Origin of the sequence: Bradyrhizobium sp. HKCCYLRH2047, assembly GCF_051168175.1 — a bacterium.
Taxonomy (GTDB): Bacteria; Pseudomonadota; Alphaproteobacteria; order Rhizobiales; family Xanthobacteraceae; genus Bradyrhizobium.
In genome coordinates this window covers 55,300-167,188 of record NZ_JBNPUM010000004.1, presented here as the reverse complement: position 1 = coordinate 167,188, position 111,889 = coordinate 55,300, and the positions used below count along the sequence as shown (strand labels likewise).

General features: G+C 65.6%; 107 protein-coding genes and 4 tRNA genes (1 of these 111 cut by a window edge). 52 read left to right on the top strand and 59 right to left on the bottom strand.

The features are described 5' to 3' along the window. On the bottom strand, positions 1-573 hold the 5' portion of the coding sequence (locus tag ACQR1D_RS11160; RefSeq protein ID WP_316177033.1) for a TetR/AcrR family transcriptional regulator. Its footprint begins 15 nt before the window's first position; only the first 573 of its 588 coding nucleotides appear in the window; its start codon is at positions 571-573; the stop codon falls past the left edge of the window. 319 nt (positions 574-892) lie between these two features. Between ACQR1D_RS11160 and ACQR1D_RS11155 the strand changes: the two genes are divergently transcribed. After that, positions 893-1,405 carry a hypothetical protein gene (locus ACQR1D_RS11155; RefSeq protein ID WP_434894016.1) on the top strand — a complete coding sequence of 171 codons (513 nt, stop codon included), beginning with the start codon at positions 893-895 and terminating at the stop codon, positions 1,403-1,405. 67 nt (positions 1,406-1,472) lie between these two features. Here ACQR1D_RS11155 and ACQR1D_RS11150 read toward each other — a convergent pair whose 3' ends face one another. Continuing rightward, positions 1,473-1,580, bottom strand: a complete 108-nt coding sequence (locus ACQR1D_RS11150) for a glucose transporter (protein WP_434894015.1) — start codon at positions 1,578-1,580, stop codon at positions 1,473-1,475. Positions 1,581-1,760: 180 nt separating this feature from the next. On the opposite strand from ACQR1D_RS11150, the gene ACQR1D_RS11145 reads away from it, so the two are divergent. Continuing rightward, on the top strand, positions 1,761-2,006 hold the full coding sequence (locus ACQR1D_RS11145; protein ID WP_315714645.1) for a hypothetical protein: 246 nt from the start codon (positions 1,761-1,763) through the stop codon (positions 2,004-2,006). A gap of 226 nt (positions 2,007-2,232) precedes the next feature. Here the strand turns inward: ACQR1D_RS11145 and ACQR1D_RS11140 are convergent, their stop codons facing one another. The 4 genes from ACQR1D_RS11140 to ACQR1D_RS11125 form a co-directional block, all read right to left on the bottom strand. Further along, on the bottom strand, positions 2,233-2,472 hold the full coding sequence (locus ACQR1D_RS11140; RefSeq protein ID WP_315737532.1) for a DUF6719 family protein: 240 nt from the start codon (positions 2,470-2,472) through the stop codon (positions 2,233-2,235). 218 nt (positions 2,473-2,690) lie between these two features. After that, on the bottom strand, positions 2,691-3,404 hold the full coding sequence (locus ACQR1D_RS11135; RefSeq protein WP_434894014.1) for an outer membrane protein: 714 nt from the start codon (positions 3,402-3,404) through the stop codon (positions 2,691-2,693). Between the two features lie 283 nt (positions 3,405-3,687). Continuing rightward, entirely contained in the window at positions 3,688-4,134 is a 447-nt protein-coding gene (locus tag ACQR1D_RS11130) for a hypothetical protein (RefSeq protein ID WP_434884262.1), read from the bottom strand. A gap of 161 nt (positions 4,135-4,295) precedes the next feature. Further along, the gene (locus ACQR1D_RS11125) at positions 4,296-4,637 is read right to left on the bottom strand and encodes a hypothetical protein (protein WP_315801034.1); all 342 of its coding nucleotides are present in this window, start codon (positions 4,635-4,637) and stop codon (positions 4,296-4,298) included. A gap of 290 nt (positions 4,638-4,927) precedes the next feature. Here ACQR1D_RS11125 and ACQR1D_RS11120 point away from each other — a divergent pair, with 290 nt between their 5' ends. Both ACQR1D_RS11120 and ACQR1D_RS11115 read left to right on the top strand, forming a co-directional pair. Further along, entirely contained in the window at positions 4,928-5,473 is a 546-nt protein-coding gene (locus ACQR1D_RS11120; RefSeq protein WP_315801035.1) for a tetratricopeptide repeat protein, read from the top strand. 146 nt (positions 5,474-5,619) lie between these two features. Further along, positions 5,620-7,008 (top strand): serine hydrolase domain-containing protein, encoded by a 1,389-nt coding sequence (locus ACQR1D_RS11115; protein WP_434838373.1) that lies wholly within the window; start codon positions 5,620-5,622, stop codon positions 7,006-7,008. Between the two features lie 107 nt (positions 7,009-7,115). On the opposite strand, the gene ACQR1D_RS11110 is transcribed toward ACQR1D_RS11115, so the two are convergent. Beyond that, positions 7,116-8,687, bottom strand: a complete 1,572-nt coding sequence (locus ACQR1D_RS11110; protein ID WP_316216004.1) for a S10 family peptidase — start codon at positions 8,685-8,687, stop codon at positions 7,116-7,118. Positions 8,688-8,925: 238 nt separating this feature from the next. Between ACQR1D_RS11110 and ACQR1D_RS11105 the strand changes: the two genes are divergently transcribed. The 5 genes from ACQR1D_RS11105 to ACQR1D_RS11085 all read left to right on the top strand — a co-directional run bounded on the left by ACQR1D_RS11105 (position 8,926) and on the right by ACQR1D_RS11085 (position 14,094). Then, on the top strand, positions 8,926-9,609 hold the full coding sequence (locus tag ACQR1D_RS11105; protein ID WP_315801038.1) for a hypothetical protein: 684 nt from the start codon (positions 8,926-8,928) through the stop codon (positions 9,607-9,609). Between the two features lie 18 nt (positions 9,610-9,627). Continuing rightward, on the top strand, positions 9,628-11,775 hold the full coding sequence (locus ACQR1D_RS11100) for a CHASE2 domain-containing protein (protein ID WP_434838374.1): 2,148 nt from the start codon (positions 9,628-9,630) through the stop codon (positions 11,773-11,775). Positions 11,776-11,936: 161 nt separating this feature from the next. Then, the gene (locus tag ACQR1D_RS11095) at positions 11,937-12,716 is read left to right on the top strand and encodes an NAD kinase (RefSeq protein WP_315714654.1); all 780 of its coding nucleotides are present in this window, start codon (positions 11,937-11,939) and stop codon (positions 12,714-12,716) included. Positions 12,717-12,839: 123 nt separating this feature from the next. Then, positions 12,840-13,385, top strand: coding sequence for a response regulator (locus ACQR1D_RS11090; RefSeq protein WP_172107934.1), 546 nt, complete (start codon positions 12,840-12,842; stop codon positions 13,383-13,385). Positions 13,386-13,509: 124 nt separating this feature from the next. Continuing rightward, a complete protein-coding gene (locus tag ACQR1D_RS11085; protein ID WP_315801040.1) occupies positions 13,510-14,094 on the top strand; it encodes an Hpt domain-containing protein in 585 nt (194 codons plus the stop codon). 170 nt (positions 14,095-14,264) lie between these two features. Here ACQR1D_RS11085 and ACQR1D_RS11080 read toward each other — a convergent pair whose 3' ends face one another. From ACQR1D_RS11080 to folE, 4 genes are all read right to left on the bottom strand, one after another. After that, positions 14,265-15,440: a DUF2336 domain-containing protein gene (locus ACQR1D_RS11080; protein ID WP_315801041.1), complete on the bottom strand. Its 1,176-nt coding sequence runs from the start codon at positions 15,438-15,440 to the stop codon at positions 14,265-14,267. Between the two features lie 289 nt (positions 15,441-15,729). Next, the gene (locus tag ACQR1D_RS11075) at positions 15,730-16,755 is read right to left on the bottom strand and encodes a lytic transglycosylase domain-containing protein (protein ID WP_315801042.1); all 1,026 of its coding nucleotides are present in this window, start codon (positions 16,753-16,755) and stop codon (positions 15,730-15,732) included. A 149-nt stretch (positions 16,756-16,904) separates the two neighbouring features. Continuing rightward, positions 16,905-17,330 (bottom strand): phosphoribosyl-AMP cyclohydrolase, encoded by a 426-nt coding sequence (gene hisI / locus ACQR1D_RS11070; RefSeq protein ID WP_315801043.1) that lies wholly within the window; start codon positions 17,328-17,330, stop codon positions 16,905-16,907. A gap of 27 nt (positions 17,331-17,357) precedes the next feature. Further along, on the bottom strand, positions 17,358-18,065 hold the full coding sequence (folE, locus tag ACQR1D_RS11065) for a GTP cyclohydrolase I FolE (protein WP_315801044.1): 708 nt from the start codon (positions 18,063-18,065) through the stop codon (positions 17,358-17,360). Between the two features lie 227 nt (positions 18,066-18,292). Here folE and ACQR1D_RS11060 point away from each other — a divergent pair, with 227 nt between their 5' ends. Continuing rightward, a complete protein-coding gene (locus ACQR1D_RS11060) occupies positions 18,293-18,754 on the top strand; it encodes an iron-sulfur cluster assembly scaffold protein (RefSeq protein WP_315801045.1) in 462 nt (153 codons plus the stop codon). A 133-nt stretch (positions 18,755-18,887) separates the two neighbouring features. Here ACQR1D_RS11060 and ACQR1D_RS11055 read toward each other — a convergent pair whose 3' ends face one another. Next, positions 18,888-19,781: a hypothetical protein gene (locus ACQR1D_RS11055; RefSeq protein ID WP_315801046.1), complete on the bottom strand. Its 894-nt coding sequence runs from the start codon at positions 19,779-19,781 to the stop codon at positions 18,888-18,890. 262 nt (positions 19,782-20,043) lie between these two features. Between ACQR1D_RS11055 and yidD the strand changes: the two genes are divergently transcribed. Both yidD and ACQR1D_RS11045 read left to right on the top strand, forming a co-directional pair. Then, on the top strand, positions 20,044-20,394 hold the full coding sequence (gene yidD, locus ACQR1D_RS11050; protein WP_315801047.1) for a membrane protein insertion efficiency factor YidD: 351 nt from the start codon (positions 20,044-20,046) through the stop codon (positions 20,392-20,394). A gap of 163 nt (positions 20,395-20,557) precedes the next feature. Then, positions 20,558-20,770 carry a hypothetical protein gene (locus ACQR1D_RS11045; RefSeq protein WP_315801048.1) on the top strand — a complete coding sequence of 71 codons (213 nt, stop codon included), beginning with the start codon at positions 20,558-20,560 and terminating at the stop codon, positions 20,768-20,770. Between the two features lie 9 nt (positions 20,771-20,779). Here ACQR1D_RS11045 and ACQR1D_RS11040 read toward each other — a convergent pair whose 3' ends face one another. Further along, positions 20,780-22,018: a hypothetical protein gene (locus ACQR1D_RS11040; RefSeq protein ID WP_434838375.1), complete on the bottom strand. Its 1,239-nt coding sequence runs from the start codon at positions 22,016-22,018 to the stop codon at positions 20,780-20,782. A 1-nt stretch (position 22,019) separates the two neighbouring features. Then, entirely contained in the window at positions 22,020-23,393 is a 1,374-nt protein-coding gene (locus tag ACQR1D_RS11035; RefSeq protein WP_434838376.1) for an APC family permease, read from the bottom strand. 340 nt (positions 23,394-23,733) lie between these two features. On the opposite strand from ACQR1D_RS11035, the gene ACQR1D_RS11030 reads away from it, so the two are divergent. Next, a complete protein-coding gene (locus tag ACQR1D_RS11030; protein WP_434838377.1) occupies positions 23,734-24,945 on the top strand; it encodes an alpha/beta hydrolase in 1,212 nt (403 codons plus the stop codon). 21 nt (positions 24,946-24,966) lie between these two features. Here the strand turns inward: ACQR1D_RS11030 and ACQR1D_RS11025 are convergent, their stop codons facing one another. From ACQR1D_RS11025 to ACQR1D_RS11015, 3 genes are all read right to left on the bottom strand, one after another. Continuing rightward, positions 24,967-25,326 (bottom strand): hypothetical protein, encoded by a 360-nt coding sequence (locus ACQR1D_RS11025; RefSeq protein WP_315801052.1) that lies wholly within the window; start codon positions 25,324-25,326, stop codon positions 24,967-24,969. Between the two features lie 138 nt (positions 25,327-25,464). Further along, positions 25,465-26,652, bottom strand: coding sequence for an MFS transporter (locus ACQR1D_RS11020; protein ID WP_434838378.1), 1,188 nt, complete (start codon positions 26,650-26,652; stop codon positions 25,465-25,467). A gap of 101 nt (positions 26,653-26,753) precedes the next feature. After that, the gene (locus tag ACQR1D_RS11015; RefSeq protein ID WP_434838379.1) at positions 26,754-28,169 is read right to left on the bottom strand and encodes a hypothetical protein; all 1,416 of its coding nucleotides are present in this window, start codon (positions 28,167-28,169) and stop codon (positions 26,754-26,756) included. Positions 28,170-28,367: 198 nt separating this feature from the next. On the opposite strand from ACQR1D_RS11015, the gene thrS reads away from it, so the two are divergent. Beyond that, positions 28,368-30,440 carry a threonine--tRNA ligase gene (gene thrS / locus ACQR1D_RS11010; RefSeq protein ID WP_434838380.1) on the top strand — a complete coding sequence of 691 codons (2,073 nt, stop codon included), beginning with the start codon at positions 28,368-28,370 and terminating at the stop codon, positions 30,438-30,440. Between the two features lie 214 nt (positions 30,441-30,654). On the opposite strand, the gene ACQR1D_RS11005 is transcribed toward thrS, so the two are convergent. Continuing rightward, positions 30,655-31,563 carry a hypothetical protein gene (locus ACQR1D_RS11005; protein WP_434838452.1) on the bottom strand — a complete coding sequence of 303 codons (909 nt, stop codon included), beginning with the start codon at positions 31,561-31,563 and terminating at the stop codon, positions 30,655-30,657. A gap of 312 nt (positions 31,564-31,875) precedes the next feature. Here ACQR1D_RS11005 and ACQR1D_RS11000 point away from each other — a divergent pair, with 312 nt between their 5' ends. Beyond that, positions 31,876-32,439, top strand: a complete 564-nt coding sequence (locus tag ACQR1D_RS11000) for a nitroreductase family protein (protein WP_315801054.1) — start codon at positions 31,876-31,878, stop codon at positions 32,437-32,439. A 196-nt stretch (positions 32,440-32,635) separates the two neighbouring features. On the opposite strand, the gene ACQR1D_RS10995 is transcribed toward ACQR1D_RS11000, so the two are convergent. The 3 genes from ACQR1D_RS10995 to ACQR1D_RS10985 all read right to left on the bottom strand — a co-directional run bounded on the left by ACQR1D_RS10995 (position 32,636) and on the right by ACQR1D_RS10985 (position 37,338). Next, positions 32,636-35,107, bottom strand: coding sequence for a putative bifunctional diguanylate cyclase/phosphodiesterase (locus ACQR1D_RS10995; protein ID WP_434838381.1), 2,472 nt, complete (start codon positions 35,105-35,107; stop codon positions 32,636-32,638). A 910-nt stretch (positions 35,108-36,017) separates the two neighbouring features. Beyond that, positions 36,018-36,188, bottom strand: a complete 171-nt coding sequence (locus tag ACQR1D_RS10990; RefSeq protein ID WP_315801056.1) for an RNA polymerase sigma factor region1.1 domain-containing protein — start codon at positions 36,186-36,188, stop codon at positions 36,018-36,020. Between the two features lie 73 nt (positions 36,189-36,261). Next, positions 36,262-37,338, bottom strand: coding sequence for a hypothetical protein (locus ACQR1D_RS10985; RefSeq protein ID WP_434838382.1), 1,077 nt, complete (start codon positions 37,336-37,338; stop codon positions 36,262-36,264). A gap of 273 nt (positions 37,339-37,611) precedes the next feature. Here ACQR1D_RS10985 and ACQR1D_RS10980 point away from each other — a divergent pair, with 273 nt between their 5' ends. Beyond that, positions 37,612-38,631, top strand: a complete 1,020-nt coding sequence (locus ACQR1D_RS10980) for a patatin-like phospholipase family protein (protein ID WP_434838383.1) — start codon at positions 37,612-37,614, stop codon at positions 38,629-38,631. On the opposite strand, the gene ACQR1D_RS10975 is transcribed toward ACQR1D_RS10980, so the two are convergent. Together ACQR1D_RS10975 and ACQR1D_RS10970 are read right to left on the bottom strand one after the other, a co-directional pair. Further along, positions 38,618-39,046: a CBS domain-containing protein gene (locus ACQR1D_RS10975; RefSeq protein WP_315801059.1), complete on the bottom strand. Its 429-nt coding sequence runs from the start codon at positions 39,044-39,046 to the stop codon at positions 38,618-38,620. The two genes, ACQR1D_RS10980 and ACQR1D_RS10975, sit on opposite strands and share 14 nt — an antisense overlap. 304 nt (positions 39,047-39,350) lie before the next feature. Next, entirely contained in the window at positions 39,351-40,148 is a 798-nt protein-coding gene (locus tag ACQR1D_RS10970) for a rhomboid family intramembrane serine protease (protein WP_316176998.1), read from the bottom strand. Between the two features lie 524 nt (positions 40,149-40,672). On the opposite strand from ACQR1D_RS10970, the gene ACQR1D_RS10965 reads away from it, so the two are divergent. The 4 genes from ACQR1D_RS10965 (at position 40,673) to ACQR1D_RS10950 (ending at position 44,033) form a co-directional block, all read left to right on the top strand. Further along, entirely contained in the window at positions 40,673-41,230 is a 558-nt protein-coding gene (locus tag ACQR1D_RS10965) for a PAS domain-containing protein (RefSeq protein ID WP_434838384.1), read from the top strand. A 241-nt stretch (positions 41,231-41,471) separates the two neighbouring features. Further along, positions 41,472-42,086 carry a PilZ domain-containing protein gene (locus tag ACQR1D_RS10960; protein WP_315801062.1) on the top strand — a complete coding sequence of 205 codons (615 nt, stop codon included), beginning with the start codon at positions 41,472-41,474 and terminating at the stop codon, positions 42,084-42,086. A 332-nt stretch (positions 42,087-42,418) separates the two neighbouring features. After that, the gene (locus tag ACQR1D_RS10955) at positions 42,419-43,045 is read left to right on the top strand and encodes a transglutaminase-like cysteine peptidase (protein WP_434838385.1); all 627 of its coding nucleotides are present in this window, start codon (positions 42,419-42,421) and stop codon (positions 43,043-43,045) included. Between the two features lie 586 nt (positions 43,046-43,631). Further along, complete coding sequence (locus tag ACQR1D_RS10950) at positions 43,632-44,033, top strand: hypothetical protein (protein WP_434838386.1); 402 nt, start codon at positions 43,632-43,634, stop codon at positions 44,031-44,033. Between the two features lie 40 nt (positions 44,034-44,073). Here the strand turns inward: ACQR1D_RS10950 and ACQR1D_RS10945 are convergent, their stop codons facing one another. The 3 genes from ACQR1D_RS10945 to ACQR1D_RS10935 all read right to left on the bottom strand — a co-directional run bounded on the left by ACQR1D_RS10945 (position 44,074) and on the right by ACQR1D_RS10935 (position 46,970). Then, positions 44,074-44,328: a hypothetical protein gene (locus tag ACQR1D_RS10945; protein WP_434838387.1), complete on the bottom strand. Its 255-nt coding sequence runs from the start codon at positions 44,326-44,328 to the stop codon at positions 44,074-44,076. Beyond that, complete coding sequence (locus ACQR1D_RS10940; RefSeq protein ID WP_434838388.1) at positions 44,321-44,932, bottom strand: type II toxin-antitoxin system HicB family antitoxin; 612 nt, start codon at positions 44,930-44,932, stop codon at positions 44,321-44,323. The genes ACQR1D_RS10945 and ACQR1D_RS10940 overlap by 8 nt, the downstream gene beginning before the upstream one ends. Positions 44,933-45,788: 856 nt before the next feature. Next, entirely contained in the window at positions 45,789-46,970 is a 1,182-nt protein-coding gene (locus ACQR1D_RS10935) for a hypothetical protein (protein WP_434838389.1), read from the bottom strand. Between the two features lie 97 nt (positions 46,971-47,067). On the opposite strand from ACQR1D_RS10935, the gene ACQR1D_RS10930 reads away from it, so the two are divergent. The 3 genes from ACQR1D_RS10930 to ACQR1D_RS10920 all read left to right on the top strand — a co-directional run bounded on the left by ACQR1D_RS10930 (position 47,068) and on the right by ACQR1D_RS10920 (position 49,457). Continuing rightward, entirely contained in the window at positions 47,068-47,490 is a 423-nt protein-coding gene (locus ACQR1D_RS10930) for a hypothetical protein (protein WP_315801065.1), read from the top strand. A gap of 242 nt (positions 47,491-47,732) precedes the next feature. Further along, positions 47,733-48,248 (top strand): hypothetical protein, encoded by a 516-nt coding sequence (locus tag ACQR1D_RS10925; RefSeq protein ID WP_315801066.1) that lies wholly within the window; start codon positions 47,733-47,735, stop codon positions 48,246-48,248. 396 nt (positions 48,249-48,644) lie between these two features. Continuing rightward, positions 48,645-49,457 carry a dienelactone hydrolase family protein gene (locus ACQR1D_RS10920; protein WP_410051410.1) on the top strand — a complete coding sequence of 271 codons (813 nt, stop codon included), beginning with the start codon at positions 48,645-48,647 and terminating at the stop codon, positions 49,455-49,457. 103 nt (positions 49,458-49,560) lie between these two features. On the opposite strand, the gene ACQR1D_RS10915 is transcribed toward ACQR1D_RS10920, so the two are convergent. From ACQR1D_RS10915 to ACQR1D_RS10905, 3 genes are all read right to left on the bottom strand, one after another. Then, the gene (locus ACQR1D_RS10915) at positions 49,561-49,713 is read right to left on the bottom strand and encodes a hypothetical protein (RefSeq protein WP_315801393.1); all 153 of its coding nucleotides are present in this window, start codon (positions 49,711-49,713) and stop codon (positions 49,561-49,563) included. Positions 49,714-49,843: 130 nt separating this feature from the next. Continuing rightward, positions 49,844-50,143, bottom strand: coding sequence for a hypothetical protein (locus tag ACQR1D_RS10910; RefSeq protein ID WP_315801068.1), 300 nt, complete (start codon positions 50,141-50,143; stop codon positions 49,844-49,846). A 159-nt stretch (positions 50,144-50,302) separates the two neighbouring features. Continuing rightward, a complete protein-coding gene (locus tag ACQR1D_RS10905) occupies positions 50,303-50,740 on the bottom strand; it encodes a hypothetical protein (RefSeq protein ID WP_434838390.1) in 438 nt (145 codons plus the stop codon). A gap of 75 nt (positions 50,741-50,815) precedes the next feature. On the opposite strand from ACQR1D_RS10905, the gene ACQR1D_RS10900 reads away from it, so the two are divergent. Both ACQR1D_RS10900 and ACQR1D_RS10895 read left to right on the top strand, forming a co-directional pair. Beyond that, positions 50,816-51,121: a hypothetical protein gene (locus ACQR1D_RS10900; RefSeq protein ID WP_315801070.1), complete on the top strand. Its 306-nt coding sequence runs from the start codon at positions 50,816-50,818 to the stop codon at positions 51,119-51,121. Continuing rightward, entirely contained in the window at positions 51,118-51,285 is a 168-nt protein-coding gene (locus ACQR1D_RS10895; RefSeq protein ID WP_315801071.1) for a hypothetical protein, read from the top strand. The genes ACQR1D_RS10900 and ACQR1D_RS10895 overlap by 4 nt, the downstream gene beginning before the upstream one ends. A gap of 31 nt (positions 51,286-51,316) precedes the next feature. On the opposite strand, the gene ACQR1D_RS10890 is transcribed toward ACQR1D_RS10895, so the two are convergent. Further along, entirely contained in the window at positions 51,317-51,847 is a 531-nt protein-coding gene (locus ACQR1D_RS10890; RefSeq protein WP_315801072.1) for a gamma carbonic anhydrase family protein, read from the bottom strand. Positions 51,848-51,930: 83 nt separating this feature from the next. Beyond that, positions 51,931-52,260, bottom strand: coding sequence for a DUF6949 family protein (locus ACQR1D_RS10885; RefSeq protein ID WP_009027540.1), 330 nt, complete (start codon positions 52,258-52,260; stop codon positions 51,931-51,933). Positions 52,261-52,456: 196 nt separating this feature from the next. Between ACQR1D_RS10885 and ACQR1D_RS10880 the strand changes: the two genes are divergently transcribed. Continuing rightward, complete coding sequence (locus ACQR1D_RS10880) at positions 52,457-53,155, top strand: hypothetical protein (RefSeq protein ID WP_434838391.1); 699 nt, start codon at positions 52,457-52,459, stop codon at positions 53,153-53,155. 392 nt (positions 53,156-53,547) lie between these two features. On the opposite strand, the gene ACQR1D_RS10875 is transcribed toward ACQR1D_RS10880, so the two are convergent. Together ACQR1D_RS10875 and cysE are read right to left on the bottom strand one after the other, a co-directional pair. Beyond that, positions 53,548-53,760 (bottom strand): DUF3126 family protein, encoded by a 213-nt coding sequence (locus ACQR1D_RS10875; protein WP_006611186.1) that lies wholly within the window; start codon positions 53,758-53,760, stop codon positions 53,548-53,550. Positions 53,761-54,037: 277 nt separating this feature from the next. Continuing rightward, a complete protein-coding gene (cysE, locus tag ACQR1D_RS10870) occupies positions 54,038-54,868 on the bottom strand; it encodes a serine O-acetyltransferase (RefSeq protein WP_316176981.1) in 831 nt (276 codons plus the stop codon). A 491-nt stretch (positions 54,869-55,359) separates the two neighbouring features. On the opposite strand from cysE, the gene ACQR1D_RS10865 reads away from it, so the two are divergent. Beyond that, positions 55,360-56,688, top strand: a complete 1,329-nt coding sequence (locus tag ACQR1D_RS10865) for a hypothetical protein (protein WP_434838392.1) — start codon at positions 55,360-55,362, stop codon at positions 56,686-56,688. Between the two features lie 108 nt (positions 56,689-56,796). On the opposite strand, the gene ACQR1D_RS10860 is transcribed toward ACQR1D_RS10865, so the two are convergent. Together ACQR1D_RS10860 and ACQR1D_RS10855 are read right to left on the bottom strand one after the other, a co-directional pair. Next, positions 56,797-57,546 carry an alpha/beta fold hydrolase gene (locus tag ACQR1D_RS10860; protein WP_315801075.1) on the bottom strand — a complete coding sequence of 250 codons (750 nt, stop codon included), beginning with the start codon at positions 57,544-57,546 and terminating at the stop codon, positions 56,797-56,799. A 147-nt stretch (positions 57,547-57,693) separates the two neighbouring features. Continuing rightward, positions 57,694-58,845 carry a hypothetical protein gene (locus tag ACQR1D_RS10855; protein WP_434894013.1) on the bottom strand — a complete coding sequence of 384 codons (1,152 nt, stop codon included), beginning with the start codon at positions 58,843-58,845 and terminating at the stop codon, positions 57,694-57,696. A gap of 292 nt (positions 58,846-59,137) precedes the next feature. Between ACQR1D_RS10855 and ACQR1D_RS10850 the strand changes: the two genes are divergently transcribed. Together ACQR1D_RS10850 and ACQR1D_RS10845 are read left to right on the top strand one after the other, a co-directional pair. After that, the gene (locus tag ACQR1D_RS10850) at positions 59,138-59,380 is read left to right on the top strand and encodes a zinc-finger domain-containing protein (protein WP_315714692.1); all 243 of its coding nucleotides are present in this window, start codon (positions 59,138-59,140) and stop codon (positions 59,378-59,380) included. 10 nt (positions 59,381-59,390) lie between these two features. Then, the gene (locus ACQR1D_RS10845) at positions 59,391-60,590 is read left to right on the top strand and encodes an FAD-dependent monooxygenase (protein ID WP_434894012.1); all 1,200 of its coding nucleotides are present in this window, start codon (positions 59,391-59,393) and stop codon (positions 60,588-60,590) included. 15 nt (positions 60,591-60,605) lie between these two features. On the opposite strand, the gene ACQR1D_RS10840 is transcribed toward ACQR1D_RS10845, so the two are convergent. Further along, on the bottom strand, positions 60,606-61,061 hold the full coding sequence (locus tag ACQR1D_RS10840; protein WP_315801077.1) for a hypothetical protein: 456 nt from the start codon (positions 61,059-61,061) through the stop codon (positions 60,606-60,608). A 412-nt stretch (positions 61,062-61,473) separates the two neighbouring features. Between ACQR1D_RS10840 and ACQR1D_RS10835 the strand changes: the two genes are divergently transcribed. Continuing rightward, positions 61,474-61,560: transfer RNA gene (locus tag ACQR1D_RS10835), tRNA-Leu, on the top strand. A 36-nt stretch (positions 61,561-61,596) separates the two neighbouring features. Here the strand turns inward: ACQR1D_RS10835 and ACQR1D_RS10830 are convergent. The 4 genes from ACQR1D_RS10830 to ACQR1D_RS10815 all read right to left on the bottom strand — a co-directional run bounded on the left by ACQR1D_RS10830 (position 61,597) and on the right by ACQR1D_RS10815 (position 64,052). After that, a complete protein-coding gene (locus ACQR1D_RS10830; protein ID WP_315801078.1) occupies positions 61,597-62,322 on the bottom strand; it encodes a Crp/Fnr family transcriptional regulator in 726 nt (241 codons plus the stop codon). 232 nt (positions 62,323-62,554) lie between these two features. Beyond that, a complete protein-coding gene (locus ACQR1D_RS10825) occupies positions 62,555-63,214 on the bottom strand; it encodes a glutathione S-transferase family protein (protein ID WP_315801079.1) in 660 nt (219 codons plus the stop codon). Between the two features lie 30 nt (positions 63,215-63,244). Further along, positions 63,245-63,730 carry an SRPBCC family protein gene (locus ACQR1D_RS10820; protein WP_315801080.1) on the bottom strand — a complete coding sequence of 162 codons (486 nt, stop codon included), beginning with the start codon at positions 63,728-63,730 and terminating at the stop codon, positions 63,245-63,247. Next, entirely contained in the window at positions 63,723-64,052 is a 330-nt protein-coding gene (locus ACQR1D_RS10815) for an ArsR/SmtB family transcription factor (RefSeq protein ID WP_315801081.1), read from the bottom strand. Before ACQR1D_RS10815 ends, ACQR1D_RS10820 begins: the two co-directional genes overlap by 8 nt. A 222-nt stretch (positions 64,053-64,274) precedes the next feature. On the opposite strand from ACQR1D_RS10815, the gene ACQR1D_RS10810 reads away from it, so the two are divergent. Then, the gene (locus ACQR1D_RS10810) at positions 64,275-65,678 is read left to right on the top strand and encodes a methyl-accepting chemotaxis protein (RefSeq protein WP_315801082.1); all 1,404 of its coding nucleotides are present in this window, start codon (positions 64,275-64,277) and stop codon (positions 65,676-65,678) included. Between the two features lie 127 nt (positions 65,679-65,805). Here ACQR1D_RS10810 and ACQR1D_RS10805 read toward each other — a convergent pair whose 3' ends face one another. Next, the gene (locus ACQR1D_RS10805; protein ID WP_434874262.1) at positions 65,806-67,416 is read right to left on the bottom strand and encodes an ABC transporter substrate-binding protein; all 1,611 of its coding nucleotides are present in this window, start codon (positions 67,414-67,416) and stop codon (positions 65,806-65,808) included. Between the two features lie 263 nt (positions 67,417-67,679). Between ACQR1D_RS10805 and ACQR1D_RS10800 the strand changes: the two genes are divergently transcribed. Then, on the top strand, positions 67,680-67,820 hold the full coding sequence (locus ACQR1D_RS10800; protein WP_315801084.1) for a hypothetical protein: 141 nt from the start codon (positions 67,680-67,682) through the stop codon (positions 67,818-67,820). A gap of 98 nt (positions 67,821-67,918) precedes the next feature. Here ACQR1D_RS10800 and ACQR1D_RS10795 read toward each other — a convergent pair whose 3' ends face one another. Beyond that, entirely contained in the window at positions 67,919-69,532 is a 1,614-nt protein-coding gene (locus ACQR1D_RS10795) for an ABC transporter substrate-binding protein (RefSeq protein WP_315801085.1), read from the bottom strand. Between the two features lie 269 nt (positions 69,533-69,801). On the opposite strand from ACQR1D_RS10795, the gene ACQR1D_RS10790 reads away from it, so the two are divergent. The 8 genes from ACQR1D_RS10790 (at position 69,802) to ACQR1D_RS10755 (ending at position 80,635) form a co-directional block, all read left to right on the top strand. Further along, positions 69,802-70,932 (top strand): M20/M25/M40 family metallo-hydrolase, encoded by a 1,131-nt coding sequence (locus ACQR1D_RS10790; protein WP_315801086.1) that lies wholly within the window; start codon positions 69,802-69,804, stop codon positions 70,930-70,932. A 391-nt stretch (positions 70,933-71,323) separates the two neighbouring features. Beyond that, complete coding sequence (locus ACQR1D_RS10785; RefSeq protein ID WP_315801087.1) at positions 71,324-72,265, top strand: ABC transporter permease; 942 nt, start codon at positions 71,324-71,326, stop codon at positions 72,263-72,265. Positions 72,266-72,277: 12 nt separating this feature from the next. Beyond that, complete coding sequence (locus ACQR1D_RS10780; protein ID WP_315801088.1) at positions 72,278-73,168, top strand: ABC transporter permease; 891 nt, start codon at positions 72,278-72,280, stop codon at positions 73,166-73,168. Positions 73,169-73,301: 133 nt separating this feature from the next. After that, on the top strand, positions 73,302-74,948 hold the full coding sequence (locus tag ACQR1D_RS10775) for an ABC transporter ATP-binding protein (RefSeq protein WP_434838396.1): 1,647 nt from the start codon (positions 73,302-73,304) through the stop codon (positions 74,946-74,948). Positions 74,949-75,200: 252 nt separating this feature from the next. Then, complete coding sequence (locus ACQR1D_RS10770; protein ID WP_434838397.1) at positions 75,201-76,700, top strand: M81 family metallopeptidase; 1,500 nt, start codon at positions 75,201-75,203, stop codon at positions 76,698-76,700. Positions 76,701-76,722: 22 nt separating this feature from the next. Next, positions 76,723-77,886, top strand: a complete 1,164-nt coding sequence (locus ACQR1D_RS10765; protein ID WP_434838398.1) for a M20 aminoacylase family protein — start codon at positions 76,723-76,725, stop codon at positions 77,884-77,886. A 65-nt stretch (positions 77,887-77,951) separates the two neighbouring features. Continuing rightward, entirely contained in the window at positions 77,952-79,388 is a 1,437-nt protein-coding gene (locus ACQR1D_RS10760) for an amidase (protein WP_434838399.1), read from the top strand. A 356-nt stretch (positions 79,389-79,744) separates the two neighbouring features. Beyond that, positions 79,745-80,635, top strand: a complete 891-nt coding sequence (locus tag ACQR1D_RS10755) for a crotonase/enoyl-CoA hydratase family protein (protein WP_315801093.1) — start codon at positions 79,745-79,747, stop codon at positions 80,633-80,635. A gap of 315 nt (positions 80,636-80,950) precedes the next feature. On the opposite strand, the gene ACQR1D_RS10750 is transcribed toward ACQR1D_RS10755, so the two are convergent. The 3 genes from ACQR1D_RS10750 to ACQR1D_RS10740 form a co-directional block, all read right to left on the bottom strand. Then, on the bottom strand, positions 80,951-81,928 hold the full coding sequence (locus tag ACQR1D_RS10750) for an NADPH:quinone oxidoreductase family protein (protein ID WP_316238862.1): 978 nt from the start codon (positions 81,926-81,928) through the stop codon (positions 80,951-80,953). Beyond that, on the bottom strand, positions 81,928-82,536 hold the full coding sequence (locus tag ACQR1D_RS10745) for a 2-hydroxychromene-2-carboxylate isomerase (RefSeq protein WP_316238861.1): 609 nt from the start codon (positions 82,534-82,536) through the stop codon (positions 81,928-81,930). Before ACQR1D_RS10745 ends, ACQR1D_RS10750 begins: the two co-directional genes overlap by 1 nt. A gap of 131 nt (positions 82,537-82,667) precedes the next feature. Then, positions 82,668-83,375, bottom strand: a complete 708-nt coding sequence (locus ACQR1D_RS10740) for a glutathione binding-like protein (RefSeq protein WP_316176950.1) — start codon at positions 83,373-83,375, stop codon at positions 82,668-82,670. A gap of 139 nt (positions 83,376-83,514) precedes the next feature. On the opposite strand from ACQR1D_RS10740, the gene ACQR1D_RS10735 reads away from it, so the two are divergent. Both ACQR1D_RS10735 and ACQR1D_RS10730 read left to right on the top strand, forming a co-directional pair. Beyond that, on the top strand, positions 83,515-84,537 hold the full coding sequence (locus ACQR1D_RS10735) for a methionine synthase (RefSeq protein ID WP_434838400.1): 1,023 nt from the start codon (positions 83,515-83,517) through the stop codon (positions 84,535-84,537). Positions 84,538-84,976: 439 nt separating this feature from the next. Beyond that, on the top strand, positions 84,977-88,213 hold the full coding sequence (locus tag ACQR1D_RS10730) for an autotransporter domain-containing protein (protein ID WP_434838401.1): 3,237 nt from the start codon (positions 84,977-84,979) through the stop codon (positions 88,211-88,213). A gap of 51 nt (positions 88,214-88,264) precedes the next feature. Here the strand turns inward: ACQR1D_RS10730 and ACQR1D_RS10725 are convergent, their stop codons facing one another. The 3 genes from ACQR1D_RS10725 to ACQR1D_RS10715 form a co-directional block, all read right to left on the bottom strand. Beyond that, positions 88,265-88,882, bottom strand: coding sequence for a hypothetical protein (locus tag ACQR1D_RS10725; RefSeq protein ID WP_434838402.1), 618 nt, complete (start codon positions 88,880-88,882; stop codon positions 88,265-88,267). Positions 88,883-89,003: 121 nt separating this feature from the next. Beyond that, positions 89,004-89,525, bottom strand: coding sequence for a xanthine phosphoribosyltransferase (gene gpt / locus ACQR1D_RS10720; RefSeq protein ID WP_315714724.1), 522 nt, complete (start codon positions 89,523-89,525; stop codon positions 89,004-89,006). A gap of 38 nt (positions 89,526-89,563) precedes the next feature. Beyond that, positions 89,564-90,301, bottom strand: a complete 738-nt coding sequence (locus ACQR1D_RS10715; RefSeq protein ID WP_315759531.1) for a competence/damage-inducible protein A — start codon at positions 90,299-90,301, stop codon at positions 89,564-89,566. Between the two features lie 228 nt (positions 90,302-90,529). Between ACQR1D_RS10715 and ACQR1D_RS10710 the strand changes: the two genes are divergently transcribed. The 5 genes from ACQR1D_RS10710 to ACQR1D_RS10690 all read left to right on the top strand — a co-directional run bounded on the left by ACQR1D_RS10710 (position 90,530) and on the right by ACQR1D_RS10690 (position 95,895). After that, positions 90,530-91,948 (top strand): circularly permuted type 2 ATP-grasp protein, encoded by a 1,419-nt coding sequence (locus tag ACQR1D_RS10710; RefSeq protein ID WP_434838403.1) that lies wholly within the window; start codon positions 90,530-90,532, stop codon positions 91,946-91,948. Between the two features lie 236 nt (positions 91,949-92,184). Next, positions 92,185-93,129, top strand: a complete 945-nt coding sequence (locus ACQR1D_RS10705; protein WP_315801100.1) for an alpha-E domain-containing protein — start codon at positions 92,185-92,187, stop codon at positions 93,127-93,129. 163 nt (positions 93,130-93,292) lie between these two features. Then, positions 93,293-94,141: a transglutaminase family protein gene (locus ACQR1D_RS10700; protein ID WP_315801101.1), complete on the top strand. Its 849-nt coding sequence runs from the start codon at positions 93,293-93,295 to the stop codon at positions 94,139-94,141. Between the two features lie 205 nt (positions 94,142-94,346). Next, positions 94,347-95,105 (top strand): peptidase, encoded by a 759-nt coding sequence (locus ACQR1D_RS10695; protein WP_315714729.1) that lies wholly within the window; start codon positions 94,347-94,349, stop codon positions 95,103-95,105. A gap of 34 nt (positions 95,106-95,139) precedes the next feature. Continuing rightward, positions 95,140-95,895, top strand: a complete 756-nt coding sequence (locus ACQR1D_RS10690) for an SDR family oxidoreductase (RefSeq protein ID WP_315801102.1) — start codon at positions 95,140-95,142, stop codon at positions 95,893-95,895. Positions 95,896-96,136: 241 nt separating this feature from the next. On the opposite strand, the gene ACQR1D_RS10685 is transcribed toward ACQR1D_RS10690, so the two are convergent. Next, entirely contained in the window at positions 96,137-97,363 is a 1,227-nt protein-coding gene (locus ACQR1D_RS10685) for an MFS transporter (RefSeq protein ID WP_434838404.1), read from the bottom strand. Positions 97,364-97,479: 116 nt separating this feature from the next. Between ACQR1D_RS10685 and ACQR1D_RS10680 the strand changes: the two genes are divergently transcribed. Further along, positions 97,480-98,730 carry a NupC/NupG family nucleoside CNT transporter gene (locus tag ACQR1D_RS10680; RefSeq protein WP_434838405.1) on the top strand — a complete coding sequence of 417 codons (1,251 nt, stop codon included), beginning with the start codon at positions 97,480-97,482 and terminating at the stop codon, positions 98,728-98,730. Here the strand turns inward: ACQR1D_RS10680 and ACQR1D_RS10675 are convergent. The 3 genes from ACQR1D_RS10675 to ACQR1D_RS10665 form a co-directional block, all read right to left on the bottom strand. Then, positions 98,668-100,689 (bottom strand): acyltransferase family protein, encoded by a 2,022-nt coding sequence (locus ACQR1D_RS10675; RefSeq protein WP_434894010.1) that lies wholly within the window; start codon positions 100,687-100,689, stop codon positions 98,668-98,670. The genes ACQR1D_RS10680 and ACQR1D_RS10675 overlap by 63 nt on opposite strands. 222 nt (positions 100,690-100,911) lie before the next feature. Continuing rightward, the gene (locus ACQR1D_RS10670; protein ID WP_434894009.1) at positions 100,912-101,490 is read right to left on the bottom strand and encodes a cupin domain-containing protein; all 579 of its coding nucleotides are present in this window, start codon (positions 101,488-101,490) and stop codon (positions 100,912-100,914) included. 133 nt (positions 101,491-101,623) lie between these two features. Beyond that, positions 101,624-101,908, bottom strand: coding sequence for an usg protein (locus tag ACQR1D_RS10665; RefSeq protein ID WP_315801107.1), 285 nt, complete (start codon positions 101,906-101,908; stop codon positions 101,624-101,626). A gap of 380 nt (positions 101,909-102,288) precedes the next feature. On the opposite strand from ACQR1D_RS10665, the gene groES reads away from it, so the two are divergent. The 4 genes from groES (at position 102,289) to ACQR1D_RS10645 (ending at position 105,206) form a co-directional block, all read left to right on the top strand. Then, on the top strand, positions 102,289-102,603 hold the full coding sequence (gene groES / locus ACQR1D_RS10660) for a co-chaperone GroES (RefSeq protein WP_315801108.1): 315 nt from the start codon (positions 102,289-102,291) through the stop codon (positions 102,601-102,603). Between the two features lie 147 nt (positions 102,604-102,750). After that, positions 102,751-104,391, top strand: coding sequence for a chaperonin GroEL (gene groL / locus ACQR1D_RS10655; protein WP_257166717.1), 1,641 nt, complete (start codon positions 102,751-102,753; stop codon positions 104,389-104,391). A gap of 179 nt (positions 104,392-104,570) precedes the next feature. Next, entirely contained in the window at positions 104,571-104,867 is a 297-nt protein-coding gene (locus tag ACQR1D_RS10650; protein WP_434838408.1) for a hypothetical protein, read from the top strand. Between the two features lie 54 nt (positions 104,868-104,921). Next, the gene (locus ACQR1D_RS10645) at positions 104,922-105,206 is read left to right on the top strand and encodes a HigA family addiction module antitoxin (protein WP_434838409.1); all 285 of its coding nucleotides are present in this window, start codon (positions 104,922-104,924) and stop codon (positions 105,204-105,206) included. 178 nt (positions 105,207-105,384) lie between these two features. Here the strand turns inward: ACQR1D_RS10645 and ACQR1D_RS10640 are convergent, their stop codons facing one another. The 7 genes from ACQR1D_RS10640 to ACQR1D_RS10610 form a co-directional block, all read right to left on the bottom strand. Next, entirely contained in the window at positions 105,385-107,649 is a 2,265-nt protein-coding gene (locus ACQR1D_RS10640; RefSeq protein WP_434838410.1) for a hypothetical protein, read from the bottom strand. A gap of 184 nt (positions 107,650-107,833) precedes the next feature. After that, positions 107,834-108,985, bottom strand: coding sequence for a slipin family protein (locus ACQR1D_RS10635; protein WP_434838411.1), 1,152 nt, complete (start codon positions 108,983-108,985; stop codon positions 107,834-107,836). 356 nt (positions 108,986-109,341) lie between these two features. After that, a tRNA-His gene (locus ACQR1D_RS10630) sits at positions 109,342-109,407 on the bottom strand. A 2-nt stretch (positions 109,408-109,409) separates the two neighbouring features. After that, a tRNA-Phe gene (locus ACQR1D_RS10625) sits at positions 109,410-109,482 on the bottom strand. Between the two features lie 438 nt (positions 109,483-109,920). Further along, positions 109,921-110,457 (bottom strand): HNH endonuclease, encoded by a 537-nt coding sequence (locus ACQR1D_RS10620; RefSeq protein ID WP_434838412.1) that lies wholly within the window; start codon positions 110,455-110,457, stop codon positions 109,921-109,923. A gap of 42 nt (positions 110,458-110,499) precedes the next feature. Then, a tRNA-Asp gene (locus ACQR1D_RS10615) sits at positions 110,500-110,574 on the bottom strand. A gap of 42 nt (positions 110,575-110,616) precedes the next feature. After that, positions 110,617-110,805 carry a hypothetical protein gene (locus tag ACQR1D_RS10610; RefSeq protein WP_434838413.1) on the bottom strand — a complete coding sequence of 63 codons (189 nt, stop codon included), beginning with the start codon at positions 110,803-110,805 and terminating at the stop codon, positions 110,617-110,619. Positions 110,806-111,889 lie beyond the last annotated feature (1,084 nt).

Here is a 111,889-nt window from a genome sequence, read left to right as displayed (position 1 = left end):
CGTCCCGGCCTGCCGGAATGCAGTCCATTGCTGGTCGTCGAGCAGGCGGGCAAACAGACGGTCCAGGTCCGGCTGCTCCAGCGGCGAGACGCGCAGCATCGTCATCAAGGCAAGCCCACGTGCCGCCGCCCATCGCAGAACCGCGAGATCGGCGTCATCGGCCTCGCCGCGGATCTCGGCTACTCTCTCGGCATCCTTGGCACGGGCATCGGCCAGCAATCCCGGCTCCTGGGCGAGCGCCCCGAGCATGGCCTGCGCCACCGAATATTGCTGTGCGATCAGCTCCCGCGAGATCGCGATCTGCGTCGCGAGCTCGGGCTGATCAGCCGCTTTGCCGGCTTCAGCCCTGTACCTGCTGGCGAATTCGTCGAAATGCAGGAATTGCTGTTCCAGCAGAGCCTTGAGCACCGCTTCCTTGTTGGGAAACTGGTGCATCAGGCCGCCCTTGCTCAGCCCGCTCTCGCGGGCGATGGCGTCGAGCGTCAGCCGCCCCGGACCATCGCGGGCGATGATGGTGAGGGCGGCGGTGAGCGCGGCCTTGCGCGACCGCTCGGAGCGTGAAGGGTTGTCCATCGAAGACTGCGAAGTGCCCGGACGGTGCACGAAGGTTGCGAGCAGATGATCCCCGAAGTCCGGGGCGGCTCGGTCATAGGGGCGAGCCGCCCTCCTCTGTCAAGAAGAGCTCCGGAAAAACCCGCCGCTTAGGAACCATTTGTACGCGACTGGATTTCCGGTATCGCCTTTCGCGGGTGGGGACGAAACGGGTTCAGACTGTGGCAATATTGTTGTCACATCTCACCTAGAACTCCTGCTTATCCCCAGAAGTCACTGGTCTTCAACTTGATTTCGTCAGCCGCTTTTGTTGCAATTGAGGCATCGGGGGACAAGCGTCATGACGTGGAAGGAAGAGCGTGATGCGCTGATCGCGCAGACCATGGCCTTCGTGCAGTCGGTCACCGGCAAGCCCGCCGACTTCGCCCAGTTCGAGCTGCCGACCGTTCCGGTCGGCACCCCCATCACACCGCAGCAGACCGTGGCCGGTCGCCCGACGCATGCCGCTGTCGAGCACGTGATGGCCAACACCGTCGAAACCGAGACACGTCGCGGCGGCAACGTGCAAGTTGAGATCCCCGATGCTGTGGGGGAGCCTGCAAGGCCGAGAGCGCCCGACGCCGTCGCGTCCGAGGCTTCGTTCGCCACCGCGAGCCCGGTCCCTGCGGAGCGTTTCACAAGCATCGCCTCGCAGCTCGATCTCCAGCGCGACATGCAGGCGGAGATTCGCGCCCGCGTCGCGCGCTTCCGGGCCCATCAGGAGCGCTTCAATCGGGAGCGTCAGGAATATTTCAGCGCGACACTCGCGCGCCTGAAAGCATCGGCCGGACGGAGCGCCCTCCCTGAGGACTAAAGGCGACCGCGCCAAGGATCTCCGATGGCCGAGGGTACACAAACGTATCCGCAATCGACACGCCGGCTCACAGCCAGGCGCACAGCAGCGCCACATTGGCGACGAAGGCGAGCAGCAACCCAAAGGCGAGCGTCAGCTGGATCCGCCCGCAGAAGACGTGGAGATCGGTTCCCATGGGTTTAACCATCTGGCGATTCTAGCCCCGGAGTCCCACGGATTCTTTTTTCAAAAATTTAGGACTCGTTTACGACTCGGCCGCCCGAAAAGGCCCCTTTCCTGCCTCAGGCGCGCCAGTGTCTCGCTGCACGTGCCGTTCATTCTCGGTTCATCCTTCGCTTCTCCGGAGCTGTTTGGAATGCCCTACGCGCTGTTTTGCAACGACGCCAAGTTGAGCAAGGCCTATCCGACCGAGGGAGACGTCTGGAGGCTGGCGCGGCAGAGTGGGCTGGTGGTGGACGTGATGATCAATGCGCGATCGACCGCGCATCTGCAGCTCGACAATGATTACGAGATCCGGCCCTGCGCCGCCGAGCCCGAGGAAGATCCCTGGCAGAACCGTGCCGAAGCCGAGCAGGAGTTCAACATCCCGTTCGCATCCTGAGCGGCTGCGGCGGAAGCGCGCCTTGGATGATACCATAGGCTCTGTGCACGGCTGATCCCGGAGCCTCGGCGTGCCCAGACCGAAGCCGCCGGCAGAAGACATTCACGCATTCATGCCCGTCCGCTCCCGCGGACGACTTGCCTTGATCAAGGATTTTTCGACAGACGGACCCGCGATCAGCGGGCAGCCGGAGCTGCCCGCTGGAAGGTCGCCATGAAGCCCGTTCTCAGGGCGTCGCCGTCGCCAGCGATACCGTTTCGGCCGGAAGGGCGACACAGGCGCGCTTGCGGCTGACGCCGCGGATCGCGCCGGTCACCTTCAGCACCTTGCCCGACGGGCAGGACGCGGTTTGCACCAGCGCCACCTCGTAGGGGGCCAGCATCAACGGTTCGGACTTCAGAACGGTCTGGGCGGAGCACGGCAAAACAGCCGCCGACAACAACAGCACGGACACCAAGATACGCATGTGGGATGATCCATCAAACCGGCGGACTGATAATATCAACTGATGGCGAAAGTTTCACGAAGGTTTGAAAATTTTTTCGCACCGCGTGAGCGTCCTCGAAACCATCGCCGGCCACCCGCCGGACAGCAACACGCCCGCACCAGACGGCGCGGGCGTGTTGGAATTGAGGCGCGATACGCTCGCCCCGGAAGCCGTCGGCCAGGGGCTCGCGACCTCGCTTAGTACTTGCTGGCGGCCGGCCCGCCCCAGCCGAAGCGGTAGTTCACGCCGACCTTGACCGTATGCTCGTCGCTGTTGAAGCGGCTGCCCACGACCGGAGTCGGTCCGCCCGTGAAGGTCGTATTGCCGAAATTGTAGTACTGGTATTCGGCCTTGGCCGACCAGTTCGGCGCGAACATGTATTCGAGGCCGGCGCCGACGGTGTAGCCGTCCTTGGTATTGCCGGACGTGGTGAAGGCCGTCGGCACGCCGGCGACGCTCACCCCGAGATTGTTGCCGTCCCGCCAGGCGTAACCGCCCTTGGCGTAGAGCAACGCCGGTCCCCAGGTGTAGCCGAGACGGCCGGTGACCGAGCCGAGCTGGTTGGCGCCGGTCGAGGTCACGACCGTCGCCCCCGGGAAGCCGAAATTGGTCGTGTTGCGGTCCATCCAGCTGTACTGGGCCTCGATGCCGAGCACCCAGTTCGGGGCAAACTGGTAGTCGAAGCCACCCTGCACGCCGCCGAGAAAGCGCCCGTTGTTGCCTTCCAGGCTGTTGTTGCCCGCGAAGGCGCCGCCGAGGTGACCACCGAGATAGAAGCCGGTCCAGTTGTAGATCGCCTGAGGGGGCGTGTAGACCGGCGCCTTGGTGTAGGTGCGCGGAGGCATGTCGGCGGCGAAAGCCGGGGCAGCCAAGGTGGTCAAGGCCACTGCACTGATCAAAAACCGCTTCATGGGACGTCCCCGTTATTCGTTTGCGACATCTATCGAACATCATGGCCGCATTTGGGTTGCCCGGTGGCGGTGACGCAGCTGTGATTGCTGCTGCGGTGTCACCAGAGGGCAACAAAGGCCTTTTGTTCCATAGGCTTCCCGAATATTTCGTGAAGCTGACGCCTCGCCCGACATTTGGTCGCCGCAAGGCGACAAAGCGTTCGGCCCGTCCCTGATTTGTGATCGGACGAACCGCTTGGCAAGGCGCTGCGACGACGTGGCAGGCCGTCGAAAACGCCGCGGCCTAACGCGTGAGGCCGGCCAGCTCCGGGAATGGCGTGTAGGTCGACCCGGCACAGAGCTCGCCGGCATCCTCGACCAGGCGGTCGAACCGGCCGTCGACGAACACCGCCGCCCGCTCCTGCGCCGGACGGTAGCTGCCGTCGGACTCGCGCGCCGCATAGCGGAGACAGCTCACATAACGCAGCCGGCCACCGACCGTCCGTTGCACCGGCTCCGCCATGACGCCGTCGCGCACCCCGACCGGATTGTTCAGGTAGGTCCTCAGATAGGACAGGATCTCGCTGCGGTGGTTGGTCGGAAACGGCTGGCTGCCGACGCCACGATCACCGGTATAGGCGATGCCGCGATTGTCCTCGCTCATGAACGCGGCCGGACCGCCGCTCGCGCAGCCGGCCAACAGCAGCGCCAGCGCTGTCGCCGGCCACCAGCTCGATCTCCCCATCCCCACGGCGCCCAACTCTTGCAATCCAATCCCGCGGTCGTTCTAGCTCAAAGCCGACACCCGGGAAATCCGTCCCGGCTCACGCCTTCGTCAGGCCGCGACCGCCGGAGCGCTCTGGCGCTCCGGCGGTCGACGATCAGATCTGGCTTGGCCAGGCCGTGGCCGGATCAGCCGCGGCGGGTCGCCGGCGTCACGCGCTTGAGGCTCACCTTGTTGTGATGGCTGAGATGCGCGACGTGGCGATGCTTGTGGCGGACAAGCGAGGCATGCGGCTTGGTCTTCGTCTTGCCGACGGTGGGCTTCATCTCGTTGGCCTTGTCGCCGGCCTGCATCGCGCCCGGCTTGGTGGCGTCGGTCTTGGCCGCATCGGTCTTGCTCACATCGGTCTTCGCGGTGCCAGTGGTCTGGCTGGACTTCGCGGACGTATCGGTTTTTGCAGGACCAGCGGCGAACGCGGGCGCAGCCAGGATCGACGCTGCGAGCAGCGCAACAGACATTGACTTCAGCATGGTCATCTCCGTGATGTGAAGATCTGGAGGCACCATCCAGTCCGGATAGGCTCGTGATCATGGAGACGACGATAGGGAACCGGCACTGAACCCACCCTGAAGTAAAGCGGTGTTTTCAGTTCATGGACATGAAGGGATAGTCATCGAGGTGACTGGTCTGTCATCATGTCGTCCGTATAATGCACCGATCGCGGCGCAAAATCCGCGCAAATGGCCGGGAATATTTCGCAGCTGCGGGAGTTCTTCTCCGTACGCAGTCACCTGTTGGATCGACAACTCGGGAGATACGAATGAAAAAGTCTGCGATCAGGATTGCCACGCTGGCTCTGTTCTCGATGGCCGTGGCCTCCGGGCCGCTGCTTCTGTCGAAGGCCTATGCCGCGGGCAGCGATACCCCGTCTGCGCCGCCGGCGTCGGATTCGGGCAAGAAGAAGAAGGACAAGAGCTCGAGCATCGAAGATCCGAAGTTCCTGGCGGCCTATCGCACGGCCTACACCTCGATCTATGATCGCGGCGACTACACCACCGCGATCCAGCAGCTCAAGGCGCTGAACCGCGAGGACGTCGCCGACGTCGCCAACCTGATCGGCTACTCCTACCGCAAGCTCGGCAACTACCAGGCCTCCAAGCAGTACTACGAGCAGGCCCTGGCGGATGATCCGAACCACGTGCGCACCTGGCAGTATTACGGCCTGTGGCAGCTCGAACAGGGCAACCGCGAGCAGGCCAAGTACCACCTCGACAAGGTCGCACAGCTCGCCGGCACCAACAGCCCCGAATATCGTTCGCTGGCCGACGCGCTGGAGAAACAGCCGGGCACCGGCCTCGTCTACTGACGGCGCGATCGGAGCAGCTCCGATCTCGACAGTGGCGCAACCCGAAAGGGTTGCGCCATTTTCGTTTGTCCCATGTCCCTCGTCCGCTATGGATAGGATGTCTCGCAGTTCATTTTCATCACGTCTTTTGGACAGGAGATTGCCTCGTGGAGCCCTGGCTTGGCGCAGCACTCGATTACATCAAGGATTGGCTGGCCTTTCAGGTCGCGGTCTCCGAGCAGCCCGGCTGCATCCTTGCGATCGCCCATCGCGGTGAGATCGTCCTGGAGGCGGCCTACGGCCACGCCAATCTCGACAGCGGCGAGAAGCTGACGCCGCGGCACCGCTTCCGCATCGCCTCGCACACCAAGGCGTTCACCGCCGCAGCCCTCATGCGCCTGCGCGAGCAGAAGCGGTTGAAGCTCGACGACACCGTCGGACAATACGTCAAGGATCTGCATCCGGACGTCGCCGCGGCCACGCTGAACCAGCTGCTGTCGCACACGGCGGGCCTGATCCGCGACGGCAAGGATTCCGGCCAGTTCACCGACGGCCGCTCCTATCTCGACAAGGATGAGCTGCTGGCCGAGCTGAAGCTGCCGCCGGCGATCGATCCCAACAGCCGCTTCAAATATTCCAACCACGGCTACGGCCTGCTCGGCCTGGTCATCGAGGCGATCACCGGCGAGCCCTACCCGACCTGGCTGCAGCGCGAGATCATGACGCCGCTGGCCTTGCGTGAAAGCGCGCCGGACATGACGCTGCTTGGCAAGGGCATCCCGTTCGCGCGCGGCCATTCGCGCACCGTCCCCGTGGGCCGCCGTGTGGTGATTCCCGGCGACAATCCGACCAACGCCATCATGGCCGCAGCCGGCGTGGTTGCGACGGCAGCCGACACCGCCCGCTTCTTCGCCCAGCTCGCCCCGAACGCGAAGAAGAGCCTGCTGTCGGTCGCGAGCCGGCGCGAGATGATCCGGCGGCAATGGCGCGTGCCCCAAGACGTCGAAGAGGCCTATTACGGCCTGGCGCTCATGAGCGGGACGACCGCCGGCTTCGACTGGTTCGGCCATGGCGGCGGCTTTCAGGGCTACATCTCACGCACCTCGGTCATTCCCGCGCGCGACATCACGATCACTGTGCTGACCAATGCCGTCGACGGCTGGGCGCCCGGCTGGGCCAATGGCGTCAAGTTCATCCTGCAGGCCTTCGCCACCCATGGCGCACCGTCGCGCAGGACGCGCGATTGGACCGGCCGCTGGTGGACGCTGTGGGGCGCCGTCGATCTCGTCCCGTTCGGCGAGAGGGTCATGGTCGCCAATCCGGTGTTCATCAACCCGTTCCTCGATGCCGCCCGCATCGAGGTGACCGGACGCGATACCGGGCGCATCGTGCACGCGGCCGGCTATGCCAGCCATGGCGAGGCGGTCAGGCGAGTCCGCACCAAGTCCGGCGTCAGCGAGATCTGGCTCGCGGGCGCACGGGTGCGGCCCGAACGCGTGGTGAAGGCCGAGATGGAGCGGAAATATCCGAAAGGGCGCCGGAAGAAGGACGCGTAGGCGCAAACATGGTGCGTAGCCCGGGTGAGCGCAGCGATACGCGGGTTCTCGCACCCAGCTCGTGTGAACCCGGATATTGCTGCGCTCATCCGGGCTACTTGCTTGGCCTACTTCATCAGCGCCTCGGCCTCGCCGCGGAAGGCTTTGCGCGCGTCGTCGCGGGAATAGAACATGTGCCCGCCGGGATAGACCACGAGCTTGACCCGCGGCGGCCGCGCGAAGGCGGGCAGCTGGTCGAGCAGGATCTTCGAGCCGTAATACGGCGTGGCGAGATCGAACAGGCCGTGGCCGACCAGCAGCTTGAGCTTGGGATCGAGCGCGAGGATCTGCCGGAGCTCGGCGGTGGACTCCGGCGGGCTGGTGCCGCGGCCGAAATCCCATGACCGGTTCACGGCTCCGCTCAGCAGCTCATAGGAGCCCTCGGGGCGCCAGTTCAGCTTGCGCGTCGTCAGCTCGACCGCCGCACTGGTCAGCGGCGCAGTGAGTACGTCACCCGATGGATCGGAGCTGCGCGACCGACTCGAATCCGGATAGGGATCGATGCCGAGCACCGAGCCGTCATAGCGGCCGGTGATGCGGCCGTTCTTGCGGTCGAACTCGCGGCGAAACTCCGAGACGTCGAAGCGCCCGGCCAGCCTGCGGCTGACCGCCTGGTCGATGCCGGTCAGGCTCGCGACCTTGTCGGCGAGCCGATTGGTTGCTTCCACATCGGCCTCGCCCTTGACGAGGTCGAGCAGGAACTCGCCGCTGGCGTAACGCTCGACGTCGGCAAGATCGGCGCGGGTCACCGGCCCCTTCAACTGCTTGGCGACGGCGGCATAGCTCGGCAGGCTCGCGACATATTGCATCAGGCTCGAGCCGGAATAGTCGCGAAAATCCATCAGCGGCGACAGCAGGATCAGGCCGCTGATGCCGATGCCCTGGTCATGCTGCAGGTTGTTGACGATCTTCGGACCGCGAATGCCGCCATAGCTCTCAGCCGTGATGAACTTGGGCGATGCGAGACGGTCGTGCTTCTCCAGCCAGCGACGCACCACGAGCGACAGCGAACGCACGTCGCCATCGACCGAGAAGAACCGTTTGCGCACCTCGTCGCCGGTCGCGACGAAACGGCTGTAGCCGGTCCCGACGGGATCGATGAACACGAGATCGGTAAAGTCGAGCCAGGTGTCTGCATTCGGCATCAGCTCCGGCTTCGACGAGGGCGTCACGCTGGCCGCATCGATACCGATCCGCCACGGACCGGCATTGCCGAGCTGCAGATAGGCGGATGAGGCGCCAGGGCCGCCGTTGAAGAAGAAGGTCACCGGGCGGCTGGCGCGATCGGCGCCATCGAGCTGATAGGAGGTGTAGGCGATGTCGGCCTGCGGCTCGCTCTTGTCGTCGAACAGGCGGATCGAACCGGCAGTCGCCGTGAACGACAGCGTGCGGCCGGGCAGTTCGAGCTTCTGCGTCGTGGTGGAGTCCGGCGGCAGCTTGTGCTGCTCGGCGGTCGATGCTGAGCCGGGCGGGCTCGCGGCGCGATTTCCAGCCGAGCCGGTGCGATGTGACCCCGGCGCCGCGGCGTCCTGCGCCGCCGGTGGCGCGTCCTCGGCGTGCAAGGCCGGCCCGGCGAGCACTGCCGTCAAGGCCAACGCCATCAGTCCCGGCCACGCGACGGACGATCTCAAACCTGCCATCAGCTCACTCCCTCGACCAGGCGATTGGCGTAACTCGCCATTTCTGCAAGCGCATGAACCGCGGCTTGGGAGCAAGCTCAAGCAACTCTTCCGTGATCCAGGTCACATCAGCACCCGTGCCTGGTCCCCTCAGGTGTGTTATGGGCTCGAACCTCTCCAGCGCTTCCGACGTCCCATCACCGGGACACCCAGGTTTGGGACAAGAGGCGCGCCGCCGATCGCGATCACGGAGTTCATCATGAAGTTGCCGACGCTCATCATCGCAGCCCTCACCGGGCTCGCCGGACCGGTCGTGATTGGACCGCCGGCGGCCTGGGCCGGCCCGCCGGCGGCGCTGGTCGAGGACGTCCAGGGGGATGTGGCCGGCGCCGAGCTGATGGACTATGTCGCGCCCGGCCAGGTGATCAAGCTTGGCCCGGATGGCGCCGTGGTGATGAGCTACCTCAAATCGTGCCGGCGCGAGACGGTCAACGGCGCCGGCAGCGTCACCGTCGGCCCCGGCGAAAGCACGGTCGACGGCGCGACGCTCAAGAGCGACATCGTCAATTGCGACGCCAGCCACGCACAGGCCACTTCGCGCGAGACCAGCGAGGTCGCGGCCACGATCGTGCGCAGCGTCGGGCCGGACAGCGCACCGGTGGCCCAGGCGATCATCTACAGCGCGTCGCCCATCTTCGAGGCCAAGGGCCGCGGCACGCTGGTCGTCGAGCGCCTCGACCAGCCCGGCGAGCGCCAGCAGGTCGAGCTCTCGGGCCGGCAATACAAGGGACGATTCTACGATTTCGCCGGCACCAGCCACCCGCTCACGCCCGGCGGGACCTATGTTGCGAGCTTCAGCAACGCGCGGATCGTGTTCAAGGTCGACGCACAGGCCAAGGCGGGACCTGGACCCGCGGTCGGGCGATTGATCCGGTTCAACTGAGACCGAAGGCTTTTATCGGTGGCGATCGGACGCCGGACGCGCGACGCCATTGCCGTCATCGCCATCGCGCTGGCGTGCGCGGGCCTGTTCGTGTCGCCAGTCTTCGAGCGCGGCCGTGGCCTGTCGCTGGATGCGCTGACATGGCTGCGCTTCGAGACCTTCGGCAACCGTCACGATGCGGCGGCGAGTCCGGCGGTGGTGATCGCGGTCGACGAGGAGAGCTACCAGGCGCCCCCCTTCAAGGGTGCGCCGCTGTTGACATGGACCGGCGAGATCGGCCGCGTGATGACGGCGGTGCTCGATGGCGGCGCCAAGGTGGTCGGCTTCGACATCGTGTTCCAGACATCGATCGAGCAGTCGGAGATTCCGCTCGGCGACAGCACCCTCGGCGAGAAGACGCGCGGCTTCGATCGCGACTTCCTGCGCGCGCTCGCTGCCGCGGCCGCCGGCGGCAAGGTGGTGCTGGGCGAGATCTTTGCCGAGCCGCCGATCCTGCCCGCGCCCGGCCAGCGCATCGCGGTGCGCCAGCAGCAGAATCTTCGTCCGCTCAACACCTATACTGACAGCGACGATGTCGTCCGCCGCCATCCGCTAACGCTGTCGGTCGACGGCAAGGCCGTCCCGAGCATGGCGCTGGAACTGGCGGGGCGCGCAACCGGCACCGCGCCGCTCATTGCCGCTGACGGCGTCACACTCGGTGCGTACAAGGTGCCCGGCAGCGTGCCGAGCACCATGACCCTGAATTTTGCCGGCGGCGCCCAGGACATTCCGACCTACTCGTTCGCCGACTTGCGCGCCTGCGCGCTGAAAGGCGACAAGGACTATTTCCGCCGCGAGTTCGCCGGCAAGGTCGTCCTGCTCGGCACCGTCGGGATCGAGGATCGGCGGCTCACCTCGAAGCGCTTCGCAACCCGTGCCGAGGGCGCGCGGCGGCCGCGCTGCGTGCTGGACGAGCGCAGGATCGCCGAGACGTTCGCCCGCAGCACCATTGCCGGCGTCTACATCCACGCCACGGCGGTGAACAATCTGGTGCGGCAGGACGCGGCAACCGAACTCGGACGCCCTGCGATCTACGCCATCGCCGCAACCATCGCGCTGCTTGCCGCGCTGCTCGCCCGACTGCTGCGGCCCGCCTCCGCAGCGGCCATCCTGGCCGTGGTCGCCCTGCTCTACACCGTGCTCGCAACCGCTCTCTTCGACCATGCCTACGCGCTGCCCCTGGCGGAGCCGCTCGCAGCGGGCGTGCTCGCGCTGGCAGCGACCACCGGCTATCGCTTCATGGTCACCGACAAGGACCGCAGGCTGCTGCAGAAGAGCTTTGCCTATTACCTCGCACCGCACGAGATCGACCGCATGCTCGCTTCGCGCCGGCTGCCGCAACTCGGCGGCGAGACCCGCGAGGTCACCGTGTTCTTCTCCGACATCGAGGGCTTCTCGCGCCTCGCCGAGCAGATGACGCCGGAGCAGCTCATGGCCCTCACCAACGAATATCTCTCGGCCATGACCGACGTCATCGAAAGCCACGACGGCTATGTCGACAAATACATCGGCGACTCCGTGGTCGCCGTGTTCGGCGCTCCGCTCGACGATCCCGATCATGCGCGCAGCGCGGCGCGCGCGGCGCTCGACTGCAAGGCGAAGCTCGCCGAGCTCAACAATACGTCGACGGCGTTCCAGGGCATCAAGGTGGCACAGCGCATCGGCATCAACAGCGGCGCCGCGCTGGTCGGCAATTTCGGCTCGCAGCGCCGCTTCAACTATTCCGTGATGAGCGACGCCGTGAACGTCGCCTCGCGGCTCGAGGGCGCCAACAAGTTCTATGGCACCACGATCATCGCCTCCGAGAGCACGGTCGCGCTCGCCGGCACCGAGTTCGCCTGGCGCGAGCTCGACACCATCCGGGTCAAGGGTCGCGAGCAGTCGCTGAAGATCTACGAGCTGCATGGCCGCGCAGCCGAGCTCAGGCCGGAGGAACAGGTCCTCCTGACCGGCTATGCCACAGGCCTCGCGCATTGGCGCGCCCGCGAGCTGCCGCAAGCGGCCGACTGCTTCGCGCGGGGCGCACCGAGCGATCCTCCGAGCCGCTTCTTCGCCGAGCGGGCGAAAGCAACCCTGGGGACCGGCTCCTCGTCCTGGGATCCCGTGCGGAGCCTGCAGGAAAAATGACGCCCCGATGACTTCCGCGCGTGCGCGTATGTCCTGGCCACATCAGCCTCACCGCGGCCCCATTGCCCCAGGATACCGGCCGCGATGGACAAGCACGGGCAAGGTCGGCTAGACGACACGGCGCCTGTTACCGGCCAACCGACCAGCGAGCCCTGCGACGCATGACCACGTCCAAGCGATATGAGCGGATCGCCTTCGTTGCGAGTCCGAGTGCCGAGGCCCAGGCCGCGCTGACGCAGCTCTCCGCGCTCTATGGCAACTCCGATCCGGACCTGGCGGACGTCGTGGTCGCGCTCGGCGGCGACGGCCTGATGCTGCAGACGCTGCACGACCACATGCGCTCGGGAAAGCCGATCTACGGCATGCATCGCGGCACGGTCGGCTTCCTGATGAACGAATTCAGCACGATCGATCTGCATGGACGGCTCGAAGCGGCACAGGAATCGGTGATCCATCCGCTGCTGATGCGAGCGACCGACGCCGCTGGCGTCGTTCACATCCACCACGCCATCAACGAGGTCTACCTGTTCCGCCAGACGGCACAGACCGCGCGGCTGCGCATCCTGATCGATGAGCGCGAGCGCATGCCGGAGCTGATCGCCGACGGCGTGCTCGTCGCGACGCCCGCGGGCTCCACCGCCTATAATCTCTCCGTGCAGGGCCCGATCCTGCCGATCAACGCCGCGCTGCTGGCGCTGACGCCGATCAGCGCGTTCCGGCCGCGGCGCTGGCGCGGCGCCCTGCTGCCGAACACCGCCTATGTGATCATCGAGGTGCTCGAAGGCGACAAGCGGCCGGTCGCGGCGGTGGCCGACCATGACGAGGTCCGCAACGTCCAGCGGGTCGAGGTGCTTTCCGACAAGACGATCTCGATGCGGATGCTGTTCGACGCCGGCCACAGCCTGGAAGAGCGGATCCTGAGCGAGCAGTTCGGCTACTGACATCTCGGTTGTCCGCGCCTTTTTGCGCCTCAGCCGCCCCGCGCAACGCTTTGTTAACCCGCGGCTCCGTATGGTTAATGCGCGTTGACCACCTTCACCGGTGATCCCTCCGGGCCGGCCCAAATGTATCGCATCGACTTCAACAAGCTGCGCTTTCTCGTCTGCGACGACAACCCGCACATGCGCCGCATCCTGCGCACATTGCTGCATTCGTTCGGCGCCCGCGAGGTCAACGAGGCCGAGGACGGCGCGACCGCTCTCGAGATGTACACTCATTTCTCGCCTGATATCGTCATCACCGACTGGGCAATGCCGATCTTCGACGGCCTCGAGCTCGCGCAGATGATCCGGCAGCCGGAAGCCAAGGGCAATCCCTACGCGCCGATCATCATGCTGACAGGGCATTCGGAGAAGCGCCGGGTCACCGTCGCGCGCGACGCCGGCGTGACGGAATTCCTCGCCAAGCCGATCTCGGCCAAAGGCCTGTATCAGCGCATCCTCAACGTGGTCGCCAATCCGCGCCCCTTCATCAAGACAAAGACCTATTTCGGCCCGGACCGGCGCCGCAACACCAACACGGCCTATATCGGGCCCGAGCGCCGGATCGGCGGCGAGGCGGAGATTTTCCAGCAGCCGTCACTTCTGGATAAAGCGCGCTCCGCAGTTTAGGGGCGCGGCAGTGAGCCGGCGTTAACGCAATCCGGGGATCGGCGCCCAGCGCTCCAAGCTCCTCGGATATGAATCGGGGCGATGCGTCGAAGTGCGCTGGTCGGCATCATCAGGGGATATCGAGATGGCAAAAGACAAGACCCCGGCGATCCAAGTCAAGACCTACGCCTCGCATCACGTCATCACCCAGCCCAATCCGCTGAAGAAGGTGCTGCGTCGCGCCGAAGAGAAGGATCTCGACGATCCGATCGCGCGTGCCGAAGCCGCGCTCGAAGGGCTGTCCGGCGAGTTCAAGTCGTGGATGGACACCGAGGCCGATCGCCTGACGAAAGCCTATGCAGCAGTCCTCAAGACCGGCTTCGACGACGATGCCTGCGAGGAGATGTTCCGCGCGGCACACGACATCAAGGGCGACGCCGCGACCTTCGGCTATCCCGCCGCCGCCGAGGTTGCCGACAGCCTTTGCCGGATCATCGAGCACGCGCCGGATCTCGAAAAGGTCCCGGCCGAGCTGTTCGAGCATCACGTCAACGCGATCCAGGCGATCGTGCATGATCATACGAAGTATGACAGCGCGACGGTCGCAGGCGAACTGAGCCGCCGGCTGCGCCGCGTGGCGGACGACTATCTGATCCAGGTCAACCGCAACCGGCCGGAGCATCTCGAAGCGATCCTGGCGCCGAGCCTCGTGCCGAGCGATCAGCCGTAATCGGATGGCGATCACGTAGGATGGGCAAAGCGCCGCCGCAAAGCGGCGGTCGCGTGCCCATCATGGATCGGCAGTCTTTGCAGCAAGTCGGTGGGCACGACGCCCCCGCGCGCTCGAACGTGGCAATATCTGCGACGCGCCTTTGCCTACCCTACGGCAGCGCACACGGTTCACGCCGCGATCAGTCCGAACTCCAGCCCGGCGACGAAATCCTCGGCCATCACCTCGTCGCAGAACTCACGGGCCTCGTCGCGCGCGGATTCGGTGGCGAAGCGGCGCAGCAGGATCAAGAGCGGCGCCGCCGCGTCGCGGTCGGTGGCGCAATGGGTGAGCACGCGCTCCACCATCTTGCGGCGCAGGATCGCTGCCCCGCTCAAGGTGTCGGCAAAGCCGTTCTCACGGCAGACCTCGAGCGCGATGCTGAAGGCGTCGAAGGTGGTGTCGGGAATGCCCGCCTTGCGCAGCAGCCCCTGCAGGCTGGCGCGGCCGCGATCGTTGAGCAGCGCCGCCACCCGCGCCCGTGGCATGTCGGCGAGCTCCGACAGCGCGATCTCGAACAATTCGACATTGCCGGAGAGCAGCGCGCGCAGGATCAGACCCGCGGTGAGTTGCGAGGTTGCGCGCAGATGCTGGACCAGCCCGCGCAGCTCCTCGCCGCGCGAGCGCGCCGCGATGGTGATGGTCGAGCGGTCGCGCGCCTCATTGGTGATGCGCCCTGCCCTGTCGGCGCTGAGCCAGTTCCTGGCGACCACGAACTGCGCCAGTGTCTCTGAGAGCTTGTCGACCAGCGCCGCGCGCGTCGCGGCCGGCAGATCGTCCAGCACCAGCATCGCTTCGCGGATGGCGGCGAGATGGCCGTGACGCTCGACGATGCGGTCCCAGGAAAACGGCGCCAGCTCGGCATAAGCATTCTCGATCAGCTCGAGCGCTGCAGCGGCGCTGCCGACCTCGGCGATCGCTGCGCACACCGGCGCCGGCAGGCCGACGCGGCGCGCGATCGCGCATTGGGTTTCGGAGTTACCAGTCGCGACGATGTCGACGAGGTCGGCATCGATCAGCAGCGGCGAATATTCGAGGATGATGGCGGCGACAGAAGCCTGGTCGGTGGCGAGCGCCTGGACGATGGCGGCCGGCGCCTCCTCCGAGCGGGCGAACACCTCCGCCATCGCCTGCCGCACCAGCGGCGACGGATCGTCCAACAGCATAAGGAGCGCGCCCTCCGCGGCGCCGCGATCCTCGTCGCAGAGATCCGACAACAACCACGCCCGCGCGAGCGCCCTGGTGGCCTCTGCCCGCTCACCGGCGGGTGCGGTTCTGACCCAACTGAGAAACTGCCGAACGATCATGGTCTTTCCGGCTTACGCAACTTGCAGACAAAGGCCACGAGGGCCTCAACAGCACCGAAAATAAACCACGACGCTTAACAAAGCGTTCACCATAAGTGGCTGGTTTTGTTGATGTTTTGTTAAGGCGACAGGTTGTTTCTATACTATGATACCACTCAACGCCTCATTTGGCCGTAATCCGACGGGGGAAATGCGGCCGCCGCCGACGGTGCGAGCCGCGGCGGGACGTCAAAAATAGTTCTTTTTGATCAATGGTTCAGCGACGCGTGCGACCGCCTGCGCCGGCGCATCAGCCCGAGAAGGTGCCGTGCGGATCGCTGAACAGGTCGAGCCTGCGCTGACCATTGCCGCTGGCATCGTTGCTGCCGCCCTCCGGCGGGGTCGCACTGGCAACCGATGAATGGCCCCACAACTCGCGCACGGTTGGCGAGACCGCCTGGCTCGACTGGCCGTCGACCTGGAATAGCGAACGAAACATCGGATCCGCCGGACGGTTGACGGCCGATGCGTCGGCCGTCGTCGAGGCGCCGGCCCGGGATGAGCCGCGCGCATCCGGAAACATCGACAGGAAGGTTGCGGTGTCGGTCGTCGGTAGCGCGCCGCCGCCGGCCGCATTGGCCGCGACATTCGTCCCACCGTAGAGCGCAAGCGCGCCCCGGGTGGCCGAGGAATTGGCGGCGCCGGCATAGCGCGTGTTCAGGACTGCATAGACCTGGGACACGCTGCGGGCTTGTCCGTCGCGATCGTAGAAGATCGGCCGGTTGGCCGCGGCGGCACCGGGAAACATCTGCGTAGCCGATGCGTTCGGCGTCTCCCGGGCGCTGGTGATCAGCTTCGCGGCGCCGCCGACGCCCATGAAATGCGCCATGTAGAGCTCGGCATCGGTCGGCCGGCGGCCGATCTTGCCGGTGAGCTGGAAGCTGTTCGATTGCGTGAGCGCAGCGGCCATGGCGGACGACGCCTGCGGGTCGTCGCGCAGCTTCATGATCGCCTGCCGCATGGCGGGATCGCTGACCGTATAGTCGCCCGACGATGTCCGGGTGATCGCGTCGGCATATTGGCCGTAGCCGAGATCGGCGCCGGCTTCCTTCACCGTGCCCAGCCAGGTCTGGTCGATGAACTGGTAGAGCCCGCGCGCTGACGACGTCGAGGCGCCGGCGGTCGGATTGAAGTCGGACTCCATCTTGGCGGTCGACAGCAGATATTCGAAGCTGGTGCCGACGCTGTCGGCGGCCTGCTTGATCGCGCCGGCGACCTTCGCCCGGACGCCATCGAGGAAACCGGTGGACGAGGAGTTGGATGCGTCGACCGACATGGGAAGACCCGCTGTTTGCAGATTCGCTGGCAGACGAACGCGCCGGAAACGTCCGGCAAAATGCGGCGGGTATGGTTAATGGCGGGTTAATTCGCTGGGCCCGGCCGGGCCAATGAACCACAGGACAGACCCGGAGGAAGGTCGCTGGCCTACTTGCGATAGACCTCGGCCGGATCGAACAGCCGGTCGGCCTCGACAAACACCAGTCGCGCGCCCTCGCCCTCAGCCCGCTCCACCTTGCGATAGAAGCAGGAGTGGCGGCCGGTGTGACAGGCCGCGCCGGTCTGCTCGACGCGCAGCCAGACCGCGTCCTGGTCGCAATCGGTGCGCATCTCGACCACGCGCTGGGTCTGGCCCGAGCTCTCACCCTTGCGCCACAACGCATTGCGCGAGCGGCTGAAATACCAGGCTTCGCCGGTTGCCACCGTCTTGCGCAGCGCCTCCTCGTTCATGTGGGCGACCATCAGCACGTCGCCGCTCACGGCGTCCGTCGTCACGCACGTGACGAGGCCGGCCGCGTCGAACTTGGGCAGGAAGGCCAAGCCCTCCTCGCGCTCGACTGAGGATGAGGACACGAAACTCTCGCTAAGATGTTGCTGGTCTTACCGTTGCGGCGAGCGCACCATCGACAGGAAGCGCCCCTGCTCGGCCGGATTGTCCCTGAACATGCCGGTGAAGCGGCTGGTGAAGGTGATGGCGCCGTGCTTGGCGACGCCGCGCACCGACATGCAGGTGTGCTCGGCCTCGATCATGACAGCGACGCCGCGCGGCTTCAGCACCTCGTCGATCGCAGCCGCGATCTGGGCGGTCAGATGCTCCTGGGTCTGCAGGCGGCGGGCGAAGATGTCGGTCAGGCGCGCCAGCTTGGACAGGCCGACGACACGCTCGACCGGCGTATAGGCGATATGCGCGCGGCCGTAGAAGGGCATCATGTGATGCTCGCATTGCGACGTGAACTCGATGTCGCGAATCAGGACGAAGTCGTCGTAGCCGGCGGTCTCGCCAAAGGTACGGTCGAGCACCTCGGCCGGGCACTGGTGATAGCCCTGGTACAGCTCGTCATAGGCCTCGACGACCCGGCGCGGCGTATCGACCAGCCCTTCGCGGGTCGGATCCTCGCCGATATAGTTCAGGAGCGTGTAAACCGCGGCCTCGGCTTCGGCGCGCGACGGCCGTGGCCGGTCCGGCCGCACGGCAGCAGCAAGAAAATCGGCAGGATCGAGCTCTGCAGCGCGGGGGTCGGTCAGCTTGGCGTCTAACGGCTTGCCCTCGGGCTTGGTGGTGCGCAGCGTCTTGATCAAAGTGTCCATCTCAACTCCGTTCGACCGGTCGGCGGTCCGACCGGAGTGTCACCGGCACAGCATCACCTTGAGGGCGTCACCTGCAGAGGCGCCACACGCAGGCTTGGCGCCTCTGGCGCCGGACGCCTGTGGATGTGGCTGGAATTCCTGCCAATCGTTTCCATATACTCGCAATATAGGGCGATGAAACCCGGCCGCCAAGGCCGCCACGCCGGTAATTCCGGGACGTCAGGCACATGCTGAACGACATCTACAACAAGCGCATCATCGAGCTGGCCGGCAACATTCCGCGGCTCGGACGGCTGGACCACCCGGACGCCACCGCCACCGCCCATTCCAAGCTCTGCGGCTCGACCGTCAAGGTCGACCTCAAGATGGATGGGCCCGTGGTGACCGACTTCGCCCACGACGTGAAAGCCTGCGCCCTCGGCCAGGCCTCCTCCTCGATCATGGCCCGCCACGTTATCGGTTCCAGCGCCGCGGAGCTGCGCGAGCTGCGGGAGACGGTCCGGAGGATGCTGAAGGAAAACGGCGCGCCGCCGGAGGGCAAATGGGCCGACATCGCCCTGCTCGAGCCCGTCCGGGATTACAAGGCCCGCCACGCCTCGACGATGCTGACCTTCGATGCCGTGGTCGATGCCATCGGCCAGATCGAGGCGAAGGCCAACGGCGCGGAGCCGGCCGCCGCCCAGGGCTGAGGCAACGCCGCTTCCCGCCCGCGCGAGCAGAATGACCGATCCGTAGCCCGCATGAGCGCGGCGACATGCGGGAGCAGTATTTCGACACGCCGATTCTTGGCGCGAGGCCCGGCTCACCCAGGCGACGTCGAGCCTATTGCTGTGGCGTCGCGGCGACGGTCGCGGGCGGCAACGCCTCGGCGGTACGCGACAGTTGCGCCTTGTCCAGCGCAACGGGGAAGCGGTCCTGCTGCTTGTCCTTGGCCTGCGGCTTCGGCGCGAGCTCGGCGACCGGTGTCGTGCCCTTCGGCGGCAGCACCTCGGCGATCAGATCCGTGGTCACAACATTGGTGAGCCGCAGTTCGGCGCGCGACAGCTCATGCAGGTCTTCCCACGGCGGCACGTTCAGCGCCAGCGACAGCAGATCGCCCGCTCCACCCATGTCGAAGGTGTATTTGGCGAGACGCCCGATGTCGCGCTCGACGATCATCAGGTCCTGCGCCGTGTAGCTCGCCGCCTTGGCGTCGTCGGCGCGGTCTCCCATCCAGATCTGGTGGACGCGGACATGGGCCGCATCCGGAACATAACGCGTGGTTCCGGCCAGCAGCAGGAACACGCACATCGACTCGCAATAGGCCTCGGGCATGACCCGCGGCCGATCACCCCCGCGGCTCGGGCGTTGGGTCATGCCGACGGTGGTGCGCATCTTCAAGCCGCGGAACCGGCGGCCCAAGGTGATCGCGTCATTGACGGAGCCGCCGCTGGAATCGAGCACCAGCGTGGTGCCAGTCAGGTCGCGATCCCTCGCGAAATCCTCGAAATCCTTCGGCGTATCGCCGGTGACGATCCCGACCGCGCTGACCCAGCCGCAATTCGGCTCGCAGGCGACCCAACCAAACCGCATCGGGAGTTTGCGCTCTTCGAGCGCGCCGCCGGCGCGCGCCGTGTTTGACATGATGGTGATCGCGCCACCGACCACCATCCCAAGCGCTGCAACACCGAGTAGCATCCAGCGCAATTCACGCGACCGCAGCAATCTCACGCGCAATCCGTCCCCCTCGTCAAGCTCGGTACGCAGTTCCTCGGTTTTCTTGCGGAAAGACCTGACAACTTGGCCTCAAATCCGTTATTAGTCTGTCACATCCTTGCCGAGAAACGTATCCGGGCAATCACCTACCGTCCAGCTGCGGCGTGCTGCGACGCCGCTGAAAACCGGCCATTGTTGCATCACATCACCACAAATGACCGAGAGCCGGGTTCCCTGCCGAGGAACCGGTCAGAAGCTCGCCCATCCATCTTGCATCGCGCTCATGAAGCACTCATGCTCTGACATCGGCTGCCATTCTGCGCACATCGGGTCGCTGCTGGCCCGACTCCCGCGGCGCGCTGCTCATGCGCTGATCTGGCTGTATCGCCACACATTGTCGCCACTGGTCGGCTACAATTGCCGGCATCTGCCGACCTGCTCGGTCTATGCCGATGAAGCCATCGAACGCTTCGGGCTCTGGGCGGGTGGGTGGATGACACTCGCTCGGCTGCTGCGCTGCCAGCCCTTTGGCACCTCGGGCATCGACAACGTCCCAACGACGGCTCCTGTGCGCGCCCGCTGGTACCTGCCGTGGCGCTACGCGCGATGGCGCGGCGTCAACGGCCCGGACTGATGTGCAGCGCAACAGACGCCTCGCCCGTCGATTGATCTGCAGCAAAAGGGCCTGGCGAAATCTGTAGTCAGGCTTATTCTTACGCCAAGAGCCGGCGCTCCCAGCAGGAACCGCGCTGCCTCGGCCTGCATTGATGTGACGCTTCCTTCGGGAGGAGACAACGATGCGCTGGACAATCAGTCCCAGAAGCAACCGATCGCGCAAGAGCATCGGTCCCGACCATGCCGACCACCACGATGCCCGTCAGGTGGACCTGCTCTGCATCATCGCTTTGTTGATCGTCATTGTCGGTGCCTGGCGCTATCTCGCCGACAGCACCGCCCTGCCCCCGCCGACGACGTCCTACATCGTGCCCAGCCAGAGCGTGCACTGGTGAGATTCACCCCTACCATCTCGGCCAAAAGATGAAATCGTCGCGCCGCGGCGGCGGATAGAGAGGAACGGGCTCCGGCGTCCGCGGGACGCGCCGGGCGCGCGGCGGCGGCTGATAATCCGTCTCTGGAGGGGCGCTCGCTTCGGCCGACACCGTCGCGTCGGCAGGAGGCGATCTCACCGCGAGCAGGACATTCGATTCCCGCGTTCGCCAGCGATAGCCGATCCCGAACTCCAGCGGCTGCGCACGCTCGAACAGCTTCGCATAGCTCCTCTGGTACATGTCCGGAAACTTGTCGATCGGCCCGGCGTAGCGTCCGAACGGCAGGAAACGCCAGGCCCGCGCCTCATAGCTCGCGAGCGGGATGCCGGAATCATCCTGGACGACGGTCGCACTGTTCTTGAGCAGCCAGCTGCGGACCCGTCCGAAGCCGTTCTCATGCAACAGATAGGACGCGCTCTTCAGCAGGCTGTCGCCTGGCCCCAGCGGCTCGCAGAACTTGAGCAGCCCACTCGCCTTCACGCCGGAATCGGAGAGATCGGTGGAGAAGTAATAGAGCGTCTTCACGACCCCGTCGGCGCCGGCGAACAGAATACGCGCGCCCTTTGTCGCATTGCGCGCCGGCGGCTCGGAGTTGCCGTGCAATCCGCCGTTCTCGTCCAACCAGATCAGGCTCGCCTCGCGGATCGTCTTGCCGGTGCGTGCCAGGAACACGTAGAGGATCGGCAAGGTCCCTTCGAGCTCGCCTTCGCGCAGGTCGACCTTCATGTCCTTGGTGATGAAGAAGGAGAAGCTCAGGATCGACTGCAACGAGCGTTCGACATAGGACAGTGCCGGGCCAATGCCGCCGCGCGGCAATCTGGACAGGTCCGGGATCGGGCCGGTTGGCTCGAGCGCCGCCAGGACATAGGTCGTTGCCTTCGGGTGAAAGGCGTCGGCATAGAGAAAATCCGGCCCCGAGAAGAAATAGAACATCGCCGGCTGCGGGGCCGTCAGATTGGCATCCGTCCAGGCCCTGATCTTCGACAACTGCCGCTGCTCGAGCTGATTGAAGGCGTTGTCGAAGAAAGCCGCGTGCCGCCGCCACGCCGGATCCTGTACGAAGGGCGCGAGTGGCGAGCCCGCCGCCGGCGCGATCCCCGCCAGCACCCGCGCCGTATCATCCGGCGTGATGGTCTGAGCCCGAGCCTCGAAGCTCGGGGCAAGCATCAGACATGCGACGGCGAACCAGACTCTCGAGACCCACAGCATTTCAATCCGAACCCGATGCGAGCGTTGCGGCGACACGGCGAGACCGCGCGTGAGCGAACCAATAGATCACCAGTCCCGACGCCATTGCGCCTGCGCCGAGCCCTGCCTGCAACGGCCGCGTCATGACGAGATAGTACATCATGAAGAAGGTCACGCTGAGGAAGATCAACGGCGTGACCGGATAGCCCCAGGCGCGATAGGGTCGCTGGAGGTCCGGCTGCGCGATGCGCAGCTTGAACAGTCCGACCACAGCGAGAAACGAGCAGGACAAGAGCGAGAACTGGACCAGGTCCAGCACCGCCTCAAAGCTCTCCGTGAACAGCATCAGGGTGGCCACCGTGAGCTGGAACAGGACGGCATAGGCCGGCGCCCCGTTGCGCGAGCGCCGCGCGAACACCGACAGCGCCGGAATGTCCTCGCCCATCGTCATCAGCACGCGCGGGCCGATCCACATCATCGCGGCGATGGAAGGAACCAGTCCGATGCAGATCATCGCGGCCACGAAGCGCCCGCCGGTCTCGCCGAAGATATGACTGCCCGCGATGCTTGCGACCTGGAGCTGGCCCGCGAGCGCGTCCATCGGTGCAGCCCGCAGGAAAACCGCGTTGAGCGCAATGTAGAGCACCAGAACGATCACGGTGCCCAGCAGCAGCGCGCGCGGCAAGGTTCGCTCAGGCGCATGCAACTCGCCGATGATGTAGGTCGCCGCGTTCCAGCCGGAGAACGCGTACATGACGAAAACCAGTCCAGTCGCGAACGCAGCGCTCGTCACGTGGCCGAGATCGGTCGCGGCCGGCAGGAACGTCACCGGTTGCGGGGCGGCAATGGTATAGCCGGCGATCAGGAAGGCGGTGATGAGCCCGAGCTTCAGCACGGTCGACAACAGCTGGAAGCGGCTCGACTGCCTGATGCCGCCGAGTTGCACTGCCGTCACGAGCCAGACTGCGCCCGTGGCGAGCAGCATCGGCGGAGCGCCCGGGATGACGGCACGGCCATATTCTCCGAACGCCATGGCCGCGAGTGCCACGGGCGCTGCGAAGCCCACGGTCGCCGAGACCCACCCGGCCATGAAGCCGATCGCCGGGTGGAACGCCCGCGTGAGCAAATTGTACTCGCCGCTGGAGCGAGGAAACATCGTGCCGAGTTCGGCGTAGGCCAGCGCCCCGCAGATCGACACCAGTCCGCCCACCGCCCACAGCGCCAGGATGGAGAAGCCGGATGGGATGTCGCGGACCTGGAAGCCGAGGCTGGTGAAGACGCCGACCCCGATCATGTCGGCGATGACGATGGCGGTCGCGACCGGCAAGGACACGGATGGAACCCGGTCGCCGTCCGCCCGGCCCAGGCTGGGATCGTCCGCCTCGGATGCAGCCATTTCGTCGAGGGACGCCGTGCGCCCCTTCCTCTGCCTCAGCCCAGGTTCCCGCCGAAGCATTCAAACATCGTTAACGGGCATTAAATATGACCTTCCTCAAGGGTATTTTTGAACCGATTTCGGCCGGGCCAGGCTGCGGCATTGCATCGGGCGGCCAAACGACCCACAATCGCGACACGTTCGCGTGGTGTGTCCCGGTGCGCCCGGGGTTGACCGGACACGATCCTTAACGCGACCTCAATTTCGGCGGCGCAGGTTGAACGAAATCCGCTGGTTGAAGAGCCGCGTTGGGGCTCGAACGCGTCTTTGGGGACGGATGATCGGGGAACACCAGAACGTCATGAGGTCTGTGCGCCAGGGCTTGCGCCTCTGGTGGCGCGCGGCATCGGCGCTGGCAATCTGTCTTTCCGTCACGCATTGCGGCAAGGCGCCGAATCCCGAGGCGTTGGCCGCCAACGCATCGACGGCCCAGGGGCTGACCTTCGACGACCGTTTTCCGGTACCTGAATTCAGCGACCGCTTCCCGTCCGCGCAGGAGAGCTTCCGGCTTCACACGCCCTCCGACTTCGCTTCGAAGCCCGCGCCCTCTCAGATCGCATCGCTGGAGCCGCAACGGCCGGAACGGCGGCAGCGTGAGGATCTGACGACCCTCGTCAGCATGAAGTCGTCGGCCTTTCCCTATTTCGGCAACAACCCAGCCTCCGACGCGCCGTTCCTGAACGTCAGCAACGGTGAGCGACGCGGCCACCGCAGCTTCTCCGGCCGCGTCTACTGGCAGGACCAGACCTACAACGACAGCCGCGTGCTGGTGCACGTCCCCGAACAGTTCGATGTGCGCAAGCCGGGCGTGATCGTCGTGTTCTTCCACGGCAACGGCGCCACGCTGGAGCGCGACGTGCGCGACCGCCAGTTGGTGCCGCAGCAGATCACGGCGGCCGGCGTCAACGCGGTGCTGCTCGCGCCGCAGATGGCCGTCGACGCCGCCGATTCGAGCGCCGGCAAGTTTTGGCAGGCCGGCGGCTTCAAGCGCTTCATGGACGAGGCTGCGGCCAGCCTCGCCCGCCTGACCGGCGATCCCGCGAGCGCGAAGACCTTCGCCGGCATGCCCATCGTGATCGTCGGCTACAGCGGCGGCTTTCTCCCTACGGCCTGGAGCCTCGAGGTCGGCGGCATCAGCGACCGCGTGCGCGGCGTGGTGCTGCTCGATGCGGTCTATGGCCAGCTCGACAAATTCGCCAACTGGATCGAGCGCAACCGCTCCGGCTTCTTCATCAGCTCCTACACCCGCTATACCGCGCGGCATGATCAGGAGCTGATGACCATGCTGCGCAATCGCGGCATCGAGGTCTCCGAGGGCATGGACCGGCCGCTGCGGCCGGGCAGCGTCGTCTTCGTCGAGACCGACGAGGGCATCACCCATCGCGACTACGTCACGCAGGCCTGGACCCGCCAACCGATCAAGGACGTGCTGATGAAGATGGCGGCCGCCCAGCCGCCGATCCGGATTGCGGCCGGAGCCCAGGATAGTTCGAACCGTGTGTCGAGCCGCTGAGCGGGCAGCCGACGCCGCGCTTCAGGATTTCGGCAGCTTCGGCATGTTCTCGACGAAGCCGTTGAAGCAGGCGAGCCGCTCGTCCTCTTCCTTGGTGAACTTGCAGTCGGCGACGGTCTTGGCCTTCATCGCTTTCGGCTTGGCTGCCGGAGGAATGACGGCGTCATAGCAGTTCAGCCGCTCCTTGGTTCCGTCGTCGATGTCCAGGCAGGCCTGGAGCTTGACGGCTGCCGATTGCGGCTTGGCCGGCGCGGCGGCGGCGGTCTTCGTTCCCTTCGGCTTGACCTGCACCAGCGGGCGGTCACCGACCATCGGCGCGCTCTGGGCCAGCGCAGGGGTGCACAGCAGCACTGCGGCCAAGCTCAACATCATCTTCTTCATGCCATATCTCTCTTGTCCGACCCGTGGGCACGCGAGGACGTCCGCCGATGCTACTCGCCGGCCGAGGCAGAATCCACGCCCCCGGCAGCCCCCCAACGACATCGGCCTTTAATCCGGTCGGACCGGTCTTGCCAAGCGTCAACCCGCTGCTCGGGCCGGAACCGCGATCTGCGCGCGCTGGCGGCTGGCCAGGATCGCCAGCAATGCCAGGGTCAGGAACATCAGGGCGACGTAGCCGGTGGTGCCGAGCAGGTCGCGTGCAAACAGGCTGCCGCCGATCGCGGAGCCGATGGCCTGGCCGATATAGAGCACGGACGTGTTGAGCGACACCGAGGCCGAGGCGAGCGGCGGCGCGGCTGCCACCAGCCGAACCTGCTGCATCGAATTGGTGGACGCAAACCCCAGCCCCCAGATCGCGACCGCCACCGCCATCAGGACGTAGGTGCCGGCCGCCAGCGTCCAGGCCGATACGCCGGCGAACATCAGGCAGGTGAACAACAGCGACGTCCGATAGGCCCCCCAGCCATCGACGATCCGGGTTGCGATGACGACGCCGAGAAAGCCGCAGGCGCCGTAGATCGCGAACACCAGCCCGATCTGGTTGGAGTCGGCGCCGGTCAGGCGCTTCAGCAGCGGTCCCATGAAGGTGAAGATCACGAACTGTCCCGACATCTGCAGGGTCGTGACCAGGAGCAGCAGCACCACCAGGCGGTTGCGGCCGAGCTCGGTCCAGGTCTTCAACGCGACCGGCGCGCCCTTCAGGCCGGATGGCAGGCGCCATGTCAGCAGCACGAAGCTGACCGCGCCGGCCGCAGCGACCGCGAGATAGGCGGCCCGCCAACCGGAATGACTGCCGATGAAGGTGATCATGGGCAGCCCCACGGCGGCCGCCAGCGACCAGCCGAGGAAGACATAGGCGATGGTGCTGCCGCGCTTCTCGACCGGGCTGATCAGCGCCGCGGTCCCGGCGGCCTGCGGTGTATAGAGAGCGCCGACCGCGAGCATCACCAGGCGCAGCGCCAGCAGGCTCGCATAGTCCGGCGCAAACGCCGAGGCGAAATTGCCGAGCGTGAGCACCAGGAGTGTCGCCGCCAGCAGACGGCGCCGGTCGAAGCGGCTCGTCAGCCAGGCGGTCAAGGGCGAGCAGATACAGAGCACCACCGCGCCGAAGGTGATCAGCAGCCCCGCCGTCTGAATTCCGACGGCGAGATCCGAGGCGAGCTCCGGCAGCAGGCCAGCGGGCGCCAGCACCGAGCAGCCAGTGACGAGATTGCCGAGCATGAGCGAGGTCGGCGCAAGGCGCCCGGAAGCGGAAGCGGATGTCATCGCGCCTCAATAGCAGAGAATTTCATGCATTTGCATGAAAATGTCTCATGCCGTCCATGACTTTCTCTCGTCCTCCTCCCTTGTCCTGGCCGCTATTCTCGTCAGCGCGCGGGGGCAGGCTGCGCCGCCGAGGCCTGCGGCGAGGGAATCTGCCTCCAGGGAACCGGCGTGCCCGTCGGACGGACGATAGCCTTGGACGGCGGGCAGCTCTCGGTCAGCATCTTCAGAGCAGATTGCAGGCCTTCGCTGCTCACCGGAAATGTCGAGACATTGCGACGCGCAACATTCAACAGGGAATCGCTCAGCTCGGCAGACGGCATCAAGGACAGCGTTTTCACCTGGCTTGCATTCAGGAACACGCCCCAAGTCTCGCGATCGCCGGACCGCCGCGGCGGCGAGAGGAAATTGAGCCGCAGATCTCCGCTCGTCATCGCCAGCGGAGCCGGCGGCGGGCCGGCCGGCGCGATGCGCTCGACGTCGAGCTCAAAGCGGTCCTGATCGAAGCAGACCATCTGCAAGCGCGTGGTCTGGAACGTGCTCTCACCCTCCTTGCGTGCGAGAATGGTCTTGTAGGCAATCCCACGGCTGGCGGTCTCGAACATCCAGGGGCTTTCGACCCGCTGCCGCCGGTCGAGCGCGAAGCGCGCAATCTCCTCCCGCGTCAGGATGCGCATGCTCTCGAACGGGATAGACCGCGCCACCGTGAGCAGAGCGGGATCCGCGCCGAGCCTGGTGATGTAGTCGAGCACCATCTTGTCGGCCCGCGCCATCGCCTGCTGCATTGCCTGCGCCCGCATCTCGCGGGTCGGGACGCCGCCGGTGAAGTTCAGGATGACGCGCGGCGAATGCACCGCGAGCGTCGCATCCGCTGCGATCTCGCGCGTGGGCGCGCCGAGCAGCAGGTAGGGACAGGCCGAATTACAGATCGCCCCTCGGGTCCAGACCTCGCCGTGCAGTTCGCGCCCGGACAGCTTCAGCTTGGTGCAAGCGTCGCCCTCCTGAGGCTCGAAGCCGCACTCGCGCAAGGTGGTGCGTCCCACCCGCACGGCGGCCTTGCGCTCGCGCAGCATGTCGCCGATGGCGAGCGCCTGCTGCAGATTGCCGCCTGGCGAATTGAAGTAGATCGGCAATCGGCGCTCCCCGATCTGCTTCATGAACTTGCGAAACCGCGCGGCGGCGCTGCCGTCGATCTTGCCTTCGGCGGCGATCCAGCTGTCACAGCCATGTCCGCAGACATCCGAGGAGCCCTTGACGAGCGCGAATGCGATCGGCGTGGAGCCGTCTGCGATCCGCGGCGGCGACGCCCGGCGCACAGCCGGCTTGGACTCCGTGGCGGGCCTGACCGGGGTGGCCGGCCTCGCCTGTGCCGCGGGCTTTGGCTGGGCCGCCGGCCTCGTCATCGTCGGAGCGGCCGCGAGCGGCGACAGGCTCGACAGCACGCACATGATCAGCGCGGCCCCGACATGCGCGCCACCCCGCCGAAAAAGAGAGAGCGGCGCCTCCCCTGCAGACTCCATCGCCAAACGCGTCCCCACGCCCCGAACACTTGAAGTTGTATCATACCGGCCCGCGGCGGCAATCACCGCATCGCCCCGTCGGCCGCAATTGGCCGGTTTTCCCCTCCCTCCCCGGGTTGCAGCCTCCGAATCCCCTGCTATACCCCTTGCTCCCGCTTACCTGCGCTCGTTCGCAGGAGTGAGCTCAAGGAGAGACCCATGCCTGATTCCAAATCGCCCGACGCGAAATCCGCCGCCGACCAGTCCAAGCCCGGCTTCCAATACAGCCTCAGCAACCTGAAGCCCGCCGCCCCGGTCGAGAAGATCACCATCAGCTTCCCCGACGGCGCCCGCCGCGAATATCCCAGAGGCACCACCGGCTTCGACATCGCCAAGGGCATCTCGCCCTCGCTCGCCAAGCGCACCGTCGCGATGGCGCTGAATGGCGACCTCGTCGACCTCATCGATCCCATCACCGAGGACGCCAAGCTCGAGCTCGTCGACCGCGACGACCCGCGCGCGCTGGAGCTGATCCGGCACGACTGCGCGCACGTGCTTGCGGAAGCCGTGCAGGCGCTGTGGCCCGGCACCCAGGTCACGATCGGCCCCGTGATCGAGAACGGCTTCTATTACGATTTCTTCCGCAACGAGCCGTTCACCCCCGAGGACTTCGCCGCGATCGAGAAGAAGATGCGCGAGATCATCGGCCGCGACAAACCCTTCACCAAGGAGGTGTGGGACCGCGAAAAGACCAAGCAGGTGTTCCGCGACAAGGGCGAGGCGTTCAAGGTCGAGCTGGTCGATGCCATTCCCGGCAGCGAGCCGATCAAGATCTACTACCAGGGCGACTGGTTCGACCTGTGCCGCGGCCCGCACATGACCTCGACCGGGAAGATCGGCAACGCCTTCAAGCTGATGAAGGTGGCGGGCGCCTATTGGCGCGGCGATTCCAACAATCCCATGCTGACCCGCATCTACGGCACCGCCTTCGCCAAGCAGGAGCAGCTCGACGCCTATCTGAAGCAGATCGAGGAGGCCGAGAAGCGCGACCACCGCAAGCTCGGCCGCGAGCTCGACCTGTTCCACTTCCAGGAGGAAGGCCCGGGCGTCGTGTTCTGGCATCCGAAAGGCTGGAGCATCTTCCAGGCGCTGATCGCCTACATGCGCCGGCGCCTCGCCGGCGAGTATGACGAGGTGAACGCGCCGCAGATCCTCGACAAGTCGCTGTGGGAGACCTCGGGCCACTGGAACTGGTATCGCGAGAACATGTTCGCGGCGCAGTCCGCCGGCGACGAGGCCGAGGACAAGCGCTGGTTCGCGCTGAAGCCGATGAACTGCCCGGGTCACGTGCAGATCTTCAAGCATGGCCTGAAGAGCTACCGCGACCTGCCGTTGCGGCTCGCGGAGTTCGGCGTCGTGCATCGCTACGAGGCTTCCGGCGCCATGCACGGCCTGATGCGCGTGCGCGGCTTCACCCAGGACGACGCGCACATCTTCTGCACGGAAGATCAGCTCGCCGACGAATGCCTGAAGATCAACGACCTCATCCTGTCGACCTACTCGGATTTCGGCTTCGAGGGCGAGCTGACGGTGAAGCTGTCGACCCGGCCGGACAAGCGCGTCGGGACCGACGAGATGTGGGATCACGCCGAGCGCGTGATGGCGACCGTGCTGAATGAGATCAAGGCGCAGAGCAACCACATCAAGACCGAGATCAATCCGGGCGAAGGCGCGTTCTACGGGCCGAAGTTCGAATACGTGCTGCGCGACGCCATCGGCCGCGACTGGCAGTGCGGCACCACGCAGGTCGACTTCAACCTGCCGGAGCGGTTCGGCGCGTTCTACATCGACGCCGACGGCGCCAAGAAGGCGCCGGTGATGGTACACCGCGCGATCTGCGGCTCGATGGAGCGCTACATCGGCATCCTGATCGAGCACTACGCCGGCAGCTTCCCGCTGTGGCTGGCGCCGACCCAGGTCGTCGTCACCACCATCACCTCGGAGGGCGACGAATATGCCAAGCAGGTGCTGGCGGCGCTGCGGCGGGCGGGACTGCGGGCCGAGATCGATCTGCGCAACGAGAAGATCAACTACAAGGTCCGCGAGCATTCGCTGCAGAAGATCCCGGCTTTGCTCGTCGTCGGCAAGAAGGAGGCCGAGACGCATTCGGTCTCGGTCCGCCGGCTCGGCCGCGACGGCCAGACCGTGATGCCGACGGCGGACGCCATCGCGGCGCTGGTCGACGAGGCGACGCCGCCCGACGTGCGGCGCCGCCAGCGCGAGGCGGCCTGAGGTCAGCCTATCCCCGCATAAGCGGGCCGACACGCGGGAACGGTATTCCCGCATGTCGCTTGCGTTGACCCGATCAACACGTTCCCTCGCCGTCATTGCGAGCGCAGCGAAGCAATCCAATGTCTTTCCACAGGGACAGTCTGGATTGCTTCGCTGCGCTCGCAATGACGCGGGGATAGATCTTGCGCCCGCATGGGCCGGCTGTCGCGAGCGGCTACGCTGACAGAGTGGCAACGACATCAACGGAATCTCCGTCTTTGCCCGCCGCCTGCAGCGCCACCTCGGCGCATTCGGCCATGTAGAGAAACATCGTCGCGAGCATCCGCTCGATCGCCTCGCGGCCGCGCGGCAGGATGGTGATGGCGTCGGTGCCGCGGGCGAGCAGGCCCTTCTCTTCCGCATCGCGCAGCAGTGTCAGCACATGCTTGCGCGACACCGAGAAGCGCGTCGCCAGGGCGTTGATGGAGAGCGGCACGGGTTCATCCGGCGGGAACGGCTGCTCGGGCCCTGCGCCCTGGGCCAGGCTGAACAGGATCACCATGCCGGCTGTGCGCTCGGCAAACGGCTCCAGCTCGGGCGCGCCGTCGAGGACGCGCAGGCCGGCGATGAAGCGGCGGCCGAGCTCGAGCACGAAGGTCTTCACGAAGGCCGGATCGTTCAGCGCCGTCCGATAGACCACGGCGGCCGGAAGTACCGCGCTCATCGCGTCGAACTGCACGCCCCAGCGCTCCCGATGCAGCGCGATCAGCTTGTCGGTCGGCACCAGCGGACGCCGGCGACGGTCGAGATTGGCGGCGGACGCGACCAGCCCGGCCGCGCGCATCAGCGCCAGCATCGCCTCGCAGCGGCCGCCACTGCACAGATCGAGTCTGGCGCACATCTCCTTCATGGCGCCGACGGTCAGGCCGAGCTCGCCGTCGCGCTGCTCGGCGAAATGCAGGTACAGCGCGACATGCGGAAACAGCGCCCTCGCCCGATCGCTCAGCAACGCATTGAGGATGCGGTCGCCGCGGTAGAGCTGGACCGCGGCTGCGGTCGAGGCTCGCATCGCCGCGGCGAAGCCGGGGGCGCCGCGCAGCCGCAGTACGGCATCAGGTGAAGGTGTCAGCGCTGTCATTCCCACTGCAAGGCTGGTGCCCGGCCGGCCGCGAGCTGCGGTCGCCAGCGTCATCTTTTTACCGATCCACCCCAACTTCCACAATTGCCGGCGCCAGGCCGGGCTGCGGACCGATGGCCGCAGCCCGTACGACCGGCGCCGCCGCACCAGGCGAAAGATGGCCGGCTTCACGTCACGGCTGCACGCCGGCTCGAGCAAAGGGTCCGCCTGCGGCCGCGGCAGCACGCGGTAGAACCGATCAAAACGCCGTGCCGTGATCTCGTTGCGGGCGGGGGCGCATGCTATCTGTCGCGGATGCAACCAACGAGACCTGACGACGTGACCGACGCGATTGAACTCCTGAAGACCCGCCGCTCCGTGAAGCCGCGCGAGATGAGCGGTCCCGGCCCCTCGCCCGCCGAGCTCGACACCATCCTGACCATCGGCGCCCGCGTGCCGGACCATGGCAAGCTCGCGCCGTGGCGCTTCATCGTGTTCGAGGGCGACGGCCGGCGCCGCGCCGGCGAAGTCATTGCATCCGCCTTCGCCAGGAAGAACCCGCAGGCGACCGCTGCCGAGCTGGAGGTGGAGAAGAACCGCTTCATGGAAGCGCCGCTTGTGATCGGTCTCGTCAGCTTCACCCGGCCGCATCCCAAGGTGCCGGCCTATGAGCAGGAGCTGTCGGCCGGCGCCAGCGCGATGAACATCCTGACCGCGGCCACCGCGCTCGGCTATGGCGGCTGCTGGCTGTCCGGCTGGTTCATGTTCGACCGCGACGTGATGGACGGGCTCGGCCTGAAGCCGGAGGAGAAGCTCGCAGGTCTCATTCATATCGGCAAGCCGACCAAGCCGAGCGAGGACCGCCCGCGCCCGGCGCTGGCGGACATCGTGACGCGGTTCTGAGCGCGACAATCTCCGCTGTCGTCCCTGCGAACGCATGCGAACGCAGGGACCCATAACCACCGGCGGCAGTCGCGACACAAGCTCGTTCGACACCATCCGTCACCACATCTTCCTGGGGTTATGGATCCCGGATCGGCGCGCGCCTACGGCGCGCTTGTCCGGGACGACGGTTGAGGGTGTGGCGGCCGTCATCCCATCACGCCGCCTTGGACGATCGCCCACCGAACTGCGCCAATAGCCCCGCGATCTCCGAGGCCGGCTTGGCGGCGCTGAACAGATAGCCCTGGACCTGGTTGCAGCCTTCGGCGCGCAGCCAGTCGAGCTGATCCGATGTCTCGACGCCCTCGGCGGTGGTGATGATGTTGAGACTCCTGCCGAGGCCGGAGATGGCGCGGACGATGGCGAGGCAGTCGGAGCGCTGCGCGAGGTCCTTCACGAAGGAGCGGTCGATCTTGATCTTATCGAACGGGAAGCTGCGGAGATAGCTGAGGCTGGAATAGCCGGTGCCGAAATCGTCCATCGAGATGCGGATGCCGAGCTGGCGCAGCTGATGCAGCGTCGCCAGATTGGCCTCGGTCTCCGCCAGCAGGATCGACTCGGTGATCTCGAGCTCGAGCCGCTCCGGCGCCAGCGCCGACTGTGCCAGCGCCTGCACCACGACCTGCACCAGATTGCGGCTGCGGAACTGCACCGCCGAAAGGTTCACCGCCACCTTGATGCCATCGGGCCATCGCGCCGCCTCGTGACAGGCCTCGCGCAGCACCCATTCGCCGAGCGGCACGATCAGGCCAATGTCTTCGGCCACGGGGATGAAGTCGGCCGGCGAGATCATGCCCTTGTCGGGATGGCGCCAGCGCAGCAGGCATTCGAAGCCGGAGATCGCGCCGGTCGCGACGTCGACCAGCGGCTGGTAGTGCAGCTCGAATTCGCCCTGCGCGAAGGCGCGGCGCAAATCGTGCTCCATGTCGCGGCGCTTCTGCGCCTGGCGGTCCATCTCCTTTTCGAAGAACCGATGCACGCGGCCGCCGTCCTGCTTGGCGCGGTACAGCGCCATGTCGGCGTTCTTCATCAGTTCCTCGCAGCTCGCGCCGTCGCCCGGCGACAGCGCGATGCCGATGGAGGCACCGATCACGAGCTCATTGCCGTCGATGTCATAGGGCGCGCTGAGCGCCGCGATCAGACGCGCGGCGCTCTCGCTGGCGTCATCGGCGCCGCCCTGACGGATGATCACCGCGAACTCGTCACCGCCGAGCCGCGCCGCCAGCTTGCCGCCATGCATCTGCTGCGTCAGGCGGCCCGCGACCGCCTGCAGCAGCCGGTCGCCCATCGGATGGCCGAAGGAATCGTTGACGGTCTTGAACAGGTCGAGGTCGATGCACATCACCGCGATGCGCCTGTCCGCCGACAAGGCGCCGTCGAGCTCCTGCGTGAGGCGCTGCTGGAAGAATTCGCGGTTCGGCAGGCCGGTCAGCCCGTCATGGTGCGCCATGTAGGCGATGCGCGCCTCGGCGCGGCGGCGCTCGGTGATGTCGACGATCGCGACCAGCACGCCGTCGCGGCCATCGAAGCTGATCTCGCGGCCATAGGTCAGCACCTCGATCTCGCTGCCATCAGCCTTGCGATGGCGCCAGTCGCGGTGAAACAGATCGCCGTCGGCGAGCCGCAACAGCGCGTCATCGAGGCTTTCCCATTCGCCCGGCGGCCAGAGATCCCAGACGTTCATGCACAGGAGATCGGCCCGGCCATAGCCATAGTGCCCGACCATCGCGTCGTTGACGTTGAGGATCTGCGCGGTCTTGGCGTCGAGGATGCACATCGGCACCGGATTGGCGTCGAACAGCAGCCGGAACGAGGCCTCGCGCCGCTTCAGCGCGGTCACATCGGCAATGGTCAATGAGATGATGTCGCCGAAGGCGTGGGCGCCGAGCCTGAGACTGCGCGCTTCGCTGTCGAGCTCGAACTGGTCGCTTCGCCCGTGCGTGACCACGTCGAACAGCCGCGCCATCACCTCGGGCGTGCACAACATGTTGCCGCCCTGCTTCAGCCGATGCCATTGCAGCGTCGCCGACGGCAGCCTGAGCAGGTCAGCGGCCGCGCGATTGTGATGGACCACCTGGAAATCGCAGGGCATGCCGACGCTGTCGCGGATGGTCGCGAGCGAGACGACGCCGTCATCGGTCGTCGAGAAGATCGCGTCGAGCAGATTGTACTGCGTGGCACGCTCGTTGACGTAGGTCCCGACCAGCGTGCTGCCCCACCGCGAATTGGTCGGCAACGCCAGGACGTCATAGCTGCGGACCATGCCGTCGCGCACGCAATGCGCAGAAGCGAGATAGGGCTGGCCGCTGGCGAGCGCGCAATTGGCGGCCTCCACCAGCACGGTGGCGCAATCCGGCGACACGGCTTCGACCGCGACGTCCCAGCGTTCGTCCTGCAGCCATTGCTGGACGTAGCGGCCGCTGCGCGAAATCTGCAGGCTGCCGTCGTCGTTGTTGAGCACCGCGATGTGATCGGCGAGACGGCCGAGGCTGCCCAGCATCACGTCCTCGTAGCGCGGCAGGCGCTGCCCTGGCCTCAACGCGGCCTGCCATTTGCGCCTGAGTACCGGGATGTCGTCAAAGAGATCGCTGCTGATCGTTGTCAACGCCTTGGTCGTCGCGGCACTCATCATTCCCACTCGATCGCCCACCCTGTAGGTCCCGGCGGTATCTGAAGCAGACGCGGCTTTAACGAGCTGTAAATGCATTGGCTTCGCGCATGGCGCGCAGCGATTGTGACAGTTTTAAGTGGTTCCATGGTTATCGCGCATTAGCGACTGTGACAGCGTCGCTTCATCGCCGCTGTGCCAACGAGAGGGAGATACGGCACGGATGCGGATGTGACTGCGCGATCTCGCGACACGATCTGCCCGAGTTTTGCTGATCGAACCGCCCTCTTCAAACAGAGGGCGCAGGGAGAGCCGGACCTCGACTGAGGCCCGTGGCCCGCCTGCGAAAAAAATGCAGGCGGCAGGTACCACAGGTCAGCCGGAAACCCGGCCCTCCCTGCGCGATGGCTTTAACGGCTGCTTCGCGTTCTCCCTGGTGCGCCGGGCTTTCTGGCCACCATCCCCACGCAAGGCGAAGCCTCAACGTGAGTTGATATCAGCATCGGGATATCAGGACCGCGCGACTTGACCGTGCGCAGCAGATCGTTCGTCGGCACGAGAGACCCCGCGCTGCAATCCACCACGCCCACCGCTCCCCGCCTCGCGTCTCGTGACGACCGCGATACGCCCCTCATCTCGAGGCGGGATGCGCGGAAAGATCCACCTGATTTGCCCGACGACGCAAGGACTAATAACTGCGACAAAGTAACCCGACGGGCAGACGTCGCGAGTTTAGCGAGTCGTGTCGCGCACCACTGCTTCGACGATCACCGCCGTCGTCCCGGCCTTGAGCGGGGACCCATAGCCACCGGCCGCGGCGAGGCGGGCCGCTGACAGCTACGTCCCCGATAGCATCCGCGGTATGGGTCCCGGCGTTCGCCGGGACGACACCGTTGGTGGAACGCGATCCTGCAAAAACTCTGCGCTCGCATCACTCCTGCTCCAGACGAATGCCTGCGTCGCTGAGCGCCTCCATGAGCCGCTCGATGTCCTCGGATGCGACGGTGTTGCCTGGACAGATCTCATTCAGCTCGTCGAACGTGATCCATCCCTTACGCTCACCGATCGCGATGGCATGGCGGATGATGTCGGATATCTGCATGCGGCTCTCCCCGGAGATGGGTTCTCATCAATAGCGGGGAGAGTCGGTTTGCCCCTGCAGGCTTTCGCGCGTCCTACCGCGCCAGCACCTCGACCTCGCCGTCGACGCCGTTGACGACGCTGAAGGAGCGCTCGAACACCTTGCCTTCGTTCTTGGCGATGGCGCGGTAGTCGCCTTCGGACAGCACGACCTTGGGGAAGGCGCCGATCGATTCCTTGATCACGTCGCCGCCGGGGTTGATGACCGACCAGGCGGTGTTGGCGAGCGCCTCGCCGCCCTTGTCGGAGACGAGCTTCAAGGTGATGACCGCGGCACGGTGCGTCACCGTGACGTCGGTGAGCTTGCCGGCCTGGACGCGGATGTCGGAGCGCACCACCGAGTTCGCGTCGCCATAGTTGGAGACGATGTAATAGGTGCCTTCCGGCAGCATCAGCATGTCGCCGGCGGCGACGTTCGGCACCAGCGGCGCCCGCTCGCGGCCGTCGAACTGGCTGCCCTTGTAGATGGCGAACGAGATCTGGTTCTGCGGGATCTTGCTGCTGCCGACCCTGCCCTCGAGGCGCAGGCCGCCGGCCGGCAGCACGAAGGATTCGCGATCGGTCTCCGTCTTCAGGTTCACCGACCTGACCGCGCTGACGAGGCCGAGCGCGACATGCACGACATAGGTGCCGGGCGGCAGCACGATGTTCGGCGTCGGGCCGCGATCCTCGCGCAGCATCTTGAAGGCGCCGGATTCGTCCGGCCGGTCGGCGAACACGCGCCAGACCAGACCGCCATTGATGTTCGGCAGGTCCTTGCCGAACCGCGCCGACAGCGACAGCACGCCCTGATTGGGAGTCGCGGCCGGCGGAGCGGCCACCGGCGGGATCGCGGCCGGCGCGCCGGGGGGGATCGCGGCGACCGGGGGTCCCGGCAGCGCCTGCGGGGCCGGCGGCGGAATGGGCCCGGCGGCGGGGCCGGAGGGTGGCGCCAGGCTGACCGCCGCCCCGGGATCAGGCACTGAGGCCGGCGGAACCGGCGGCGGCCGGTCGCCGAACAGTTGCGCCGCGGCCGGCGACATCACGAAACCGGTCAGCGGGCACGACAAGGCGAGCACAAGCCATAGCCGCCCGCTGCGCCGGAATCTGGTGAACCCGCGACCTGTCGTCATCGTCCTGCTTTTGACCGAAAACGCGGCAAATTCAAGCCTCTACTCAACCTTCCCTGAGGAACCGCGCGAACGGCGCGCGACCTGGTCGCGTTCTCGGGCGCCTGAGCGCCCGCGGCGCGCAGTCTGCCCGGCGGAGCGTTCAAATCAGCGGCATCCGGCACTCCCGTCGACCCGGCATAAAGGATGCTTCTGGTAGGCTGGTGCTAGGCTGTCATGCGTCATGAGTCCGTTGCCGACTCGTTGCACACAGTATGCGTAGGCGTGGAGATCGTGGTGCTGGATATTCTGAAAGGACGCCGTGCGAGCGGAACCGAAGGTTCCGATGTCGGTCTCGGGACGATCCGCAAGCCGGTGATCGGGCTGGCGCTGGGTGGCGGCGCGGCGCGCGGCTTTGCCCATATCGGCGTCATCCGGACCCTGATGGCCCACGGCATCGTGCCCGACGTCGTGGTCGGCACCTCGATCGGCGCCGTGGTCGGCGGCGCCTATGCGGCCGGCCAGCTCGATACCCTGGAGGAATGGGCGCGCAGCCTGCAGATGCGCAACATCCTCGGCTATCTCGACATCCGCCTCAATGGCTCCGGCCTGATCGGCGGCGAGAAGCTCGCCGCCCAGCTCGAAGCATCGCTCGGCCGCGTCACCATCGAGGAGCTGCCGATGAAGGTCGCGACGGTGGCAACCGAGATTCGCACAGGGCACGAGATCTGGCTGACCCATGGCAGCCTGGTCGATGCGATGCGCGCCTCCTATGCCCTGCCCGGCATCTTCGCGCCGGTCCTGATCGGCGACCGCTGGCTGGTCGACGGCGCGATGGTCAATCCGGTGCCGGTGTCGGCGGCGCGGGCGCTCGGCGCCGAGATCGTGATCGCCGCCAACCTGTCCAGCGACGTGTTCACGCATTCGACAACGATCTACGCGCATGGCCAGCCGGTCCAGGTGCCGGAGACGGTGATGGAAAGCACGCCGCCGAAGCGGCGCTTCCGCAGGCTGTTCTCGCCGGAGCGCGCGGTGAAACGGCAGTTCTTCGGCGAAGGCGGCCGGCCGGGCATCTCGTCGGTGATGGTCGACGCCTTCAACATCATGCAGGACCGCATCACCCGTGCGCGCCTCGCCGGCGACCCGCCGGACCTGCTGATCTCGCCGCGCGTCGGCCAGATCGGCTGGTTCGACTTCCACCGCGCGGCCGACCTCATCGCGTTCGGCACAAGGGCGGCCGAACGTGCGCTGGATTCAATCCAGGAGGCGATCGGCGCAGTCACGCCGACCGGCGGCGGAGCGACTACGCCGTCTTGATATACTGGCGGAGCGCTTCCTGCTCGGTCTCGTATTCCTGGACGCGCCACTTCACGACGTCGCCGATCGAGATCAGGCCGACCACGCCGCCCCCCTCGATCACCGGCAGATGGCGGAACTTGCCGTTGGTCATCATCTCCATGATCGAGGCGACCGTGTCCGCCGGCTTGCAGCTCACCACCCGCCGCGTCATCACGTTCGACACCGGCTCGGTCAGCGCCGCGGCGCCGCGCTCGCCGAGCGCGCGGACGATGTCGCGTTCCGAGAGGATGCCCTCCATCCGGCTGCCCGACATCACCAGCACCGCGCCGATCTTGCGCTCGGCGAGCCGCTTGGCAGCCTCGGCGAGTGTGGTCTGGGACTCGACGCTCTCGACCTGGTGGCCCTTGATGTCGAGGATCGCACGTACTGTCATTGCTCGTCTCCTTGAAAGGCCGGTGCGCCTTCTTGAACGAGGCGTCGTTGCGGCCGATGCTTCCAGCGATCGTCAGTCAAGCGAGTCTTCAATCAACAGTCTGGCAGCGCAACCGATCCAACGCATCCGGCCCGACCGCGTCTGATCCAACGCAGCGGATCGCGTTGTGGTTGCAACGCCCTTCGCAGGCCTGCCGCATGGCACAAAAGGGCCTGCTTTCGTTCGCCCGGAATCGTGTCCCGGTTGTGGTGGACGCAAATGATGAATGAAATCACCCGCGCTCGCAAGCGCAGGATCGCGGCAACTAATGGTCGGCCGCGTCGGACGGCAACGCAGGTGCAGCATCGCCACGCGCATGCGGGATGGGATCGAACAGCGCAAACAGGATCAGTCCGGCGATGAAGCCGCCGATATGCGCCTGCCAGGCGACGTCGGCGCCCTCGGCGCCGGGCGTGATGCCGCCGATGCCGAACACGATGTTGACGCCGAACCACACCGCCAGGAAGCCGAGGACCCGCGGATTGCGCAGCGCACGCGACAGCGACAGCGCCGGCACCCTGGCCGCCGCATCGGCATCGCCGCGGGTGAACGACAGGAAGCTGCCGCTCACGAAGGCAAAGCGCATCGCCGCCGCCATGGTGCCGGACACGGAGGCCGAGGCGCCGATCATCGGCGCCAGCGCGTGCTCATGGGTGAGCAGATGAGCCAGCGCACCGGCCGCCGCCGTCACCGCCAGGAACAGATAGAACCTGAGCGCTCCGAAGCGGCGCGCGAGCGCGCTGCCGAACGGCAGCAGCCACAGCACGTTGAAGCCGATATGCGCCAGATTGGCGTGCAGCAGCGAGTAGCTGAAAAAGGTCCAGATCTTGGCCGGCGTGCCGCCGGGAAACGCCCCGTCCATCAGGGTCTGGTCGTATCGTTTCGGGACAAAGGCGAACAGGTCGATGATCCCTGCGTTCCACTCGTCCGGCAGCAGCACGCGCAGATGGATCACCGCGATCAGCAGGATGTAGGCGGTCAGTGCGCCCGGCAGATTGAGGATCGGCTCCCGCGCCTGCTGGAGCGGCGGATCCTGCGTGAGGTCTGACGAGGAGGAATCCAACGGAACGCACGCCTTCGACGAGAGGAACAGATCCGTCAGATAGGCGGCTTTGGCCGGCCTGCGCAAGCGCACGGCGGCAGAGTTGATGTGTGGGGCGGAGGCAGCGGAGGCGAAAGGGCGACGGATCCGCCAAAAGAACGAGGGAGGGTCCTGAGAAGACCCTCCCTCCGAGACTTGCCGGCCTTTGCCGCGTCCGGAGCGCCCGGGGTTGTTGTCCCCACCCCGCCCCGTCGCGACGACCAGACTTGTTTGACGCCGCCTGCGTGTACCTCACCGTATCGCGGCGGACCTTGCACCGTCCGGCCGCGATCTGATGAACGCATTGTTAACGATCGCCGGGACGCCGCCAAGCTCATCGTTAATTTAACCTTAACGCGCGGAAGGCCGGGGTAAAGCCGGCACGATCGCACCATCGGCATGGACGCTGCACCACCCCTCCTGCGAAAATCAACCAGGGAGGCGCCTGGACGAAAGCGGGACAGCAATGTCCCCCGTGACGTCGAGGGGCGCGAGGGGTTACCGAGATGAAACATCCGTCCAATCGCGAGCTCTTCGCCTATTGGAACGACAGGCGCGGCCATGCCAAGGCGCCGGAGCGCAGCGACTTCGAGCCGTCGGCCGTGCGCGAGCTGCTCGGCGACATCTTTGTCCTGTCCTGCGATGCGGACAGCGGCTTTCCGTTCCGCATGGCCGGCACGCGGCTGTGCGCCCTGCTCGGCGGCGACGTCAAGGACAGCAGCTTTCCGGCGCAGTTCGCGCCGGCCAGCCGCCGCGAGATCGAGGAGATCACGGCGGTGGTCTGCGAAGAGACGCTGCCCGCGATCGCCGGCGTGACGGCGCAGGCGCCGGATCGCACGACCGCGCATTTCGAACTGCTGCTGCTGCCGTTCGCGACCCGCGCGCATGAGCCGATCAGCCTGACCGGCCTGCTCGCCCCGTTCGAGACGCCAAGGGGCGCGCTCGGCCCGCTGGAGATGGTGTCCTGGCGCTATATCCATCCGCCGGTCGAGCCGATCGTGCCGCGCGCGCTGCGCAAGCTCGCGCTCGCCCGCGGCCTGATGGTGTATGAGGGACTGCGCTAACTTCCTGCAGATGCGTGTCCCGTAAGCCTTGTCGGGGCCCCAGCTCTCTCCCCGTCATTGCGAGCGCATCATCCGGACAAGGCCCGGAATGACGGAGAGAGCCGTCATCAGCGGCAATGCTCGTCTTGCGCGAACAAGATGAACGCCTGCGGTGCTGCGATAACGCTGAATTAACCGTGCAGGACTTAGTTTCAACACTGGATCATCCGGCACGCTAAGAGCCGGCTTTGAGTGGCGAAACATGGCGTTGCCGAACAAAAAACTCTCTCTTCCGGCCGCCGAGGAGCGCCGCCGTTTCCAGCGGGTCAAGGTCCACCTGCTCGGCCGCTACATGCTGCCCGACCGGCGCGAGTTTCCCTGCCAGGTGATCAACATGTCGCCGGGCGGGCTGGCGCTGCTCGCACCCGGCATCGGCAATGTCGGCGACCGCGTGATCGCCTATCTCGACCATATCGGCCGCGTCGAGGGCAAGATCACCCGCATCATCGACAACGGCTTCGCGATGACGATCGGCGCCACCGCGCGCAAGCGCGACAAGCTCGCCGCGCAGCTGACCTGGCTCGCCAACCGCGACATCCTCAACCTGCCGGAGGATCGCCGCCACGACCGTATCATTCCGCGCAACCCGATCGCGGTGCTGACGCTCGAGGACGGCACCAAGATGACCTGCCGCATCATCGACATGTCGCTGTCGGGCGCGGCGATTGCGGCGGAGACCAGGCCGCCGCTGAAATCGCAGGTCATGCTCGGCCGCGTCCAGGCGCGCGTGGTGCGAAATCTCGAAGGCGGCTTCGCGATCGAGTTCATGCACGCCCAGCTCGCCGAAACGCTCGAAGACAGCGTTACCGCGCGGTAAAGCCGCAAGCCTCTGAAATCCCGCAACTTCACGGAGCACACGGCGTCCGCCACCACGGGCGCCGTGTGGCGTTCGGCCATCGCACAGGCAGTCCAGCGCAGTTAATGGTTGGCGGGAAAAGCGCACGGGACCCTGCAACGGCAGCGGTTCCCGGCTTAATGCCGCGCATTCGATTCAACCGCGAATGATTCAAATTTTAGCTAGATTCGATTCAAGTGAAAGTCGAATAAGCCCTTTGTTTTACTTGGATTTGCGTCAAATCCATCGTGGCGATTTAGCGGCAGCGAAAAATCTTTGTGAGACAGATGGTCCCAACGAAAACGGGGGCCAAAATGGTCAAGCGGACGGGACAGGCAACAGGGTGGGCGGTCGCAGCCTTCCTGATGGCGATGGGCGGGGTGGCGCATGCCGGTGATGACCGGGTGCTCTATGCGAGCCTGGGCGACACCGCACGGGCGCCGATCGGCTGGGTCGAGTTCTGCACCGAGACCCCCGAGGAATGCCGCGGCGGCGCGTCGCAGCCCCGCGACATCGTGCTGTCCCAGACCGCCTGGCGCGATCTGCTAAAGGTCAATCGCTGGGTCAACGAGAACGTCAAGCCGATCACCGACATGGACCATTGGGGCGTGGTCGAGAAATGGTCGCTGCCGACGGATGGCTACGGCGACTGCGAGGATTACGTGCTGTTGAAGCGCAAGCTGCTGATCGATGCCGGCTGGCCCCGCGAGGCGCTGCTGATCACGGTGGTGCGCGACAAAAAGGGTGAAGGACATGCCGTCCTCACCGTGAAGACCGACAAGGGTGAGTACGTGCTCGACAATCAGAACGAGAACGTCGTCGCCTGGACCGAAACCGGCTACCGCTTCGTCAAGCGGCAGTCGCAGAGCGACCCGAACGTGTGGGTCTCGCTCGGCGACGGTCGCCCGGCAGTGGCCACCGCCAGCGCCAGAGAACGCTAAGGCGTCCGCGAGCGCTGATCAGAGAGGCGAGACACGAATTCGAGTTACGCGACCCGGTCACATCCCCACCCCTCCCCGTCCCAGACCGGTTCGCGCGCGGCCAGGCCTCCCCCAAGGCCTGGCCGCAACTTTTTTTGCCGGCGGATTTTGCCGAAAAACACGTGATTTCAATTGGATTTAGGTGCCAATCGATCTTCGCTCGCTGACATCTGGCGACCGAACCTTGACGGAACATGGCACCGGGGACGGGGAAAATTCGGGGAATGTGTTCCCGGCATGTTCTCGCTCTTGCCATGCCGGCGTCGCGGTGAGATGTGGCGCCATGAAAGGTGATCAGGTCCGCATCATCCCGCGCAGCCCCGAGGGGATTCCCGACACCGGTAGCTTCGAGGCGCGCTTCGCTGACGGCCGGCCCTCGGTCGATCGTCGACGCAGCCGAGGCCATCGACCGCGAATTTGCGCTCTACCTGCTGCTGCTCTACACCGGCGTGCGCAAAAGCGAGGGCCTGGCGCTCTTGCGCGCCGACGTCCGCCCCCCTCCGAGGCCGCCGCCTGGCTGCGCACCTCGAAGAACGAAGATCCGCGCATGCTCCGACTGCGCGCGGATCTGGCGCAGCGGATCGCCGCGCACCTGGAGGCTTCCACGGGCGACCACCTGTTTCGCTTCAACGAGGACGGCCACTTCAAGCACCTGCTGACGCGCGCCACGATGGCCGCCTGCGGCCTGGTCTGTACCAAGCGCCGGCCAGTACCGTGGAAGAAGCCGGCGTTCCGGCTAGCCTTCGTCGGCTTCCACACCTTCCGCCACACCTGGGCAACCTGGATGCGCCGCTATGGCGGCGCCGACGTCCAGGGCATCGCCGCGACCAACAACTGGCGCGACCCGCGCAGCGCCGCGCGCTACGCACACGTCGTCTCGCGCGAGGAATGGCAGCGCGTCGAGAATCTGCCCGGCGTGGGGAGCGTCCGGGGGAAAATCGCTGGCTGAAAGTCCCGGCACTCCTCGAAAGGCTCACCTTTCTCGTGGCTCAAGACTTTGGATTGACGACGGCCGCATCGACAATAAGGTTCGCTGGAGCGCCCTCCTGAGCTCTGACCAATTGAAGCGTGTTTGCCCACATGACAACACCTGGACGACCTGTTTCAGGGCTGAGTCCCATAAATCCGGCGTTGATCGTAAACTCCACGGACAGCAGCCATTTGCCCTCGTGAATCTCCTGCTTCTTTAGAAGCGTCTCAGTGACTTCTCTAAGCTCAAACGTAAACTGAGTTGCTTCAGCCATGAACTGTCCTTTCACGGCCAGCGGTCCAAATACGAATAGCCTCCGCCGTCGTCTCGGAAGCGGTGGATAGCGTTACGGAGCCTCCCGTTCCGGCCGGAAGATTTACGGTGGTTCCCGCTATGGCCCGGAGACGGTCCGTGATACCCGAGCTATAAACCGTACCGTGAGGGCTGTAGCCGAAGCCCCCCGCGAAGCCCGTGATGCCTGCGACTTTCCACGCGCCGATCCCCGAGACCGTAGTCGTTATGGTCTCAGAAGTTCTCACTGCGATGGCAGCGCTAAGCATCATGATAACGAGTTGATTAAGGCTTGTGTGCTCGTATACCGCACGGTCGAGGAGCTGTTGGTGCAGAGTTCGGGGCATGCGGACCAGCACTTTCCCGCTCGGCAAAGGCTCGCTCACCGGCTTTGATGGGCTAGGGACAGGGTTCCCCGCCTTCTGTGCCGCATCGAGCCATACTTCAATCGCCGTCTGCAGTTCAGTGAGGGCTTCCGTTTGGGTTTCTCCAAACGCCGAGCAGCCGGGAAGATCCGGAGCAACAGCGATGAAACCCTCGTCTTCATCGCTGTAAAAGACCTGTGCAGGATACCTATTTGCGTTCATAGCGGATTACCGAGGCTCCCCGAGGTCAAAATCCCAATACCGTTCAATCATGCGCTGAAGTTGCTTGGCCTGGTATGGCTTTATTTTACCGTCGCGATTCTGGAAATTGAGCTGCTCAACTTCGCCAGCTCTTGAATATGCCCTATGGGCCCCCTTCCCTGAGTTCCAGGAAAACCCAAGCCATTCCGCGGCTTTGCAGGCGTCATCGAACCGGACATTGCGTGCGTTGTTCAGGATGTCAACGAGTAGCTTGTCGCGTTGTGCCACGATGCTATCGCCTATGATATCACATATGATTTAAGTGGTAAACAGGATGGATCAACGGTCTCTACAACCTGAGATAATAGCACGTCGGCTCAGAAAGGCGACGTTTCAGCGGGCCGATAGCTCCATAAGTTGCGCTCGGGGAAGGTACGGGGAAAAGCCGCCAGCGGACAAGAAATCATTGTGATTTCAACACGCGGACCAATGTCCCCCAAGGGCTGGCCGCAACTTTTTTTGGCGGCGTCGCCCGGCCGACGATAGTTCATGAACGCGTGCGAGTACGGCACGAGACGGGGAAATCTCCCGTTCACCCTCCTGCCGCGTCGGCGGGCTTCCGAAATCTGGTGCCAGGTGCGTTCGGGGACGGCGCGAGTCCGTCTCCGTCTATTGGGACGACAATCCAGGCCGACGGGCCATCTCAATGAGCACGACCAATCGATCAGTCCTCGGCAAAGGCTGCCGCCCGGATCTCCCGCGTCGGGCACGATCGACTGTCCCCGCGTATCTCTCCGCGATGCCGTCCTGAGAGCAGGCCGAGATGTAGGCGCCCCCGGTTTAGAGGCCAGCGGCGATCCCGACCGTCCCAGCTCCATCACTTGCCAGGAAGCGCGGAGGCTTCGGCCGGCAATGGACCATTGGTCAAGCAGGTCTGCGGCATCCGGTCGAACGCGCGAACAAATTCCGACGAGAACCGCTTCGCGCTGTCAAATGACAGATGCATCTCGTCGACAAAGGTGAGATCGTCGCCGGTGTCCGCGTCGATATACATGGCCCCGATCGTCTCGGCGAGTTGGCTGGTCGGATCCGGCTTCGGCCAGATTTCGGTCGTCGGCATCGGGACCAGGACGACACAGTCGGCAGGCATGCCAATTCGCTTCAAGAAGGTGTTCGCCTCGATCGCCGCGAGCGGCACATTGACCTGAAAGTCCCGCAACCGATCCCGACGAACTCGGGGGCGCTGGCGATCCGCCATAAGCGAATCCCGCCAGAGAAAATAGCCATCCACTGACGATCTGAAGGCCGTCGGCGCAATTTCGCAGTCGATAAACCGAAATTTGCATAGGGCTGGCTGGGCCCACATCTCCCCCTTCTTGACCAGAGCCCGCCCGAGCTCCCATCGATCATGCATCGCGGCCAGAGCGGGCTCGCTCACACGGTCGTTGAAATAGGGGTCGACGCCAATCACCAGCACACGTGGACGCAGATGGTGCTTCACTGCAAGCGCAGAGAAGAACGCCTGCTGGTCCTCATAGCTGAATCCGAGATTGAACTGCCGTACACCGCGTGCGGCAAAATACGACCGCACTTCAGCCGTGCTGAAAGCAAACATCGTGCGGCTCGATCCAGTAAAGACCACGTCGGCTGCCTTCAGGTTGGCAAGCGCCCTGCGCTCGATCCCGAACCAAAACGCAGCATGCTCGAAATCTCCAAACCGGCGCGCACTGCACGAGCTGATGAACTGATCACGCTCCGGCGCCGGCTTGCATCCGGCGATCGAGATACCCCTGCCGCTGTATGCTATCGGAGCGGCCAGGCAGCCCGATAAGATGACCATGGCAATATAGATCAACAACCAAAGTTTGTGCCCCATCACGCACGCACGCGCCCCCCGGCCGACCAGAACAACGGTTATAAAATACCACATGGGTTCGCCATCGCGCGCAACAAAATCGACTTCAGATTGAATTCCGAGTTTGAAGTTCGACGTCTTGCCGCCGGTCGCGGATGGTGCGAGGCACGTCATCGCCTCGCGTAAGGCCGTTCCGATGCGCAACTTTTTTTGGCCTTGCTTTGACGATACGTCGCAGGCGGGGCGCGGCAACGGCCGGCCAACCTTGTTTTCCCTCGACCGTCGGGTTTAGGTTGTCGGCATGATGATGATCCTGCGAAGCGCGACCTTGCTGGCCGCGGCCCTGACCCTGGCGAACTGCTGCATGTCCGGCACCGGCTGCTCGGGACCGCTGGCCTCGGCCGGCACACCTGCAGCCGCGCCGGCGATGGCCGCTACGCCCGCCGTGATTACCGCGCAGCCGACGAGCGCTGCGGCCGACTGGGACGGCCGTGTCGCCACCTCCGACGCCGACACCGAGATGGTGACGGAGCCGGACATCGGCACGCCGCGCAAAGGCGCCAAGCGCCGTGGCGACTCGCGGGTCGACGTGATGTCCGCGCAATCGAGCTCCGGTTATCGCGGCCGGATGAGCTGGGAGGAGGAACAGGCGGCCGACCTCGCCGACGAGGCCCGCCTCAAGCAGAAGCTCACGATCTGCCGGAACTGCAGCGCAACGCAGTAAGCATTTGTCCGTCCGCAGTTTTCGGCTGGTCGCGACCGCGACCTGGAACCGCTGCGACCGCGCGATTTCGGGCTTGCAGGCCTCGCTTTTGTCGGATTTCCTAATCAAACGTTGACGACTTGGTTCGTTCGCCAGATGCACGATTTGCGGGCTCGGCGGACAGCGTTCTCTGCTCGAGTTTTTCGCCTCTCCCAGTTTTCGGGAGGAGCATCCGAAGCTTTTTCAATTTGGGTGGTTTCGTGATGAATCCGGTGACGCGCGACACCAGACGCTACCCCGAGAAGCTCAGCCCGAGCCCCGTCAAGGGCGCCCAGCCGATCGCGCTCGCCGCCGCGACGCTCGTGGTGCTGGTCGCGGGCATCGGCGGCATCATGTTGTGGCGTGCCTATGGCGGCGCGCCGGAAGCCGAGCGCGGCGCGGTGACGCGGCAGTTGCAGGCGCGCACGGTGCAGGCATCCGAGCAATTGGTGGAGAAGACCAAGGGCCTGGAGGCCACCCAGCAGGAATCGATCGATCAGTTGCAGATGATGCAGGAGCAACTGCAGAGCATGCGCCGCCTGCTCGCGGCTCAGCAGGCCGACACCAAGCGGCTGTCGGACCAGGTCTCGACCCTGAAGGACTCCATCGATGGCCTGCGCCAGTCCTTCGCCAGCACGCAGAGCTCGGAGCAGGCCGCGCCTGCTCCACGCAACCGCAGCATCCGCGCCCGCGCCCATGCCAGCCGCAGCAGCCATCGGCATCGTCGCAACCGATCCTGAGACGCCCGGTTCTGACGCCTGCTCGTAGAATTCCCGCCGAATTTTCCCGGGACCCTGTGAAGTGCTTCACAGATTGAAACCGGGAGTCACGCCATCCTGCCTGCACCGGATGGCGAGCCAATTTCAGGATGGCACAGGGCCAATTTCAATATCCGGGGCTGGCAAGGTCGTTGGCGCCATACTGCGCCGACGGCCTTGTTCTTTGTGGCGGCGCGTTCGACCGCCCGGAACGGATCCGACGGCCGCGGCTCTCCGGCTGGTGACTTGCTTTTCCCAGCCGATTCTCGGCTCAATGCGCCCTGAAGACGCAGAGGAGCCCCCATGTCCGCCGATCCAGCACTGACGTCCGATGTCATCGGGCTGACCACAGTCGCCCCCTTCTCACGCCGCGGCTTCATGACAGCGTCCGCTGCCGTGACGGCCGGCTACACGCTGGCGGCCGGCCCGGTGCGGGCCGAGGTCGTTACCACCGACACCAATGGCCTGAATGCCGGAGATGCGAAGATCAAGGTCGGCGACCGCGACATGCCGGCCTATTTCGCGCGCCCCGCCAGCGCCAGCAATCCACCCGTCGTGCTGGTCGCGATGGAGATCTTCGGCCTGCATCAGTACATCAAGGACGTGACGCGTCGTCTCGCCAAGCTCGGCGCGCTCGCCGTGGCGCCGGACTACTACTTCCGCAGCGGGACCGACCTCACCAAGATCACCGAGATCAAGGACCTGCTGCCGATCGTGAATGCCAAGCCCGACGCGGAGCTGCTGTCGGACCTCGACGCCACCGTGGCCTGGGCCAAGTCGCAGGGCGGCGACACCTCGCGTCTCGGCATCGTCGGCTTCTGCCGCGGCGGCCGCAACGTGTGGGAATATGCGGCGCATAGTTCGGCGCTGAAGGCGGGCGTTGCGTTCTACGGCCCGCTGATCGACCCGCCCAATCCCGCCTGGCCGAAGAGCCCGACGCAGCTTGCGCCGGAGATGAAGGCGCCCGTGCTCGGCCTCTACGGCGAAGCTGACACCGGCATTCCCGTCGCCAGCGTCGAGGCCATGAAGGCCGCGCTCGCCGCCAACAAGAAGACCGCCGAGTTCAAGATCTATCCCGGCGCGCCGCATGGCTTCCACGCCGACTACCGCCCCAGCTATCGCAAGGACGCCGCGGAGGACGGCTGGGCGCAGATGCAGGCGTGGTTCAAGAAATATGGCGTGCTGAGCTGACAGCCGCGGCCCGGGGCGAGCGAACACGGAAGACTGCCCCGCGAGACTTCCCGCAAGTCGCTGGCCGGCTGTCGCTTGCGCTCGGGCGCCGGACCGGCGGCTGTTAGCGCGGCCGACGATCGTCGCGACGAATCTTCGCCAGCTGCCTGCCGCCCTGCTCGAGCTCCCAGGCCATCCAGACCAGCGCGGCGCCCAGGCTGACGACGACGCCCATGAAGACAAACGTGAGTTCAGGGGATGTGAGTGTGTTCATCATGCCTGGATCCCATGCAAGCGTTGCGCCAGCTACTTCTCCGTTGCCGCTCCGCCGATCGGAGCGGCAACAAATGGTCACGAGATGTCGTTAAGGCGAAGTGACCGGATCGGCCGGCCGCCTCGCCCAAACTTCATTCACACACCTCGACGTTGCGATAGCGCCAGCCGTGCGCTGTCCGCACACGCTTGCGCGCGACGTAGCAGCCGCCGAGATCCTCGTAGGTGTACGGGTAGTAGTAGGGATAGCCTCCGTATCCGTAGTAGCCGGGATAGCCAAAACCGAAGCCGAACCCGAGTCCGAAACCCGGGCCAAAGCCATGATGGCCGAAGCCATGATGGAAACCGCCCGGCCCGTGCGCCGACGCCATGCCCGGCATCATTGCCGCCGCAATCACGGCACCCGCCAACAATCCCATCAATCTCTTGCGCATCGATCCGTCTCCAAATTCAACCGGCATGAGAGCGTCAGTGTACTCCGGTGCTCCCAGCCGGAAGTCTCTAAGCCGGATTTGGAACGGCGCGCGGGCAAACCCGCTCACATCTGCGCGATCTCGATGTCGTTGCGTGACGTCTGGAGCGGCGGGCAACATTCAGCAACCGCGACAGATGCTCTTCACCTTCGGGTCGACCGCGTTGTTCTCCTGCTGAATCTGCACATCGGTCGCATCACCGGTACGGTTCGGGCCTGTTGCAGCGGTCCCTCCGTCTCCTCCATGACCCATGCCGATCGTGACAGCGGAATTGCTCGCCCCCGCCCCGCTCGCGCCGGAGCCGGACGATTGCGCCGTGCCCAGGCTGTTAGTCCCGTTGGTACCTGCCGCGCCCGGTTGCGATGACTGTGAGGGATTGCTGCCGCTTCCGGCGGTACCGGTCGTGCCGGCGCCGGCGGCTCCCGCGCTCGGCGCGCCGCCGCCGCTCGCTCCACCGCCAGCGCCGCCCGCACCGCCGCCACCGCCTTGCGCGAACACCGCAGTGGCCGTGCCGAGGCCTGCAATCACGATCAAAGTGCTCAATGAAAACCTGGCCATGGGACCGTCTCCCTTTACACTTCAACCCGACCGGACGGACCGCGTTCCGGAACGAATGTTGATCGGAGAGGATTGATGGGGCGAGGAGAGCAAGGAGCCGTGCGCAAGCTGATCGCCTTTGACGAGGACACGTTCGACAAGCTCAAGCAGCTGGGCCGCGATCAGATGCTGAGTCTGCAGGACCTCGCCGACGAGGCGTTCATGGACCTGTTGGAAAAGCACGGCGTGCCGGCGGATCTGAAGGACGCGCTGCGCAAGAGCGCTGCGGAGGATGGCGATGGCGCAGGCAAGCCTGCGCGCAAACGGAAGAACGAGCCGGACGACAAGTCCAGAAACCAGTCGAAGCCCAAACCGAAACAGAGGAGCAGGACATCAGCATGAGCACCGACCCCGATCCGTTTGAACAGGGCGAGCGCGCCGCGCGCGAGAACATTCCGGCCGAGGCCAATCCCTATCAGGACGGCAGCGAACAGCATGCGCTGTGGGCGAGCGGCCACGAACGTGTCGCCAGCGCAGCGGAGGCAGGCGAATCCGAAGGGACGTGAGGAATCTCCGACAGCTCCATCGGCCGTGATGTCAGCCGATCTTCTTCAGACCCTTGGTGTAGCGCGGTCCCTTGGCGACATAAGCCTTGGCCGCGATGCCCATGCGCTCGACCTGCGCCGGCTCCAGCGTGCGAACGACACGCGCGGGCGCACCGATGATCAGCGCGTATTCCGGAAAATCCTTGCCCTCGGTGATGATGGCGCCGGCGCCGACGACGCTGCCACGGCGGATGTGCGCGCCGTTCATGATGATCGAGCCCATGCCGATCAGGGCGTCATCCTCGACCGTGCAGCCGTGCAGAATGACGTTGTGGCCGACGGTGACGTTGCGGCCGACGCGCAGCGGAAAGCCGGGATCGACGTGACAGGTGGCATTGTCCTGGATGTTGGAGCTCTCGCCGATCTCGATCCAGTCATTGTCGCCGCGGATCACCGCGCCGAACCAGACCGTGACCTCCTTGGCGAGCTTCACCCGACCGATCACGGTGGCATTGTCGGCAATGTAGTAGTTGCCGTCCGCCGGCAGCTCGGGCGCCTGCCCGTCGAGTTCGTAGATGGCCATCGAGGTCTCCCGTTCGCAGGCGACCTTGGCACAGGCTCCGGAGCGATTTCAAGCAAACGCCGCGGCGGCGCCCGGCACGGGAACTAGGCCAGCACGCCCGCGGCGCGCAGCGTCATCACCACGAAGGTGCCGCACATCATGCTCCAGAAGCCGGCGATCACGGTCGCCAGCATCACGAACTCGAAGCGACGGCGCTCGATGCGGGCACCGCGCAGCGTGTTGCGCATGATGATGAAGGGCGCGGCGAACACCAGGAATGGCACCGCCGCGAACCGCCGGGGCGTGACGCCCTCCTGCAGCAGCTCGAAGCCCGGCGGACGTTCGGCATAGGCCTGGTAGCCGCTCGCCAAGGCGCCGGCCAAGGCGAAACCGATGAGGAGCGAGAACAGGGAATTGAACGCCTCTGCCGACATCGTACGCACTCACACACTTGCAAAACTGCCCGATGCTGGTTTGGCAAAAAGCGACCGCACCCGCCACATTATCCTTAAGGAAGGGTTAATGGCGGCCGCGGCCGGTGCGCGGCTCCCTGCAGGTAAGTTTCTGCAGAATGCCGCATCGCCGTGGCATAGTCGGCGCTGATTCGGTCCTTGAGATCCCCTGCCCGCCATGACGATGTTTTCGGTCCGCAGTGCCCGCCCTTCGAACGGACATGGCCACGCCGTGCCGATCATCCTGGGCTGCGTGCTGACGGCGGCCGCAGTCGCCCTCGTCGCCTACCTGCTCTGGCCCACCTGGCGCGCCAGCACCTTCAAGGGGCCCGAACGCCTGCCGGTCAGCATCGGCGGCACCGTGTTCAACGTGCCGGTGGCCGCCATCCGGGTGAAGATCCAGCGCCATACAGGGCCGCAGGAGCGCGTCGATCTCGGCTTCGAATATCCCTCGCTCACCCCGCCTGAGGCGCTGCATCACGTCAGCGCCGACCAGATCGATCAGGCGCCGCACCCGATCGATCGCATCTTCGTCTCGATATCGGCGCATCACGACGCGATGTCGCCGGAGACGCGACTGAAGACGATCTATCCGCGCTATCTCAATCCGGCCGCCGTGCCGGTGCAGGACGGATTGAGCATGCGAAGCTTCCGCGCGGGCACAGCGTACGACATGGAGGATCTGTTCACGGCCGAGCAGCCTGTGCTGGTCGCCCGCTGCACGCGTGATGCCGCCACGCCGGGCATGTGCCTCAGCGAACGCCGTGTCGAAGGCGCAGATCTGACCTTCAGGTTTCCGCGCGGCTGGCTGTCACAATGGCAGGACGTCGCCGCGGCCATGGAGCGGCTGACGGCGCAGATGCATGCGGTGAAGTAGTTGGTCGTAGCCCGGATGAGCGCAGCGACATCCGGGCTCTCCGGCACAACGTGTGAACCCGCATGTCGCTTACGCTCATGCGGGCTACGCGATGCGCGCCGTTCTACTTACTCATAAGCTCATCCCCACGGCACTCGAGGGGCGGCCGATGAGCGTCGACACCTTGGCGAGGTTCTCGTGAATGCGCCCTCTCCCCTTGTGAGAGAGGCATGGAGGACAGAGCGGCAAACGCACTTGGGTGAGGGGAATCTCGCGACGAGCGCCGCTGGCGGAGAGAGCCCTCTCACCCAAGCGGCCCGTTGATAGGCCGGCGTCGCCCTCTCCCACAAGGGGAGAGGGCGCATTTACTTGCACCGCGCCTGATCGTGCATTCTCAAGCGTGGCGAAAGGATCTACTCTACCAGATCGTCTTCCAGGATCGCCATCTGGAACTGGAACGAGCGGTCGTCGTCCTCGTCGTCGACGAACAGAACGCCGATGAACTCTTCGCCGATATAGACTTCGGCGGAGTCTTCCTTCTTCGGCCGCGGCACCACACGGATCTTGGGATTGCCGAACACGCGCTTCAGATACGCGTCGAGCTTCCTGACTTCCTGAACGTCCACGGTGATCTCCAATCGACAGCGAGGTTTGCAGATGATGCGGACGTTACAGCGCGAACGTCCGTGTCCTTATGACTTCGACATTCCGGCCCAAGGATCGAGGCAAGACGAGCGGCGATGTCGAACGCACTGAAAGGGACGCCGTGGATCTCACATTCATTCCGCCAAGACAAACTCAAGACAAACGGCGGATCGTCAAATCCACAGACGCCGATGTGTTGGCACGAATTTCCCTGGATGAGAAGGTCTTGACTTCGCTGTCGACGGAGGCGGTCGCGGCTCAGATCCCGATCGCGTTGATCATCTGATCCATGGTGCGCGACGGCTCCGCACAACCGGCCTCGCCGACGATCTTCGCCGGCACGCCTGCGACGGTGACGTTGTTCGGCACCGGCTTCACGACGACCGAGCCGGCAGCAATGCGCGCGCAATGACCGACCTCGATGTTGCCGAGCACCTTGGCGCCGGCGCCAATCAGCACGCCATGACGAATCTTGGGGTGCCGATCCTCGTTCTCCTTGCCGGTGCCACCGAGCGTCACGCCATGCAGAATCGAGACGTTGTCCTCGATGATGGCCGTCTCGCCGCAGACGAAGCCGGTGGCGTGATCGAGGAAGATGCCGCGGCCGATGCGCGCCGCCGGATTGATGTCGGTCTGGAACACGGCCGAGGAGCGGCTCTGCAGATAGAACGCGAAATCCTTGCGGCTGTTGCGATACAGCCAATGCGCCAGCCGGTGCGTCTGCAGGGCGTGGAAGCCCTTGAAGTAGAGCAGCGGATCGATGAAGCGCGAGGTGGCGGGATCGCGATCGTAGACGGCGACGAGATCGGCGCGGAACGCATGGCCGAGGTCCGGCTCGTCGCGCAGCGCGTCGTTGAAGGTCTGGCGGATCAGGTCGCCCGACAGCGCGGAATGATCGAGACGGTCGGCGACGCGGTGCACGACCGAATCCTCGAGCCGGCCGTGGTGCAGGACGGTTGAATAGATGAAGGTCGCGAGCTCGGGCTCGCGGCGCACGATCTCTTCTGCCTCGTGGCGGATCCGATCCCAGATCGGATCAAGCGTCGCCAGCTTGCTGCCCTGCTGCGGATTGGTCTGATGCATAGCCATGGCTGCTTCTCGCAGTTTCAGTGGGCGGGACTTATAGCACGGCGCATGGAACGATGTCCTCTGCAGGAGGCGCGAGGCCGGCGATCCATTCCAGCCAGCCTGCCTCCCAGAAAACACGGGATTGAGACATTTTACGTCCCGCCGATGACGTCCCGGTTGCGCCGCCATGCCATTCGGCACCGCGTCGATTCAAAGTGGGCAGCAGGAACCCGAAATCAAGGTGGGCCTCGGGGAAGCAATCGGTTCCGGCACCTGGGCACTCTGCGGGAGGGCGGAAGGGACGGATACCGGCGGCTGCGGCAAAAAGGAACCACCCGGGGACAGAAGGCCGGCCATTCCCCCGTTCGATCACGGGAGCGGCTTTACCATCCATCGCTCTGCGTCTACTAGTGAATATCGCCCTGACCATATTTCGGCCACGGTGCTCCTGATCGGGGGACACGGGTATCAGTAACACTCAGATCCTGGACGAACGCGCAACCGAGGCCGGATTGGCCTGGCTCCCCGTCATCGTCATCCCGCTCTTCCTCGTCGCGCCGGCGCTATGGAACGGCTACCCGCTGCTGCAGTGGGACACCGGGGGCTATCTCGCGCGCTGGTACGAAGGCTATCTGGTGCCGAGCCGCTCGACCGTGTTCGGGCTCTATCTGCATTTTGGCGAAGGCTCGAGCTTCTGGCTCAATCTCGGCCTGCAGGCGCTGGCGACGCTCTGGATCCTGCAGCTCACCTTGCGCGTGCTGGGGCTGGCCCAGCCGCTGCGCCTGCTCTGGATCGGCCTGCTGCTGATCCTGACCACCGCCCTGCCCTGGCTCGCCAGCATGCTGCTGACCGACATCTTCGCCGGCCTGTCGGTGCTGGCGCTCTACATCATGGTCGCGCACGCACGCCGGATCTCCATGCTGGAGACATGCGCGCTGTTCGGCTTCGTGGCCTTCGCCTCCGCCACCCACAGCGCCACGCTCGGCGTGCTGTTCGGCCTGTGCTGCGCCGGCTGGATCGGCTATCCCTGGCTGCGCCGGCAGATCGCGCTCTCCGGCCTGGTCCGGGCCAGCATGACGATCGTCGCGGGTGCGGCGATGCTGCTCGCAGCCAACTTTGCCCTGTCCGGCCAGTTCGCCTGGACGCCGGGCGGCACCGGGGTCGCCTTCGGCCGCATGCTCCAGGACGGCATCGTGGCGCAATATCTGAAGGACCATTGCGCCCGCGAGAAGCTGAAGCTCTGCCCCTATCGCAACGAGCTGCCGCCCACCGCCGACGACTTCCTGTGGGGCCACAGCATGTTCGACAAGCTCGGCCGTTTCGAGGGCATGAACGACGAGATGGGCTTCATCGTGAAGCGGTCGCTCGCGGCCTATCCGCTGTGGCAGGCCAAGGCCGCCGCGGTCGCTACCGCCGAGCAGTTGGCGCATGTGGCGACCGGTGAGGGCACCAACGGCTGGCTGCCGCACACCTATGGCATCATCGAGCGCTACATCCCCTCGCAGGTCAAGAAGATGCGCGCGGCGCATCAGCAGCACTGGGAGATCAATTTCGCCGTGGTCAACTGGCTGCACGTGCCAGTCGCGCTGGCCTCGATGCTGGCGGCGGCGGCGATCGCGGCGCACGCGATCTGGCGCCGGCGGCGCGACGATGTGGCTTTGCTCGCCAGCACCGTGACCCTGGCGCTGCTGGGCAACGCCCTGATCTGCGGCGTCATCTCCGGCCCGCATGACCGCTACGGCGCGCGGATGGTGTGGATCGCCACCTTCACCGCGCTGATCGCCGCGGCAAGGTGGTTCAGCGGCGAGCGCGTGGAAGGCTCGGCGGAACGCCTCCCGTAGCCCGCTTGAGCGGCAGCCGAGCCCAGAGGGCGAAGGCGGGAGCGACATGCGGGTTCACACGCGCCGCTCGGAAAACCCGGGGTCGCTGCGCTCGCCCGGGCTACGGCTTCAGCGCCGTGACAGGAAGTCGACGACCCCGGCCTTGTAGACCTTGTCGCCGACAGCGCGCATGTGATCGCGATTGGGGATGTCGAGCACTTCGGCACCGGGGATGAGCGCGCCGAGCGCCGGACCCGAGCCCGACACCTCGTCGGTGGTGCCGACCGCCACCAGCACCGGCACCGCGATGCGGCCGGCGTCCTCGCGCGAGATCAGGCCGCGCGAGCCGCGCATGCAGGCGGCCAGCGCCAGGCGGTCGGAGCGGGTCTGGTCGGCGAAGGCGCGGAAGGTGCGGCCCACGGGATCGGTCACGTCGTCGATCGACGGCGCCTCGAGCGCGACGGCGACGTTCTCGCCGGGACCGCCGCCTTCGATCATCGCCATGCCGATGCCACCGAAGATCGCCGAACGCAACCGCTCGGGCGCGGTCAGCGCGATATGCGCGGCGATGCGGCCGCCGAGCGAGTAGCCCATCACGTCGGCGCTGGCGAGGCCGAGATGATCCATCAGCGCCGTGACGTCGCTCGCCATCGCCGCGATCGAATACAGCGCGGGGTCGTACAGCTTGCCCGAATCGCCATGGCCGCGATTGTCGAGCGCGATCACTCGGCGGCCGTCCTTGCGCAGCTCGGAGGTCCAGGCCGGGTAGACCCAGTTGACGTTCTTGCTCGACGCAAAGCCATGGACGAGCACGATCGGATCGCCCTCCCCCTCATCGATGAAGGCAATTTCAACGGCGCCGTTGTGAAAGCTCGGCATCGGTCGCGAATCCCGGAACGCTGGAGTGAAGCTGGTCGGACGAAGTCTAGATCATGATGCGATTCCACGGAATCGCATCATGATCTTATCCCTTTGTTTGAGCATGATCTTTTCGGAAAACCGGCTTCCACTTTTCCGGATCATGCTCTAGCCGCAGGACGCGGTTGCGGCCAGTTCGGGAGCGGCGGACGCGGCCTGCATCCGGCGCAGGCGGCGCCGCCGGCTCCGGTCGAGCCAGGCCTGGGTGGCCCGCTCGGTCATCGCCTTCAGCGATGCGACGAAGCTGAGCAGCGTCATCAGCGCGCCGAACAGCCAGAGCGCGAGATTGAATGCCCCCGCGGTCAGCAGCAGCGCGCCGCGGCCGAGCAGCTTCAGGATCGCGCGCGTCTGGCCGCCCTTGGCCTCGGCGAGCCGCGCCGCGCGGGCGATGTCCTTCGGCCCTTCGGCGAGCTTGAGCGAATCCAGTGCGCCGCGCGTGCCGGCCTTCTCAGTGATGCGGCCGACATCCTTGGCGAGCCGCACCAGCGCGCCGGCCTTCTCGGCGCGGAACGCCGCGCGGATCGCGGTCGCGGTCTGGCCAGGACGAAGCACCGAGCCCGAGGCCACCGCCTGCTGCAACAGCGGCGCATCGACCACATCCCGCGCCGAGCGTCCGGCCCAGGCGGCGAGCCCCTCGCCGAGCCGGCCGACCTTTCGCGCATCCTTCACCAGCGTCAGCCCGGCCCGCACCGGCGCGGCAGTGCCTGCCGAGGCATAGGTCGCGGCAGTGACGGCAAGGCCGGCCGTGGCCAGGCCCAGCACCAGGCGGTCGGTCTCCTCGCCCATCACCAGATGCTTGCCTTCGCGCACCGCGTCGCGGATGTCGCCGAACACGAAGAGGTCGCCAGCCACGGTGCCGGACAGGCTCGCGACGTCGTCGGCCTGGCCGGTGACGAGCCCGGTCGCGAACCGCTTGGCGACGCTGGTCGGTGCCTTCTCGGCGGCCGCCGCATCGCTCACGCGCTGCACCAGCGCGTCATCGAGTGCCACCTGATGATCCCGCGCGAGCGCAACGAAGCTCTCGGCGAGATCGGGATCGCCGGCTTCGAGCGCATCCTTGATGCCGCTGCTGATGCGCGCCGGATCGGTCTGCAGCACCGAGGCGACCTGAAGCTCCGACAGCCGCGCCGGATCATCCTGCGCCGCCATGATGGCTCCGGCCCCATAGGCGTGCGGCCACACCGCAGCGCCGACCGCGGCGCTGACGGCAAGCCCGGCCAGCGCCAGACTGAGTCCCAGCTTGATTCGCTTCGAGATCACGCCGCCTTCACGTTTTCGCGGGAACGATGCGAAGAGACATAGTAATTTCCGTGCCTGACACAACGGCCTCGACGAAAGAAGGGCTTCTCGGCGGCCCTGAGTTTGTGTCGAATCCACAAGCCACAACATAACGGCGTGCGTTGCATCAAACGCGGGTTCCCAGCACTAGGAATTGGCATCAAGGCTCAGTATGGTCGCGCCGTTTTCGACGCGTGCGGCCGTGCGACCTCAGTCCCGTCCTGTTCCGTCGTGCTGACCGCATACGCTCCCGTTGCCACGCGAGGTAATACCGATGGCCGATAACATCGTCCCGCATTTCAACAACGATGCCGGTGTCCCCGTCATTGAGATCGGCTCGCATGAGTTCATGTGCGTGGGCGCCAATCCGCCGTTCGATCATCCGCACGTGTTCCTCGATCTCGGCAACGACAAGGAGATCATCTGCCCGTATTGCTCGACGCTGTACCGCTATGCGCCGGACCTCGCCGCCGGCGAGGCGCGGCCCCCGGAATGCGTGCTGAAGGACGTCGCCTGATCGGCGTGTCGTGGCATCGCGTACCGTCTATGTGGCGGGAGCCGGGATCGGCGGCCTGACGGCCGCGCTCGCGCTCGCCACCAAGGGCTTCCGCGTCGTCGTGCTGGAGAAGGCCGAACGGCTCGAGGAGGTCGGCGCCGGCCTGCAGCTGTCGCCCAATGCCAGCCGGATCCTGCTCGACCTCGGCCTCGGGCCGCGGCTGACCGCGCGTACGGTGGTGCCGGACGCCGTCAGCATCATGAGCGCGCGGGCCGGCGGCGAGATCGCCCGCCTGCCGCTCGGCGAGGCCGCGAGCCGGGCAGCGGGCGCACCCTATTGGGTGATCCACCGCGCCGACCTGCAGGCGGCGCTGGCCGCGGAGGTGATGGCGCATCCGGACGTCGAGCTGCGGCTCGGCTGCCAGTTCGAGGACGTCGTCGCCCACGCCAAGGGCCTCACCGTGGTGCATCGCCGCGGCAATGAGCGCCGCCAGGACGTGGCGCTGGCGCTGATCGGCGCCGACGGCGTGTGGTCGACGGTCCGGCACCATCTGTTTCCGCAGGTCCGCGCCGAGTTCTCCGGCCTGATCGCCTGGCGCGGCACGCTCGACGCCCGGCAATTGCCGCGCGAACTGACCGCCGCGCGGGTGCAGCTCTGGATGGGTCCCGCGGCCCATCTCGTCGCCTATCCGATCTCGGCTGGCCGGCAGGTCAATGTGGTTGCGGTGGTACCGGGCACCTGGAACCGGCCGGGCTGGAGCACGGAGGGCGATCCGGGCGAGCTGAAGGCGGCGTTCGCGCCGCCGCGCTGGCCGGCGACGGCGCGGCTGCTGCTCAATGCGGTCGACGGCTGGCGCAAATGGGCGCTGTTCGGCGTCCCCGAAGGCATCGAATGGACCGAGGGCAGCGTCGCGCTGCTCGGCGACGCCGCGCACGCCATGCTGCCGTTTGCGGCGCAAGGCGCGGGAATGGCGATCGAGGATGCGGTGGTGCTGGCCAAGAGCCTGAGCGAGGCGCGCCCGGACGGTCCCGGCGCGATCCCGGCTGCGCTGAAACGCTACGCCAAGCTGCGCCGCCCGCGCGTCGGCCAGGTGCAGCGCACCGCGCGCAACCAGGGCCGGCTCTATCACATGACCGGACCGCTGGCGCTGGCCCGCGATCTCAGCATCAAGGCGCTCGGCCCGCAGCGCCTGTCGGCGCGGCAGAGCTGGATCTACGACTGGCGGCCGTAGGCGGAGAGCGCCGTCTCAGTAGACCGAGCCATCCCGCGGCAGGGTCGACGGCGTGCCCGCACCGGAGGCCATCGGCCGCGCGGGGCGCGCCGCCGGCTTGACCGGCCTCCCAGGCTTGGCGGCCGCCGGCTGCGGCGCCGGAGTTTCCTGGCACTTGTTGCGGCGCCAGGCCTCTTCGGCGAACTGGGTCTGGCCTCGGATCGCGATATAGTCGTTGCGATAGGCGACCTCGGCCACCACCGCGCCGCCGGCTCCGGTCTCCGCCTTGGCCATCAGGCCCTGCAGCTCGGCCGCGCGCCCGGCGAGCGCCTTGCGCTCGGCCTCGAGCTGCTTGCAGTCATAGAGCTCGTACTTGGCCGGATCCGCGAAGGCGGTCGACACACTGTCGCTCATGCCGGCGCAGCCCGACAGCAGCGATCCCACCCCGAGCAGTCCCGCGGCCAGCGCGACGCGAAGCCGATCGCTGGTCATGCAGCCCCGATCGTGCAGCGGCCGCGAGCCATGGGGTCGATCTTGGGCTCGATCTTGGGCCGATCGGTCGCGGACATCGGCCCGAACGGCGGCAGCATTCGCCTCTGCGATGGTCTTCGGATTCGTCACGCTCACCTCGCTCAACGACTGGTCCGCAAGGCACGCGGATCCGAATCGTTTTCTCGTGATGGGTCCGTGCCTTACAACGGCCGCTTCGTCCATGTCTTGCACCAGATGATCCCAGACCTGACAAAGCGCTTCAGCGCCAAGGCAATCTCAAAGCAGCTGGTGACGGCCGGATTGAGGCTTTACCAAGGCGCTCGCGCTGGCTTAAGCAGAGGATGAGCTTTGGAGTCAAAGTGCAACTCGTCCGGCGTCGCCGGATGATGCGTCAGGTCTCCAAGATCAAAGCGCGGACGTGGCGGAATCGGTAGACGCAAGGGACTTAAAATCCCTCGATGGCAACGTCGTGTGGGTTCGAGTCCCACCGTCCGCACCAGCCCTGTGCACGCCTCGCTCGACTGCCCTGCCCGGCTCAGTTCAGCGCCGCCAGCCGCTCCAGCTCGGCGAGATCGGTGACCTCCAGCCTGCCCTCCGCAATCGTCAGGATCTTGCGATCGCGAAACAGCGCGAGCACGCGGCTGACATGGACCGAGGTCACGCCGACGGCGTCGGCGATGTGCTGCTGCTTCAAGGGAAACGGATAGCGGTGGTGCTGGACCACGCCGTCCACCGCGACCCGCCGCATCAGGCTGAGCAGCAGATGCGCGATCCGGCGCTCGGCCGGACGCTGGCCGAGCACGGTGATGAGCTCGTAGGAGGCTCGACCGTTGTCGCCGAGCGAGCGGAACACCTCCATCATGACCAGTTCGTCGGCACGGCACTGCTTGCGGACCTCCTCGCCATCGAGCCGGCTGACCTGGACCTGGGTCAAGGCCTTGGCCGAGAAGCTCATGCCTTTGGCGAAGATCGCCGCCGGCGAGAAGATGTCGCCCGGCAGCAGGAAGCGCAGGATCTGGCGGCCGCCATCCGACAACTGGATGTAACGGAATGCCCAGCCGCTGCAGAGCACGAGCACGTCGTCGCGCGCCTCGCTCTGGCATTTGATCTGCTGGCCGGCCCGGACGCTGAAGAACTGCTGATTGAGCCGCGGCAGCGCCGACTGCGCCCGGCAGGCCCTGAACAGCGCGGCACAGAATCCGGAATCGACGTGGGTGCAGGAGACGCAGCAGCCGGCGAGATCGGGTTCTGATCGCAGCATCAAGGGGTGCGCGCGCTTCCGTCCCGCCGACCCGGATTCGTCATCCGGTCATCGGGACGCTGTGGCGGTCGATCGGGGGCGGCGGATGCCGAAGCCTTCGACCTGCGTCGCAGCTAAAATGGAACCGGTCCGCAGCGATATAACCTGGATTAATCATGCGGCTGAAAGTCGCCCATCCGTCCCGACGGCCGTCGCAGCGCGACACCCGAAGCATGATCGACGCCGCTTGCGCCTACGCCGCCTGCGCTCGCGCCGTCAGCTCCGCCATGGTGGTGGACTTGAAGCTCGGCCGCGCCTCCAGCCGCTCGATCCACGCGACGAGATTGGGATGGCCGGCGGTCAGCTCCGCCCATTCCGGCGTCAGCGACAGGAAGCTCGCCTGCGGCGCGGCCTGCAGATCGGCCAGCGACAGATGATCGCCGACCATGAATGGCTGCTCGCCGAGCAGCCGCGACAACTCCGCGATGACGGCTCTCGCCTGCGGCATCGCGCGCGCGATCGCAGCCTCGTCGGTGGTCGTGCCGAAGAATTGCGGGCCGATGATGCGCTGGAAGAGGATGACGTTGCACACGCCCTGGAACAGGTACCAGTCGCTGATGTTCATCACCTGGTCCATGCGCGCGGCCTGCCGGACATCCGCGGGCGTCAGGGCCGGCTCGGGCAGCACGCGGTCGAGATAGCGCAGGATCGCCTGGGTCTCGTACAACGCGAAGCCGTCATGCGCGAGCGCCGGCACGCGCCCGAAGGGATGACGCGCCAGATGCGCCGCCCCCTTGGAGTCACCCGGCGCCATCGCCGCGAGCCGATACGGAACGCCTTTCTCCTCCAGCGCAATCAACACGCTGCGCCCGAACGGGCTTCCCGGCACGGAATGGACGACGAACTCGGACATCACGATCTCCCCACGCTTATGATGAACTTCTCATGATGACGCCGGCGGCCGCTCGGCCTCGGCCAGGAAACGCTGCAGCAGCCCCGGCCAGCCGCCGTCGACATCCCGCCGCATCGACGCGCCGGCCTCGCTGCCCATGGTTTCGAACTTGTGGTGCAGCAGTTCGACCCGGGTCGCGTCCGGGCCCTCGGCCACGAACTGCACGTCGACCTCCGAGCGCATCGCGGCATCCGGCTTCCACTGCGCATCGACCTGCCACAGCATGATGAAGCGATGCGGCGGCTCCCACAGCGTGATCGTCGCGACCGTGGTCGCCGTGCCGTCCTCGGCGATCTCGAGCCAGTGGCCGCCGAGCTTCGGCTCCAGCAGCACCTTCTCGATCGGCTTGCGGCCGACCCCATGCGTATGCGGCCACCAGCGCGTCAGGCCGCGCGTGAACACGTCGAAGGCATGATCGATCGGCGCCCGGACATGGACAAGCTTCCGGACCGGCGCGATCACGGCACCCTCACTCATCGATCCTCCCTTTCGTCTGCCGATGCGTGCGCTCCGCCTCGATCTTGAAGGCGAGCAGCGCGTCGTCCCAGAAGCTGTCGAGCCAGTCGCGCAGCTCGGCCAACCCCTCACGGCGCAAAGCGTAGATGCGCCGCACCCCCTCGCTGCGTTCCTCGACCAGGCCGGCATCCTTCAGCACCTTCAGATGCTGCGAGACGGCCGGCCGCGACACCGGCATTCCCGCCGCAATCGCGTGGACCGGGCGCGGCCCGCCGCGCAGCCGCTCGAACACCTCCCGCCGCGTCGGGTCCGCCAAAACGTTCAGCGCCACTTCGTAAGTCATGACTTACTGTAAGCCAATACTTACCAAACTGTCAAGGATGCCGGCTCGACGCGGAACACGAGAGTCTGATCCAGCAGATCTCGCCACCGCCGGTTGCAGGGAGAAACCCGCCGTTAACCACAACCGAACCACGGTGGAACCAACGGCTGCCGGCGTTCCGAGTCGATCACCTGCGTGCGACGTTCCGAGGCCAGCCGGGGCTCGCCATCAATGAGAGGCACGATGCTGGGATTCCGCAGCCGAAAGAACGAACCGTCGGATGCCCCGCCCGCCCCCGACACGGACGCACACGACGCCTTCCAGGACACGCTGGCGCGGTGCCTGGGCGACTGGGCGGACGGCAGGCTCAACCGCGATGTCGCTGATGTCGACGCTGCCGCGCTACGTGCCAGGCTCAAGCCGCAACTGATCGAGGCCATCCATCGCCTGGGCATCGCGCTGGCCACCCGCGCCTCCCAGGACCTGGATTCCATCGTCGACCTCTGCATCAACAGCAACGAAGCCTCGATCAGCGCGGCGCGCCTGATCGGCGCCTCCAACAATCAATCCGAGCGCTGCCAGAGCCTCGCTTCGGCCTCGGTGGAGATGCAGGCCTCCGTGCACACCATCCGGGCGACGTCGACCCAGGCTGCAGCCGAGGCCGCCGCGACCCGCCAGGCCGTCGAGGACAGCGTGACCGCGGTGCGGCGGACGTTGCAGACGATGAACGGCATCGCCAGCTCTGTGCGCGACACCTCGGCAAAGATCGCCGATCTCAGCGCCGCCTCCGCCGAGATCGGATCCATCGTCGGCACCATCGACGCGATCGCCAACCAGACCAACCTGCTGGCGCTCAATGCCACCATCGAGGCGGCGCGCGCCGGCGAGTTCGGACGCGGCTTCGCCGTCGTTGCGGCCGAGGTCAAGAACCTGTCGCAGCAGACGACCAAGGCGACGGAGGACATCAAGGGCCGCATCGAGCGGCTGCAGGGCGAGATGAGCGGCATCGTCGAGGCCATGGCCGGCGGCGCCAAGGCGGTCGAGGTCGGCATGTCCGAGATGGACGATCTGGCGCAGGCGATCGATCAGGCCGGCACCCGGACCGCGGTGGTCAGCACCAAGATGGACGAAATCTCCGGCATTCTCGCCGAGCAGTCCGCCGCGACCGACGAGGTCGCACAGGGCATCACCATCATCGCCGATCTCGCGACCGCCAATGCCAACGAGGTGATGTCGCTCGCGGACACCATGGGCAAGACGGACGCGAAGGTCGGCAAGATGCTGGGCGAGATCGCCAAGCTTTCGCTGGACCACCAGGTGGTGAGACTGGCCAAGGCCGACCATGTGATCTGGAAAAAGCGGCTGGTCGACATGTCGGTCGGCCGGCTGCAACTGCGCGCCGACGAGCTCTCCGATCATCACACGTGCCGGCTCGGCAAATGGTACTATGGCGAAGGCGGTCGGCGTTTGGCCGGGGATCCGGCATTCCGCAACCTCGAGCGCCCGCACGAGGCGGTGCACCGCCACGGCAAGGAAGCGGCGCGGCTGTTCAGCTCAGGGCACATCGAGGAAGCGCTCAATGAGATCGGCCGGGTCGAGGTCGCATCCAGCGAGGTGCTGGCGGCGCTGGACCAGATCAAGGCGTGATTGAAGATCGTCGTTCCGCGTGAGATGCGTAGCCCGGATGAGCGCAGCGACATCCGGGCTACGCATCTCACGCACGGCGGTGGCGAACCCGCATGTCGCTGCGCTCATGCGGGCTACACGACCTCCGCTACTCGCTCTTCTCGACGTTCCAGAACACCGGCACGGCCTGCCCTTCCAGCACGCCGGTGATCGACTTGCGCCAGGCGCTCGGCATGAACCATTGGCCGAGCGGCACGTAGATCACCTGATCGTAGACCTCCTGCTGAATCTGGGCGGCGATCCGCTTCTGGTCCTCCGGCTTGGTGGCCTTGGCGAAGGCGTCGCGCAGCTCCTCCATCCTGGGATCGTCGGGCCAGCCGAACGGGCTCTTCTGGCCGCGTGCGCCGACGAAGGTGCTGCCGATCGGATTGCCGGAGTCGGCGATCACCGAGTTGGTGAAGAACATGTTCCAGCCGCCCTCCTTCGGCGACTTCTGGCTGGCACGCCGCGTCACCACGGTCTGCCAGTCCGTCGTCTGCAGATCGACCTTGAACCCGGCGGCGCGCAGGAGCTGCGCAGCGACCACCGGCTGCGCCTTCAGGGTGATCGCATCGCCCGGCGCGAGGATCACGACGGGCGTGCCGTCATAGCCGGCCTCGGCCAGCAGCTTCTTGGCCTGCTCCATGCCGTTGCCCTTCACCAGCGTCTCCGAGCCGACGTCGGATTCGAGCGGCGTGCCGCAGCCGAACACGGCGCCGCAGATCGTGTAGTACTTGGCGTTGCCGACCAGCGCGTCGAGCACGTCCTTCTGGTTCAGCGCCAGGAAGGCCGCACGGCGGATCTTCACGTTGTCGAACGGCGGAAACAGGAAGTTCATGCGTCCCAGGGTCTGGTAGCCGAACTTGTTCAGCACGTTCATCGACAGATCGGGATTGCCGGCGAGCACCGGCTCGAGGTCGAGCGGCGGGAATTCCATGAAGTCGATGTCACCGGCCTGCAGCGCGTTGACGGCCGTCTGCGCATCGGGCATCGAGACCCACTCGACGCGATCGACCTTCACCACCTTGCCGCCGGCGGTCCAGCTCGGCGGCTCCTTGCGCGGCACGTAGTCGGTGTTCTTCTCATAGACCGCCTTCACGCCCGGCTGGAATTCCGCCTTGACGAACTTGAACGGTCCGGAGCCGATCTGCTCCGAGATCTGCTGGTTCGCGGGCGTCTCGGCGAGACGCTTCGGCATCATGAACGGTACGTAGGACGACGGCTTGCCGATGGATTCCAGCACCAGGCCGTACGGCTGCTTCAGCTTCAAGGTGATGGTCTTGGCGTCGGTGGCCTCGAGCGAGGCGGTCGCCTCCATCAGCTTCTGGCCCATGCTGTCGTTGCGGCTCCAGCGCCTCAGCGAGGCGACGCAGTCCTCGGCGGTGACATCAGTGCCGTCGTGCCACTTCAGGCCGTCGCGCAGGGTGAAGGTGTAGGTCAGCTTGTCGTCGGAGACCTTCCAGTCCGCCATCTGCGGCTGGACCTGAAACTTGGCGTCCGTCCCGAGCAGGGTGTCGTACACCATGTAGCCGTGGTCGCGTGTGATGTAGGCCGGCGTGAACACGGGATCGATCACGCGCAGGTCCGAATGCATCACCGCCGTGATCGTCTTCTTGCCGGCGAAGGCCTCGGTCGTGACGCCCGCCATCGACACGGCCATGACCGAAGCGACGAACCATGAAACGAGCGCGGATGCGGTCCGGCGCGGAGTATGTGACATGCGATCTCTCTTGGCGTGAGCTTCCATCCGGGGGCCCTGACACCGATCAAGGCCTGACGAGGCGTCCTGCGTCGCGTCTGCAAACGCTTCAGCGAACAGTCTCGGCGAGGAGACTTGCAGCAGTTCCCTCGCAGGTCAATCGCCATGGGCGCATGGGTCGCCGCATCACGCGGATGCACATATCGCGATTGCGTCGATCACGTCCCGCCATCTGGAACTCGGCGGCTCCCGGTCTGTTATGCGCAGCAGCAAGGAGCCTGATGATGCCGAATGAAGTCACCAAACCGCGGGACAGCCGACGTCCGGCCATGCCGATCCGCACCGAGAAGAACCCGTCCCAGGATCAGATCAGCCCGCCCTTGATGGTCGAGGGTCTCGAAGCGGTGCGCGATCCGCACTGCTGAAGGGCGCTCACGCACGGGCGAATGCGGGAACAAAAAAGAGACGCGGCGAAGTTTCCACTTCGCCGCGTCTTTGTTTGCATCACGAGTGCGTTCGCCGCCTACTCGCTCTTGTCGACGTTCCAGAACAGCGGCGTCGCCGGGCCGTCGAGCACGCCGCTCAGCGACTTGCGCCAGCCGCTCGGTACCAGATACTGGCCGAGCGGGATGTAGATCACCTTCTCGTAGTTCAGCTTCTGGATCTCGGTGGCGATCTTCTTCTGCTCGTCGAGCGAGGACGATCGCGCATAGGCGTCGCGCAGCTTCTCGATCTCGGCATCCTCGGCCCAGCCGAACCAGCCGCCCTTTGTGCCGCGGCCGCCGACCGAGACGTTCACCACGGGATTGGCGACGTCGGCGCCGACCCAGTTGGTGAAGAACATGTTCCAGCCGCCCTCCTTCACAGGTTTCTGGCTGGCGCGCCGCGTCACCACGGTCTGCCAGTCGGTGGCCTGCAGGTCGACCTTGAAACCGGCCTCGCGCAACAGTTGCGCCGCCACCACGGGCTGCGCCTTCAGGGTGGTGACGTCGCCCGGCGCCATGATCGCGATCGGCGTGCCGTCATAGCCGGACTCGGCAAGCGCCTTCTTGGCTTCCGCCATGCCGTTGCCCTTGATCAGCGTCTCGGCGCCGACGTCGGTCTCGAGCGGCGTGCCGCACACGAACACGGCGCCGCAGATCTTCTGATACTTCTCATTGCCGACCAGCGCGTCGAGCACGTCCTTCTGGTTCAGCGCGAGGAAGGCCGCGCGGCGCACCTTCACGTTGTCGAACGGCGGGTTGAGGAAGTTCATGCGGCCGAGCGTCTGGAAGCCGAACTTGTTCAGCACGTCGATCTTGAGCTCGGAGTTCGCCTCCAGCACCGGCAGCATGTCGTAGGGAAGGTTCTCCATGAAGTCGATGTCGCCTGACTGCAGCGCGTTCACCGCGGTCTGCGCATCCGGCATCGTGATCCACTCGACGCGGTCGACCTTCACCACCTTGCCGCCGGACGTCCAGCTCGCCGGCTCCTTGCGCGGCACGTAGTCGGTGTTCTTCTCGTACACCGCCTTCACGCCCGGCTGGAATTCCGCCTTGACGAATTTGAACGGGCCCGAGCCGATCTGCTCGGGAATCTGCTGGCCCGCCGGCGTCTCGGCGAGACGCTTCGGCATCATGAACGGCACCAGCGAGGACGGCTTGGCGATCGACTCCAGGACGAGTCCATAGGGCTCCTTCAACTTGAGCACGATGGTCTTGGCATCCGCAGCCTCGAGGCTCGCCGTGAAGTCCATCAGCTTCTGGCCCATGCCGTCGTTGCGGCCCCAGCGCTTCAGCGAGGCGACGCAGTCCTCGGCGGTCACCGGCGTGCCGTCATGCCATTTCAGGCCGTCGCGCAGGGTGAAGGTGTAGGTCAGCTTGTCGTCGGAGATCTTCCAATCCGCCATCTGCGGCTGGACCTTGAAATTCGAATCGGTCGCCAGCAGCGTGTCGTAGACCATGTAGCCATGGTCACGGGTGATGTAGGCCGTCGTGAATCCGGGATCGATGACGCGCAGATCCGAATGCATCACCGCCGTGATCGTCTTCTTGCCGGCTGCGATGGCCTGGGTGCTCAGCGCCGTCGAGAGCGAAAGCATGGAAACGGCGAGGCTCGTCGCGAGCGTCAGACGTTTCCAGCGCGGGCTGTGGAACATTACGAGGTCTCCTGAGTGGATGGTTTGACCTGAAACTGATCAGATCCAGACCATTCGTTGGGCGTGCAGATCAATCCTTGTGCGAACTAACATGCTGTAAGTCGCGAGCTTTCGACAGTTGCAGAGGTCGCCTTTCGCGTCAATCCGCATTCAGCGCATGCGGCCCTGGGCTGAGAATGCCGTTAACGTCTGCATAGCTTTCGCTTTACAAGGCGCGCGCAACTCCGTCTCGTGTCATGAGATCGCGACAAAGCCTTGAGAGAGCACAAATGAATCCAGCCCATCTTCCCTTCGATACCGACATCATGCTGCAGGGCTTGCGCGGCTGGGTCGAATGCGAAAGTCCGACCTGGGACGCCGCCGCGGTGGAGCGCATGCTGGATCTTGCCGCGCGCGACATGGCGATCATGGGTGCGACGATCGAGCGCATCGCCGGACGCCAGGGCTTCGCCGGCTGCGTGCGCGCCCGCTTCCCGCACCCGCGGCAGGGTGAGCCGGGCATCCTGATCGCCGGCCACATGGATACCGTTCACCCCGTCGGCACGCTGGCCAAGCTGCCGTGGCGCCGCGACGGCAACCGATGCTACGGGCCCGGCATCTGCGACATGAAAGGCGGCAACTATCTCTCGCTGGAAGCGATCCGCCAGTTGAGCAAGGCGTCCATCGCCACGCCGCTGCCGATCACCGTCCTGTTCACGCCTGACGAGGAGGTCGGCACGCCCTCGACCCGCGACATCATCGAAGCCGAGGCGCAGCGCAACAAATACGTGCTGGTGCCCGAGCCGGGCCGTCAGGACAATGGCGTGGTGACCGGCCGCTATGCCATCGCCCGCTTCAATCTCGAGGCGATCGGACGTCCGAGCCATGCCGGCGCACGGCTCGGCGCGGGCCGTTCCGCGATCCGGGAAATGGCGCGACAGATCCTCGCCATCGATGGCATGACGACAGAGGACTGCACCTTCTCGGTCGGCATCGTGCATGGCGGCCAGTGGGTCAACTGCGTCGCCACCACCGCCACCGGCGAAGCGCTCAGCATGGCGAAACGGCAGGCTGACCTCGATCGCGGCGTGGAGCGCATGCTCGCACTGTCCGGCACCACCGACGACGTGACCTTCAAAGTCACGCGCGGCGTGACGCGCCCGGTGTGGGAGCCGGATTCCGGAACCATGGCGCTGTACGACAAGGCGCGCGGCATCGCCGAGCAGCTCGGCCTGTCGCTGCCGCACGGCTCGGCAGGCGGCGGCTCGGATGGCAATTTCACCGGCGCGCTCGGCATTCCAACCCTCGACGGCCTAGGGGTGCGCGGCACCGACATGCACACTCTGAACGAGCACATCGAGATCGACAGCCTCGCCGAGCGCGGCCGCCTGATGGCGGGACTGCTCGCGACGCTCGACTAGATCGCGGCACGCGACGGCGCGCAGCCCGCATGAGCGTCAGCGACATGCGGGTCCCGCTCGTCGGCGCGGTCGCTGCGCTCGCCCGGGCTACGCTGCGCAGCAGCACGGTTTCATTTTCCGGGACCTGCACGGGGCGAGTGGACAATCACTCCGCAGCGCGCGCATGATGGCATGCGGCTTGCAAAGTTTCCGAGAAGGTTCGCCGCAAAAGTGCTGCGACATTGTTCGCAAATGCGATGGTTCGCGCGGATCACGAACACCGTGTCATCCTGCGCGCAGGAGCGGGCGAGCGCACATCGGAGACCTTGAAAGCGATGGACATCGGTGACATGCACACTCTCTCACGACGTTGCGCGCGTCGCCCCAGCACCATGAAGGCGGTTCTCTCAAGATGATCGGTTATCTGCTTCGCCGCATCCTCGCGTCCATCCCCGTGATGGGCGTGGTGGCGCTGTTCGTCTTTCTCCTGCTGCGGCTGACGCCGGGCGATCCCGCCGCGATTCTCGCCGGCGACAACGCGACTCCGGAGCAGCTCGAGCGCATCCGCATCACGCTCGGCTTGCACGAGCCGCTCTACATCCAGTTCTTCACCTGGATCAATCAGCTGCTGCATGGCGATCTCGGCGTCTCGCTGATCTCGAAGGTGCCGGTGCTGCAGATGATCGGCCAGCGCATCGAGCCGTCGATCTCGGTCGCGATCTCGACCATCATCCTGTCGATCCTCGTCGCCGTCCCGCTCGGCGTCATCGCGGCCTGGAAGCACGGCACCTGGATCGATCGTTTCGTGATGGCGCTCTCGGTGATCGGCTTCTCGGTGCCGGTGTTCGTCATCGGCTACATCCTGATCCAGGTGTTCGCGATCAACCTGCGCTGGGTCCCCGTTCAGGGCTTCAAGAGTCTCAGCGCTGGCTTCGGCCCGTTCTTCGAGCGCATCATCCTGCCGACCTGCGCCTTGTCCTTCATCTACGTCGCACTGATCGCGCGCATGACGCGCGCCGCGATGCTCGATGTGCTCGGCGAGGACTTCGTGCGCACCGCCCGCGCCAAGGGCGTCAGCGAGATCGCGGTGCTGCTGCGGCACGCGCTGCGCAATGCGGCGGTGCCCGTCATCACCGTGATCGGCTCCGGCTTCGCGCTGCTGATCTCCGGCGTCGTGGTCACCGAGAGCGTGTTCAACCTGCCGGGCATCGGCCGCCTCACCGTCGACGCCGTGCTGGCGCGCGACTATCCGGTCATCCAGGGCATGATCCTTCTGACCTCCTTCATCTATCTCGCGGTCAATCTGCTGATCGACCTCGCCTACACCCTGCTCGATCCCCGCATCCGCTACTGAGGCCCTGTTCCGATGGCAATCGTCACCACTCCTGAGCCGTCGATCCCGGTCACCACGCGACTCGGGCCCCGGTTCGGCTTTCTGACCTCGACCCCGATCATCGCCGTGGCCACGGTGTGCCTGTCGCTGATCGTGATCATCTCGATCCTGGCGCCGCTGCTGGCGCCGCACGACCCGGTGCTGCTCGCGCCGGCGCAGCGGCTCAAGCCGTCGAGCGCGCAATATCTGCTCGGCACCGACGCCTATGGCCGCGACCTGCTGTCGCGCACGATCTATGGCGGCCGCATCTCGCTTCTGGTCGGCGTCGGCGCGGCGATCATCTCGATCGCGATCGGCCTGGTGATCGGCCTCGTCTCCGGCTTCTTCCGCTGGGTCGACGCCATCATGATGCGGGTGATGGACGGCCTGATGGCGATCCCGAGCATCCTGCTCGCCATCGCCGTGGTGTCGCTGTCCGGCGCCAGCGTCGGCACCGTGATGATCGCGATCACCATCGTCGAGATCCCGCGCGTCGCTCGCCTCGTCCGCTCCGTCGTGCTGACCGCGCGCGAGGAGCCCTATGTCGAGGCCGCGATCTCATTGGGCACGTCGATGCCCAAGATCATGTGGCGGCACCTGATGCCGAACACGATCGCGCCGCTGATCGTCCAGGGCACCTACATCTGCGCCGCCGCGATTCTCACCGAGGCGATCCTGTCGTTCCTCGGCGCCGGCATCAGCCCGGAGACGCCGACCTGGGGCAACATCATGGCCGAGGGCCGCTCCTACTTCCAGATCAAGCCGTCGCTGATCTTCTGGCCCGGCCTGCTGCTGTCGATCGCGATCCTGTCGATCAACCTGATCGGCGACGCGGCCCGCGACGCCCTCGACCCGCGCATGAAGCAGCGCGAGGCCGGCAAGTGACGGCACCGCTTAGCCCAGATGATCATCTCACTTTTCGTCATTGCGAGCGAAGCGAAGCAATCCAGGGCCACGCCCGCGACTCTGGATTGCTTCGTCGCTTCGCTCCTCGCAATGACGGCGGAGACCTGACCTAATGACCGACACCATCCTCGACATCGACAATCTCGTCGTCACCGTCGGCAAGACGAAGAACCCGAACGGCCCGCGCATCATCGACGGCGTCTCGATCAAGGTCGAGAAAGGCGAGACGCTCTGCGTCGTCGGCGAGAGCGGCTCGGGCAAGTCCGTGACCTCGCTGACCACGATGGGCCTTCTGCCGAAGAACGCGCTGCATGCCGTCGGCGGCAGCGTCAAGCTGGTCGGCGAAGAGCTGCTCACCGCGACCGATCGCCGGCTGCGTGAGCTGCGTGCCACCCGGATGGCGATGATCTTTCAGGAGCCGATGACCGCGCTCAATCCGGTCGTGCCGGTCGGCCGCCAGATCGACGAGGTGCTGCGCGCGCATACGTCGCTCGATGCACGGGCGCGGCGCAAGCGCATCCTCGACATGATGGAGCAGGTCCACCTGCCCGACGTCGAGCGAATCTTCGGCTCCTATCCCCATCGCCTGTCCGGCGGCCAGCGCCAGCGCATCATGATCGCGATGGCGCTGGTGCTCGAGCCGAAGCTGCTGATCGCCGACGAGCCGACCACCGCGCTCGACGTCACCACGCAGAAGCAGATCCTGTCGCTGATCCGCGAGCTGCAGCGCGATCACGGCACGGCGGTGCTGTTCATCACCCACGACATGGGCGTGGTCGCCGAGATCGCCGACCGCGTCGCGGTGATGCGCCAGGGGCGCCTGGTCGAGACCGGCGCGCTCGACAAGATCCTGCGCGCGCCCGAGATGGACTACACGCGCAACCTGCTGGCGTCCGTGCCCAGCCTGATCCCGCGCCCGCCCCGGCCTGACAGCACCGAGCCGGTGGTGCTGGAGACCAACGAGCTCGGCAAGGTCTATCGCGAGCGCTCGTTCCTCGGCAAAGCGCGCGAGGTCGTCGCTGCGCAGAACGTCACGCTCACCCTGCGCAAGGGCCGCACGCTCGGCATCGTCGGCGAAAGCGGCTCCGGCAAGTCGACGGTGGCGCGCTGCATCGTCCGGCTGATCGATCCGACCTCCGGCGGCGTCCGCCTTGCCGGCCATGAGATCTCGATCCTGACGCGGCGGCTGCTGCAGCCGCACCGCAAGCGCATCCAGATCGTGTTCCAGGATCCCTACCGCTCACTCAACCCGCGCCTCACCGTCGGCGAGAGCATCGCCGAGGGGCCCGTCAATTACGGCACGTCGCACGACAAGGCGATGGCGCGGGCGCGCGAGCTTCTCGAGCTGGTCGGGCTGCCCGCGGACGCGATCTCGCGCTATCCGCACCAGTTCTCCGGCGGCCAGCGCCAGCGCATCGCGATCGCCCGTGCGCTCGCGCTCGATCCGGACGTGCTGGTGGCCGACGAAGCGGTCTCTGCACTGGACGTCTCGGTGCAGGCGCAGGTGCTGGAGCTGCTCGACGAGATCCAGCGCCGCCTCGGCATCGCCATCCTGTTCATCACGCATGACCTGCGCGTTGCCGCGCAGATCTGCGACGACGTCGTCGTGATGCAGAAGGGCCGCATCGTCGAACAGGGCCCGGCCGGCGAGATCCTGACGCATCCGAAGGAGGCCTATACCAGGTCGCTGCTCGAAGCCGCGCCGGGTCGGAACTGGGACTTTGCGAATTTCCGACCCGTGTCTGAGGCGGTGGCGTAGCAGCGGCCGCTCCCGTAGCCCGTATGAGCGACAGCCGGCGCGCGGAACGCGCGGCGGCGACAGCGACATGCAGGGTCTCACGACCTGCGGCGATGAACCCGGATGTCGCTCCCGCCTTCGCCCTTCGGGCGCGGGCGCCCGCTCATCCGGGCTACGCGTTAGCGGCATGCAAAACGGCATCGCTCCATCGCTTGCGTGGGCCGCGAACCCGGGTCTAACGTCATCATACGTTCAACGGCCTGAGGCGAAGTAATGACGCGCGTCGCGATCGGCGGCTTCCTGCACGAGACCAATACATTCGCACCGACGAAAGCGGACTACGACGCGTTCATGCATGGCGGCGGCCGCGGCTCGATCGTTGATGCGACCTCCGTGCTCACGACGATGCGCGGCATCAATGCCGGCCAGGCCGGCTTCATCGCGGTCGCGGAAGCGAACGGCTGGGAGATCGTTCCAACCATCGCCTGTGCGGCGAGCCCCTCCGCGCATGTCACCCGGGATGCGTTCGAGCGCATCACGACAACGATGGTCGATCGCATCAGGGCTGCCGGACCGCTCGACGGCGTCTATCTCGACCTGCACGGCGCGATGGTGACCGAGCATTTCGACGACGGCGAAGGCGAGATCCTCGCCCGCGTCCGCAAGGTGATCGGCCCGCACGTGCCGCTGGTCGCGAGCCTCGACCTGCACGCCAACGTCACGCCCGAGATGATGGCGCATGCGGATGCGCTGATCGCCTATCGCAAATATCCGCACACCGACATGGCCGACACCGGACGCGCGTCGGCGGAGCATCTCGCGCTGCTGCTGCGGACGAAAGAGCCGCTTGCCAAGGCGTTCCGGCAGTTGCCGTTCCTGATCCCGATCAGCTGGCAGTGCACCAACGACCAGCCGACCAAGGGCATCTACGAGAAGCTCGCGGCGCTGCAGAGCGAGGCGGTGCCGACACTGTCGTTCGCGCCCGGCTTTCCCGCCGCCGATTTCGCCCATTGCGGCCCGAGCGTGTTCGCCTATGGCCGGACGCAGGCCGACGCGGACGCCGCGGCGGATGCGATCGCGGCGATCGTCACCGGCCACGAGGATGATTTCGACGGCCGCATCTACGCGCCCGATGACGGCGTACGCCATGCCATGACGCTGGCGAAGACGGCGACGCGCCCGATCGTGATCGCCGACACCCAGGACAATCCCGGCGCCGGCGGCGACTCCGACACCACCGGCATGCTGCGCGCGCTGGTGCGCAACCGCGCCAGCCGTGCCGCGATCGGCATGATCTACGATCCGCAGGCGGCGCTCGCCGCCCATGCAGCCGGCGAAGGGGCCACCGTGACGCTGTCGCTCGGCGGCAAGAGCGGCATTCCCGGCGATGCGCCGTTCGAGGAAAGCTTCATCGTCGAGAAGATTTCCGACGGCCGTTTCGTCGCGCCCGGCCCATTCTACGGCGGTCGCAAGATGGAGATGGGACCGTCCGCGGCACTGCGCATCGGCGACGTCAGGGTCGTGGTGGCCTCGCACAAGTCCCAGCTCGCCGACCAGGAAATGTATCGCTTCGTCGGCATCGAGCCGACCGAACAGGCCATTCTCGTCAACAAGAGCTCGGTGCATTTCCGCGCCGATTTCGAACCGATCGCCGAACATCTCCTGATCTGCGCCGCGCCCGGCGCGATGCCCGCCGATCCCTCCACCCTGCCCTGGACCAGCCTGCGTCCGGGCATCCGCCTCAAGCCGAACGGCCCGGCGTTCAAAGCATAAACCTCTCAACGGAAACGCACCCATGCCGACCATCGATCGCATCCAAGGTTACGCCGACGAGCTCACCGCCATCCGCCGCGACCTGCACGCGCATCCCGAGATCGGCTTCGAGGAGACGCGCACCTCCGGCATCGTCGCCGAGAAGCTCGCGCAATGGGGCATCGAGGTGCATCGCGGCCTCGGCGGCACCGGGGTGATCGGCGTGCTCAAGGGCAAGAACGACAGCGGAAGGAAGATCGGCCTGCGCGCCGACATGGATGCGCTGCCGATGGAGGAGAACACCAACCTGCCGTGGCGCTCGACCATCCCCGGCCGTTTCCACGGCTGCGGCCATGACGGCCACACCACGATGCTGCTCGGCACGGCGCGCTATCTCGCCGAGACCCGCAACTTCGACGGCACCGTGCACTTCATCTTCCAGCCGGCGGAGGAAGGACTCGGCGGCGCACGCGCGATGATCAAGGACGGCCTGTTCCAGAAGTTTCCCTGCGACGAACTCTACGGCCTGCACAACGCGCCGGACCTGGAGCACGGCGAGATCGCGATCCTGCCCGGTCCGGCCATGGCCGGCGCCGACTTCTTCGACATCCGCATTTCCGGCTACGGCGCTCATGGCGCCATGCCCGAGCGTTCCAAGGACGCTGTGGTGATCGCGACCAGCGTGGCCCAGGCGATCCAGACCATCGTCAGCCGCAATGTCGAGCCGCTGCAGGCGGCGGTGGTCTCGATCACCCAGATCCATGCCGGCTCGGCCTACAACGTCATTCCCGGCGATGCCTGGCTGTGCGGCACCGTGCGTGCGTTCTCCGACCCCGTGCGCGCGCTGGTGCGCGAGCGCATGCGCGCGATCTGCGCCGGCATGGCGGCGGCGTTCAATTGCGAGATCGATGTCGACATCCGTGACACGTTCAGCGTCCTGGTGAACCAGGAGGAGCAGTCCAAGGTGGTCGAGGAAGTCGCGCGCACCGTGGTCGAGTCGTCCAAGGTGCTGACCCGCTCGACGCCGAAGATGGGCAGCGAGGATTTCGCCGACATGCTGCAGACCATCCCGGGCGCCTATTTCTGGGTCGGCCATGACGGCTCGGTGCCGGTGCACAATCCCGGCTACGTGCTCGACGACAAGATCCTGCCGATCGGCGCCAGCATGTTCGCCCGCATCATCGAGACGCGCCTTAAGGCAGCCTAGCGCGACTGACATACGTCAATGAGCGGGCGGCAGATCGAGATGAACTTCGGCGTGGGAGCACCAGCATGCACAAGCCCGTCTCGGACGACATCACCTCGCTTCACGATCTCTCCGCCGTCGACCTGATCGCCGGCTACCGCGCGCGCCAGTTCTCGCCGTCCGAGGTGATGGACGAGGTGCTGGCGCACGTGGCGGCGTGGGAGCCTGATATCAAGGCGTTGTACCTGCTCGACACCGACGCCGCGCGAGCGGCGGCGAAAGCGTCGGCCGAGCGCTGGGCCAATGACGAGCCGGCCGGCGTGCTCGACGGCGTACCGGCGACGGTGAAGGACAATCTCGCCACCAAGGGCCAGCCGATGCCGCTCGGCGCAGCCAGCGTCACGCGCACGCCGCTCGCCGCCGACGCGCCGCCGGTGGCGCGGCTGCGCGAGGCTGGCGCGATCATCTTCGCCAAGACCACGATGCCCGACTACGGCATGCTGTCGTCGGGCCTGTCGAGCTTCCATCCGCTGACGCGCAATCCATGGGATCTCCGCATGAACCCCGGCGGTTCGAGCGCCGGTGCGGGTGCCGCAGCCGCCGCGGGCTACGGTCCGCTGCATGTCGGCACCGACATCGGCGGTTCGATCCGGCTGCCCGCGTCGTGGTGCGGCCTCGTCGGCCTCAAGCCGAGCTTCGGCCGCGTGCCGATCGATCCGCCCTATGTCGGCCGCGTTGCCGGCCCGATGACACGCATCGTCGACGATGCCGCGCTGATGATGAGCGTGCTGTCCAAGCCGGACAGGCGCGACGGCACCAGCCTGCCGCCCTCGGACCTGCACTGGAAGGTCGCGGAGAAGCCGGTGCGCAAGCTGCGCATCGGCCTGATGCTCGATCTCGGCGGCGTCGGCCAGCCGCTCGAGGAGCCGGTGCGCGCGACGACGCTGGCGGCCGCCAGAGCGTTCGAGGACGCCGGCGCCGTAATCAGCGAGGTCAAGGGCTTCCTGACGCGCGAGATGCTCGACGGTCTCGACAATTTCTGGCGTGCGCGGCTGTGGGACGATCTGGCGCGGCTGGCGCCCGAGGCGCGCGCCAAGACCCTGCCCTACATCCTGCAATGGGCCGAGCGCGGCGCCGCGCTCTCCGGCGTCGAAGTCGTCAGAGGCTTCAACGTCACGATGGCGCTACGCGCCGCCGCAGCAAGACTGTTCTGCGACTACGACTACATCATCTCGCCGGTCTCGCCCGGCGTGAAATTCCCCGCCGAGTTCGCCTCGCCGGTCAACGACCCGCAGGCGCCGTTCGAGCACATCACCTACACCGTACCGTGGAACATGTCGGAGAACCCGGCGATCTCCGTCAATGCCGGCTACGACTCCGACGGCTTCCCGATCGGCCTGCAGATCGTCGGCCGCCGCTTCGACGATGTCGGCGTGCTCGGGATGGCCAAGACGTTCGAGGGATTACGCGGCGAGCAGCGGCCATGGCCAAAGGCTCCGGCTTCACAACCATCCGCCCATTAGACGACGAGCTATCCCCACGCGTGAGCGCGGATTATCACTGCGACGTCGCCCATTGAAACAAGATGACGCTGCGTTATCAGCGAGTCTTGGGTGCAGGAATGGGCGAGTTGCCTTACGCCTTTCCATGCTGCGGAATGATTTATCGGGTCTTTGCCGCCACGCAACGCTGAACTATTGTGGTCACGTCGCGGGTCTTAGTTTGTGTCGTCATTCCGGGGCGTGCGAAGCACGAACTCGGAATCCATACTCACGATCGTGGTTATGGATTCCGGGCTCACGCCCTTCGGGCGTGCCCCGGAATGACGGCGGGATTTTTGGCTCGCCTAACTAATAACAACAGCGGACCAGGAAACCCCATGGCCTACCAGACCATTCTCTATGACGTCGTCGACAAGATCCTCACCATCACGCTCAACCGCCCGGAGAAGCTCAACGCCTTCACCGGCACCATGATGGAGGAACTGATCGACGCCTTCGACCGCGCCGACAAGGACGACGGCGTCAGGGCGATCATCGTCACCGGGTCGGGCCGCGCGTTCTGCGCCGGTGCAGACCTTTCGTCTGGTGCCGACACCTTCGACCGCGATGCCAAGCGCGGTCCGGTGAAGCGCCATGCCGACGGTCGCGTCGACTATTCCGATCCGCAGGTGCGCGACGGCGGCGGCCAGGTGACGTTGCGGATCTTCAAGTCGCTGAAGCCGGTGATTGCCGCGGTGAACGGTCCCGCCGTCGGCATCGGCGTCACCATGCAGCTTGCGATGGACATCCGCATTGCCTCGGACGCTGCACGGTTCGGCTTCGTGTTCTCCCAGCGCGGCATCGTGCCGGAGGCGGCGTCGAGCTGGTTCCTGCCGCGCATCGTCGGCATCTCGCAGGCGCTGGAATGGTGCTACACCGGCCGCGTGTTTCCGGCGCAGGAGGCGCTCGCCGGCCGCCTCGTCAGCAAGGTCGTGCCGCCGGATGATCTGCTGCCGACCGCCCGAGCGCTTGCGCGCGAGATCGCGGAGAAGACCGCGCCGGTGTCGATCGCGCTGATCCGCCAGATGATGTGGCGCATGATGGGCGCCGACGATCCGATGGAGGCGCACAAGGTCGACAGCCGCGGCATCTACGCGCGCGGCCGCTCCGACGACGTCAAGGAAGGCGTGGTGTCCTTCCTGGAGAAGCGCCCGGCGCAGTTCAAGAACACGGTGACGGCTGATATGCCGGATTATTTTCCGTGGTGGGACGAGCGGGAGTACAAGTAGTCGTCCGTCATTGCGAGGAGCAAACGGGTCCGCGCAAAGCGCGGCCCGATGACAGGCTCCACGACGAAACAATCCAGAGTCCCGTCTTAGCCCTGGATTGCTTCGCTTCGCTCGCAATGACGGCGAGCGGTGCCAAACCCCACCCTCGGTGTCGTCCCGGACAAGCGCGCGGCACGCGCGCGCCGATCCGGGACCCATAACCACAGGGCGCTGTTTGGCGAAGAACGACGTTCAGGGTGCCACAAGAGAGATCACGCGGTATGGGTCCCGGCTCAAGGCCGGGACGACACCGGTGGTTTGGCGCCGCTGTGTGCCTCAGTCCATCACCAGCGCGACCCGACCGATCGCCTTGCGATCGATCAACAGCCGCATCGCCGCGGCGTAGTCCGCGAACGGCACGCGATGGGAGACGTTCGGCCGCAGCTTGCCCTGCTCAGCGAACTCCAGCAGCGCCGCCATGCGGCGCTGGCCCAGCTCGGGATCCTTCCGCACCGCCTCGCCGGCACGGACGCCGAGCACGCTGGCGCCCTTCATCAGGATCAGATTGGTGCGTGCGAGCCCGATGCCGCCGGTGAAGCCGATCACCAGCAGCCGCGCGCCCCAGGCGATGCAGCGCACGCTGTTCTCGAACACCTCGCCGCCGACGGGATCGAACACGACGTCGACGCCGCGGCCATCGGTGATGCGCTTGACGGCATCACGGAACGGCTCGCGCGCATAGAGCACCAGATGATCGGCGCCACGCGCGCGTGCCACCGCGAGTTTCTCCTCCGACGACGCCGCCGCGATCACGGTCGCGCCCAGGAGCTTGCCGATCTCGACGGCGGCAAGGCCGACGCCACCGCCGGCGCCATGCACCAGCAGCGTCTCGCCGGGCCTGAGCTGGCCGCGATCGACCAGCGCGTGATGAGCGGTGCCGTGGCCGGCCAGATAGGTAGCGCCTTCAGCATAGTCGAAGGTCGACGGCAGCGGCGTGAGCTGGCTCCCGGCCACCACCGCCTCCTCGGCGTAAGCGCCGAAGCGCATCCGGACGATGACCTTGTCGCCGACGGCATGGCCGGTCGCGGCCGCGCCGACCGCGATGACGTCGCCGGCCGCCTCCACGCCGGGCGTGAACGGCAGCTCCGGCTTGAGCTGATACTCGCCCGCCGCCATCAGGATGTCCGGGAAATTGATGCCGGCCGCGCGGATCTTAACCCGCACCTCGCCCTCGGCCAGCGGGCGTGGCGGAAGGTCTTCGAGCTTCAGCTTCTCCGGCGGCCCGAGCTCGCGGCAGACGATCGCCCGCGCCATCAGCTGGCGCGCCCCTTCGCCCTCGCCAGCGCCTCGCGGATCAGCGGCATCCGGTCGTTGCCGAAATACATGTCGGTGGCATTGACGAAGATGGTCGGCGAGCCGAAGCCGCCGCGCTTGACGACCTCCTCGGTGTTGATGCGCAGCTGGTCCTTGATGCCCTGCTGCGCGATCCCATCGAAGAACGCCTTCGGATCGATGCCGACGCGCCGGCACACCTCGGTCAGCACCGCATCCTGCGAGATGTCCTGGTCCTCGCCCCAATAGATCTCGAACACGGCCCGCGCGAACGGCACCATGTCCTGGCCGAGCCAGATGCAGCCGCGCATCGCCTTGACGCTGTTCACAGGGAACACCGATGGCGGCATCTTGATCTTGAGCCCGGCCGAGCGGGACCAATCGCCGAGGTCCTTCAGCATGTAGGCCGCCTTGGCCGGCACCGGCTTCTCGCGCTGCGCATAGACGCTGGGATTGACGGTGTTGAAGATGCCGCCGACCAGGATCGGCCGCCAGACGATGTCGACGTCGAATTCCTGCGCGAGCGGCTGGATGTTGTGGAAGGCGAGATAGGTCCAGGGGCTGGAGCAGTCGAAGAAGAATTCGATCATGGATGATTTCCGTTCTGGCTGTTTTTCCTCATCCTGAGGAGCGCGCACTGCGCGCATCTCGAAGGATGAGGCCCGCGTCGTGGCCTCATGGTTCGAGACGCGCCTGCGGCGCTCCTCACCATGAGGGTTTCTTATGAACCTCGTTCGATCATCTCTTTCGCCCGCGCGCCGAACATCACATGACGCGACTGCTCGTCGAACGGCTCCTTGACGAACTTGCCGATCGCCAGCCCCGCCTGCAGCTTCGGCCGCGCGCGCAACACCGCGTACCAGCGCTTGATGCCGGGATAGTCGTCGAGCGTAAACCCCTGGGCCTTGTGCGTCATCATCCACGGAAAGCAGGCGATGTCGGCGATCGAATAGTCGTCGCCGGCGACGTAGGCGCCGGTCTTGCCGAGCTGCACGTCGAGCACGTGGAACAGCCGTGCGACCTCATCACGATAGCGCTGGATCGCATAAGGGATCTTCTCGGCCGCATACAGCGCGAAATGCCCATGCTGCCCCATCATCGGCCCCAGCCCGGCCATCTGCCACATCACCCATTGGATGACACGCGAGCGCGCCCGCATCTCCTGCGGCAGGAAACGGCCGGTCTTGTCGGCAAGATAGATCAGGATCGCGCCGGTCTCGAACACCGGGAACGGCGCGCCGCCATCGGCCGGCGCGTGATCGACGATCGCGGGAATCCGGTTGTTGGGGCTGATCGCCAGGAACTCCGGCTTGAACTGGTCGCCGGCGCGGATGTCGACGGGAATGACGGTATAAGGCAGCCCGAGTTCCTCGAGCGTGATCGAGATCTTCCAGCCGTTCGGCGTCGGCGCGTAGTGGAGATCGATCATCCTTCCCCGATTCCTTCCCCGGACCATTATGCCGCGCTGCGGAACACGCGAGGCGGCTTCGTTCTTCTGTACCTGAAGGGTAAGCCATGGCAGACAGGCGCTCAAGCCTGACCGCCCCCCTATGCCGGAGAGTTCGACCATGCTGTTTCCATCGACCATCGCAGGCTCGCTGCCGAAGCCGGAATGGCTGGCCGAGCCCAACGTGCTGTGGGCGCCGTGGAAGTCGAAGGGCGACGAGCTGGCGCGCGCCAAGCGTGATGCCACCATCCTGGCGCTGAAGCTGCAGGAGGATTCCGGGATCGACATTCTCACCGAGGGCGAGCAGTCGCGGCAGCATTTCGTGCACGGATTCCTGGAACGTGTCGAAGGCATCGACTTCGCCCACAAGGTCGAGATGGGCATCCGCAAGGACCGCTACAAGGCGATGGTACCGCAGGTCGTAGCACCCTTGTCGCTGAAGGGCCGCGTCCATGGCGACGAGGCGCGGATCGCGCGCACGCATACGACGCGCGCCGTGAAGTTCACCTTGCCCGGACCGATGACGATCATCGACACCATCGCCGACAACTACTATGGCGACCGCGTCAAGATGGCGTTCGCCTTCGCCGAGCTGTTGAACCAGGAGGCCAAGGCGCTACACGACGACGGCATCGACATGATCCAGTTCGACGAGCCCGCCTTCAACGTCTACATGGACGAGGTGCGCGACTGGGGCATCAAGGCGCTGGAGCGCGCCGCAGAAGGCCTGACCTGCCCGACCGCCGTGCACATCTGCTACGGCTACGGCATCAAGGCCAACACCGACTGGAAGGAGACGCTGGGCGGCGAGTGGCGGCAATACGAGGAGACCTTCCCCGTGATCGACGCCAGCACGATCCAGCAGGTCGCGGTCGAGTGCCGCAATTCGAAGGTGCCGATCGAGCTGCTCGGCCTGCTCAAGAACAAGATCGTGCAGGCCGGCGTCATCGACGTCGCCAGCGACGCGATCGAGACCGCCGAGGACGTCTGCAAGACGCTCGAGGACGTCATGAAGGTGGTGCCGAAGGAGAACATCATCGCCACGACGAACTGCGGCATGGCGCCGATGCGGCGCGAGATCGCCGAGGCCAAGCTGATGGCGCTCGGCACCGGCGCAAAGCTGGCTCGGCAGCGGTTCGCTTGAGCGGCCACGATTGACGGCGCACGCCGACCGATGCTGGCGCCCATCACCACTCCCGCGGTGCCCGCGGAGCATCACAGGTCACCGCCTGCTCCCGGACGGCTCCTCTCGCACGCTGACGAGCGCTGGCGCGAGCGCACCGGCCAGTAAGACTCCGGATGAATCAGCAGCAGCGTTGGGCCCGCTGTGCGCAGCGCTCATGTGCACCTTACTGTTAGTTTGGAGCTACTCACGGCCGACGGGACGACATCTCGTCGTGATCAACTTCGGCAATCGTGGTATCAAAACACCCAGCAACATCGTTGGCAGAGCACTGTGTCTTTCGCGTTCTTGACAATGTATGTACGAGCATTTCATCTCGTTACTACCTGTTAACGCGGTAAGCTTCCGCCGCCTGCATCAGTTTCAAATCTGACGTTTGCCTTCATTGCTGGGGATGGGGATGACTTGCATTGCGAGAACGATTACTGCTGCGCCGAAATCAAAGTCTCGGCGATGGCTGGCCCTATCGATCCTGTGCACAAGCACTTTCCTGAGCACCCAGGCCCTGGCGATCGACGTCGCCAACCAGACCGACTGGAATACGGCCGTGGCAGCGGTCGCGGCCGCCGGCGCCAACTCGACCGTCACCATCAACATCACCAGCGGCTTCACGCTGTCGAGCTCGCTTGCGCAACTGCAGGCCGCCAACAGCAACGTCACGGTGAACATCACCGGCAACGGCCAGACGATCAACGGCGCCTCCTCGTTTCAGGGCATCGTCGTCAACGGTGCCAACGCGCCGACCGTGAACATCTCCAGCCTGGCGATCACCAACACGGCCGCGATCGGCGGCAACGGCCAGAACGGCCAGAACGGCTATTATAGCGGCGGCCTGGCCTATGGCTCCGGCGGCGGCGGCGGCGGCGGTCTCGGTGCCGGCGGCGGCCTGCTGGTCGGCAGCGGCGCCAACGTCACGATCGCCGCGGTGACCTTCACCAGCAACAGCGCCACCGGCGGCAGTGGCGGCAACGGCGGCAGCGCACAGAATGCGGCGGCCGACCCGGTGAATGGCGGCAATGGCGGCGCGGGCGGCGCCGCGAACAACGGCGGCGCCAGCGGCGGCGGCGGCGCGGGCGGCACGGGCGGACATACCGGCACGCAAGGCACGGCCGGCACCGCGGGCGCCGCGCTCGGTGACGGCGGTGGTGGCGGCGGCGGCTCCGGCACCACCAACAGCAACACCTACACCAACAACAATCCCGGCGGCAGCGGCAACGCCAATGGCGGCAACGGCGGCACCGGCGGCGACGGTGCGACCAATGCCAGCGGCTCGGGCGGCCCCGGGCCCGGCTCCGACGGCGGCGCCGGCGGCAATGGCGGCGCCGCCAATGGCGGCGCCATCTACGTCGCCACCGGCGGCACGCTGACGATTCTCGACTCGCCGATTTCGGGCAACACCGTCACCGGTGGCGCCGCCGGCACCCCCGGCATCGGCATCGGGCCAAGCGCCATCAACGGGTTTTCGGCGGCGGCCGGCGCAGCGCAGGGCGCCGGCATCTTCCTGAGCGGCGTGACGGCCAATATCAGCGTGTCCGGTGGCGCCGTGACCTACGGCGACTCCATCGGCGGCACCGGACTGACGACCGGCGGCGTCAACACGGCGATCAACAAGACCGGCATCGGCACGTTGGTGCTGTCGGCGACCAATACGTTCACCGGCAACGTCAACATCAACGCCGGCACGCTCTCGGTCGGCGCCACCGCCAATCTCGGCAACGTCGCCAACGACGTGATCATTTCCAACGGCGGCACATTGGCGGTCACCGGCACGACGACGTTCGCCAACGGCCGCGACTTCAAGATTGCCGGGCTGTCGACGATCGACATAGCCAGCGCGACCACGACCACGTTGCAAGGCATCGTCGGCGACGGCGCCTCCGCCGGCACCCTGGTGAAGGCGGGCGGCGGCATCCTGCTTCTCTCGGGCACCAACACCTACACCGGCGCGACCAACGTCGACGCAGGTACGCTGCGCGCGGGTTCGGCCGGCGCGTTCGGTGCCAGCACGGTCTTCAGCGTGCTGTCCGGCGCCACGCTGGATCTCAACGGCTTCAACAAGACGTTCGGCACGCTGAGCGGAGATGGCACCGTCACCGGCGCCAACGCGACGATCTCAGGTTCGTTCGCGCCGGGCAACGGCACGCCGGCGTCCTCCATGGCTATCGTAGGCAACCTCGCGTTCCAGTCGGGCGCGCAATACCTGGTGCAGGTGAATCCGACTACGGCGTCGTTCGCCACCGTCACCGGCACTGCGACGCTCGGGGGCGCCGCCGTTACCGCGACCTTCGCAAACGGCAGCTACGTCTCCAAGCAATACACCATTCTCACCGCCACCGGCGGCGTCAGCGGCACGTTCAGCGGCATCACCAACGCCAACCTCCCAGCCGGGTTCACCTCGACGTTGAGTTATGGCAGCAACGATGTCTTCCTCAACCTCTCGATGGGCACGTCGTCGGCGAGCACCAACCAGCAGAACGTCAGCAACGCGCTCAGCAACTACTTCAACACGAACGGCAGCATTCCCGTCGTCTTCACCGGTTTGACGCCAACGGGGCTGACGCAGATTTCGGGCGAGACCGCGACCGGCTCGCAGCAGACGACGTTCAATGCGATGACGCAGTTCATGGGCGTCATGACCGATCCGTTCGTCGGCGGCCGCGGCGACCAGGGCTCTGCGCCCAGCGGCGCGATCGGCTACGCGGAAGAGACGCTCGCTTTTGCGTCCAAGCGCAATCCGAACGACGCGTTGGCCGCGATCTACACCAAGGCGCCGGCCGCGCCCGTGGCCAGGCCGGGCTGGAGCGTGTGGGCAGCCGGGTTCGGCGGCTCGCAGACCACCGACGGCAACACCGCGCTCGGCTCGAACAACACAACCAGCAACCTCTACGGCACGGCCGTCGGCGCCGACTATCGCTTCTCGCCGTTCACCATCGCCGGGTTCTCGATGGCCGGCGGCGGCACCACGTTCAGCGTCGCCAATGGCGGCAGCGGCCGGTCCGACCTGTTCCAGGCCGGCGCCTTCGTCAGGCACAATATCGGCGCAGGCTATATCTCGGGAGCACTGGCGTATGGCTGGCAGAACATCACCACCAACCGCACCGTGACGGTGGCCGGCGTCGACCAGCTCCGGGCGACTTTCGACGCCAACACCTTTGCCGGCCGGGTCGAGGGCGGCTATCGCTTCGTGGCGCCCTGGATGGGGTTCGGGATCACGCCTTACGCCTCGGCGCAATTCACGACGTTCAGCCTGCCGGGCTATGCGGAGAATGCTGTCTCCGGCGCCAACACGTTCGCGCTGCGCTTTGGATCGCAGAACGTCACCGATACGCGGTCGGAGCTGGGCCTGCGCACCGACAAGGCCTATGCGCTGGCCGATGGCGTGTTCACGCTGCGAAGCCGCTTTGCCTGGGCCTATGACTTCAACCCCAGCCGGTCGGCCGGGGCCACGTTCCAGACCCTTCCGGGCGCATCCTTCGTCGTCAACGGCGCGCGGCAGGCGCAGAATTCAGCGCTGACCACGGTCTCCGCTGAAATGAAGTGGCGGAATGGCTGGTCGGCCGCCGCGAGCTTCGAGGGCGAGTTCTCGGATGTGACCCGCAGCTACGGCGGCAAGGGCATCGTGCGCTACACGTGGTGACGCGCGGAGCTGCGCGCGGCGCATCCGTACGGCGCTCCGATCACCCGACGGTCAGGTCATCGCGCTCGGATGCAGCATCGGCGCGTAGCCCGCCTTGATCGCGCGCAGCGTCGAGGGCGGGGTCAGCAGCAACGCGTCGGTGATCCCTGCGCGTGGCGCGTCATAGCCCGCCGCCGACCAGGGCAGCGCCCTGCCTTTTCGGATCAGAAAGCTCTCCTCGCCTGCCTGCACCATGGCCCCGTCAGGCAAGGCGGCGAGCGGCGTCGGCAGCGGATGCAGGCGCTTGCGACCGCGATCGAGGCGCTCGCGATGGAGCACGCGATCAATCTCGGAGATGCGCAGAGCCTCGACGCCGTTGCCCTCCTCCCACGCCGCACGAAACCTCTTGGCGTCGTCGCGGCGGCAGTAGAAGCAGGGGCGATGACCGGCGGCGAAGGCGGTCGCCTCGTCGAGGAAGAACAGCTCGGTCCAGCTTTGCGTTGCCATCACCTCGCGGCGGCGGCCGCGGAAGTCGCACAGGCAGACCAGCCAGGCGGGGCTCGACCAGCGCTTCCGCAACAGCGTCTTCGTCGCGGGATCATGGATGATGCCGCGATTGCCGGTGAACAGCCCGCGCTGCGGCGTCGCGACGATGTCGCCCAGCGGGGTCACACGGTTCTGCAGCGGCATGGCGAGCCTTCAGCTGGCGAATGGCGTTGAAGGGCGAATGGCGAGTAGGGAGTAGCGAATAGCGAACGCCTCGCCCACCCGAATCCCCTATTCGCTACTCCCTATTCGCCACTCGCCGAGCTCACGCCGCCCCGTCGCGCAGCGGCGGCGCGAACGACAGCGCGGTGTCCCAGGGGAAGAAGATCCAGGTGTCCTGCGACACCTCGGTGATGAAGGTGTCGACCAGCGGCCGACCCTTCGGCTTGGCATAGACGGTGGCGAAATGCGCGTCGGGGAGGATCTCGCGGACCATGCGTCCGGTCTTGCCGGTGTCGACGAGATCGTCGACGATCAGGAGCCCCTTGCCGGTGCCGCCGCCGAGTTGCGCCGTGTCAGCCGAGATGCCCTTCAGGACCTGAAGCTCGCCCTGCTTGGTGTGGTCATAGCTCGCGATGCAGATCGTATCGATGACGCGCACGCCAAGCTCGCGGGCCACGATCGCTGCCGGCACCAGTCCGCCGCGGGTGATGGCCACCACGGCGTGAAACGGCCCGATCTCGTTCAGCCGCCAGGTCAGCGCCCGGCAATCGCGATGAAACTGGTCCCAGGACACCGGGAAGGCCCGGCCCGCGCGCTCCTCTGCACTCAAAGTCTTGTCTGGCATCTCGTCTCGTCCGTGAGTTCTCGAAAGCTGCACCTGCTTTAGCGCGTCACGTTGAGCCCGGCGAGCATCTCCTTCACGGCCGCCATCGCCGCCGACAGCTTGTCCTGGTCGCGCGAGCGCACGACGAGATGCGTGTTCGGCTTCTGGTCCTCGTCGATGAAGGGATAGCTGCCGATGATGGTGTCCGGGTGCGCCTTGGCGATCTCGCGCAGGGGACCGCCGATGTCGCCCTCGCGGGCATTGGCGCGGACGGTCTCCGACAGCATGCGCACGCCGGACTTCAGCTTCGGCGCGACGATGTCCATCATCGCCTGCATGATCGACGGCACGCCGGCCATGACGATGACGTTGCCGAGCTTGAAGCCGGGCGCCAGGATGGTGGCGCTCTGGATCAGCTCGGCGCCGTCGGGGATGCGCGCCATGCGCAGCCGCGCCTCGTTGAGCTCCTGCTCGCTCCAGCGCTCGCGGAAGCGCGCCACGACCTCGGGATGGTGGTCGATGCCGACGCCGAACGCCTTCGCGATCGCATCCGCGGTGATGTCGTCATGGGTCGGTCCGATGCCCCCGGTGGTGAACACATAGGTGTAGCGATGCCGCAGCGCATCGAGCGCGGCGATGATGTCGGGCTCGTCGTCGGAGACCACCCGAACCTCCTTGAGGTCGATGCCCAGATTGGTGAGGTATTCGGCGATGAAGCCGATGTTCTTGTCCTTGGTCCGGCCGGACAGGATCTCGTCGCCGATGACCAGCAACCCCGCGGTGACGATCTCGCTCATGGTTTCTCCTCGCATCTCGCGTCTCTTTTGGCCCGCCACGGCGCCAATGTCATCCGGAACGTCGCAGTCTATGCCGCGGATTTGAGCACCACGCAGCCGGTTTTTCGGGCACGGCTTTCGCAACCCCCACGAAATGCCGCAGGAGAATGCATATCGCGCTGGCCCGCCCCTTGCTACCATCCCAAGGAGTCATGCAGTGTATGGCGAGGCTGGGACACACGGGCATCTATGGCAGTTGCGTTCGACGAAATGAACGAGCCGGGCGGCGACGTCCGTCAGGCTTATCAGGAGCTGTCGCGGTGGCTGAAGGAAACGCCGCCGGAGGCGCTGGAGTATCGCCGCCACGAGGCGGAGCTGCTGTTCCGGCGAATCGGCATCACCTTCGCGGTCTATGGCGAGGCGGAGGCGCAGGAGCGGCTGATCCCGTTCGATGTCATTCCGCGCATCCTCTCGGGCAAGGAATGGACCCTGCTGGAGAAGGGGCTGAAGCAGCGCGTCAAGGCGCTGAACATGTTCCTGCGCGACATCTATCACGGCCGCGACATCCTTCGCGCCAACGTGGTGCCGGATGACCTGATCTTCCAGAACCCGGTGTTCCGCCCGGAGATGAACGGCCAGGACGTGCCGCACGACGTCTACGTCCACATCGCCGGAATCGACATCGTCCGCGTCGACGCCAACGACTTCATCGTGCTCGAGGACAATGCGCGCACGCCGTCGGGCGTGTCCTACATGCTGGAAAACCGCGAGATCATGATGCGGCTGTTTCCGGACCTGTTCGCGCGCCACCGCGTCGCGCCGGTCGAGCGCTATCCGGACGAATTGCTGTCGTGCTTGCGCTCGGTGGCGCCGCTCAGCGCCTCGGCCGAGCCGACCGTGGCGCTGATGACGCCCGGCATCTACAATTCCGCCTATTACGAGCACTCGTTCCTGGCCGACAAGCTCGGGATCGAGCTGGTCGAGGGCCGCGACCTCATCGTCAAGAACGACGAGGTGTTCATGCGCACCACCGAGGGGCTGAAGCGGGTCGATGTGATCTACCGCCGCGTCGACGACGACTTCCTCGATCCCCTCACCTTCCGACCGGATTCGGCGCTCGGCGTGCCCGGCCTGATGTCGGCCTATGTTGCCGGCAATGTCACGCTCGCCAACGCGGTCGGCACCGGCATCGCCGACGACAAGGCGATCTACTCCTACATGCCCGACATCGTGAAGTTCTATCTCGGCGAGGAGCCGATCCTGAAGAACGTGCAGACCTGGCGCTGCCGCGAGCCGGCCGATCTGTCCTACGTGCTCGACCATCTCGGCGAGCTCGTCGTCAAGGAGGTGCACGGCTCCGGCGGCTACGGCATGCTGATCGGCCCGGCCGCCACCAAGGCGACCATCGAGGCTTTCCGCGACAAGCTGAAGCGCGAGCCGGAGGGTTTTATCGCCCAGCCGACACTCGCGCTGTCGACCTGCCCGACCTGCGTCGCGTCCGGCCTGGCGCCACGCCATGTCGATCTCAGGCCGTTCGTGCTGACGGGACGCGACCGCACCACCATCGTGCCCGGCGGCCTCACCCGCGTGGCGCTGAAGGAGGGATCGCTGGTGGTGAATTCCAGCCAGGGCGGCGGCACCAAGGACACATGGGTGCTGGATGAGTAAGAGTTGGTTTGCACAGGGTTCTGAGCTTGCTCGCTGCAACCTCTCCCCGCCTGCGGGGGCGCGACGAGCTTCGCTCGCGCTGAGAGGTCGGATTGCATCGAAAGATGCAATCCGGGTGAGGGGGTACAGGTCCATCAACTCGCACCACCCGTGCGGCTGCCCCTCACCCCAGCCCTCTCCCCGTGAAGAACGGGGAGAGGGAGCGCACCGTCTCCTCCGCACCTCATAGATTGCCCATGCTGTCGCGCACCGCCGAAAACCTGTACTGGCTGGCCCGCTACGTCGAGCGCGCCGAGTACCTTGCCCGCACCATCGACGCCACCCTGCGCGTCACGGCGCTTCCCGCGGCCTATATCGGCAAGACCAATGAATGGGAATCGGCGCTGATGACCGCCGGCGTCAATGTCAGCTTCTACGAGCACTACTCCGAGGCCAACGAGCAGAACGTCGTCGAATATCTCTCGTTCAACCAGTCGAACCCGTCCTCGATCAAGAACTGCATCGAGGCCGCCCGTCTCAACGCCCGCTCGGTGCGAACCGCGTTGACGTCGGAGATGTGGGACACCCTCAACGGATCCTGGATCGAGCTGCAGGAAGTCTGGAGCAAGGGCGCCAAGACGCGCGAGGAGCTGGCGCGCTTCCTGCGCTTCGTGCAGGAGACCTCGCTGCGCTTCGACGGCTCGGCCTACCGGACCATGCTGCGCAACGACGCCTACTGGTTCTCGCGGCTCGGCCTGCATCTCGAGCGCGCCGACAACACCGCCCGCATCCTCGACGTCAAATATCACGTGCTGCTGCCCGAGGAGGAGCATGTCGGCGGCCCGCTGGACTACTATCAGTGGACCTCGATCCTGCGCTCGGTGTCGGCGCTCACGGCCTATCACTGGGTCTATCGCGAGACGCTGAAGCCCTGGCTGATCGCGGACCTCCTGATCCTCAACGACACGCTGCCGCGCTCGCTGGCGAGCTGCTACGGCAACCTCGTCCGCAATCTCGACCAGATCGGCGTCGCCTATGGCCGCCAGGGGGCGGCGCAGCGCCATGCCCGCGGCGTCCGCAACCGGCTCGACCACTCCAACATGGACGACATCTTCCAGCATGGCGTGCACGAGTTCATCCAGGAGTTCATCGCCGACAATTCGCGGCTCGGAGAGATCATCACCAAGCAGTACCTGATCTGAGCGCAGTGGAGACAGCGATCGCGGCCCGCTGGACTGTGTCTGCGAGACCACGTCCGGCACCCGGCGCCCTGCCCTCCGCCCGAGGGATCCTCCTCCCCCCTTTCAGGGAGAGGTGAAACGAGCTACCGCGGACAGCACATCTGACGAAGACTGGTCGACCGCCATGCGCCTGCGTATCTCCCATTCCACCACCTACCGCTACGAGCCGGCGGCGACCGGCGTCATCCAGATCATCCGCATGACGCCGGGCAGCAATGACGGCCAATATGTGGCGGAGTGGCAGATCGACGTGTCGACCGATTCCCGCCTCGACATGCATGAGGACGCATTCGGCAACGTCACCCATGTGATCACGCACGGCGCGCTCGAGGATCTCACAATCACGGCCGAGGGTCTGGTCGAGACCCACGACACCGGCGGCGTGCTGAAGGGAGCGGACGAGCGCTTCCCGCCCAGCTTCTTCCTCCGGCAGACGCCGCTTACGGCCGCCAATGCCGCCATGGCCGCAGTCGTGCGCGATCTGCGCGCGGAGTCCGAGAGCGACGTGCTCGGTCTTCTGCACACGCTGATGACGCAGGTCTACGAGCACATGACCTTCGACGAGGATCCGACCCACAGCGGCACCTCGGCGGCGGAAGCCTTCGGGCTGAAGCGCGGTGTCTGCCAGGACTATGCGCACATCTTCATTGCCTGCGCGCGCGCCGCCGGCATCCCCGCGCGTTTCGTGTCCGGCCACTTCCTGCGCTCCGATGGTGCGGTGCACCAGGAGGCCGGCCATGCCTGGGCGGAAGCCTATGTGCCGGATCTGGGCTGGGTCGGCTTCGACGCCGCCAACTGCATCTGCACCACCGACGCCCATGTCCGGGTCGCGATCGGGCTCGATTATCTCGGCGCGGCGCCGGTGCGCGGCACCCGCTATGGCGGCGGCACCGAGACGCTCACCGTCAAGGTGAAGGTCGAGCAGGTCGGCCGCGGCGGCCAGTCGCAATCGCAGTCGCAGCGCCAGTCCTGAATTCCGGAACGCGCGCCCGTAGCCCCGTAGCCCGCATGAGCGAAGCGACATGCGGGTTCTCCGAGAAAGCGCGTGAGATCCCGGATATCGCTCCCACCAGCGCCCTACGGGCGCCGGCTGCCGCTCATCCGGGCTACAGCACTGCGGGGTTGGAGGGACCGTCGATTTTCGCTAGTAATTCGCGCAATGGCTCGAGGGGACTGAGATGACCTATTGCTGCGGAATTCTGGTGCGTGACGGCCTCGTCATGATCGCGGACACCCGAACCAATGCCGGTCTCGACAACGTCTCGACCTTCCGCAAGCTGCACATCTTCTCCAATCCGGGCGAGCGCATCGTGGCGGTCGCCAGCGCCGGCAATCTCGCCATCAGCCAGTCCGTGCTGTCGACCTTGACCGAAGGAATGGAAGACCCCGACACCGGCGAGGTGGAGACGCTGATGAACGCGCCGACCATGTTCCAGGCGGCGCAGCGGATCGGCAAGGCGATCCGCATGGTGCACGCCACCGAAGGGCCGGCGCTGAAGGCCGAGGATATCTCGTTCGACGTCTCGTTCCTGTTCGGCGGCCAGATCAAGGGCTCGCGGATGCGGCTGTTCATGGTCTACACCGCCGGCAACTTCATCGAATGCACCACCGACACGCCCTATCTGCAGATCGGCGAGCACAAATACGGCAAGCCGGTGCTCGACCGCGCCATGCACTACGACGTCGAGCTCTACGAGGCGCTGAAGACGGGCCTGATCTCGATGGACTCGACGATGCGCTCGAATCTCGGCGTCGGCCTGCCGATCGACGTCCTGGTGGTGCGCGCGGAGGCCTGCGAGGCCGACCTCAATCATCGCATCGAGGCCGGCGAGCCCTATTTCCACGATCTCCGCTCGCGCTGGTCGGCGGCCCTGCGCGCGGCGCATAACAACATCCCGCGGCCGCCCTATAAGACTCAGAGCGAGTCAAAACACTGAAACTGCAAAACGCTTGAATTGAAGGTGAGGAAACATGGCTGAAGCGGCAAAGAAGATCGCGCTGGTGACGGGCGCAGGCACAGGGGTCGGCCGCGCCGCATCGCTGGCGTTGATGAACTCCGGCTTCACCGTGGTGCTGGCAGGGCGCCGCAAGGAGATGCTGGAGGAAACCGCCAAGCTCGGTCCGTCCGGCATGAGCCTCGCCGTGCCGGCTGACATGACGGACCCCGCCTCGATCGCGGCGCTGTTCGATACCGTGAAGTCGACCTACGGCCGGCTCGACGTGCTGTTCAACAATGCCGGCATGGGCGCGCCGCCGGTGCCGCTCGAAGACCTGACGCTGCAGCAATGGCAGCAGGTGGTCGCCACCAATCTCACCGCGCCGTTCCTGTGCACGCAGCACGCGTTCCGCATCATGAAGGGCCAGTCGCCGCGCGGCGGCCGCATCATCAACAACGGCTCGATCTCGGCGCATGCGCCACGTCCGTTCTCGTCGCCCTACACCTCGACCAAGCATGCGATCACGGGCCTGACCAAGGCCTCGAATCTCGACGGCCGCGCCTATGACATCGCGGTCGGCCAGGTCGACATCGGCAATGCCGAGACGCCGATGACCGAGCGCATGGTCGGCGGCGTGCTGCAGCCCGACGGCCGCATGATGCCGGAGCCGCGGATGGACGTGAAGGCCGTCGGCGACGCCGTCGCCTACATGGCCGGCCTGCCGCTCGACGCCAACGTCCTGTTCATCACGGTGATGGCGACGAAGATGCCGTTCGTCGGACGCGGCTGATCGCCGTTTCCGATCACGGCCCCCGCTCTCTCCTCACGTCATTCCGGGGCGCGCGAAGCGCGAGCCCGGAATCCATAGCCGCGAGCGGTTATTTGGTGCGAGATGGATGTGGCGCTCTTCTCCGCCACACGACGTGTCGCGATTATGGATTCCGGGCTCATCGCTGCGCGATGCCCCGGAATGACGGAGAAACCGTCGTCACAACCCGTTCTCTCCCCCGACGCGAGCCGATGCTGGCCCGCTACTCCAACCGCTCGACCTTCCTCAGCTCGGGAAACAGCTTCATCCACGCCAGCGCGATCGCGATCGTGCCGAGGCCGCCAAGGATGGCGGCCGGCATGGCGCCGAACAGCGCGGCGGTGACGCCGCTCTCGAACTGGCCGAGCTGGTTGGAGGCGTTGATGAACAGGAAGTTCACCGCGCCGACGCGGCCGCGCATCTCGTTGGGCGTGGCGAGCTGGACGAGGGAGAAACGGATCACGACGCTGATCGTGTCGGCGGCGCCGAGAATGGCGAGCGCTGCGACCGAAATCCACATCACCTGCGAAACGGCGAACACGACCGTCGCCGCACCGAACACGATGACCGCCTGGAACATGCGCAGGCCGACGCGCCGCCGAATGGTGTAGCGCGCCAGCACCGCCGTCATCGCCAGCGCGCCGACCGCGGGCGCGGCGCGCAGCACGCCGAGCCCGAACGGCCCGGTGTCGAGGATATCGCGCGCATAGATCGGCAGCAGCGCAGTGACGCCGCCGAGCAGCACGGCGAACAGATCGAGCGAGATGGTGCCGAGGATCGCCGGATTGGCGCGGATGAAGCGGACGCCGGCGAACAGATCGTCCTTGCTGCCCTCGAGCCGCTCGGCCGGCACGTCATCAGGCACCTGCATCAGGCCGGTCAGGGCCATGCCTCCGATCCAGAACAGCATCATGATGCCGTAGGGCACACCGGGCGCGACGGCATAGGCGAAGCCGCCGATCGCAGGCCCCGCGATGGTCGCGAGCTGCGCGGCACCGCTCGACAGCGCGCTCGCCCGCTGTAACGTGCCGGCCGGCGCGATCAGCGGCAGCAGCGCCGCGGTCGCGGGGCTCTCGAACGCGCCCGCAATGCCGAGAACGAAGACTGCCGCGAACAGCTGGAATTCGCCGAGCTGGCCGGTAGTGGCGCCCCAACACAGATAGAGCGCGGTCAGCGCCTCGACGAGCTGACAGAGCTGCACGACGCGCTTGCGCTGGAATCGGTCGGCGGCGCTGCCGGCGACGAACACCAGCAGGGCCGTTGGCAGGAACTGGATCAGCCCGACCATGCCGAGCTCGAAGGCGCGCCCGGTCAGATCGTAGATCTGCCAGCCGATCGCCACCGCCGCGATCTGGCTCGCAAAGCGCGACAGGCTGCGGGACGACAGGAAGAACAGGAACGCGCTCTGCTTCAGGAGATCGCGCGCGCCGATCGGGACGGTGGACGACATGATGCGCCTGCGTGACGCAGCCCTCATGGCTTGTCAATCGCGGGCCCCGCATGGCCGCGCGGCATTGCACGCGGCAGTCCCCTGCGCTCATAATGAAACGGGGTTCGGGGGATCTGATGCTTCAGCTGCAATCGGGGTTCGGGATCGTCGCGCTGCTCGCGATCGCATGGGCGCTCGGCGAAAACCGGCGCGCGGTGTCGTTGAAACAAGCCGGGCTCGGGCTGGTGGTGACGCTCGTGACGGCCATCGTCCTGCTCAAGGTCCCCGCCGTCGCCCGCGCGTTCGGCGCCATCAACGATGTCGTGGGCGCCATCTCGTCGGCCTCCCGGGCCGGCACCTCGTTCGTCTTCGGCTATGTCGGCGGCGGCGCCCTGCCCTTCGAGCTGAAGGCGCCCGGTGCCGATTTCGTGCTCGCCTTCCAGGCGCTGCCGATCGTGCTGGTCATGAGCGTGCTCACGACGCTCTTGTTCTACTGGCGAGTTCTGCCGCCCTTGGTGCGCGGCATGGCCTGGCTGCTGGAGCGCACCCTCGGCGTCGGCGGCGCGGTCGGCCTGTCGACGGCCGCGAATGTCTTCCTGGGCATGGTGGAAGCGCCGCTGTTCATCCGGCCATATCTCGCGCAGATGACACGCAGCGAATTGTTTCTCGTCATGACCGGCGGCATGGCCGGCATCGCCGGCACCGTGCTGGTGCTCTACGCCACGCTGCTGGCGCCGCTGATCCCCGACGCTGCCGCGCATTTCGTCATCGCCTCGGTGCTCGGCGCGCCGGCGTCGATCCTGATCAGCCTGATCATGGTGCCAGAGACCTCGAAGCAGCTCACCGGCGGCGCGCTCGCAGATCCCGGGACCGAGGCCACCTCGACCATGGACGCGATCGTCAAGGGCACCAGCGCCGGGCTCGAGCTCTTGATGAACATCGTGGCGCTGCTGCTGGTGCTCGTCGCGCTGGTGCATCTCGCCAACGCGATCCTGTCGCTGCTGCCCGCCATCGGCGGCGCCGACATCTCGCTGCAGCGGCTGCTCGGCCTCGTCATGGCGCCGGTATGCTGGCTGATGGGCCTGCCATGGTCAGAGGCCGTCACCGCCGGCAGCCTGATGGGCACCAAGACGGTGCTGAACGAGCTGATCGCCTATGTCGAGCTGGCGAAGCTCGATGCAGGCGCGCTCGATCCGCGCGCGCGGCTGATCATGCTCTATGCGATGTGCGGCTTCGCCAACTTCGCCAGCCTCGGCATCATGATCGGCGGCCTCGGCACCATGGCGCCGACGCGGCGCGACGAGATCAACGCGCTCGGCCTCAAGTCAATCGTCTCGGGCACCCTCACCACCTGTCTGATGGGTGCGATCGTCGGCCTGCTGACGTAAGCTGAGCTCCGTCGTCTGCGGAAGCAGCAGCGGCGCGATCCGGGCCATCACATGGCGCGAGCCCGCCGCGGTGAGATGCGCGTGGTCGAAGGACAGCGGGACGTCGCCGGCGGTGAGCGGGCAGCGGCCGTCCTCGCAGACCGCCGACAGGATCGAGACGTAGGAAAAGCCCTCGCCACTCGGCAGCGCAGCCTGCATCGCGGCATCCAGCGCAAAGATGTCCGAGCGGACGAATGCCGCGGGATCGGGCGTCACGCCGCGCAGGGTGGCGCGTGCCAGCATCGACGGCAGCCGCGCGCGGAACTGCACGGAGGGACCGAGCAGGACCACCGGAATGCCGGCCTCCTGCAGCCGTTGCAGCGTCTGCTTGAGGTCGCGCACCATGCCGGCGAACCGCGGCGGGCGCGCGTTCTCCAGCCAGTCCGCCGACATCACCACGAGGTCGGGCCGCGCTTGCGCGAAATAGTCGCGCATCTGGCTCGCCAGGGCGCGGCAGGCCGCGACGCCCTGCGTCTCCGCGCTGAAGGTCGGCATGCAGGTGGGCTGGCTCGCCTGCATGATGTTGACTGTGTCCTGATCGAGCTGGGCCCTGAGGCCGTGATAGTAGTGGGCCGCAAAACTGTCGCCCCACAGCAGCACATTGGTCTTGCCGGCCACCGCCTGCAGACAATCCTCGGCGACCCGGCCGTCCGGTGTCGTGAAGCAGGTGCCGTAGCGATAGACCGGCTTCATGTCGTAGGCATTGTAGGCGTCCAGCCGCTGCGCCGCGCGGTCGTTGTCAGACACCGCGCCGGCGCGCAGCAGGCCGACGCCGCTGCCGGCCAGCAGCAGCAGGCTCGCCAGCGCCGCAAGACCGAACGCGGCGCGCGGAGTCGCCGCGAGCCGGCGGTTGCGGAACGGCTGCTCGATGAAGCGCCAGGACAGCGTGGCGACCGCGACCGTGAGGACGAACAGGGCCGCCCGCTCCCAGCCGTCGAGCGCGAGACCGGGCTTGGCGAAGCGCGCGAAGGCGAACAGCGGCCAGTGCCAGAGATACAGCGAATAGGAGATGCGGCCGAAGAACGCCGCCACGCCGAGCGGCGACAGCGGGCTGCGCGGCACATTGGCCACGCCGGCGCCGCTCCACAGGAACAGCGCCGCACCGAGGCATGGCGCCAGCGCGTCGACGCCGGGGAAGCCCGGTCCGGGGCGCAGCGCCAGGATCGGCACCGCCATCAGCAGCAGCGACAGCGCGCGGGCGCCGCGCTGAACGAGACCCGGCCGCGGCGCGGGAAGGCCGGATATCGCGACCAGGCTGCCGAGCAGGAATTCCCAGGCGCGCGGCGGGCTGAGGAAGAACGCGCTCGCGGACGCGCCGCCGCGCATCAGCATCAGGCCGAGCGCGAACGAGCCTGTGGCAAGCAGCGCGAGAGTGACCGGCAGCGCGAGCCTGTGGCCGCGCGCCAGCCGCAGCACGGCCCAGACCACCACGGGCAGCACCAGATAGAACTGCTCTTCGACCGCCAGCGACCAGGTATGCAGCAGCGGCTTCTCGACCGCCGCGTGGTCAAAATAGCCGGACTGCAGCCAGAAGAAGATGTTCGAGGTGAAGGTGACGACGGCGGCCGCGGAACGGAGGAACTCGGCGCGCTCGGAGCCCAGCATGTCCTGCGACGCCGGGAGCGCCGCGAACGCCACCATGGCGTAGAGCGCCGGCAGCAGCCGCCGCACCCTCCGCTCGTAGAATTGCGCGAACGAGAAGCGGCCCTGCGCCATCTCTGCCGCGATGATGCCGGTGATCAGGTATCCTGAGATGACGAAGAAGATGTCGACGCCGACGAAGCCGCCGAAGATCGCCGGCGCCTCGAAATGGAATGCGACGACGGAGAGCACCGCAATGGCGCGCAGCCAGTCGATGTCCTCGCGATGGCCTGCACCTGAAGCCGAGCCGGCGCCCGCGTTGGCGATGCGAGGCTGCATCGATGCACGCGTGCGAGGCGCGCACGCAATGGTCGGAGCGAACTGGACGACGAAGCGCGGCAACGGGACGGGTACGCCTTTACGCAAGCCCGCGATGAATACGTCTGACGGATTCGTCGCCGGCCCATCCGTCCCAATGACGCGAGACCGGATGTCAACACACACGCGCGATGGGACCGCCGTCCACCGCGTCGCGGATGTTTCCATCCATTTCTGTCGGCTTTACGTCGACAGTTCGACGGTTTTGAAGTCGGCCGGCAGGATCACCTCGAGCAGCTCGACGTCGTCGGAATAGTCGAGGATCATGTGGCGGATCTTCGGCGGCTGGGTCCAGCAGCTGCCCTCCTTCATCAGCGTCTCGCCGACGCCTTCGAGGTAGCTCTTCACCCAACCCTTGAGCACATAGACCATCTGGAAGTCGACCGCATGGGTGTGCAGCTTGGAGACTTCCTGCGGATTGCACGGTGGCAGCATGCGGATGACATGCGCGCGCGCCAGGCCGTGGGTCGCGTCGGCGATGCCGAGGTCGCGATAATGCGCATAGGCGCGCAGGCCGTCGGCCTTGAAGTCCTCCTCGCGGTGATGGCTGATCGCGACCTTCTGCTTGCGCCGGCGCGGCGCCGGTGCTGGCCGCCCCTTGCTCACGAGCGCCTTGCGCGCGGACGGTGTGGCCGCCCTGCCCGGCTTGGCGGCTGTCTTGGCGACAGTCTTCGCCGTCGGCCTTGTCTTTGCGACCTTACGCGGCGCCGCCTTCGCGGCGGCGCGTGATGATGATGTGGTGCTGCGGCTCTTCTTGGCCATGGCGCTCTCCCTGCGAGTCCTCGGGTCAGAGGCTATCACAATTGGGGGGACTCGGCAGAGCTCCAACAAAGGTCGTCATTCCGGGGCGTGCGCAGCACGAGCCCGGAATGACACCGATGGCGGGGTTGTCAGCTCAATGCAGCACGAACACGCCGTCGACGGCGCGCAGCTCGGCGGGCTTGATCAGCTTGGAATGCGCCACGGTGACCGAGTACAGCGGGCCCTCGATCTTCTCCTCCCAGAACGCCAGGAAGTCCTGCAGCGCAGGGAATTTCGGAAACAGGTCGTAGTTCTGCCAGACATAGGTCTGCAGCAGCGAGCGATGGTCCGGCATCCGATACAGGATCTGCGCGGTCGTCAGCCCGTAACCCAGCACCTGTTTCCGAAAGTCCTCGGAAACCTCAACCCTCGACACCATGCCAACCTCCGTTTCTGGAGCGCATGTCCGTGTGGCCAACCGGGGATGGAGCCACCCGGCAACGATGCGCTCACTGCCTAGAAATGTGACGCATGTCCTCAACCCATCTCAAGCTTAAATGTTTAACGACATGTTGAAAAATGCTGCATTAGCAGCCACTTAGCCCAGGTGCTAATACGGGGTTTCGCGGTTCGTTCCGCCTCCGTTAACGCTGTCGGAACGCTTTGGCAGAGCCCGCGATCGACTGCTAATTTTTCTGCTACAAGGCCTTGCCCGGCATAAAACTCTCCCCTAAATCCAGCCCGCGTGCTGGCACTCGCTGGCGCCGACTGCCAAATCTCCAGAAACTGACAATCGCTTCAATACCTTAGGAGGACTGTATGGCTTTCCGTCCGCTTCACGACCGCGTCGTGGTCAAGCGCATCGACGCCGAAGAGAAGACCGCTGGCGGCATCATCATCCCCGACTCGGCCAAGGAAAAGCCCTCGCAGGGCGAAGTGATCGCGGTGGGCCCCGGCGCCCGCGACGAGAGCGGCAAGCTGGTCCCGCTCGACGTTCAGGTCGGTGACCGCGTGCTGTTCGGCAAGTGGTCGGGCACCGAGGTCAAGATCGACGGCCAGGAGCTGCTCATCATGAAGGAAAGCGACATCATGGGCGTGCTCACCGACACCGCGGCGAAGAAGAAGGCCGCCTAAGCGCCGTTGCCCCTCGTCCTGAGGAGCCGGCTTTAGCCGGCGTCTCGAAGGATGAGGCCCCAACCACCTCCTCATCTCGTCCTTCGAGACGCCCGCTGCGCGGGCTCCTCAGGACGAGGATCTCGATCAAAACCAGGGAAACCCAATATGTCAGCGAAAGACGTAAAGTTCGGCGTCGAAGCCCGCGACCGCATGCTGCGCGGCGTGGACATTCTCGCCAATGCCGTGAAGGTCACGCTCGGTCCGAAGGGCCGCAACGTCGTCCTCGACAAGTCGTTCGGCGCTCCGCGCATCACCAAGGACGGCGTCACCGTCGCCAAGGAGATCGAGCTCGACGACAAGTTCGAGAACATGGGCGCGCAGATGGTGCGCGAGGTCGCCTCGAAGTCCGCTGACGCGGCCGGCGACGGCACCACCACCGCGACCGTGCTGGCCCAGGCCATCGTGCGCGAAGGCGCCAAGGCGGTTGCCGCCGGCATGAACCCGATGGATCTGAAGCGCGGCATCGACCTCGCGGTCGAGGCGGTCGTCGCCGATCTCGTCAAGAACTCCAAGAAGGTCACGTCGAACGACGAGATCGCCCAGGTCGGCACCATCTCCGCCAACGGCGACTCCGAGATCGGCAAGTTCCTCGCCGACGCCATGAAGAAGGTCGGCAACGAGGGTGTCATCACGGTCGAGGAAGCCAAGTCGCTCGAGACCGAGCTCGACGTCGTCGAGGGCATGCAGTTCGATCGCGGCTACATTTCTCCGTACTTCGTGACCAATGCCGACAAGATGCGCGTTGAGATGGACGACGCCTACATCCTCATCAACGAGAAGAAGCTGTCGTCGCTGAACGAGCTGCTGCCGCTGCTCGAGGCCGTGGTGCAGACCGGCAAGCCGCTGGTGATCGTCGCCGAGGACGTCGAGGGCGAGGCGCTGGCCACGCTCGTCGTCAACCGTCTGCGTGGTGGCCTGAAGGTTGCTGCCGTCAAGGCGCCGGGCTTCGGCGACCGCCGCAAGGCCATGCTGCAGGACATCGCGATCCTGACCGGCGGCCAGGCGATCTCGGAAGATCTCGGCATCAAGCTCGAGAACGTCAACCTCTCCATGCTCGGCCGCGCCAAGAAGGTGATGATCGACAAGGAGAACACCACGATCGTCAACGGCGCCGGCAAGAAGGCTGACATCGAGGCGCGCGTGGCGCAGATCAAGGCGCAGATCGAGGAGACCACCTCGGACTACGACCGTGAGAAGCTGCAGGAGCGTCTGGCCAAGCTCGCCGGCGGCGTCGCGGTGATCCGCGTCGGCGGCGCGACCGAGGTCGAGGTCAAGGAGCGCAAGGATCGCGTGGATGACGCGATGCATGCGACCCGCGCGGCTGTCGAGGAAGGCATCCTGCCGGGCGGCGGCGTCGCCCTGCTCCGGGCCTCCGAGCAGCTCAAGGGCGTCCGCGCCAAGAACGAGGACCAGAAGACCGGCATCGAGATCGTCCGCAAGGCGCTCTCCGCCCCGGCCCGCCAGATCGCGATCAACGCGGGCGAGGACGGCTCGGTCATCGTCGGCAAGATCCTCGAGAAGGAGCAGTATGCGTACGGCTTCGACTCGCAGTCGGGCGACTACGTGAACATGGTGTCCAAGGGCATCATCGACCCGACCAAGGTCGTGCGCGCCGCGATCCAGAACGCAGCCTCGGTTGCAGGCCTGCTGATCACCACCGAGGCGATGGTCGCCGAGCTGCCGAAGAAGAACGCCGGCGGCCCCGCGATGCCTCCGGGCGGCGGCATGGGCGGCATGGACTTCTAAGTCCGGCCATCTCGCGAAGACAACGAAGGGCGCGGCGCGAGCCGCGCCCTTTTTGTTTGAGACAATTCTCAGATGGAGGTCGGGGCATAACGAGCACTCAGGAATGCAGAACAACCCTTGCGAATTTATTCAAAGACAATCTACCATAAATAGCGCTCAAAAAATTATGGAGGAAACACATGGCCGCAACCGAAGATGCTCAATCACTTGAAGCCGCGCACGGTCAGAAGATGATTGAGATCAAATTGCGATTCTGGACCAACGATATTGCGCCAGAAAAGGGCAAAGTCATCCCGAAGCACGCTTGGTCAGCCGGCGTTGTACGTATTGAGAAGAACGATGCACATGGCATTGAACCTGGATCCCCTAAACCCTTCCACAGCCTCCTAGACGTCGGAGCTGTAATCGAGAAAGTCTTGCTGGAGCAGGACATTGTTCTTCATACGTCGAAGAAGATGGCAAAGTACTTCAAGTAGCAGCTGGCACCCGGGAACAGCGAAGACACCAACCGGCGACCACCGGAGACGATGATGCCCCGCCTGCGCACCCATCCCGGCGAAGTGCTCCGCGAGGAATTCCTTCTTCCTCTCGGCCTGTCCGCGCGTGCTCTCGCGAAAATACTGGACGTTCCGCCCAACCGCCTCACCGAGATCATGCGCGGCACCCGCGATGTCACGGCCGATACCGCGCTCCGGCTGGGCCGCTACTTCGGCACCGACCCACGCTTCTGGATGAACCTGCAGACTGCCCACGATCTCTCGAGGGCGGAGCAGACGCAGAACTACAAGAAGATCATCCCGCGCGACGCGGCTTGAACCATTGCCGCTTAGGCTGCGTAGCCCGGATGAGCGAAGCGACATCCGGGGTCTCACGCGCTGTGTCGGTGAACCCGCATGTCGCTTGCGCTCATGCGGGCTACGATGGCGCGCTCAATCCCTGAACGGATCGAACTCGCGCTCGCCGGCCATCGACACGGCGAACGGCCGCAGTATCCTAGGCCGCCAGCGACTTAATGTCGCCTCCCGACTCACTAATCGCCTCCTGGAGGATTAGATAGAGCTTATCCAAAAACTCCCGCGCATCTTCCGTCATCGCTGCACTCATATGGGGAGCGGCTTCATGGTGGATATCGTTGATCAACTCGGCTCGATGGCCTGCAGATCCTTTACCTGCGAATTGATACGCTTGCCGCCATTTTGACAATTGATCATCTCGTAGGCGAACCGAAACGAGGTCATGCAATCTTGAGAACACAAGTTGGCGTATTGGATCAAGCGCAGCCTCTCTCTCTTCCTCCGAGGCTGGCACATTCTTCCAATCTGCCGGCCTATCAAGCCATTTTGCCGCTTCCTCTTGAAGGCAAGCAATCAAATCCGCAACAGGCCGCAGATTGCTGTATTCATCTCCCCCATTGGCTAACCGCCGACTGAGCGCCCTTATACGGGTCCAATGCTCCTTCGAAATTCCGTCATAATATCCAATTCCCAAACGCCCTTGCCAAGGATTTCGGAATGCATCGATTGCGTCTCTCATTGCAATCTCCAGTCCCTTGAACTGATAAATTGGAACGCTTGTTGTCGGCTCTTTCGGAACGATAGCGTCCTGCATGATGCCCAAAAGCTTCGAAAGCTCCTTGATAAAGCCGGAAGGCACTTTGTCGACAGATCTATTGAGCCCCCCAAGAAACACCGATCTCTTTTCGATTTGACGGTCCAGAGCACCAGCGATTCCGGAGCCAACGCTATCTCGGATACTTGCAACCGCGTTCTTGATCGAAGCCGTAACGTGATCTTTCTTCTGAGCGAAAGATGAAAGGTTTGCTCCCCGGACTTGGTCGAAGTGGGTAAAAACGACAGAAAGCTTGCTTGAAAACCCGCTGCTTCCAACCGTGCGTAGCAACGCCAGAGGCGCCGCCTGCATCGGCTGCTGTGCATTGTCGACCAGCAAAATGAGATCTATCGATTCGAATTTCTGAGTGATACGAGTGGAAATCGACGAAGCATCATTTGCCGTATGACCGATCCCTTCTCCATCGATCAAAACTAATCTTGGCTTATCGAGCTCTCTCTCAAATTTTGGATAGAATGGGCCGCGGACCCGTATCCCCTCAACCAATGGAGTGAGAAGTCTGCCGAACTGCAGGTGATGATTACTCGAAAACCAGCGCACGTTCGACAAAAACTTAGCACGATCAGGCTCGCGGTAAGTCCAACTCGTTGGCCAACTAGAACTCCCAAGCTCCACCTCTCCCTCGGCAATCATATCAAAACGACGGAAAACGTCCTCCATAATATCGATTCCGAGCTCGGAAAACGCCGAATCGTAAAAAACTTCATTCGCAAAAATTTCGAGCCAAGCGGCGCGGTCATCCGCCGACATGTCTGCACGAAGCTCTCCTATTTCTCCGCGAACGCGCAGCTCTACCGTCGACACAATCGTTCCAATTGACGCGAGATATTGATCTAGCTGAGCTTGATTTTCTTCCCGCTCTTTCGCACTCACCATTTCGTCGCTTGCAATCACAGCAACGTCAGTTGGCTCGTCCTCAAATAAAAACTCACCATCATCAACGTCCCCCTCGGATGACGAGTATCCACCTAAAATGTACGAAAGCCTGAACCGCTGCTCCTCGTGCTGCAGGAGAGACGCGATTATCTTTTCTGACGAACTGCCCTGTACGGCTTCGAGACAAGCAGATTCAACACATTCATCAACATAAGCACGGACTTTGTGCTCCGGCATAAACGTAACTACTGCCTCGAATGGGCCATCTGACGTCACAATTTCTGTGTCCGCAGTTGTCGTCTTCGCGGTAGAGGTCGACGGAAAGCGATCCTCCTCGTGATCCGATCCAATTAGATGACGTAACAGCGTCGTCTTTCCGGCCCCCGTAGTTCCCAAAAACAGGACGCGACTATACCCCTCACCAGCCGTAGGCAGGGGAATGACTTCCTCCCGCTTCGCAGACGAATCAAATGAGCCCGCCTCCACTCCATCAAAGAAAATCGCTACCACAATGGGATCGAAGGAATGATCCGCGTCTTTACGCTTGTCCGCGCTCCACCAATTCTCATCACTCAGAAGAATGTTGAGTTGCCCAACTAATTCATCTGCACGCTCATCGTCTGACGTTCCAAGCCCCCTTCTCACCTTCAGGCCTTTTCGATTTTTGCTGTCGGTACGAACTGGATGACGGAAAGTGACGCTCCAGCCTGGACGGTTCGATCGGACCTTGGACGCCGTAAACTGATTTGACATAATCATCTCCGTTGTTCTTCGTTGTTCCAAATGCAAGCTCTATATTCCGAACATGCGGCGGCTGTCAAGAACAACATAGAACAACACAGCGCCGCACCAGAACTCCAATGATTTCTAGCGCTTAACGCGAAAGGCCGCCCGTGGGCGGCCTTTCCTATGAACAATGCGGTCTGGCACCGCAGCCCTACCCCGCATCGGGCGCCTTCAGCCGCACCAGCCGCGTCAGCAGCGCATCCAGGCCTGCACCCTCACCGGCATGCAGGTCGATGCGGCCGACCTTTTCGACCAGGCGCTCCAGCGACTCCAGCTCCTTGAGCCGCAGCAGCAGCGGGTTCTCCTCCATCAGCTTGGCGGTGTTGAGGAGCGAGCGCGTCGCCGCGGTCTCCTCCTGGCGACGGATCAGGTTGGCCTTCGCCAGCCGCTCCGCCTCGACCACCTTGTTGACGAGGTCGCGGATCTCGCCGGGCAGGATCACGTCCTTCACGCCGAGCTCCGTGATCTCCACGCCCGAGCCGTCGAGCCGCGCGCGCACGTAGTCGCGCAGCTCCGCGTCGAGCGAGGCCTTCGCCGCCAGCACCTCGTCGAGCGTGCGCGACGCCACCGCCTCCCGGATCGCGAACTGCACCAGCCGGTACAGCCACGCATCCACGTCGGGCGACGTCGCCACCGCCGCCTCCGGATCAACGATCCGGCGAAACGTCGTCAGCGTCACCCGCAGCGCGATGCGATCCTTGGTCAGCATCTCCTGCGCGGTGATTTCGAGCACCGTGGGCCTGAGATCGAGGCGCTTGACCTCGATCTTGCGGCCGACCGCCCAGAAGGCATGCCGGCCCGGCGCCAGCCGCTCGGTCAGCCTGCCGTCGACATGGAGCAGACCGGCCTCGTGGTTCTCGACCACGGCCTCGGTCACGATGCCCGGCCGGTTGCGCTCGATCATCGCCAGGTGCCGCGCGCTCACGCGCACGTCGCTGGTGATGTCGATGCGCTCGACCTCGACATCAGTCGCGACCGTCCAGTAGACGCGGGTCTGCCAGGGCGTGAGCAGATGCGTCGGCCGGCCGTCGAGGCTGACGATCGCGATCTCGTTCGCGCCGGTCTCCACCGCCTCGAACAGCTCCGCGGCGAGATCGGGCCGTGCGGCCTTCAGCACCGCGTAGCGCTCGGTGGTGTATTCGGTGCGGACGACGTCGAACACCTGCACCTTCAGCCGGTGCAGCGGATCGAGCAGCGCATGGCGGCCCGGCGCGAGCACGCGCACGAGCTGGCCGTCACGCCAGACCAGCGCCCGCTCACCATCCTCCACCGTCACGGTCTTCGTCACCAGATGCCAAGTCACAACACACTCCCACGGTTTGCTTTCCGGCCCATCGGCCGGAATGCTGATGTCATCGATCAAAGGACGTGAGGACCGGACGACGCTTCCTGCGTGAACCGAGCGGGCCGAGGCTTGAGCGTCTGACGATGCCGGGCGCACGCGCGCGGTCACGCGAGCCATAAGCCCGAGCGTCCTTGCGCAGCCTTCCCGACATCTTCGGACGCGGCATCCACCGCGGCGCAGAGCCGGCTCTACAGTGTCTTTGATCTGGTCGAAATGCCCTCGAAATTTTCTTGGGCAAAACGGCCGGACCGCGACTGAAGCGCGCGTCCGGTCCTCGTCAGAGGCGATTAGCTTTTCAGGCTAAACGGAAGCGCTGGAGCGGGAGTCGAACCCGCGACCCGATGAATCATAATCATCTGCTCTATCCAACTGAGCTATCCTTTGGTGGTGTCGACCGGAATCGAACCGATGCCTTCGGGCCTTCAACCCGACGCTCTCCATGAGCTACAGACTCCTTGCTCTTTGCGACGACGGAACACGGGACCGGACACCGGCCGCGCCAGTCGGGATCTCAGCGAGCCCGAACCAAAGTCATCACGAAGGATCGTTCTGCTACATGCAATTCCCATTTTGCGCAAGGCGGACATCTCGCTCATCTTCACTGTCAGTCTCGTCGTTACTAATTAGATACACTTCGATCTCTCGATCATCAAAAAATGTCGCCCGCATGAGCGAAGCGGCATGCGGGTTCATACACGCAGCTCGTGATACCCCGGATATCGCTGCGCTCATCCGGGCTACAAACGCGCTACTACAAGCACGTGACCACCACGTAGCCCGGATGAGCGCAGCGACATCCGGGTTCACACGCGCAGCTCGTTGGACACCGCATGTCGCTCACGCCGCCGCCCGGCGGGCGACGACGCGAGCTCACCCGGGCACCACGGCCATCATCAGCGCTCCAGCTCCACGTCCCAGTAGAGATAGTCCTGCCACGTCTCGTGCAGGAATCTCGGCGGGAACAGGCGCTGTGCGGCCATCAGCTCGTGCCGCGTCGGCTCGAACGGCGGCCGCTGCGGCTTGAGGTGACGCCGGTCCTTGCGCGCGTTGCAGGGACTGCAGGCGGCCACGATGTTGATCCACGACGTCTCGCCGCCATCGGCGCGCGGCACCACGTGGTCGAACGTCAGCTCGCCGTGGAGATAACGGCCGCTACAGTACTGACACGTGAAGCGATCGCGCAGGAAGACGTTGAAGCGCGTGAACGGCACGCGCGTCGCCGGTCTGACGTAGTCGCGCAGCGCGATCACCGACGGCAACCGCATCGTGACGCTCGGGCTGCAAACGACCCGATCGTACTCGGCAACGACGACGTGCGATCCGCCGACCACGGCCCTGACCGCATCCTCCCAGCTGAACACGGACAGCGGAAAGTAGCTCAGCGGCTGGAAGTCGGCGTTGAGAACCAGCGCCGGATTTGTTGCTGACATCGTCGACCTCCTCTCTCGGCTCGTGATCTCATCGGGTCATGTTGGCGCCCATGACGGGAATCGAACCCGCCTTACCGGATCGACAGTCCGGTCCCTTCGCCAGATGGGAACATGGGCCTGTTCGTCGCGCCCGGCCTGCGCCGGCACGATCATGGTCAATCAGTCGAATCCAGCCGGAGCATGCTCCGGCCGAACGCCATTGATGTAGTCGAGATAGATCTGGCGAGCGCGCGCCTCGCTGACGCCGCGGCAGGCCATGACGATGCGCACGAAGGCAAGCGCCACCGGCGAGCACAGTGCTCGCGTGTGGTCGGTTGTCTCGGAATCTGGGCTCATCATGCGGGTCATCAGACCCTCCGCTCTTGGTGCGGAGGGTCGAGATCCCGCCGCGAGTTACACTTGTGCTGGAATTCGCAGTCCCGATTTGTCCAGGGACAGCACGAGATTGGCAGGACCCTGACAGGCGACGCCCATGCCGGACCCATCGCGCGACCAGGCAAACGGTCGTTCGTTGGCGGGGGCGTGCGCGAGATGTGAGCGTAGGCTCAACACGGTCGTGGTCCTCAAGAGCGCGCCGGCAAACGGCGCATCGATTTCGATGGGGCAGAGCTATGCGCAGAATTTCCCGAAGCCGTCAAGGCCGCAGCGCGAAGCGATGGCGTTGCAGTCCCCTGCACCGCGACAGATTTGCAACAACCAGACTGCTCGTCGGGCAAATCAGTTGCGCATTCTCGCGAGCTACAAGGTCGCAAATGGTCATTCGAGCGATCGAAAATGCGTGCGCGCGTAAACTCGTTTGTCGAGCACAGCCAATGGGATCGCCACGCTCACCGCCAAGCCCGAACATTTTCCTCTTTCCAAAAATCAGAAATCATGCATTCTATGCCGGTCCCGTCCTCATGAGAGGGGCGCTTCGCGATCGTCATGAACGTGGAGGGCGGGATGCGGTGGGCGCATCGCCTCGCAGCGTGACTTCGGTCATGCCGACGAACGCGGAGATGCGCACGGCGAAGTCGTGATGTCCTGACACCCCGACGCTGGTGTCAAGGTCGAGAGAGAGACGAATGCTCCGACCGATGGTGGCCAGACAGCCGGCGCACCAGGGAGACCACGTATAAGCCGTCAATCCATCGCGCGGGGAATGCCGGATGATGCGGCTGAACCTGTGGTGACTGCCGCCTGCTTTCTTTGTTGCAGGCGGGCCATGGGTGAGGCCCTCACCCGGCATTCCCCGCGCCCTCTTGTTTGCAGAGGGTGATCCAAAGCCAAGGCTCGAACGCGAAAGCGGGTGCGAGGCTGATGACGCATGCCGGGCATCATTGTGAGCGAAGCGCCTGTGCGGCGGCTCTCTCAGTTCGTCATTCCGGGACAGCCGCGCAGCGGCTGGGCCCGGAATCCATACTTCCGATCGTGTTATGGATTCCGGGCTCAG

What these genes read in the sequence shown, in the direction of transcription:
- ACQR1D_RS11155 (WP_434894016.1), top strand. Translation starts at nt 893, where the DNA reads ATGACGTGGAAGGAAGAGCGTGATGCGCTGATCGCGCAGACCATGGCC.
- ACQR1D_RS11150 (WP_434894015.1), bottom strand. Translation starts at nt 1,580, where the DNA reads ATGGGAACCGATCTCCACGTCTTCTGCGGGCGGATCCAGCTGACGCTC.
- ACQR1D_RS11145 (WP_315714645.1), top strand. Translation starts at nt 1,761, where the DNA reads ATGCCCTACGCGCTGTTTTGCAACGACGCCAAGTTGAGCAAGGCCTAT.
- ACQR1D_RS11140 (WP_315737532.1), bottom strand. Translation starts at nt 2,472, where the DNA reads ATGCGTATCTTGGTGTCCGTGCTGTTGTTGTCGGCGGCTGTTTTGCCG.
- ACQR1D_RS11135 (WP_434894014.1), bottom strand. Translation starts at nt 3,404, where the DNA reads ATGAAGCGGTTTTTGATCAGTGCAGTGGCCTTGACCACCTTGGCTGCC.
- ACQR1D_RS11125 (WP_315801034.1), bottom strand. Translation starts at nt 4,637, where the DNA reads ATGCTGAAGTCAATGTCTGTTGCGCTGCTCGCAGCGTCGATCCTGGCT.
- ACQR1D_RS11120 (WP_315801035.1), top strand. Translation starts at nt 4,928, where the DNA reads ATGAAAAAGTCTGCGATCAGGATTGCCACGCTGGCTCTGTTCTCGATG.
- ACQR1D_RS11110 (WP_316216004.1), bottom strand. Translation starts at nt 8,687, where the DNA reads ATGGCAGGTTTGAGATCGTCCGTCGCGTGGCCGGGACTGATGGCGTTG.
- ACQR1D_RS11105 (WP_315801038.1), top strand. Translation starts at nt 8,926, where the DNA reads ATGAAGTTGCCGACGCTCATCATCGCAGCCCTCACCGGGCTCGCCGGA.
- ACQR1D_RS11095 (WP_315714654.1), top strand. Translation starts at nt 11,937, where the DNA reads ATGACCACGTCCAAGCGATATGAGCGGATCGCCTTCGTTGCGAGTCCG.
- ACQR1D_RS11090 (WP_172107934.1), top strand. Translation starts at nt 12,840, where the DNA reads ATGTATCGCATCGACTTCAACAAGCTGCGCTTTCTCGTCTGCGACGAC.
- ACQR1D_RS11085 (WP_315801040.1), top strand. Translation starts at nt 13,510, where the DNA reads ATGGCAAAAGACAAGACCCCGGCGATCCAAGTCAAGACCTACGCCTCG.
- ACQR1D_RS11080 (WP_315801041.1), bottom strand. Translation starts at nt 15,440, where the DNA reads ATGATCGTTCGGCAGTTTCTCAGTTGGGTCAGAACCGCACCCGCCGGT.
- ACQR1D_RS11075 (WP_315801042.1), bottom strand. Translation starts at nt 16,755, where the DNA reads ATGTCGGTCGACGCATCCAACTCCTCGTCCACCGGTTTCCTCGATGGC.
- folE (WP_315801044.1), bottom strand. Translation starts at nt 18,065, where the DNA reads ATGGACACTTTGATCAAGACGCTGCGCACCACCAAGCCCGAGGGCAAG.
- ACQR1D_RS11060 (WP_315801045.1), top strand. Translation starts at nt 18,293, where the DNA reads ATGCTGAACGACATCTACAACAAGCGCATCATCGAGCTGGCCGGCAAC.
- yidD (WP_315801047.1), top strand. Translation starts at nt 20,044, where the DNA reads ATGAAGCACTCATGCTCTGACATCGGCTGCCATTCTGCGCACATCGGG.
- ACQR1D_RS11045 (WP_315801048.1), top strand. Translation starts at nt 20,558, where the DNA reads ATGCGCTGGACAATCAGTCCCAGAAGCAACCGATCGCGCAAGAGCATC.
- ACQR1D_RS11040 (WP_434838375.1), bottom strand. Translation starts at nt 22,018, where the DNA reads ATGCTGTGGGTCTCGAGAGTCTGGTTCGCCGTCGCATGTCTGATGCTT.
- ACQR1D_RS11035 (WP_434838376.1), bottom strand. Translation starts at nt 23,393, where the DNA reads ATGGCTGCATCCGAGGCGGACGATCCCAGCCTGGGCCGGGCGGACGGC.
- ACQR1D_RS11030 (WP_434838377.1), top strand. Translation starts at nt 23,734, where the DNA reads ATGAGGTCTGTGCGCCAGGGCTTGCGCCTCTGGTGGCGCGCGGCATCG.
- ACQR1D_RS11025 (WP_315801052.1), bottom strand. Translation starts at nt 25,326, where the DNA reads ATGAAGAAGATGATGTTGAGCTTGGCCGCAGTGCTGCTGTGCACCCCT.
- ACQR1D_RS11020 (WP_434838378.1), bottom strand. Translation starts at nt 26,652, where the DNA reads ATGACATCCGCTTCCGCTTCCGGGCGCCTTGCGCCGACCTCGCTCATG.
- ACQR1D_RS11015 (WP_434838379.1), bottom strand. Translation starts at nt 28,169, where the DNA reads ATGGAGTCTGCAGGGGAGGCGCCGCTCTCTCTTTTTCGGCGGGGTGGC.
- thrS (WP_434838380.1), top strand. Translation starts at nt 28,368, where the DNA reads ATGCCTGATTCCAAATCGCCCGACGCGAAATCCGCCGCCGACCAGTCC.
- ACQR1D_RS10995 (WP_434838381.1), bottom strand. Translation starts at nt 35,107, where the DNA reads ATGAGTGCCGCGACGACCAAGGCGTTGACAACGATCAGCAGCGATCTC.
- ACQR1D_RS10990 (WP_315801056.1), bottom strand. Translation starts at nt 36,188, where the DNA reads ATGCAGATATCCGACATCATCCGCCATGCCATCGCGATCGGTGAGCGT.
- ACQR1D_RS10985 (WP_434838382.1), bottom strand. Translation starts at nt 37,338, where the DNA reads ATGACGACAGGTCGCGGGTTCACCAGATTCCGGCGCAGCGGGCGGCTA.
- ACQR1D_RS10975 (WP_315801059.1), bottom strand. Translation starts at nt 39,046, where the DNA reads ATGACAGTACGTGCGATCCTCGACATCAAGGGCCACCAGGTCGAGAGC.
- ACQR1D_RS10965 (WP_434838384.1), top strand. Translation starts at nt 40,673, where the DNA reads ATGAAACATCCGTCCAATCGCGAGCTCTTCGCCTATTGGAACGACAGG.
- ACQR1D_RS10960 (WP_315801062.1), top strand. Translation starts at nt 41,472, where the DNA reads ATGGCGTTGCCGAACAAAAAACTCTCTCTTCCGGCCGCCGAGGAGCGC.
- ACQR1D_RS10955 (WP_434838385.1), top strand. Translation starts at nt 42,419, where the DNA reads ATGGTCAAGCGGACGGGACAGGCAACAGGGTGGGCGGTCGCAGCCTTC.
- ACQR1D_RS10950 (WP_434838386.1), top strand. Translation starts at nt 43,632, where the DNA reads ATGCTCCGACTGCGCGCGGATCTGGCGCAGCGGATCGCCGCGCACCTG.
- ACQR1D_RS10945 (WP_434838387.1), bottom strand. Translation starts at nt 44,328, where the DNA reads ATGGCTGAAGCAACTCAGTTTACGTTTGAGCTTAGAGAAGTCACTGAG.
- ACQR1D_RS10940 (WP_434838388.1), bottom strand. Translation starts at nt 44,932, where the DNA reads ATGAACGCAAATAGGTATCCTGCACAGGTCTTTTACAGCGATGAAGAC.
- ACQR1D_RS10930 (WP_315801065.1), top strand. Translation starts at nt 47,068, where the DNA reads ATGATGATGATCCTGCGAAGCGCGACCTTGCTGGCCGCGGCCCTGACC.
- ACQR1D_RS10925 (WP_315801066.1), top strand. Translation starts at nt 47,733, where the DNA reads ATGAATCCGGTGACGCGCGACACCAGACGCTACCCCGAGAAGCTCAGC.
- ACQR1D_RS10920 (WP_410051410.1), top strand. Translation starts at nt 48,645, where the DNA reads ATGACAGCGTCCGCTGCCGTGACGGCCGGCTACACGCTGGCGGCCGGC.
- ACQR1D_RS10915 (WP_315801393.1), bottom strand. Translation starts at nt 49,713, where the DNA reads ATGATGAACACACTCACATCCCCTGAACTCACGTTTGTCTTCATGGGC.
- ACQR1D_RS10910 (WP_315801068.1), bottom strand. Translation starts at nt 50,143, where the DNA reads ATGCGCAAGAGATTGATGGGATTGTTGGCGGGTGCCGTGATTGCGGCG.
- ACQR1D_RS10905 (WP_434838390.1), bottom strand. Translation starts at nt 50,740, where the DNA reads ATGGCCAGGTTTTCATTGAGCACTTTGATCGTGATTGCAGGCCTCGGC.
- ACQR1D_RS10900 (WP_315801070.1), top strand. Translation starts at nt 50,816, where the DNA reads ATGGGGCGAGGAGAGCAAGGAGCCGTGCGCAAGCTGATCGCCTTTGAC.
- ACQR1D_RS10895 (WP_315801071.1), top strand. Translation starts at nt 51,118, where the DNA reads ATGAGCACCGACCCCGATCCGTTTGAACAGGGCGAGCGCGCCGCGCGC.
- ACQR1D_RS10890 (WP_315801072.1), bottom strand. Translation starts at nt 51,847, where the DNA reads ATGGCCATCTACGAACTCGACGGGCAGGCGCCCGAGCTGCCGGCGGAC.
- ACQR1D_RS10885 (WP_009027540.1), bottom strand. Translation starts at nt 52,260, where the DNA reads ATGTCGGCAGAGGCGTTCAATTCCCTGTTCTCGCTCCTCATCGGTTTC.
- ACQR1D_RS10880 (WP_434838391.1), top strand. Translation starts at nt 52,457, where the DNA reads ATGACGATGTTTTCGGTCCGCAGTGCCCGCCCTTCGAACGGACATGGC.
- cysE (WP_316176981.1), bottom strand. Translation starts at nt 54,868, where the DNA reads ATGGCTATGCATCAGACCAATCCGCAGCAGGGCAGCAAGCTGGCGACG.
- ACQR1D_RS10860 (WP_315801075.1), bottom strand. Translation starts at nt 57,546, where the DNA reads ATGCCGAGCTTTCACAACGGCGCCGTTGAAATTGCCTTCATCGATGAG.
- ACQR1D_RS10850 (WP_315714692.1), top strand. Translation starts at nt 59,138, where the DNA reads ATGGCCGATAACATCGTCCCGCATTTCAACAACGATGCCGGTGTCCCC.
- ACQR1D_RS10840 (WP_315801077.1), bottom strand. Translation starts at nt 61,061, where the DNA reads ATGACCAGCGATCGGCTTCGCGTCGCGCTGGCCGCGGGACTGCTCGGG.
- ACQR1D_RS10830 (WP_315801078.1), bottom strand. Translation starts at nt 62,322, where the DNA reads ATGCTGCGATCAGAACCCGATCTCGCCGGCTGCTGCGTCTCCTGCACC.
- ACQR1D_RS10825 (WP_315801079.1), bottom strand. Translation starts at nt 63,214, where the DNA reads ATGTCCGAGTTCGTCGTCCATTCCGTGCCGGGAAGCCCGTTCGGGCGC.
- ACQR1D_RS10820 (WP_315801080.1), bottom strand. Translation starts at nt 63,730, where the DNA reads ATGAGTGAGGGTGCCGTGATCGCGCCGGTCCGGAAGCTTGTCCATGTC.
- ACQR1D_RS10815 (WP_315801081.1), bottom strand. Translation starts at nt 64,052, where the DNA reads ATGACTTACGAAGTGGCGCTGAACGTTTTGGCGGACCCGACGCGGCGG.
- ACQR1D_RS10810 (WP_315801082.1), top strand. Translation starts at nt 64,275, where the DNA reads ATGCTGGGATTCCGCAGCCGAAAGAACGAACCGTCGGATGCCCCGCCC.
- ACQR1D_RS10805 (WP_434874262.1), bottom strand. Translation starts at nt 67,416, where the DNA reads ATGTCACATACTCCGCGCCGGACCGCATCCGCGCTCGTTTCATGGTTC.
- ACQR1D_RS10800 (WP_315801084.1), top strand. Translation starts at nt 67,680, where the DNA reads ATGCCGAATGAAGTCACCAAACCGCGGGACAGCCGACGTCCGGCCATG.
- ACQR1D_RS10795 (WP_315801085.1), bottom strand. Translation starts at nt 69,532, where the DNA reads ATGTTCCACAGCCCGCGCTGGAAACGTCTGACGCTCGCGACGAGCCTC.
- ACQR1D_RS10790 (WP_315801086.1), top strand. Translation starts at nt 69,802, where the DNA reads ATGAATCCAGCCCATCTTCCCTTCGATACCGACATCATGCTGCAGGGC.
- ACQR1D_RS10785 (WP_315801087.1), top strand. Translation starts at nt 71,324, where the DNA reads ATGATCGGTTATCTGCTTCGCCGCATCCTCGCGTCCATCCCCGTGATG.
- ACQR1D_RS10780 (WP_315801088.1), top strand. Translation starts at nt 72,278, where the DNA reads ATGGCAATCGTCACCACTCCTGAGCCGTCGATCCCGGTCACCACGCGA.
- ACQR1D_RS10775 (WP_434838396.1), top strand. Translation starts at nt 73,302, where the DNA reads ATGACCGACACCATCCTCGACATCGACAATCTCGTCGTCACCGTCGGC.
- ACQR1D_RS10770 (WP_434838397.1), top strand. Translation starts at nt 75,201, where the DNA reads ATGACGCGCGTCGCGATCGGCGGCTTCCTGCACGAGACCAATACATTC.
- ACQR1D_RS10765 (WP_434838398.1), top strand. Translation starts at nt 76,723, where the DNA reads ATGCCGACCATCGATCGCATCCAAGGTTACGCCGACGAGCTCACCGCC.
- ACQR1D_RS10760 (WP_434838399.1), top strand. Translation starts at nt 77,952, where the DNA reads ATGCACAAGCCCGTCTCGGACGACATCACCTCGCTTCACGATCTCTCC.
- ACQR1D_RS10755 (WP_315801093.1), top strand. Translation starts at nt 79,745, where the DNA reads ATGGCCTACCAGACCATTCTCTATGACGTCGTCGACAAGATCCTCACC.
- ACQR1D_RS10750 (WP_316238862.1), bottom strand. Translation starts at nt 81,928, where the DNA reads ATGGCGCGGGCGATCGTCTGCCGCGAGCTCGGGCCGCCGGAGAAGCTG.
- ACQR1D_RS10745 (WP_316238861.1), bottom strand. Translation starts at nt 82,536, where the DNA reads ATGATCGAATTCTTCTTCGACTGCTCCAGCCCCTGGACCTATCTCGCC.
- ACQR1D_RS10740 (WP_316176950.1), bottom strand. Translation starts at nt 83,375, where the DNA reads ATGATCGATCTCCACTACGCGCCGACGCCGAACGGCTGGAAGATCTCG.
- ACQR1D_RS10735 (WP_434838400.1), top strand. Translation starts at nt 83,515, where the DNA reads ATGCTGTTTCCATCGACCATCGCAGGCTCGCTGCCGAAGCCGGAATGG.
- ACQR1D_RS10730 (WP_434838401.1), top strand. Translation starts at nt 84,977, where the DNA reads ATGACTTGCATTGCGAGAACGATTACTGCTGCGCCGAAATCAAAGTCT.
- ACQR1D_RS10725 (WP_434838402.1), bottom strand. Translation starts at nt 88,882, where the DNA reads ATGCCGCTGCAGAACCGTGTGACCCCGCTGGGCGACATCGTCGCGACG.
- gpt (WP_315714724.1), bottom strand. Translation starts at nt 89,525, where the DNA reads ATGCCAGACAAGACTTTGAGTGCAGAGGAGCGCGCGGGCCGGGCCTTC.
- ACQR1D_RS10715 (WP_315759531.1), bottom strand. Translation starts at nt 90,301, where the DNA reads ATGAGCGAGATCGTCACCGCGGGGTTGCTGGTCATCGGCGACGAGATC.
- ACQR1D_RS10710 (WP_434838403.1), top strand. Translation starts at nt 90,530, where the DNA reads ATGGCAGTTGCGTTCGACGAAATGAACGAGCCGGGCGGCGACGTCCGT.
- ACQR1D_RS10705 (WP_315801100.1), top strand. Translation starts at nt 92,185, where the DNA reads ATGCTGTCGCGCACCGCCGAAAACCTGTACTGGCTGGCCCGCTACGTC.
- ACQR1D_RS10700 (WP_315801101.1), top strand. Translation starts at nt 93,293, where the DNA reads ATGCGCCTGCGTATCTCCCATTCCACCACCTACCGCTACGAGCCGGCG.
- ACQR1D_RS10695 (WP_315714729.1), top strand. Translation starts at nt 94,347, where the DNA reads ATGACCTATTGCTGCGGAATTCTGGTGCGTGACGGCCTCGTCATGATC.
- ACQR1D_RS10690 (WP_315801102.1), top strand. Translation starts at nt 95,140, where the DNA reads ATGGCTGAAGCGGCAAAGAAGATCGCGCTGGTGACGGGCGCAGGCACA.
- ACQR1D_RS10685 (WP_434838404.1), bottom strand. Translation starts at nt 97,363, where the DNA reads ATGTCGTCCACCGTCCCGATCGGCGCGCGCGATCTCCTGAAGCAGAGC.
- ACQR1D_RS10680 (WP_434838405.1), top strand. Translation starts at nt 97,480, where the DNA reads ATGCTTCAGCTGCAATCGGGGTTCGGGATCGTCGCGCTGCTCGCGATC.
- ACQR1D_RS10675 (WP_434894010.1), bottom strand. Translation starts at nt 100,689, where the DNA reads ATGCAGCCTCGCATCGCCAACGCGGGCGCCGGCTCGGCTTCAGGTGCA.
- ACQR1D_RS10670 (WP_434894009.1), bottom strand. Translation starts at nt 101,490, where the DNA reads ATGGCCAAGAAGAGCCGCAGCACCACATCATCATCACGCGCCGCCGCG.
- ACQR1D_RS10665 (WP_315801107.1), bottom strand. Translation starts at nt 101,908, where the DNA reads ATGGTGTCGAGGGTTGAGGTTTCCGAGGACTTTCGGAAACAGGTGCTG.
- groES (WP_315801108.1), top strand. Translation starts at nt 102,289, where the DNA reads ATGGCTTTCCGTCCGCTTCACGACCGCGTCGTGGTCAAGCGCATCGAC.
- groL (WP_257166717.1), top strand. Translation starts at nt 102,751, where the DNA reads ATGTCAGCGAAAGACGTAAAGTTCGGCGTCGAAGCCCGCGACCGCATG.
- ACQR1D_RS10650 (WP_434838408.1), top strand. Translation starts at nt 104,571, where the DNA reads ATGGCCGCAACCGAAGATGCTCAATCACTTGAAGCCGCGCACGGTCAG.
- ACQR1D_RS10645 (WP_434838409.1), top strand. Translation starts at nt 104,922, where the DNA reads ATGCCCCGCCTGCGCACCCATCCCGGCGAAGTGCTCCGCGAGGAATTC.
- ACQR1D_RS10640 (WP_434838410.1), bottom strand. Translation starts at nt 107,649, where the DNA reads ATGTCAAATCAGTTTACGGCGTCCAAGGTCCGATCGAACCGTCCAGGC.
- ACQR1D_RS10620 (WP_434838412.1), bottom strand. Translation starts at nt 110,457, where the DNA reads ATGTCAGCAACAAATCCGGCGCTGGTTCTCAACGCCGACTTCCAGCCG.
- ACQR1D_RS10610 (WP_434838413.1), bottom strand. Translation starts at nt 110,805, where the DNA reads ATGACCCGCATGATGAGCCCAGATTCCGAGACAACCGACCACACGCGA.